Source organism: Streptomyces sp. NPDC039609 (genome assembly GCF_055596705.1).
Genome location: NZ_JBVIUJ010000009.1, coordinates 1 through 115,343, shown reverse-complemented (window position 1 = coordinate 115,343; position 115,343 = coordinate 1). Strand labels below are relative to the sequence as shown.

Annotated in this window: 96 protein-coding genes (1 of these 96 running past the window's edge); 61 read left to right on the top strand and 35 right to left on the bottom strand. The window is 71.0% G+C overall.

The window, feature by feature from the left end:
• From dprA to ACZ561_RS26480, 3 genes are all read left to right on the top strand, one after another.
• Positions 1–971, top strand: partial view of a DNA-processing protein DprA gene (gene dprA / locus ACZ561_RS26490; protein ID WP_470999479.1) — the 3' portion only. The gene continues 364 nt to the left of window position 1, outside the view; the window shows 971 of its 1,335 coding nt (coding positions 365–1,335); the start codon falls outside the window, past its left edge; the stop codon is at positions 969–971.
• A gap of 239 nt (positions 972–1,210) precedes the next feature.
• Positions 1,211–2,050, top strand: a complete 840-nt coding sequence (gene whiG, locus ACZ561_RS26485; protein WP_329115397.1) for an RNA polymerase sigma factor WhiG — start codon at positions 1,211–1,213, stop codon at positions 2,048–2,050.
• A gap of 53 nt (positions 2,051–2,103) precedes the next feature.
• A complete protein-coding gene (locus ACZ561_RS26480) occupies positions 2,104–2,661 on the top strand; it encodes a TetR/AcrR family transcriptional regulator (RefSeq protein WP_470999807.1) in 558 nt (185 codons plus the stop codon).
• 71 nt (positions 2,662–2,732) lie between these two features.
• On the opposite strand, the gene ACZ561_RS26475 is transcribed toward ACZ561_RS26480, so the two are convergent.
• Entirely contained in the window at positions 2,733–3,200 is a 468-nt protein-coding gene (locus ACZ561_RS26475; protein ID WP_470999477.1) for a M23 family metallopeptidase, read from the bottom strand.
• 257 nt (positions 3,201–3,457) lie between these two features.
• On the opposite strand from ACZ561_RS26475, the gene rpsB reads away from it, so the two are divergent.
• The 11 genes from rpsB (at position 3,458) to ACZ561_RS26420 (ending at position 15,529) form a co-directional block, all read left to right on the top strand.
• Positions 3,458–4,363, top strand: coding sequence for a 30S ribosomal protein S2 (gene rpsB, locus ACZ561_RS26470; protein ID WP_376439559.1), 906 nt, complete (start codon positions 3,458–3,460; stop codon positions 4,361–4,363).
• A 114-nt stretch (positions 4,364–4,477) separates the two neighbouring features.
• Entirely contained in the window at positions 4,478–5,314 is an 837-nt protein-coding gene (gene tsf / locus ACZ561_RS26465; protein WP_470999475.1) for a translation elongation factor Ts, read from the top strand.
• A 158-nt stretch (positions 5,315–5,472) separates the two neighbouring features.
• Positions 5,473–6,237, top strand: coding sequence for a UMP kinase (pyrH, locus tag ACZ561_RS26460; protein ID WP_376439553.1), 765 nt, complete (start codon positions 5,473–5,475; stop codon positions 6,235–6,237).
• 101 nt (positions 6,238–6,338) lie between these two features.
• Positions 6,339–6,896: a ribosome recycling factor gene (gene frr / locus ACZ561_RS26455; RefSeq protein WP_137993093.1), complete on the top strand. Its 558-nt coding sequence runs from the start codon at positions 6,339–6,341 to the stop codon at positions 6,894–6,896.
• Complete coding sequence (locus ACZ561_RS26450; RefSeq protein WP_470999473.1) at positions 6,896–7,987, top strand: phosphatidate cytidylyltransferase; 1,092 nt, start codon at positions 6,896–6,898, stop codon at positions 7,985–7,987. Before frr ends, ACZ561_RS26450 begins: the two co-directional genes overlap by 1 nt.
• Before the next feature lie 134 nt (positions 7,988–8,121).
• A complete protein-coding gene (locus ACZ561_RS26445) occupies positions 8,122–9,741 on the top strand; it encodes an MFS transporter (protein WP_470999471.1) in 1,620 nt (539 codons plus the stop codon).
• A gap of 156 nt (positions 9,742–9,897) precedes the next feature.
• Positions 9,898–10,356 (top strand): SRPBCC family protein, encoded by a 459-nt coding sequence (locus tag ACZ561_RS26440; RefSeq protein WP_470999469.1) that lies wholly within the window; start codon positions 9,898–9,900, stop codon positions 10,354–10,356.
• A gap of 91 nt (positions 10,357–10,447) precedes the next feature.
• Positions 10,448–11,554, top strand: coding sequence for a dual-specificity RNA methyltransferase RlmN (gene rlmN / locus ACZ561_RS26435; protein ID WP_361850956.1), 1,107 nt, complete (start codon positions 10,448–10,450; stop codon positions 11,552–11,554).
• A 221-nt stretch (positions 11,555–11,775) separates the two neighbouring features.
• Positions 11,776–12,855 carry a thiamine ABC transporter substrate-binding protein gene (locus ACZ561_RS26430; protein ID WP_470999805.1) on the top strand — a complete coding sequence of 360 codons (1,080 nt, stop codon included), beginning with the start codon at positions 11,776–11,778 and terminating at the stop codon, positions 12,853–12,855.
• A 38-nt stretch (positions 12,856–12,893) separates the two neighbouring features.
• Entirely contained in the window at positions 12,894–14,507 is a 1,614-nt protein-coding gene (locus ACZ561_RS26425) for an ABC transporter permease (protein WP_470999466.1), read from the top strand.
• Positions 14,507–15,529, top strand: a complete 1,023-nt coding sequence (locus ACZ561_RS26420) for an ABC transporter ATP-binding protein (RefSeq protein WP_470999465.1) — start codon at positions 14,507–14,509, stop codon at positions 15,527–15,529. Before ACZ561_RS26425 ends, ACZ561_RS26420 begins: the two co-directional genes overlap by 1 nt.
• A 348-nt stretch (positions 15,530–15,877) precedes the next feature.
• On the opposite strand, the gene ACZ561_RS26415 is transcribed toward ACZ561_RS26420, so the two are convergent.
• The 7 genes from ACZ561_RS26415 to ACZ561_RS26385 form a co-directional block, all read right to left on the bottom strand.
• Positions 15,878–16,846 (bottom strand): hypothetical protein, encoded by a 969-nt coding sequence (locus tag ACZ561_RS26415; protein ID WP_470999463.1) that lies wholly within the window; start codon positions 16,844–16,846, stop codon positions 15,878–15,880.
• Positions 16,847–16,942: 96 nt separating this feature from the next.
• Complete coding sequence (locus ACZ561_RS26410; protein WP_470999462.1) at positions 16,943–17,887, bottom strand: DMT family protein; 945 nt, start codon at positions 17,885–17,887, stop codon at positions 16,943–16,945.
• Between the two features lie 147 nt (positions 17,888–18,034).
• Positions 18,035–19,129 carry an LOG family protein gene (locus ACZ561_RS26405; protein WP_470999460.1) on the bottom strand — a complete coding sequence of 365 codons (1,095 nt, stop codon included), beginning with the start codon at positions 19,127–19,129 and terminating at the stop codon, positions 18,035–18,037.
• A 281-nt stretch (positions 19,130–19,410) separates the two neighbouring features.
• Entirely contained in the window at positions 19,411–20,556 is a 1,146-nt protein-coding gene (locus tag ACZ561_RS26400) for a hypothetical protein (protein WP_470999459.1), read from the bottom strand.
• Positions 20,538–21,254 carry an ABC transporter ATP-binding protein gene (locus ACZ561_RS26395; protein ID WP_470999457.1) on the bottom strand — a complete coding sequence of 239 codons (717 nt, stop codon included), beginning with the start codon at positions 21,252–21,254 and terminating at the stop codon, positions 20,538–20,540. Before ACZ561_RS26395 ends, ACZ561_RS26400 begins: the two co-directional genes overlap by 19 nt.
• Positions 21,255–21,472: 218 nt before the next feature.
• Positions 21,473–22,852 carry an aspartate aminotransferase family protein gene (locus ACZ561_RS26390; RefSeq protein WP_376439517.1) on the bottom strand — a complete coding sequence of 460 codons (1,380 nt, stop codon included), beginning with the start codon at positions 22,850–22,852 and terminating at the stop codon, positions 21,473–21,475.
• Positions 22,837–23,328 (bottom strand): Lrp/AsnC family transcriptional regulator, encoded by a 492-nt coding sequence (locus tag ACZ561_RS26385; protein ID WP_352191863.1) that lies wholly within the window; start codon positions 23,326–23,328, stop codon positions 22,837–22,839. The genes ACZ561_RS26390 and ACZ561_RS26385 overlap by 16 nt, the downstream gene beginning before the upstream one ends.
• 206 nt (positions 23,329–23,534) lie before the next feature.
• Between ACZ561_RS26385 and ACZ561_RS26380 the strand changes: the two genes are divergently transcribed.
• From ACZ561_RS26380 to ACZ561_RS26365, 4 genes are all read left to right on the top strand, one after another.
• On the top strand, positions 23,535–24,971 hold the full coding sequence (locus ACZ561_RS26380; protein ID WP_470999455.1) for a gamma-aminobutyraldehyde dehydrogenase: 1,437 nt from the start codon (positions 23,535–23,537) through the stop codon (positions 24,969–24,971).
• Positions 24,972–25,114: 143 nt separating this feature from the next.
• On the top strand, positions 25,115–26,278 hold the full coding sequence (locus tag ACZ561_RS26375) for an ABC transporter substrate-binding protein (RefSeq protein ID WP_470999453.1): 1,164 nt from the start codon (positions 25,115–25,117) through the stop codon (positions 26,276–26,278).
• A 35-nt stretch (positions 26,279–26,313) separates the two neighbouring features.
• Positions 26,314–26,835 carry an HXXEE domain-containing protein gene (locus tag ACZ561_RS26370; RefSeq protein ID WP_470999451.1) on the top strand — a complete coding sequence of 174 codons (522 nt, stop codon included), beginning with the start codon at positions 26,314–26,316 and terminating at the stop codon, positions 26,833–26,835.
• A gap of 30 nt (positions 26,836–26,865) precedes the next feature.
• Positions 26,866–27,411, top strand: a complete 546-nt coding sequence (locus ACZ561_RS26365) for a hypothetical protein (RefSeq protein WP_470999449.1) — start codon at positions 26,866–26,868, stop codon at positions 27,409–27,411.
• Here the strand turns inward: ACZ561_RS26365 and ACZ561_RS26360 are convergent.
• The 6 genes from ACZ561_RS26360 to ACZ561_RS26335 form a co-directional block, all read right to left on the bottom strand.
• On the bottom strand, positions 27,390–28,565 hold the full coding sequence (locus ACZ561_RS26360) for a serine hydrolase domain-containing protein (RefSeq protein WP_470999448.1): 1,176 nt from the start codon (positions 28,563–28,565) through the stop codon (positions 27,390–27,392). The genes ACZ561_RS26365 and ACZ561_RS26360 overlap by 22 nt on opposite strands.
• A gap of 102 nt (positions 28,566–28,667) precedes the next feature.
• Complete coding sequence (locus ACZ561_RS26355; protein WP_470999447.1) at positions 28,668–29,339, bottom strand: response regulator; 672 nt, start codon at positions 29,337–29,339, stop codon at positions 28,668–28,670.
• On the bottom strand, positions 29,336–30,505 hold the full coding sequence (locus tag ACZ561_RS26350; RefSeq protein WP_470999446.1) for a sensor histidine kinase: 1,170 nt from the start codon (positions 30,503–30,505) through the stop codon (positions 29,336–29,338). Before ACZ561_RS26350 ends, ACZ561_RS26355 begins: the two co-directional genes overlap by 4 nt.
• Positions 30,505–31,290 carry an SAM-dependent methyltransferase gene (locus tag ACZ561_RS26345; RefSeq protein ID WP_376439496.1) on the bottom strand — a complete coding sequence of 262 codons (786 nt, stop codon included), beginning with the start codon at positions 31,288–31,290 and terminating at the stop codon, positions 30,505–30,507. The genes ACZ561_RS26350 and ACZ561_RS26345 overlap by 1 nt, the downstream gene beginning before the upstream one ends.
• Positions 31,287–32,009, bottom strand: a complete 723-nt coding sequence (locus ACZ561_RS26340; RefSeq protein WP_470999444.1) for a glycerophosphodiester phosphodiesterase — start codon at positions 32,007–32,009, stop codon at positions 31,287–31,289. The genes ACZ561_RS26345 and ACZ561_RS26340 overlap by 4 nt, the downstream gene beginning before the upstream one ends.
• A gap of 28 nt (positions 32,010–32,037) precedes the next feature.
• Positions 32,038–33,063, bottom strand: coding sequence for an adenosine deaminase (locus tag ACZ561_RS26335; protein WP_470999443.1), 1,026 nt, complete (start codon positions 33,061–33,063; stop codon positions 32,038–32,040).
• 75 nt (positions 33,064–33,138) lie between these two features.
• On the opposite strand from ACZ561_RS26335, the gene ACZ561_RS26330 reads away from it, so the two are divergent.
• Positions 33,139–33,774 (top strand): DUF4190 domain-containing protein, encoded by a 636-nt coding sequence (locus tag ACZ561_RS26330; RefSeq protein WP_470999441.1) that lies wholly within the window; start codon positions 33,139–33,141, stop codon positions 33,772–33,774.
• A gap of 100 nt (positions 33,775–33,874) precedes the next feature.
• Here ACZ561_RS26330 and ACZ561_RS26325 read toward each other — a convergent pair whose 3' ends face one another.
• A complete protein-coding gene (locus ACZ561_RS26325) occupies positions 33,875–34,453 on the bottom strand; it encodes an NADAR family protein (RefSeq protein ID WP_470999439.1) in 579 nt (192 codons plus the stop codon).
• 145 nt (positions 34,454–34,598) lie between these two features.
• Between ACZ561_RS26325 and ACZ561_RS26320 the strand changes: the two genes are divergently transcribed.
• The 6 genes from ACZ561_RS26320 (at position 34,599) to ACZ561_RS26295 (ending at position 41,806) form a co-directional block, all read left to right on the top strand.
• The gene (locus tag ACZ561_RS26320) at positions 34,599–36,113 is read left to right on the top strand and encodes a gamma-aminobutyraldehyde dehydrogenase (RefSeq protein ID WP_470999437.1); all 1,515 of its coding nucleotides are present in this window, start codon (positions 34,599–34,601) and stop codon (positions 36,111–36,113) included.
• A 29-nt stretch (positions 36,114–36,142) separates the two neighbouring features.
• Positions 36,143–37,393 (top strand): ABC transporter substrate-binding protein, encoded by a 1,251-nt coding sequence (locus ACZ561_RS26315; protein WP_470999435.1) that lies wholly within the window; start codon positions 36,143–36,145, stop codon positions 37,391–37,393.
• A 70-nt stretch (positions 37,394–37,463) separates the two neighbouring features.
• Positions 37,464–38,636 carry an ABC transporter ATP-binding protein gene (locus tag ACZ561_RS26310; protein ID WP_470999433.1) on the top strand — a complete coding sequence of 391 codons (1,173 nt, stop codon included), beginning with the start codon at positions 37,464–37,466 and terminating at the stop codon, positions 38,634–38,636.
• On the top strand, positions 38,633–39,568 hold the full coding sequence (locus ACZ561_RS26305; RefSeq protein ID WP_470999431.1) for an ABC transporter permease: 936 nt from the start codon (positions 38,633–38,635) through the stop codon (positions 39,566–39,568). The genes ACZ561_RS26310 and ACZ561_RS26305 overlap by 4 nt, the downstream gene beginning before the upstream one ends.
• Positions 39,568–40,362 (top strand): ABC transporter permease, encoded by a 795-nt coding sequence (locus tag ACZ561_RS26300; RefSeq protein WP_470999430.1) that lies wholly within the window; start codon positions 39,568–39,570, stop codon positions 40,360–40,362. Before ACZ561_RS26305 ends, ACZ561_RS26300 begins: the two co-directional genes overlap by 1 nt.
• Before the next feature lie 25 nt (positions 40,363–40,387).
• Positions 40,388–41,806 (top strand): NAD(P)/FAD-dependent oxidoreductase, encoded by a 1,419-nt coding sequence (locus tag ACZ561_RS26295; protein ID WP_470999428.1) that lies wholly within the window; start codon positions 40,388–40,390, stop codon positions 41,804–41,806.
• A gap of 53 nt (positions 41,807–41,859) precedes the next feature.
• Here ACZ561_RS26295 and ACZ561_RS26290 read toward each other — a convergent pair whose 3' ends face one another.
• On the bottom strand, positions 41,860–44,160 hold the full coding sequence (locus tag ACZ561_RS26290; protein ID WP_470999426.1) for an MMPL family transporter: 2,301 nt from the start codon (positions 44,158–44,160) through the stop codon (positions 41,860–41,862).
• A 287-nt stretch (positions 44,161–44,447) separates the two neighbouring features.
• Here ACZ561_RS26290 and ACZ561_RS26285 point away from each other — a divergent pair, with 287 nt between their 5' ends.
• Both ACZ561_RS26285 and ACZ561_RS26280 read left to right on the top strand, forming a co-directional pair.
• On the top strand, positions 44,448–44,915 hold the full coding sequence (locus ACZ561_RS26285; protein ID WP_470999424.1) for a bifunctional DNA primase/polymerase: 468 nt from the start codon (positions 44,448–44,450) through the stop codon (positions 44,913–44,915).
• 67 nt (positions 44,916–44,982) lie between these two features.
• Positions 44,983–46,788 (top strand): chitinase, encoded by a 1,806-nt coding sequence (locus ACZ561_RS26280; protein WP_470999422.1) that lies wholly within the window; start codon positions 44,983–44,985, stop codon positions 46,786–46,788.
• Positions 46,789–46,855: 67 nt separating this feature from the next.
• Here ACZ561_RS26280 and ACZ561_RS26275 read toward each other — a convergent pair whose 3' ends face one another.
• The 3 genes from ACZ561_RS26275 to gabT all read right to left on the bottom strand — a co-directional run bounded on the left by ACZ561_RS26275 (position 46,856) and on the right by gabT (position 49,733).
• Positions 46,856–47,509, bottom strand: a complete 654-nt coding sequence (locus ACZ561_RS26275) for a hypothetical protein (RefSeq protein WP_470999420.1) — start codon at positions 47,507–47,509, stop codon at positions 46,856–46,858.
• 20 nt (positions 47,510–47,529) lie between these two features.
• Entirely contained in the window at positions 47,530–48,066 is a 537-nt protein-coding gene (locus ACZ561_RS26270) for a phosphatase PAP2 family protein (protein ID WP_470999418.1), read from the bottom strand.
• Positions 48,067–48,398: 332 nt separating this feature from the next.
• Positions 48,399–49,733: a 4-aminobutyrate--2-oxoglutarate transaminase gene (gabT, locus tag ACZ561_RS26265; protein ID WP_376441731.1), complete on the bottom strand. Its 1,335-nt coding sequence runs from the start codon at positions 49,731–49,733 to the stop codon at positions 48,399–48,401.
• A 218-nt stretch (positions 49,734–49,951) separates the two neighbouring features.
• Between gabT and ACZ561_RS26260 the strand changes: the two genes are divergently transcribed.
• The 12 genes from ACZ561_RS26260 to ACZ561_RS26205 all read left to right on the top strand — a co-directional run bounded on the left by ACZ561_RS26260 (position 49,952) and on the right by ACZ561_RS26205 (position 67,131).
• Entirely contained in the window at positions 49,952–52,147 is a 2,196-nt protein-coding gene (locus ACZ561_RS26260; RefSeq protein ID WP_470999416.1) for a type IV secretory system conjugative DNA transfer family protein, read from the top strand.
• A gap of 88 nt (positions 52,148–52,235) precedes the next feature.
• Entirely contained in the window at positions 52,236–53,795 is a 1,560-nt protein-coding gene (locus ACZ561_RS26255; RefSeq protein ID WP_470999414.1) for a PucR family transcriptional regulator, read from the top strand.
• Positions 53,796–53,895: 100 nt separating this feature from the next.
• Positions 53,896–54,855: an EamA family transporter gene (locus ACZ561_RS26250; protein WP_470999412.1), complete on the top strand. Its 960-nt coding sequence runs from the start codon at positions 53,896–53,898 to the stop codon at positions 54,853–54,855.
• A 159-nt stretch (positions 54,856–55,014) separates the two neighbouring features.
• Entirely contained in the window at positions 55,015–56,460 is a 1,446-nt protein-coding gene (locus tag ACZ561_RS26245; RefSeq protein WP_470999410.1) for an aldehyde dehydrogenase family protein, read from the top strand.
• Positions 56,461–56,626: 166 nt separating this feature from the next.
• The gene (locus ACZ561_RS26240) at positions 56,627–58,552 is read left to right on the top strand and encodes an acyl-CoA dehydrogenase family protein (protein WP_470999408.1); all 1,926 of its coding nucleotides are present in this window, start codon (positions 56,627–56,629) and stop codon (positions 58,550–58,552) included.
• Between the two features lie 85 nt (positions 58,553–58,637).
• Positions 58,638–59,885, top strand: a complete 1,248-nt coding sequence (aroA, locus tag ACZ561_RS26235; RefSeq protein ID WP_470999406.1) for a 3-phosphoshikimate 1-carboxyvinyltransferase — start codon at positions 58,638–58,640, stop codon at positions 59,883–59,885.
• 73 nt (positions 59,886–59,958) lie between these two features.
• A complete protein-coding gene (gene dxr / locus ACZ561_RS26230; RefSeq protein WP_470999404.1) occupies positions 59,959–61,218 on the top strand; it encodes a 1-deoxy-D-xylulose-5-phosphate reductoisomerase in 1,260 nt (419 codons plus the stop codon).
• Positions 61,215–62,519, top strand: a complete 1,305-nt coding sequence (locus ACZ561_RS26225) for a M50 family metallopeptidase (protein WP_470999402.1) — start codon at positions 61,215–61,217, stop codon at positions 62,517–62,519. Before dxr ends, ACZ561_RS26225 begins: the two co-directional genes overlap by 4 nt.
• Before the next feature lie 102 nt (positions 62,520–62,621).
• Positions 62,622–63,779 carry a flavodoxin-dependent (E)-4-hydroxy-3-methylbut-2-enyl-diphosphate synthase gene (gene ispG / locus ACZ561_RS26220; RefSeq protein WP_329115266.1) on the top strand — a complete coding sequence of 386 codons (1,158 nt, stop codon included), beginning with the start codon at positions 62,622–62,624 and terminating at the stop codon, positions 63,777–63,779.
• A gap of 141 nt (positions 63,780–63,920) precedes the next feature.
• A complete protein-coding gene (locus tag ACZ561_RS26215) occupies positions 63,921–64,766 on the top strand; it encodes a GNAT family N-acetyltransferase (protein ID WP_470999400.1) in 846 nt (281 codons plus the stop codon).
• Positions 64,767–64,786: 20 nt separating this feature from the next.
• Positions 64,787–65,362 carry a GNAT family N-acetyltransferase gene (locus ACZ561_RS26210; protein WP_470999398.1) on the top strand — a complete coding sequence of 192 codons (576 nt, stop codon included), beginning with the start codon at positions 64,787–64,789 and terminating at the stop codon, positions 65,360–65,362.
• A 68-nt stretch (positions 65,363–65,430) separates the two neighbouring features.
• Positions 65,431–67,131, top strand: coding sequence for a proline--tRNA ligase (locus ACZ561_RS26205; RefSeq protein ID WP_470999396.1), 1,701 nt, complete (start codon positions 65,431–65,433; stop codon positions 67,129–67,131).
• Between the two features lie 207 nt (positions 67,132–67,338).
• Here the strand turns inward: ACZ561_RS26205 and ACZ561_RS26200 are convergent, their stop codons facing one another.
• Genes ACZ561_RS26200 through ACZ561_RS26185 form a run of 4 tightly spaced genes read right to left on the bottom strand, consistent with a single transcriptional unit; the run spans position 67,339 to position 70,346 of the window.
• Positions 67,339–68,310: a slipin family protein gene (locus tag ACZ561_RS26200; protein WP_470999394.1), complete on the bottom strand. Its 972-nt coding sequence runs from the start codon at positions 68,308–68,310 to the stop codon at positions 67,339–67,341.
• A 47-nt stretch (positions 68,311–68,357) separates the two neighbouring features.
• Positions 68,358–69,257, bottom strand: a complete 900-nt coding sequence (locus ACZ561_RS26195) for an aminoglycoside phosphotransferase family protein (RefSeq protein WP_470999392.1) — start codon at positions 69,255–69,257, stop codon at positions 68,358–68,360.
• Positions 69,258–69,312: 55 nt separating this feature from the next.
• Positions 69,313–69,729, bottom strand: coding sequence for a ferritin-like domain-containing protein (locus ACZ561_RS26190; protein ID WP_470999390.1), 417 nt, complete (start codon positions 69,727–69,729; stop codon positions 69,313–69,315).
• A complete protein-coding gene (locus tag ACZ561_RS26185; RefSeq protein WP_470999388.1) occupies positions 69,726–70,346 on the bottom strand; it encodes a hypothetical protein in 621 nt (206 codons plus the stop codon). The genes ACZ561_RS26190 and ACZ561_RS26185 overlap by 4 nt, the downstream gene beginning before the upstream one ends.
• Positions 70,347–70,498: 152 nt before the next feature.
• Between ACZ561_RS26185 and rimP the strand changes: the two genes are divergently transcribed.
• The 9 genes from rimP to ACZ561_RS26140 all read left to right on the top strand — a co-directional run bounded on the left by rimP (position 70,499) and on the right by ACZ561_RS26140 (position 82,693).
• A complete protein-coding gene (gene rimP / locus ACZ561_RS26180) occupies positions 70,499–70,996 on the top strand; it encodes a ribosome maturation factor RimP (RefSeq protein WP_376441687.1) in 498 nt (165 codons plus the stop codon).
• A 2-nt stretch (positions 70,997–70,998) separates the two neighbouring features.
• A complete protein-coding gene (gene nusA / locus ACZ561_RS26175; RefSeq protein ID WP_470999386.1) occupies positions 70,999–72,006 on the top strand; it encodes a transcription termination factor NusA in 1,008 nt (335 codons plus the stop codon).
• A 131-nt stretch (positions 72,007–72,137) separates the two neighbouring features.
• Entirely contained in the window at positions 72,138–72,416 is a 279-nt protein-coding gene (locus ACZ561_RS26170) for a YlxR family protein (protein WP_376441681.1), read from the top strand.
• 147 nt (positions 72,417–72,563) lie between these two features.
• Positions 72,564–75,662: a translation initiation factor IF-2 gene (infB, locus tag ACZ561_RS26165; protein WP_470999384.1), complete on the top strand. Its 3,099-nt coding sequence runs from the start codon at positions 72,564–72,566 to the stop codon at positions 75,660–75,662.
• A gap of 140 nt (positions 75,663–75,802) precedes the next feature.
• Positions 75,803–76,096, top strand: a complete 294-nt coding sequence (locus tag ACZ561_RS26160) for a DUF503 domain-containing protein (RefSeq protein ID WP_019889861.1) — start codon at positions 75,803–75,805, stop codon at positions 76,094–76,096.
• 29 nt (positions 76,097–76,125) lie between these two features.
• Positions 76,126–76,575 carry a 30S ribosome-binding factor RbfA gene (rbfA, locus tag ACZ561_RS26155; RefSeq protein WP_361434416.1) on the top strand — a complete coding sequence of 150 codons (450 nt, stop codon included), beginning with the start codon at positions 76,126–76,128 and terminating at the stop codon, positions 76,573–76,575.
• On the top strand, positions 76,575–77,471 hold the full coding sequence (truB, locus tag ACZ561_RS26150) for a tRNA pseudouridine(55) synthase TruB (RefSeq protein ID WP_376441674.1): 897 nt from the start codon (positions 76,575–76,577) through the stop codon (positions 77,469–77,471). Before rbfA ends, truB begins: the two co-directional genes overlap by 1 nt.
• Positions 77,472–77,685: 214 nt before the next feature.
• Positions 77,686–81,705: a trypsin-like peptidase domain-containing protein gene (locus ACZ561_RS26145; RefSeq protein ID WP_470999381.1), complete on the top strand. Its 4,020-nt coding sequence runs from the start codon at positions 77,686–77,688 to the stop codon at positions 81,703–81,705.
• Positions 81,706–81,736: 31 nt separating this feature from the next.
• Positions 81,737–82,693, top strand: coding sequence for a bifunctional riboflavin kinase/FAD synthetase (locus tag ACZ561_RS26140; protein WP_470999379.1), 957 nt, complete (start codon positions 81,737–81,739; stop codon positions 82,691–82,693).
• Between the two features lie 79 nt (positions 82,694–82,772).
• Here the strand turns inward: ACZ561_RS26140 and ACZ561_RS26135 are convergent, their stop codons facing one another.
• The 8 genes from ACZ561_RS26135 to eccE all read right to left on the bottom strand — a co-directional run bounded on the left by ACZ561_RS26135 (position 82,773) and on the right by eccE (position 94,389).
• Positions 82,773–83,843 carry an ABC transporter ATP-binding protein gene (locus tag ACZ561_RS26135; RefSeq protein WP_470999803.1) on the bottom strand — a complete coding sequence of 357 codons (1,071 nt, stop codon included), beginning with the start codon at positions 83,841–83,843 and terminating at the stop codon, positions 82,773–82,775.
• 5 nt (positions 83,844–83,848) lie between these two features.
• Positions 83,849–84,814, bottom strand: a complete 966-nt coding sequence (locus ACZ561_RS26130; RefSeq protein ID WP_470999377.1) for an ABC transporter ATP-binding protein — start codon at positions 84,812–84,814, stop codon at positions 83,849–83,851.
• Complete coding sequence (locus tag ACZ561_RS26125) at positions 84,811–85,695, bottom strand: ABC transporter permease (RefSeq protein ID WP_376441663.1); 885 nt, start codon at positions 85,693–85,695, stop codon at positions 84,811–84,813. The genes ACZ561_RS26130 and ACZ561_RS26125 overlap by 4 nt, the downstream gene beginning before the upstream one ends.
• Positions 85,692–86,753 (bottom strand): ABC transporter permease, encoded by a 1,062-nt coding sequence (locus ACZ561_RS26120; protein WP_470999375.1) that lies wholly within the window; start codon positions 86,751–86,753, stop codon positions 85,692–85,694. Before ACZ561_RS26120 ends, ACZ561_RS26125 begins: the two co-directional genes overlap by 4 nt.
• A gap of 3 nt (positions 86,754–86,756) precedes the next feature.
• Complete coding sequence (locus ACZ561_RS26115; RefSeq protein ID WP_470999373.1) at positions 86,757–88,616, bottom strand: ABC transporter substrate-binding protein; 1,860 nt, start codon at positions 88,614–88,616, stop codon at positions 86,757–86,759.
• A 184-nt stretch (positions 88,617–88,800) separates the two neighbouring features.
• A complete protein-coding gene (locus tag ACZ561_RS26110) occupies positions 88,801–92,010 on the bottom strand; it encodes an SCO5717 family growth-regulating ATPase (protein ID WP_470999371.1) in 3,210 nt (1,069 codons plus the stop codon).
• Between the two features lie 226 nt (positions 92,011–92,236).
• On the bottom strand, positions 92,237–93,070 hold the full coding sequence (locus ACZ561_RS26105) for a hypothetical protein (protein WP_470999369.1): 834 nt from the start codon (positions 93,068–93,070) through the stop codon (positions 92,237–92,239).
• A complete protein-coding gene (gene eccE, locus ACZ561_RS26100; protein ID WP_470999801.1) occupies positions 93,070–94,389 on the bottom strand; it encodes a type VII secretion protein EccE in 1,320 nt (439 codons plus the stop codon). The genes ACZ561_RS26105 and eccE overlap by 1 nt, the downstream gene beginning before the upstream one ends.
• Positions 94,390–94,579: 190 nt before the next feature.
• On the opposite strand from eccE, the gene eccB reads away from it, so the two are divergent.
• From eccB to ACZ561_RS26080, 4 genes are all read left to right on the top strand, one after another.
• Positions 94,580–96,139, top strand: a complete 1,560-nt coding sequence (gene eccB, locus ACZ561_RS26095; RefSeq protein WP_470999367.1) for a type VII secretion protein EccB — start codon at positions 94,580–94,582, stop codon at positions 96,137–96,139.
• A 13-nt stretch (positions 96,140–96,152) separates the two neighbouring features.
• A complete protein-coding gene (gene mycP, locus ACZ561_RS26090; RefSeq protein ID WP_470999365.1) occupies positions 96,153–97,400 on the top strand; it encodes a type VII secretion-associated serine protease mycosin in 1,248 nt (415 codons plus the stop codon).
• Between the two features lie 192 nt (positions 97,401–97,592).
• Positions 97,593–97,934 carry a WXG100 family type VII secretion target gene (locus ACZ561_RS26085; RefSeq protein ID WP_376443621.1) on the top strand — a complete coding sequence of 114 codons (342 nt, stop codon included), beginning with the start codon at positions 97,593–97,595 and terminating at the stop codon, positions 97,932–97,934.
• 61 nt (positions 97,935–97,995) lie between these two features.
• Positions 97,996–98,289, top strand: a complete 294-nt coding sequence (locus ACZ561_RS26080) for a WXG100 family type VII secretion target (RefSeq protein WP_470999363.1) — start codon at positions 97,996–97,998, stop codon at positions 98,287–98,289.
• A gap of 70 nt (positions 98,290–98,359) precedes the next feature.
• Here ACZ561_RS26080 and ACZ561_RS26075 read toward each other — a convergent pair whose 3' ends face one another.
• Together ACZ561_RS26075 and eccCa are read right to left on the bottom strand one after the other, a co-directional pair.
• Positions 98,360–98,605, bottom strand: a complete 246-nt coding sequence (locus tag ACZ561_RS26075) for a DUF397 domain-containing protein (RefSeq protein WP_376443616.1) — start codon at positions 98,603–98,605, stop codon at positions 98,360–98,362.
• A gap of 431 nt (positions 98,606–99,036) precedes the next feature.
• Positions 99,037–102,993: a type VII secretion protein EccCa gene (gene eccCa / locus ACZ561_RS26070; RefSeq protein WP_470999361.1), complete on the bottom strand. Its 3,957-nt coding sequence runs from the start codon at positions 102,991–102,993 to the stop codon at positions 99,037–99,039.
• A 173-nt stretch (positions 102,994–103,166) separates the two neighbouring features.
• On the opposite strand from eccCa, the gene eccD reads away from it, so the two are divergent.
• The 6 genes from eccD to ACZ561_RS26040 all read left to right on the top strand — a co-directional run bounded on the left by eccD (position 103,167) and on the right by ACZ561_RS26040 (position 110,208).
• A complete protein-coding gene (eccD, locus tag ACZ561_RS26065; protein WP_470999359.1) occupies positions 103,167–104,642 on the top strand; it encodes a type VII secretion integral membrane protein EccD in 1,476 nt (491 codons plus the stop codon).
• A gap of 168 nt (positions 104,643–104,810) precedes the next feature.
• On the top strand, positions 104,811–105,101 hold the full coding sequence (gene rpsO / locus ACZ561_RS26060) for a 30S ribosomal protein S15 (protein WP_147979976.1): 291 nt from the start codon (positions 104,811–104,813) through the stop codon (positions 105,099–105,101).
• 280 nt (positions 105,102–105,381) lie between these two features.
• Positions 105,382–107,604 carry a polyribonucleotide nucleotidyltransferase gene (locus ACZ561_RS26055; RefSeq protein WP_376443607.1) on the top strand — a complete coding sequence of 741 codons (2,223 nt, stop codon included), beginning with the start codon at positions 105,382–105,384 and terminating at the stop codon, positions 107,602–107,604.
• Positions 107,601–108,980 carry a M16 family metallopeptidase gene (locus tag ACZ561_RS26050; RefSeq protein ID WP_470999356.1) on the top strand — a complete coding sequence of 460 codons (1,380 nt, stop codon included), beginning with the start codon at positions 107,601–107,603 and terminating at the stop codon, positions 108,978–108,980. The genes ACZ561_RS26055 and ACZ561_RS26050 overlap by 4 nt, the downstream gene beginning before the upstream one ends.
• Before the next feature lie 17 nt (positions 108,981–108,997).
• Positions 108,998–109,750, top strand: coding sequence for a 4-hydroxy-tetrahydrodipicolinate reductase (dapB, locus tag ACZ561_RS26045; RefSeq protein WP_376443601.1), 753 nt, complete (start codon positions 108,998–109,000; stop codon positions 109,748–109,750).
• 5 nt (positions 109,751–109,755) lie between these two features.
• Positions 109,756–110,208, top strand: coding sequence for a hypothetical protein (locus ACZ561_RS26040; protein ID WP_470999354.1), 453 nt, complete (start codon positions 109,756–109,758; stop codon positions 110,206–110,208).
• Between the two features lie 13 nt (positions 110,209–110,221).
• On the opposite strand, the gene ACZ561_RS26035 is transcribed toward ACZ561_RS26040, so the two are convergent.
• Together ACZ561_RS26035 and ACZ561_RS26030 are read right to left on the bottom strand one after the other, a co-directional pair.
• Complete coding sequence (locus tag ACZ561_RS26035) at positions 110,222–110,776, bottom strand: hypothetical protein (RefSeq protein ID WP_470999352.1); 555 nt, start codon at positions 110,774–110,776, stop codon at positions 110,222–110,224.
• Between the two features lie 94 nt (positions 110,777–110,870).
• On the bottom strand, positions 110,871–111,110 hold the full coding sequence (locus tag ACZ561_RS26030) for a hypothetical protein (protein WP_376443594.1): 240 nt from the start codon (positions 111,108–111,110) through the stop codon (positions 110,871–110,873).
• Between the two features lie 201 nt (positions 111,111–111,311).
• On the opposite strand from ACZ561_RS26030, the gene thyX reads away from it, so the two are divergent.
• The 3 genes from thyX to ACZ561_RS26015 all read left to right on the top strand — a co-directional run bounded on the left by thyX (position 111,312) and on the right by ACZ561_RS26015 (position 114,935).
• Entirely contained in the window at positions 111,312–112,052 is a 741-nt protein-coding gene (gene thyX, locus ACZ561_RS26025; protein ID WP_376443591.1) for an FAD-dependent thymidylate synthase, read from the top strand.
• A gap of 177 nt (positions 112,053–112,229) precedes the next feature.
• Complete coding sequence (gene dapA / locus ACZ561_RS26020) at positions 112,230–113,129, top strand: 4-hydroxy-tetrahydrodipicolinate synthase (RefSeq protein ID WP_470999349.1); 900 nt, start codon at positions 112,230–112,232, stop codon at positions 113,127–113,129.
• A gap of 120 nt (positions 113,130–113,249) precedes the next feature.
• Positions 113,250–114,935: a ribonuclease J gene (locus tag ACZ561_RS26015; protein ID WP_470999347.1), complete on the top strand. Its 1,686-nt coding sequence runs from the start codon at positions 113,250–113,252 to the stop codon at positions 114,933–114,935.
• Positions 114,936–115,343 lie beyond the last annotated feature (408 nt).

The following is a 115,343-nucleotide window of genomic DNA, read 5'->3' as shown; positions in this document are numbered from 1 at the left end:
GGCGAGCCGCCGCCGTCGAACCACGCCGAGACCTCGACGCCGCCGAACGGCACGGCGGCCGGCTCGTCATCCCCGGCGACACCGAATGGCCCCGGCAACTCGACGACCTCGGCGACACACGCCCGATCGGACTCTGGATCCGCGGCCCGGCCGACCTGAGGACCTGGGCCCTGAGCTCTGTCGCCGTCGTCGGCGCCCGCGCCTGCACCCCCTACGGCGCACACATGGCCACCACCCTCGCCTCGGGACTCGCCGAACGCGGCTGGGTCGTCGTCTCCGGCGCAGCCTTCGGCATCGACGGCGCCGCCCACAGAGGCGCCCTCGCCGCCCAAGGCGCCACCGTCGCCGTCCTCGCCTGCGGCGTCGACACCCCCTACCCCCGCGGCCACGCCGGACTCATCGGGCGCATCGCAGAACAAGGCCTCGTCCTAGGGGAGTTGCCACCCGGAAGTCACCCCACACCCAGCAGATTCATCCTCCGAAACCGCGTCATCGCCGCACTCACCCGAGGCACCGTCGTCGTCGAGGCCGAGTACCGCAGCGGCTCCCTCGTCACCGCCCGCAACGCCCACCGCCTCGGCCGCCACACCATGGGCGTCCCCGGCCCCGTCACCAGCGGCCTCTCCGCAGGAGTCCACGAACTCCTACGCGGCGAGGCCACCCTCGTCACCGACGCCGCCGAAGTGATCGAACTCGTCGGCGACATGGGTCAACTCGCCCCAACCCGACGCGGACCCGTCCTCCCCAGAGACCTCCTCGACCCGCACACCGCCCGCGTCCTCGAAGCCCTGCCCGCCGGCCGCCCCACACCCGCGCCGGAGATCGCCGACCGCGCCGGGACCACCCCCGACGACACCCTCGCCAGGCTGTACGAACTGCACTCCCTCGGCTTCGTCGAACGGCAAGGCGACGACTGGCGGTTGACGAACAGCCGCACAGAAGGATCGAACGCGCGGCGAGGCGGTACTTGACCTGGAGCATTCGGGTGAAAAGGTGATGCAGATGAACAATCGAGTTCTCTCGGCCGCACCCGAGGGGCCGACACGCGCCACGGCCCGGGTTCGAAGATGTGGACGAGGCAGCCCACCCGGACCGGCGCGATCCGCAGAGGTTCGCTCACCGCGACAGTCCAGTCACGCTACGCTCACCAGGATTCCCTACCGGACACACCCACCGACCCACACCACAGCAGAACGGCTCAAGGCAACGCATGCCCCAGCACACCTCCGGGCCTGACCGCGCCGCGGTGCCCCCAGCAGCCCGGGGAGGCGCCGTGCGACCGCCCGCACCGACATCGCTCGACGAGCTGTGGCGCTCGTACAAGGACACGGGCGACGAGCGGCTGCGGGAACAGCTGATCCTGCACTACTCGCCGCTCGTGAAGTACGTCGCCGGCCGCGTCAGCGTCGGACTGCCCTCCAATGTGGAACAGGCCGACTTCGTCTCCTCCGGGGTCTTCGGACTGATCGACGCCATCGAGAAATTCGACGTCGAGCGGTCGATCAAGTTCGAGACCTACGCCATCACGCGCATCCGCGGCGCGATGATCGACGAACTCCGCGCACTGGACTGGATTCCCCGCTCCGTGCGCCAGAAGGCCCGCAACGTCGAGCGTGCCTACGCGACCCTCGAAGCCCAGCTGCGACGAACCCCTTCCGAGAGCGAGGTCGCCGCCGAAATGGGCATCGCGCTCGAGGAACTCCACGCCGTTTTCAGCCAGTTGTCCCTCGCGAACGTCGTGGCACTCGAAGAGCTGCTGCACGTCGGAGGCGAGGGCGGCGACCGGCTGTCCATCATGGACACCCTCGAGGACACCGCCGCCGACAACCCCGTCGAGGTCGCCGAGGACCGCGAGCTCAGACGGCTGCTCGCCCGGGCGATCAACACGCTCCCCGAACGCGAGAAGACCGTCGTCACGCTGTACTACTACGAGGGCCTCACCCTCGCCGAGATCGGCCACGTCCTCGGCGTCACCGAGAGTCGGGTCAGCCAGATCCACACCAAGTCGGTCCTGCAGCTACGTGCCAAGCTGGCCGATGTAGGACGCTGACGCCGCGAGGCCGGTCGTACAGTGGTGCCGTGCCCAGGATTCGAGCGGCCAGTGTGGCCGAGCACCGGACGATGCAACGCGGCGCCCTGCTGGACGCCGCGCGATCCCTGCTGTCCGAGGGTGGTACGGAAGCGCTGACCTTCCCCGCCCTCGCCGAGCGCACGGGCCTCGCCCGCTCCTCGGTGTACGAGTACTTCCGCTCCCGCGCGGCCGTGGTCGAGGCGCTGTGCGCCGTCGACTTCCCCGTCTGGGCGGCCGAGGTCGAGACGGCGATGGCCCAGGCCGACACCGCCGAGGGCAAGGTCGAGGCGTATGTACGCAAGCAGCTCGAGCTGGTGGGGGACAGGCGCCACCGGGCGGTCGTCGCGATCTCCGCGAGCGAGCTCGACGACGGCGCCCGCGAGAAGATCCGCGCCGCCCACGGCGGTCTCGTCGCCATGATCGTCGAGGCCCTCGCGGACCTCGGCCAGGCTCAGCCCCGCCTCGGCGCCATGCTTCTCCAGGGTGTCGTGGACGCGGCCGTACGCCGTATCGAGCTGGGAGCGGCGGAGGAGCCGGACCGGATCGCCGATGCGGCGGTCTCCATGGCGCTCCGAGGCGTCAGCGGCTGATCCTCTCCCCGGGGGGCCTCCCCCGCCCGCCCCCGCCCCCTCCCACCCCGCCCCCCCGTCGTGGTCCCGGATCACGGCACCCCCGTCACCGGCAGCAGCCTCGAGGGGCCCTGGCGGAGGAGGAGCAGTGGGTTCAGGTATGTGTCGCCGCGGAGGAGGCCCCAGTGGAGGCAGGACTCCGGGCAGTGGGGGGTTTCCTCGGGTGGTGTGGAGAGTGTGGCGACCGGCTGGCCGCGGGTGACCGTGGTGCCGGTGGTGACTGTGGGGGTCACCGGTTCGTACGTGGTGCGCAGGGGTGGGCTTCCGGTGTCCGGCAGGGTGATCGTGAGGACTCCGCGGCCGGCCACCTGTCCTGCGAAGGTGACGACGCCGGAGGCAGCCGCGTTCACCGGGGTGCCCGGTGGGGCGGCGAGGTCGAGGCCGCGGTGGCCGGGGCCGTAGGGGCCGGCCGGTGGTTCCCAGCCGCGGACGATCTCGGGGCGCGGTGGTCCCACGGGCCAGATCAGGGCGGCCATCAGGAGCAGTGTCGTGAGGTGCATGGGGATCACATTCCCGTGGGCGCCCGGTTCGCGGGGATCATGGTCGGCATCTGTGGAATACCGGCCGGTTGTGGACAGCGCCGTCACCCGGCACGCCGCGGGTCCCGTACACTTCCTATGGCGATCCGGGTCACCGGGTCGACTTCGCACGCCCCGCCACTCAACCCTCACGGGTCGTGGCAGCGCCTTTTCGGTCCCTTGTGGCACGGCGCGTCGGGGCGTCAGGACATAACCGAGAAACTCAAGGAGATACGGCCATGGCCGTCGTCACGATGCGGGAGCTGCTGGAGAGCGGCGTCCACTTCGGTCACCAGACCCGTCGCTGGAACCCGAAGATGAAGCGCTTCATCTTCACCGAGCGCAACGGCATCTACATCATCGACCTGCTCCAGTCGCTGTCGTACATCGACCGCGCCTACGAGTTCGTCAAGGAGACCGTCGCCCACGGCGGCTCCATCATGTTCGTCGGTACGAAGAAGCAGGCCCAGGAGGCCATCGCCGAGCAGGCGACGCGTGTCGGCATGCCGTACGTCAACCAGCGTTGGCTCGGTGGCATGCTCACCAACTTCTCCACCGTCTACAAGCGTCTGCAGCGCCTCAAGGAGCTCGAGCAGATCGACTTCGAGGACGTCGCCGCCTCGGGTCTCACCAAGAAGGAGCTCCTGGTCCTCTCCCGCGAGAAGGCCAAGCTGGAGAAGACCCTCGGTGGTATCCGCGAGATGCAGAAGGTGCCGAGCGCCGTCTGGATCGTCGACACCAAGAAGGAGCACATCGCCGTCGGTGAGGCGCGCAAGCTCCACATCCCGGTCGTCGCGATCCTCGACACCAACTGCGACCCCGACGAGGTCGACTACAAGATCCCGGGCAACGACGACGCGATCCGCTCCGTCACCCTGCTCACCCGCGTGATCGCCGACGCCGTCGCCGAGGGCCTCATCGCCCGCTCCGGCGCCGCGACCGGCGACTCGAAGCCGGGCGAGAAGGCCGCCGGCGAGCCGCTCGCCGAGTGGGAGCGCGACCTGCTCGAGGGTGAGAAGAAGGCTGACGAGGCCGAGGTCCAGACCTCTGCCGAGACCGAGAAGGTCGCCGACGCCGAGGCTGCCACGGCCGCCGAGGTCGTCGAGGCCGCCGAGGCTCCGGCCGCCGAGGCCGAGCAGGCCTGACCCACGGCCCGACCTTCACAGGTCCGGTTGTTTCGGATGTAGACGGCGGGGGCCCACGAAGCCCCCGCCGTCCACCCGTAGATCTTTCAGACTTCGAGAGAGAAACTCAGACTCATGGCGAACTACACCGCCGCTGACGTCAAGAAGCTCCGTGAGCTCACCGGCGCCGGCATGATGGACTGCAAGAAGGCTCTTGACGAGGCCGACGGCAACGTCGACAAGGCCGTCGAGGCTCTGCGCATCAAGGGCCAGAAGGGCGTCGCCAAGCGCGAGGGCCGCTCTGCCGAGAACGGCGCCGTCGTCTCCCTCATCGCCGACGACAACACCTCCGGTGTCCTCGTCGAGCTGAAGTGCGAGACGGACTTCGTCGCCAAGGGTGACAAGTTCCAGGCCGTCGCCGCCGCGCTCGCCGCCCACGTCGCCGCCTCCGCTCCGGCCGACCTCGAGGCGCTGCTCGCCTCCGAGATCGAGCCCGGCAAGACGGTTCAGGCGTACGTCGACGAGGCCAACGCCAACCTGGGCGAGAAGATCGTTCTCGACCGCTTCGCGCAGTACGCCGACGGCTTCGTCTCGGCCTACATGCACCGCACCATGCCCGACCTGCCCCCGCAGATCGGTGTTCTCGTCGAGCTCGACAAGGAGAACGCCGAGGTCGCGAAGGGTGTCGCGCAGCACATCGCCGCCTTCGCGCCGAAGTACCTCACCCGTGAGGACGTTCCGGCCGAGGTCGTCGAGACCGAGCGTCGCGTCGCCGAGGAGACCACCCGCGCCGAGGGTAAGCCCGAGGCCGCGCTCCCGAAGATCGTCGAGGGTCGCGTCAACGGCTTCTTCAAGGACGCCACGCTGCTCGGCCAGCCGTACGCGCTGGACAACAAGAAGTCCGTCCAGCAGATCCTGGACGAGGCCGGTGTCACCCTGAAGCGCTTCACGCGCATCAAGGTCGGCATCTGAGTCCGTACGCAACGGACACCGGACCCCGGTAGGGTCTGAAGCAGTCGTCCACGCTCGCGTAGGACGACCGCAGATCTGACGAGGAGGCCATTGCCGTACGGGAAACCGCAAGGACCCACCGGCAATGGCCTTCGTCGTATGTGCACGAGGAGATCTCCATGAACCAGTCCGCCGCACAGGGCGACGACATCCACGGCAAAAAGGCCGGCCGCTTCATGCTGAAGCTGTCCGGCGAGGCATTCGCCGGCGGCGGCGCGCTCGGCGTCGACCCCGACGTCGTGCACAAAATCGCGCGCGAGATCGCCGCGGTCGTCCGCGACGGAGCGGAGATCGCGGTCGTGATCGGCGGCGGCAACTTCTTCCGCGGCGCCGAGCTGCAGGTGCGCGGCATGGACCGGGCGCGCTCCGACTACATGGGAATGCTCGGCACCGTCATGAACTGCCTCGCCCTCCAGGACTTCCTGGAGAAGGAAGGCATCGACTCCCGCGTCCAGACCGCCATCACCATGGGTCAGGTCGCGGAGCCGTACATCCCGCTGCGTGCCGTGCGCCACCTGGAGAAGGGCCGTGTGGTCATCTTCGGTGCCGGTATGGGAATGCCGTACTTCTCCACCGACACCACAGCCGCCCAGCGTGCCCTGGAGATCGACGCCGAGGCCCTGTTGATGGGCAAGAACGGCGTGGACGGGGTCTACGACTCCGACCCGAAGACCAACCCCGACGCGGTCAAGTTCGACGCGCTGGAGTACGGCGAGGTGCTCTCCCGTGACCTGAAGGTCGCGGACGCCACCGCCATCACGCTGTGCCGCGACAACACCCTCCCGATCCTCGTCTTCGAACTGCTCGCGGAGGGCAATATCGCGCGCGCGGTGAAGGGTGAGAAGATCGGCACTCTCGTGAGCGACCAGGGCACCCGGGCCTGAGCCTCGGCTCGAATCCGGGTACCTCCCCGCGAGGGGATGGACAGAGCCCTGCCGGTCGTACACCGTGCAGGACAAGACGCGACGACACGCAGGAGCAAGTGGTGATCGAAGAGACCCTCCTCGAGGCCGAGGAGAAGATGGAGAAGGCCGTCGTGGTCGCCAAGGAGGACTTCGCCGCGATCCGCACCGGCCGTGCGCACCCGGCGATGTTCAACAAGATCGTGGCCGACTACTACGGTGCCATCACGCCGATCAATCAGCTGGCGTCGTTCTCGGTGCCCGAGCCGCGCATGGCGGTGGTGACCCCGTTCGACAAGAGCGCGCTGCGCAACATCGAGCAGGCGATCCGTGACTCGGACCTGGGCGTCAACCCGAGCAACGACGGCAACATCATCCGTGTGGTGTTCCCGGAGCTCACCGAGGAGCGCCGCCGCGAGTACATCAAGGTCGCCAAGAGCAAGGCCGAGGACTCGAAGATCTCCATCCGTTCCGTGCGCCGCAAGGCGAAGGAGACCATCGACAAGCTGGTCAAGGACGGCGAGGTAGGCGAGGACGAGGGCCGCCGCGGCGAGAAGGAGCTCGACGACACCACCGCGAAGTACGTGGCGCAGGTGGACGAGCTGCTCAAGCACAAGGAAGCCGAGCTGCTCGAGGTCTGATGAACGACTCTTCCTGGGGGGCCCCGGCCGGTTCCGGCTACTGGGGGCCCGACCAGGGGCCTGCCCCGGCGGGTCCCGCATACGATGGGCTGCAGGCGGCGCAGACTCGGCCCATGCCCATCGTGCCCGACGTCCCCGCCGGCGATCACCAGGACGACCACGACCGGGGGGCCGCTCAGCGGAGCGGTCCCCTGTTCCGTGACGAGACGCCGAACGAGCACCCGCAGGAGCCCATGTCCAGCCCGTCCCAGCCCGCTCCCGCGGCTCCGCAGAAGAAGAGCGCGGGGCGCGACCTGGGCGCGGCCATAGGGGTCGGCGTCGGGCTCGGCGCCGTGATCATCGCGTCGCTGTTCATCTGGAAGGCCGCGTTCGTCGGCGTGATCGCGGTCGCCGTCGTGGTCGGTCTGTGGGAGCTCACCTCCCGTCTGCAGGAGCGCAAGGGCATCAAGGCTCCGCTCGTCCCGCTCGCCGTCGGCGGTGCGGCGATGGTGGTGGCCGGGTATGTCCGGGGTGCGGAGGGGGCCTGGGTCGCCATGGCCCTGACCGCTCTCGCGGTGCTGGTGTGGCGGATGACGGAGCCGCCCGAGGGTTATCTGAAGGACGTCACGGCGGGCGTGTTCGCGGCGTTCTATGTGCCGTTCCTGGCGACGTTCGTGGCGTTGATGCTCACGGCCGACGACGGGCCGGAGCGGGTGCTCACGTTCCTGGTGCTGACCGTGGTCAGTGACACCGGTGCGTATGCGATCGGCTGGCGTTTCGGCAAGCACAAGCTGGCTCCGCGGATCAGTCCCGGGAAGACCCGTGAGGGTCTGCTCGGTGCGGTGGCGTTCGCGATGGCGGCGGGTGCGCTGTGCATGGAGTTCCTGATCGACGGTGGCTCGTGGTGGCAGGGTCTTCTGATGGGCCTTGCGGTGGCGGCGAGTGCGACGCTCGGTGACCTCGGCGAGTCGATGATCAAGCGCGATCTGGGTATCAAGGACATGGGCACGCTGCTGCCGGGCCACGGCGGCATCATGGACCGGTTGGACTCCCTGCTGCCGACCGCTCCGGTGGTGTGGCTGCTGTTCGTGCTGTTCGTCGGCACGGCCTGATACGGCATTCGTGGTGAAGGGCCCGTCGTCCCCTCGGGGGCGGCGGGCCTTTCCCGTTGTTGTTCGTGCGCCATGTGGTGGACGCCTGCGGCGGGTCGTGGCTGCGTCGTCGGTGCCGTTGGCACGATGCGCCCATGGCATCCAGGGGAGGCGGCGCGGAAGGTTCGGCGGCGGGGGCGCGACTGGTTCTGCTGACTCTTGCGGCCGGTCAGTTCCTGATGGCGCTCGACAGCTCGGTCATGAACGTGTCGATCGCGACGGTGGCCGACGACGTCGGTACCACGGTCACCGGGATCCAGGGCGCCATCACGGCGTACACGCTGGTGATGGCGATGTTCATGATCCCCGGGGGCAAGGTCGGGGCGCTGATCGGGCGTAAGCGCGCGTTCATGATCGGCTGTGTGGTCTACGGCTGTGGGTCCCTCACCACGGCGCTGGCACCGAATCTTCCTGTGCTGCTCCTCGGCTGGTCGTTCCTGGAGGGGATCGGGGCGGCGCTCATCATGCCCGCGATCGTGGCCCTGGTGGCCGGCAATTTCGCCACGGAGCGTCGGGCTGCGGCGTACGGCATCGTGGCGGCGGCCGGGGCGGTGGCCATCGCTCTGGGGCCGCTCATCGGCGGTGTCGCCACGACGTACTTCTCCTGGCGCTGGGTCTTCGCCGGTGAGGTCCTGGTGGTGCTCGTCATCCTGGTGTTCGCGCGTCGTATCGCCGACGCCGTGGGTGAGGAGCGTTCGCGGATCGATCTCGTGGGCGCCGTGCTGTCCGCGCTCGGGCTGGGGGTCTTCGTCTACGGGGTGCTCCGCTCGGACGAGTGGGGCTGGTTCCGGCCGAAGCCGGACGCGCCCGCGTGGCTCGGGGTGTCGATGGTCGTGTGGATGATGCTGGCGGGCCTGCTGCTGGTGTGGCTGTTCCTCCGTTGGGAGGCCCGGCTCGTCCGCGGCGGCGGGCAGCCGCTCATCGACCCGGCCGTGTTGCGGAACAAGCAGCTCACCGGCGGTCTGACGATGTTCTTCTTCCAGTACCTCGTCCAGATGGGCGTGTTCTTCGTCGTACCCCTGTATCTGTCCGTCGCGCTGGGCCTGTCCGCGCTCATGACCGGGGCGCGCATCCTGCCGCTGTCGGTGACTCTGTTGGCGGCCGCGGTCCTGATTCCCCGCTTCTTCCCGGAGGTCTCGCCGCGGCGGGTGGTACGGCTCGGGGTGCTCGCGCTCCTCGCGGGCGCGGTCACGCTCATGGCCGCGCTCGACGCCGACGCCGGCGCGGAGGTCGTCACCGTGCCGCTCCTGCTGATCGGGCTCGGCATGGGCGCGCTGGCCTCGCAGCTCGGTTCGGTCACCGTGTCCGCTGTTCCGGACAGCAAGAGCGCGGAGGTCGGCGGCATCCAGAACGCCGTCACCAACCTCGGTGCCTCGATCGGTACGGCACTGGCCGGGTCGCTTCTGATCGCCGCGCTCACGTCCTCGTTCCTGACCAGCGTGGAGCAGAACGCGGCGATTCCGGCCGAGGTCAAGAACACGGCTGCTGTCGAGCTCCAGAGCGGGGTGCCGTTCCTCTCGGACGCCCAGCTCAGGACGGCTCTCGACGAGGCGGGCACCTCCGCTGAGGTGACTCAGGCCGCGCTGGACGCGAATGCCGCCGCCCGTCTGGACGGTCTGCGGGCCGCCCTCGCCATTCTCGCCCTGTCCTCGGCCCTCGCGCTGTTCTTCACCTCACGCATCCCGTCCACGCAGCCCGGTGCTCCGCGGCCCTGACGGGGACGTGTCGCTGCTGCGCGGTCACCGGGGGAGGACTCCGTTCGGACGTGCCGGGGGGCGGGGGCGAGCGGTCCGCGTGAGTCTGGAGGTCAGGCCCAGGGCGCCGGACGGTGCGCCCGTCGTGGCCCACCGTCCAGAAGGAGCGTGATCGGCGTGGCCCGGAACCGCCGTCTGATCCTGAGCACGCCGTCGGAGGTCTGGCGCCTGCTGTCCGACGGCCATCGTTACGGGGAGTGGGTCACGGGAACCCAGCAGGTCCTGGCGGCGGACCCGCACTGGCCTGACGTGGGCGCCCGTCTGAAGGTCCGGGTCGGCGGCGGCCCCTTCACCCTCGACGACACGGTCGTCGTCCGCATCTGCGAACCGGAACGGCGCCTGGAGCTGGAGGCGAAGGCGGAGCCCTTCGGCGCGGCCCGCATCTCCATGGCCTTGCTCCCCTGGGGCGAGCACACGCTCTTCACCCTCGACTGGCATCCCCTCCGTGGCCCGGGGATCCGGATGCACGGGCTCCCCGTGGACTACATCGTCGCCGTCCGCAACGGCATGATGCTGACGAAACTGGCGAGGATCGCGGTGCAGGAGCACGCCGAGAACACGGTCCGGGCCGTCTGAGGGCCGTCCGGGACAGCCGGCGGCGGCACGGGTGCGGGCCGAACGCGACGGCTCCGAGCCACACGTGTGCGTCTGCGACACTGGTAGCACCATGCCCAAGCCCGGAGAACTCACTTTCGTCGCCCCCCGCGGAGCCAAGAAGCCGCCGCGGCACCTCGCCGACCTCACGCCCGCCGAGCGCAAGGAGGCCGTCGCCGCGATCGGCGAGAAGCCGTTCCGCGCCAAGCAGCTGTCCACGCACTACTTCGCGCGGTACGCCCACGACCCCGCCGAGTGGACCGACATTCCCGCGTCCTCGCGCGAGAAGCTGCAGGGCGAGCTGCTGCCCGACCTGATGTCCGTGGTCCGGCACATCTCGTGCGACGACGACACCACCCGTAAGACCCTGTGGAAGCTGCACGACGGCACGCTCGTCGAGTCCGTGCTCATGCGGTACCCGGACCGGGTCACCATGTGCATCTCCTCGCAGGCCGGCTGCGGGATGAACTGCCCGTTCTGCGCCACCGGGCAGGCCGGTCTCGACCGGAACCTGTCGACCGCCGAGATCGTGCACCAGATCGTCGACGGCATGCGCGCCCTGCGCGACGGCGAGGTGCCGGGAGGACCGGCGCGCCTCAGCAACATCGTCTTCATGGGCATGGGTGAGCCGCTCGCCAACTACAAGCGGGTCGTCGGCGCCATCCGCCGGCTGACCGACCCCGAGCCGGACGGTCTCGGTCTCTCGCAGCGCGGGATCACCGTCTCCACCGTCGGTCTCGTGCCCGCGATGCTGCGCTTCGCCGACGAGGGCTTCAAGTGCCGGCTCGCGGTCTCCCTGCACGCCCCCGACGACGAGCTGCGTGACACCCTCGTGCCTGTCAACACGCGTTGGAAGGTCCGCGAGGTCCTCGACGCGGCCTGGGAGTACGCGGAGAAGTCCGGCCGCCGGATCTCCATCGAGTACGCCCTCATCCGCGACATCAACGACCAGGCGTGGCGGGGCGACCTGCTCGGGCGGCTGCTCAAGGGCAAGCGGGTGCACGTCAACCTGATTCCGCTGAACCCGACGCCCGGGTCGAAGTGGACCGCCTCCCGTCCCGAGGACGAGAAGGCGTTCGTCGAGGCGATCGCCGCCCACGGCGTTCCGGTCACCGTCCGTGACACCCGAGGTCAGGAGATCGACGGCGCCTGTGGACAGCTGGCGGCGTCCGAACGCTGACCTTGTACTCTGTGCTCGAACACATCTCCATATTCCGACAGGGGAGCGCCACAGCGCTGAGAGTGCGGTCAGGACCGCAGACCCTCTGAACCTTGCCCAGGTCATTCTGGGTAGGAAGTTCGGTCGTAACTCGAGCTGTTGCGCCCTGCCCGCCTTCCGGTCGGCAGGGCCGCGTCTCTTCCTGGTCACACCCAGGAGGAATTTCAGTGAGCACCAAGAAGATGGCCGCCGCGGCGATCGTCGCCGCGCTCGGCGTCACCACGCTCGCCGCGTGCGGTTCCGAGGACGTCCGGGACGCGGCGGGCACGTCCGGCGCGCCCACGCCGAAGACCGTGACCCTCGTGAGCCACGACTCCTTCAACGCCTCCAAGGAGGTGCTGGCGGAGTTCACCAAGCAGACCGGCTTCACGGTCAAGGTCCTCAAGAGCGGCGACGCCGGCGAGGCCGTCAACAAGGAGATCCTGACCAAGGGCTCCCCGCAGGGTGACGTCTTCTTCGGCGTCGACAACACCCTGCTGTCCCGTGCGCTCGACAACGGGATCTTCGTCCCGTACGAGGCGAAGGGCCTGGACCGGATCCCCGCCGAGGTCGAGACCGACAAGGAGCACCGGGTCACCCCGATCGACTCCGGTGACATCTGCGTCAACTACGACAAGAAGTACTTCGCGGACAAGAAGCTCGCGCCGCCGCAGAGCTTCGACGATCTCGCGAAGCCCGCGTACAAGGACCTGCTGGTCGTGGAGAACCCCGAGCGTTCCTCCCCGGGCCTCGGCTTCCTGCTCGGCACCGCCGCCCGGTACGGCGACGACGGGTGGCAGGACTACTGGACGAAGCTCAAGGCCAACGGCGTGAAGACCGTCGACAGCTGGGAGCTCGCCTACAACCAGGAGTTCTCCGGTTCCGCGGGCGGCAAGAAGGCCAAGGGCGACCGGCCGCTGGTCGTCTCGTACGCCTCCAGCCCGCCGGTCGAGGTCCTCTACTCCGAGCCGCAGCCCAAGGAAGCCCCCACCGGGGTCTCCACCGGCACCTGCTTCCGGCAGACCGAGTTCGCGGGACTGCTGAACGGGGCGAAGAACCCCGAGGGCGGCAAGGCGCTGATCGACTTCCTGATCTCCAAGAAGTTCCAGGACGACATGCCGCTGCAGATGTTCGTCAATCCGGTGGCCAAGGACGCCACCCTGCCGGAGCTCTTCACGAAGCACGGTGTGGTGATCGACAAGCCGCAGACGATGGCACCCGAGAAGATCGCCAAGAACCGTGACCAGTGGATCCAGCAGTGGTCGTCGCTCGTTCTGAAGTAGTTCCCGACCGCAGGGGAAGCGCGGCGCGGCTCGGCCTGATGGTCGTGCCCGTCGCCTTCTTCGCGCTCTTCTTCGCCTGGCCCGTGGTCTCGATCGTCGAGCGCGGGCTGCGGGTCGACGGGGCGTGGCAGTTCGGCCGGTTCGGCGAGACGCTGAGCCGGCCGGAGATCCTCGACGTCCTCTGGTTCACGCTCTGGCAGGCACTCGCCTCGACCGCGCTGACCCTGCTGATCGCGCTGCCCGGCGCGTATGTCTTCGCGCGCTTCGACTTTCCCGGGAAGGGACTGCTGCGCGCCGTCGTCACCGTGCCCTTCGTGATGCCGACCGTCATGGTCGGTACGGCCTTCCTGGCGCTCGTCGGGCGCGGCGGGCTCCTCGACGAGCTGTGGGGGATGCGGCTCGACACCACCGTCTGGGCGATCCTGATCGCCCATGTGTTCTTCAACTACGCCGTCGTCGTCCGGACCGTCGGCGGTCTCTGGGCGCAACTCGACCCGCGCCAGGAGGAGGCCGCCCGGGTCCTCGGCGCGTCCCGCTGGACCGCGTGGCGGACGGTGACCCTGCCCGCGCTCGCCCCTTCCGTCGCCGCGGCCGCGCTGATGGTCTTCCTCTTCACGGCGAGCTCCTTCGCCGTCGTCCAGATCCTCGGCGGATCCACGTACTCCACCCTGGAGACGGAGATCTACCGGCAGACCGTCGTCCGCTTCGATCTGACCACGGCGGCCGTCCTCACGATCGTGCAGTTCGTCGCCGTCGGAGTGGTCCTCGCCGTGCACGCCCGGACCGTCCGCCGGCGGGAGACCGCGCTGAAGCTGGTCGCGCCCGAACAGACGGCGCGCCGGCCCCGGGGCGCCGGGCAGTGGGTGCTGTTCGCGGCCGTCCTGCTGTCCGTCGCGCTGCTGATCGTGCTGCCGCTCGGCGTCCTCGTCGAACGGTCCTTCGCCACCTCCGAGGGATACGGGCTCGACTACTACCGGGCCCTGCAGACCCCGGACCCCTCCGGAACCTTCCTCGTGCCCTTGCTGGACACGATCGGGAACTCGCTCCGGTACGCCGTCGTCGCCACCCTGATCGCCCTCGTCATCGGCGGGCTCGCGGCGGCTGCCCTCACCCGGCGCGCAGGCCGGCTCGTGCGCGGCTTCGACGCGCTGCTGATGCTGCCGCTCGGGGTCTCCGCCGTCACCGTCGGCTTCGGCTTCCTGATCACCCTGGACGAGCCGCCGTTCGACCTGCGGGCGAGCTGGATCCTCGTACCGCTCGCGCAGGCCCTGGTCGGTGTCCCCTTCGTCGTACGGACGATGCTGCCCGTGCTCCGTGCGGTCGACGAGCGGCTGCGGGAGGCGGCGGCCGTGCTCGGGGCCTCGCCGCTGCGCGCCTGGCGCGAGGTAGACCTGCCGCTGGTACGGCGCGCGCTGCTGATCGCGGCCGGATTCGCCTTCGCGGTGTCCCTCGGAGAGTTCGGCGCGACGGTCTTCATCGCCCGGCCCGACAGCCCCACGCTGCCGGTCGCCGTCGCCCGGCTGCTCGGCAGGCCCGGAGAGCTCAACTACGGCCAGGCCATGGCCCTTTCGACGATTCTGATGGTGGTGTGCGCGGTGGCCCTGCTGCTGCTCGAACGGCTCCGCACCGACCGGACCTCCGGGGAGTTCTGATGCTGACGCTCAAGGACGCGACCGTACGGTTCGGGCAGCGGGCCGTGCTCGACTCGGTGGACCTGACGGTGGCCGAGCACGAGATCGTGTGCGTGCTCGGGCCGAGCGGCAGCGGAAAGTCCACGCTGCTGCGGGCCGTCGCCGGACTCCAGGCCCTGGACGAGGGCCAGGTGCTGCTGGGCGGCAGCGACCAGGCCGGGGTGCCGGCCCACCGGCGCGGCGTCGGGCTCATGTTCCAGGACCACCAGCTCTTCCCACAGCGGGACGTCGGCGGCAACGTCGCCTTCGGGCTGCGGATGCGCGGGGTCGGGAAAGCCGAACAGGACCGGCGGGTCGGGGAGTTGCTGGAACTCGTCGGCCTGCCCGGAGCGGGCCGGCGGGCCGTCGCCTCGCTCTCGGGCGGCGAGCAGCAGCGCGTGGCGCTCGCCCGCGCACTCGCCCCACGGCCCCGGCTCCTCATGCTGGACGAGCCGCTCGGCCAGCTGGACCGAGGGCTGCGGGAACGGCTCGTGGTCGAACTGCGCGGTCTCTTCGGCCGGTTGGGTACGACGGTGCTCGCCGTCACCCACGACCAGGGGGAGGCGTTCGCGCTCGCCGACCGGGTCGTGGTGATGCGGGACGGCAGGATCGCCCAGTCCGGGACTCCGCTGGAAGTCTGGCAGCGGCCTGCCTCCGAGTTCGTGGCGCGCTTCCTCGGATTCGACAACGTGGTGGAGGGGACGGTCGGCGGGGACGCGGCCGACACGGTGTGGGGGAAGGTCCCCGTGCCCGACGGAGCGCCCCAGGGCCGGGGCAAGCTCCTCGTGCGCCCGGGCGGCGTCCGGCTCGGCGCCCCGGAGGATGGCCTGACCTGCACGGTCGAGGCCCGCACCTTCCGCGGCACCCACGTCGCCGTCCTGCTGCGCCCGGCCGAGGGTCCCGCACTGGAGGCGGAGTGTCCCCTCCGGGACGCACCGGAGGAGGGCGCGCGGGTGGGCGTGACGTTCGCGGCCGAGGAGGTCGTGATCCTGGCGGGGGACTGAGCGCCGGGCCTCGGCCTGCCGGATCGGCGGCTCCTCGGCCCGGCGGCAGCGGACCCGGCGCCTCCTCGGCACGTCGGCAGTGGACGTGCACCCGGCGGCTCCTCGGTCCGTCGGCAGCGGACCCGGCGGTCCTCGGCCCGGCGGCAGTGGACGTGCACCCGGCGCCTCCTCGGCCGGGCGGCAGCGGACCCGGCGGCCCTCGGCCCCGTCGGTCAGTAGACGTGGACCGGCGCCTCCTCGGCCCGGCGGCGCGGACCCGGCGGTCCTCGGCCCGGCGGTCAGTAGACGTGGACCGGCGGATTCTCGGCCCCGTCGGTCCGTCACGCAGACCCCGCGGTGGTCGTTCGGTCAGCAGCGGACGCAGACCCGGCGGGTGGCCCGCTGGTAGGAGCGGGTCGCCCGGCCGAGCGCGAGCCCGTAGACGCAGAAGCCCCCGTAGACGACGACGAGCACCCAGGGCGCGTGGTCGTCCACGGCGACATCGATCGCGCCCGCCCAGATCAGGGGGCCCATCACCGCCAGGAAGGCGCCGAACGGGGTGAGCGCGCCCGCGCCCGCCCATCCCAGGGCCAGCAGCGGCACACGCGGGAGCCGTCGGCCCCAGGGGCGGGTGAGGGCGAGCGCCAGGGCCATGCCGATCAGGGCGAGGACGACGGTGATGTCGACGCCGTGGTCGTACAGCCAGAGTCCCGCGTCGCTGGTGTACCTGGGGTCGGCGCCGGGCCGCCCCTCACCGGAGAAGCCGGGCGTCACGCCCAGCGCCCAGGCCGTCTTCAGCGCCGCGTACGGGACGAGGGCCGCGACCGCGACGAGACCTGCCCGGGTGTCCGGCGGCAGGCCGGACGGGGTGCCCGCCCGCCCGCCGCAGTGCGGGCAGGTGCCGAGGGTCCGGCGGCGGTACGCGAGGGCCGCACACCCCCACAGGACCGCGCCGAGCACCGCGAAGCCCTGGTTCACCCAGGCCGCCCAGTCGATGGCCGGCTGGTTGCGGGACAGGAAGAACAGCAGATGCGTCGGGGTGAGAAGGAAGGCGAAGCCAGAGGTCAGACAGAGGGCGACGACCGGCCAGGCGGCGCGGTGCAGCCAACGGCTGCCGGGATGGCGCACCATCACGTACGCGAGGACGGCCGCGGCCCCGTACAGCCCCGCCGCCGTCACCTCCGCGGCCGGGCCCGTCGCCTTGCAGAGGAGTGCGTAGCCGAACGCGGGGCCGGTGAGCGCGGCGACGGTCGCGCCCGTGGCGTACAGCGCGGACCAGACGAGTGCCGCGCGGCCCGCCCAGGACGGCCAGGTGGAGAGGAGTGTCTTCGGCGTCATGGAACGAGCGTCCCGGCGCCGGTCGTTCCGGTCGTCACTCCGTGGGCGGGACCGGGTCCGCCGTGCGGTGGAGGGCGGGTGCGACGACGTGGGGAGCTACGGAACGCGTACGGGATCGCGACGGGCCTCGGGCACGGACCCGTTCTCGTCCGGCACTCCCGCGTCCTCCGCCCCGTGGCTTTCCGGGGCGCCGAACCAGGCCACCGCCACCGCGCCCGCGACCGCGAGGGCGAAGCCGAGGACGGCGAGCCAGGCGAAGCCCGGGCGGGAGGCGTCGCCCAGCCACCAGACACCGATCATGCCGGGGAGCACCGTCTCGCCGACCACCAGCGCCGCCGTCGCCCCGTTCACCGAGCCGATCTGGAGCGCGACGGTGTGCAGATACATGCCGCCGATGCCGGCGACGAGGATCGCATACAGCGCAGGGTCGGTGAGCAGCGCGCCGAGGTCGAAGGGGTCGATGCCGTTCAGGATCCGGACCCCGACGCCCAGCGCGCCGAAGCCGAGCCCGGAGAGCAGACCGGCCAGGATCGCCGCTCGCGCGCCCAGGAGCCGTACGAGAACCGTCCCGCCCACCATCAGGAGCACGGAGATCGCGAGCAGCCACCAGTGCGTGGCGACCGGGGTGTGCCCGCTGCCCTCCGGGCCCGCCGCGCTCGCCAGAAGCACCAGGGCCGAGCAGACGACGCCGATGGACGTCCACTCCGCGCGGGTGAGCCGGATCCCGAGCAGCCGGACGCTCAGGACCGCCGTGACGACCAGGTTCGCGCTGATCACGGTCTGGGACAGGAACAGCGGCAGCAGCCGGGCCGCGAGCGCGCCGAGACCGAAGCCGATGAAGTCCAGGATCGTGCCGACGACGAACTCCCACGTCGTCGCCGCCTTCGCGGTGGAGGACAGGCTCGGCCCGCCGCGCTCCGTGAGCCGGCCCGCCGCGGCGGCCTCACGCCGGGCGGACTTGCGCGACCCGACGGCCTGCAGGACGGAGCCCGTGCCGTAACAGATCGAGGCGGCGATGGCGGTCAGCAGTCCTATGAGCACCGGGTGGCTCCGTTCCGGAAGGATGGCGGTACGGACTGCCAGACGACGGATCGGGCGTCGAAGTTGCCTCGCGCGGCCACCGAACGTGATCCTCCGGCCCGCGGTGCGGCAACGTCCCGGCCACCATCAGCGGCGAGAGGCCCCCGGTCAGAGACGTCGGAGGGCCTCGGGAGCCTCGTCGATCGAGTCCACCAGGGCGATCCTGGCCGCCATCGGACGGTTCGCGGCCAGCGCCTGGAGCAGGGGCCAGGTGGGCAGCCGTTCCGTCCAGTGGGCGCGGTTCACCAGGACCATCGGGGTCGGCTCTCCCCGCGACTCGTAGTAGTTCGGCGTCGTGTTGTCGAAGATCTCCTGGACCGTGCCGGCCGCGCCGGGCAGGAAGACCACCCCGGCGGTGCAGCGCGCGAGCAGGCCGTCCTCGCGGGTGGCGTTGGCGAAGTACTTCGCGATGTGGCCGGCGAACGGGTTCGGCGGTTCGTGACCGTAGAACCAGGTGGGGATGCCGACCGAGTCGCCGCCCTTCGGCCACCGCGCGCGCACCTCGAAGGCGGCGCGGGCCCACTCGGTGACGGACGGGGTGAACGAGGGTGCCTTGGCGAGGAGTTCGAGCGCCTCGTCGAGGACGGCGTCGGCGAGCGGCGCCGTGTACGCGCCCAGGTTCGCCGCCTCCATCGCGCCGGGGCCGCCTCCCGTCGCCACGGTGAGACCCGTACGGGCCAGGGACCGCCCGAGCCTTGCCGCACCGGCGTACGCGTCGGTGCCACGGCCCATCGCGTGCCCGCCCATCACACCGACGACCCCGGTGCCGGCGAGGAGTTCGTCGAGGGCGTCGGAGATCGCGTCGTCGTGGATGGAGCGGAGCATCGACGCGAAGATGTCGCCGTCGGCCTTCGTCCGCTGGAACCAGTCGTACGCGCGGGCGTCGGGGGTCGCCTCGTACCCCTCGTCCCTGACGCCTTCGAACAGTTCGTCGGGGGAGTAGAGGCGGGCGCGGTACGGGTCGAACGGCAGATCCGGCACGGGCGGGAAGACCAGGGCGCCGTCGGCACGGACCTTGGCGGCGGCCTCCGGCTGCATGGCGCAGCCGAGGAAGACGGCGCCGGTGGTGGAGGCGGAGAGCAGCGCGAAGGTGCGGTCGGTGAGGTCGACGGACTGGATCCGGTAGCCGAGGAGGGACCCGTGGGTGACGGCCGCGTCGAACTCGGCGGGGGTGTGGATTTCGCGCGCGTGCGGGCGGGTCATGGTGCCCACGATAGGCCCTCGTGGGGCGGGTGCCGTGTCAGGGCATCCGCCCTGTTGACGGGGCTTGAAGGTGACGGGGCGAAAGGCGACGGGCCTGAAGGTGACGGGGCGAAAGGCGACGGGGCCCGAAGGCGAGGGGCGAAAGGCGACGGGGCTGAGGGTGCGCGACGCCCGTGCGTGCCGGGCCCGAGGGGCGGACGCGCCCGCCGGGGCGCTGTCCGTGTGCCCGACCTCCCCCAGACGTCGTCCGGGGGACCCCCGACGTCGGCCGCGGGTGGGCGTCAGGCCCCCAGGGGGACCGCCGCAAGTGTCCCCACCAGCCACGTGAGCGGCAGGAACACCGCCAGCAGGACACCCGCCCGCATCAGGGCCGCGTTGCGGAGGGCCGTGGGTGGGGCGCCCAGGCGGACCAGGGCTTCCGTGGTGTGGGCGCGGCACTGTTTGGACTCCAGGGCCGCCGTCAGCAGCGTCGCCGTCGTGCAGGCCATCACGAGCGCCGCTCCCAGACCTGTCAGCGGGCCGAAGCCGCCGGCCCGGGAGCTGTACAGGCTCGCCCCGGCGAGGGCGCCCGAGGCCACCGCGCACACCACGCCGAGCGGGCGGCCGATGCGCCGGGACTCGTCCATCAGGACGCGGCCGGCGAGGAGACGGATCGCGCCCGGGCGGACCGCCTGCAGGACGCGGCCGCACCAGTGGGTGATGCCGGGGCCCGCCATCGCGAGGCCGAGCGCCGTGAGGATCCAGCCGGCGAGCACGCCGCCGGGGCTGCCGTCGAAGCGGCCCGGCAGGGGGAACACGGCGTCCCCGCCGCCCTCACCCGCGTACGTCTCGACCGCGAGGCCCATCGCGAGGAGCGCCACGCCCCAGGGGAGCCCGGAGGGGGCGACCTTCTCGATGCCCTCGGGGGCCGGGGGAGTCCCGCGGGGGCGCAGCGCGAGCGCCGCGGCCGTGGAGGCGACCACCGGCAGGATCGCGAGCAGGGTGAGCGCCCCCGCGAGCGGGATCGGCTGGTGCGCGGCCAGGAGTTCGGCGGCGGCGCCGTCGAACGGCAGCCCGGTGATGTCGCCGCGCAGGTGCAGGTAGAACAGCAGCGCGACCATCGAGCCGAGCGTGCAGGAGACCGCCGTCGAGGCGGCGGCGATCGCCGTGAGCCGGGCCGGGCCCAGGCCGATCGCCGAGAGCCCGGGCCTCGGCCGCGTGCTGGGGTCCGTACGGGCCACGGCGACCGCGAAGTGTGTGGTCGCCGCCAGCGGGACCAGGCACCACAGCAGGCGCAGGGTCGCCGCCGCCGACCGGTCCGGGTGGCCCACGGCGTACCCCAGCGTGCACAGCAGCAGAAAGCCGACCCCCGCGGCCGCCGCGGCGACCAGGAGGCGCCGCAGCAGGACGAGGGGGTGGGTCCCGCGGACTAGACGGAGAGCGAGCACGCGGCGACGCCCTCCGCCCCGGTGGTGCCGACGCGGCGCCCGTCGAGCAGGGCCACCGAGCGATCGGCGAGGGTGGCGACCTCGCTGTCGTGGGTGGCGAGCAGCACGGTGATGCCGTGCGAGCGGGCCGCGGCGGTGAGCGTTCGCAGCACCTGGGACCCGTCGGCGCGGTGCAGGGAGGCGGTCGGCTCGTCGGCGAAGAGGACCGACGGGGTGGTGACCAGGGCCCGGGCGATGGCGATCCGCTGGCGCTGCGACTGGGTCAGGGCGTGCGGGCGCTTACGGCCGTGCATCCCGATGTCGAGCCGCTCCAGCCACTCCAGGGCGGAGGTCTTGGCCGCCTTGTGGGAGACGCCGCGCAGCAGGAGCGGCAGGGCCGCGTTCTCCCAGGCGGTCAGTTCGGGGACGAGCCCGGGTTCGGGGTCGATCCAGCCGAAGCGGTCCCGGCGCAGCCGTTCGCGCTGGGCCTGGCTCATGGTGTGGACGGGGCTGCTGTTGAACCAGACCTCGCCCTGCTGGGCGACGGTCTGTCCCGAAAGACAGCGCATCAGTGTGGTCTTCCCGCTGCCGCGCGGGCCGATCAGGGCGAGGATCTCGCCCTCGCGCACGCCCAGGGAGACGCCGGTGAGAACGTCCGAGCCCTCCAGGGTGCAGTGCAGGGAACGCGCCCAGAGCACGTCATTGTCCGGTGGGGCCATCGCGTACACCTCGATGTCGGATCCGATTCTTGCGTTCCCCCGTCCGGGGGAACGAAGGGACGGGCCTGTCGGTCACTGGGCACCGTAAGTATTCGGATCCGTTTGTACGGACAGCACGCGGCCCGGGCCGCCGCCATCCACTCGGATGGCGGCATACCCGGGCCGGGGTCACGCCGTGAGGGCGGCGTGAGGTCCTGTGCCTCGAAGGGCGGGGACGGTCAGAGCTTGGTCCACGCCTCGGTGAGCACCGAGCGCAGGATGCCTTCGATCTCGTCGAAGGTGCCCTGGTCGGCGATGAGCGGCGGGGCCAGCTGGATGACCGGGTCGCCACGGTCGTCGGCACGGCAGTACAGACCGTTCTCGAACAGCGCCTTGGAGAGGAAGCCGTAGAGGACGCGCTCGGTCTCCTCGTCCGTGAAGGACTCCTTGGTGACCTTGTCCTTCACGAGCTCGATGCCGTAGAAGAAGCCGTTGCCGCGGACGTCGCCGACGATCGGCAGGTCGTGCAGCTTCTTCAGGGTCTCGAAGAAGTTGCCCTCCTGGTCCAGCACGTGCTGGTTCAGGCCTTCCTTGTCGAAGATGTCGAGGTTGGCGATCGCGACCGCCGACGACACCGGGTGGCCACCGAAGGTGTAGCCGTGCAGGAAGGTGTTGTCGCCCTTGTAGAACGGCTCCGCGATGCGGTCCGAGACGATGCAGGCGCCGATCGGGGAGTAGCCCGAGGTCATGCCCTTGGCGCAGGTGATCATGTCCGGCACGTAGCCGAACTTGTCACAGGCGAACATCGTGCCCAGGCGGCCGAAGGCGCAGATCGTCTCGTCCGAGACGAGGAGCACGTCGTACTGGTCGCAGATCTCGCGGACCCGCTGGAAGTACCCGGGCGGCGGCGGGAAGCAGCCGCCGGCGTTCTGCACCGGCTCGAGGAAGACGGCCGCGACGGTCTCGGGGCCCTCGAAGAGGATCTGCTGCTCGATCTGGTCGGCGGCCCAGCGGCCGAAGGCCTCGGGGTCGTCGCCGTGGATCGGGGCACGGTAGATGTTGGTGTTCGGCACCTTGTGCGCGCCGGGGACCAGCGGCTCGAAGGGGGCCTTCAGGGCCGGCAGGCCGGTGATCGACAGGGCGCCCTGCGGGGTGCCGTGGTAGGCGACCGCACGCGAGATGACCTTGTACTTGGTGTGCTTGCCCTGCAGCTTGAAGTACTGCTTGGCGAGCTTCCAGGCGGTCTCGACGGCCTCGCCGCCACCGGTGGTGAAGAAGACCTTGTTCAGGTCGCCCGGGGCGTAGTCGGCCAGACGCTCGGCGAGCTCGACGGCCTTGGGGTGCGCGTACGACCACACCGGGAAGAACGCGAGCTCCTGGGCCTGCTTGTACGCGACCTCGGCCAGCTCCTTGCGGCCATGACCGGCGTTGACCACGAAGAGACCCGCGAGACCGTCGAGGTAGCGCTTGCCCTTGTCGTCGAAGATGTAGGTGCCCTCACCACGCACGATGGTGGGGACGGGGTTGTTCTCGTACGACGACATGCGGGTGAAGTGCATCCACAGGTGGTCGTACGCGGTCTTGGACAGGTCCTGGGTCACGGTTATCGAGTTCCCCACATATAGGTCTGCTTCTTGAGCTTGAGGTAGACGAAGCTCTCCGTGGAGCGCACGCCGGGGAGGGTGCGGATGCGCTTGTTGATCACATCCAGCAGATGGTCGTCGTCCTCGCAGACGACCTCCACCATCAGGTCGAACGAGCCCGCGGTCATCACCACGTACTCACATTCCGACATGGCCGTCAGTGCTTCCGCGACCGGATCGAGGTCACCCTCGACGTTGATGCCGACCATCGCCTGCCGCCGGAGGCCCACGGTGAGCGGGTCGGTGACGGCGACGATCTGCATGACGCCCTGGTCGAGCAGCTTCTGAACACGCTGTCGCACCGCCGCCTCGGAGAGGCCGACGGCCTTGCCTATCGCCGCGTACGGACGGCGACCGTCCTCCTGGAGCTGCTCGATGATCGCCAGGGAGACGGCATCGATCGTCGGGGACGAACCGGAACCGGTTCTGGAGTTCGTGCTTTGACTGGCCACGGCTTCACTCTGCACCGAGACTCGTCGGTCTGGCAAGCCCAGATCGATGTAATTCGTTGTTTGAGGCTTCAGATCTCACCGAATCCGAAGTTGGCGGATGTCGGGCCTGTCGAAAGCGTCAGGGAAGCGATTAGGCTGAGGTGTCTCAGCAAACGGGACGCCGCACGACGAAGTGCGACCATGAACGTGACAGGAGGGGTGGCAAAGTGACCACCGAGCTGCGCCGGCTGCGTAACTACATCAACGGGGAGTTCCGGGACGCCGTCGACGGACGGACCATCGATGTGGTCAACCCGGCCACGGGCGAGGTCTTCGCCACGTCTCCGCTCTCCGGACAGGCGGACGTCGACGCCGCCATGGACGCGGCCGCGGCCGCGTTCCCGGCCTGGCGGGACACCACGCCGGCCGAGCGCCAGAAGGTCCTGCTGAAGATCGCGGACGCCTTCGAGGAGCGCGCCGAGGACCTGATCGCCGCCGAGGTCGAGAACACCGGCAAGCCCGTCGCTCTCACGGCGAGCGAAGAGATTCCCCCCATGGTGGACCAGATCCGCTTCTTCGCGGGTGCCGCCCGGATGCTCGAGGGCCGTTCGGCCGGCGAGTACATGGAGGGCATGACCTCCATCGTCCGTCGCGAGCCCGTGGGTGTCTGCGCCCAGGTCGCGCCGTGGAACTACCCGATGATGATGGCCGTGTGGAAGTTCGCCCCGGCGCTCGCCGCGGGCAACACGGTCGTCCTCAAGCCGTCCGACACGACCCCCGCGTCGACCGTCCTGATCGCCGAGATCATCGGGCAGATCGTGCCCAAGGGCGTCTTCAACGTGATCTGCGGCGACCGTGAGACCGGCAAGGCCATGGTCGAGCACCCGACCCCGGCGATGGCCTCCATCACCGGTTCGGTGCGCGCCGGTATGCAGGTCGCCGAGTCGGCGTCCAAGGACGTCAAGCGCGTCCACCTGGAGCTGGGCGGCAAGGCCCCGGTCGTGGTCTTCGAGGACACCGACATCGCCAAGGCCGTCGAGGACATCTCGGTGGCGGGCTTCTTCAACGCGGGCCAGGACTGTACGGCCGCGACCCGTGTCCTGGTGCACGAGTCCATCCACGACGAGTTCGTGGCGCAGCTGGCCAAGGCGGCCACGGACACCAAGACCGGTCAGCCGGACGACGAGGACGTGCTCTACGGCCCGCTGAACAACGCCAACCAGCTGAAGCAGGTCTCCGGCTTCATCGACCGCCTCCCGGCCCATGCCAAGGTCGAGGCGGGTGGCCACCAGGTCGGCGAGAAGGGCTACTTCTACGCCCCGACCGTCGTCTCCGGCCTCAAGCAGGACGACGAGATCGTCCAGAACGAGGTCTTCGGCCCGGTCATCACGGTGCAGTCCTTCCGTGACGAGGACCAGGCCCTGGAGTACGCCAACGGCGTCGAGTTCGCCCTCGCCTCCTCGGTCTGGACGAAGGACCACGCCCGCGCGATGCGGATGTCGCGTGCGCTGGACTTCGGCTGCGTGTGGATCAACACCCACATCCCGCTGGTGGCGGAGATGCCGCACGGCGGCTACAAGAAGTCCGGCTACGGCAAGGACCTCTCGGCGTACGGCTTCGAGGACTACACGCGCATCAAGCACGTGATGACGTCCCTCGGCTAGATCGCCGGCTTCTCCGGCCGCGGCCCCGGCACCCTTGATCGACAGGGTGTCGGGGCCGCGGCCGTTCGGTCGACGGACCGTCCATTGTTCCTTCGCGGCGGGCCCGGGATGCTGCACGGGTGAGAGCGACAGCCAGGAACACAATGTCCCGCCGGTCCCTGCTCCGCGGGATCGGCGGTGTGGGGGCCGCGACCGTGCTCGGCGGCTGCGGGGTGCCCGCCGCCTATGTCGAGCCGGGGGAGCGGGCCGGGCGGGACCTGTCCGCGCGGGACCGGACGCTCGACTTCGCGAACTGGCCCCTCTACATCGACACCGATGACGACGACACCTCGAAGCGGCCCACGCTGGACGCCTTCGGCGCACGCACCGGGATCTCCGTCCGCTACACCGAGGAGATCAACGACAACGACGAGTTCTTCGGCAAGATCAGCCCGGCGCTGATGAACCACCAGGAGACCGGCCGCGACCTCATCGTCGTCAGCGACTGGATGGCCGCCCGGTTCGTACGGCTCGGCTGGGTGCAGGAGATGGACCGGGCGAAGCAGCCGAACATCACCCGGTACCTGGACCCGCAGCTGCGCTCGCCCTCCTTCGACGAGGGCCGGCTGCACTCCGTCCCCTGGCAGTCCGGGATCACCGGCATCGCGTACAACCGCAAGAAGCTGGGCCGGGAGATCCGTTCGGTCAAGGAGCTGTGGGACGACGAACTGCGCGGGAAGATCACCCTGTTGTCCGGGCTCGACGAGTCCTTCGCGCTGCTCATGCAGGGCAACGGCGTCGACGTGACCCGGTGGACCGCCGACGACTTCCACACGGTGTGCGAGAAGATCGAGGGGCTCGTACGGAACCGGCACATCCGGCGCTTCACCGGCAACGACTACATCAAGGACCTGTCGACCGGCGACGTGCTGGCCTGCCAGGCGTACTCGGGCGACGTCATCCAGCTCCAGGCCGACAACCCGGACATCGAGTTCGTCGTCCCGGAGGAGGGCGCCGAGCTGTGGGCCGAGTCGCTGATGATCCCCAACCTGGCGCGGCACAAGACCAACGCCGAGAAGCTGATCGACTACTACTACGAGCCCGAGGTCGCCGCCGAGCTCGCCGCCTGGGTCAATTACGTCTGCCCGGTCCCCGCCGCCCGTGACGTCCTGGCCGGCTCCGACGACGAGGAGCTGGCGGCCCTCGCCGAGGACCCGCTGATCTTCCCCGACGACGAGATGCGGGGGCGGCTGTCGATCGCCCGGGACATCACCTCGGAGGAGCGGACGGAGTTCGCGAAGAGGTGGAACTCGATCGTCGGCCTGTGAGTTCACCGGACGTGAATGCGAACGTGGACTCGAACGTGAACTCTGCTGTGACGTACGGTCTGTTGGCCGCCTGGGCCCTGCACGACGCCGAGGAGATCCTCTTCGGGCCCCGCTGGCTCCGGGAGCATCTGCCGGAGCTGCGCGAGCGTTTCCCGCAGGCTCCCGAGGCGGTGTGGAAGGTCGTGGAGAGCGTCGACGAACGGGAGTTCGCCGTCGCCGTGACGGCGGTGGGGGCCGTCGTGGCCGCCGCTGCCGTCGCCGGACAGCACTCCGGCGGCCGGTCGGCCTTCTATCAGGCCGCACTGAACGGCTTCGGCCTGCACGGCCTGGTCCATCTGGCGCAGGCCGCCGCCGTCCGTGGATACACACCCGGCTCGGCGACCTCGCCGCTGATCGTCGTGCCCTTCACGCTCTGGGCGCGCGGGCGGCTGCGGCGGGCCGGCGTGCTGCGGCCGACGAGGGCGCGGGACATGGTGACGGGGCTCGCGGTGGCCGGCGGAGTGACCGTCGCCGCGCACGCCCTCGCTCGGAAGGTGACCGGTCACCCCAGTTTTTGAACGCGTTCATGGTGGGCGTAGGGTGCTGTCATGAACGAGACGAAGGGGCCCCGTGCCCTTCTCAGGCGTATCCGTGTGTGGCTGGTCGTCTTCATCGTCTGTCTGGTGCTGAGCGGGGCCACCGCCTTCCCTCTCGTCACCGAAATCCGTCTTCTCGAAGACGCGTTGACGTCCTGGGCGGCCCCCGTGGCCGAGCTCTTCCCCGGACTCCTGGAGTGGATCGAGCGGGTACGGGCAGGTGTCGACACGGCCGACGCGCAGTACCCCTTCCTGCTCTACGGCACCGACTGGCTGGCCTTCGCCCACCTCGTCATCGCCGTCGCGTTCTACGGCCCCTACCGCGACCCGGTCCGGAACATCTGGGTGATCGAGTTCGGGATGATCGCCTACGCCGGGATCATCCCGCTCGCACTGATCTGCGGCCCGATCCGGGACATCCCCTTCTGGTGGTCCGTCATCGACATGTCGTTCGGCGTCTTCGGAGTGATCCCGCTGCTCGTCGTACGCCGGATGATCAAGAGGCTCGAAGCGGTGCAGGCCGTGGCCGAAGCGCCTCAGTCCGTCGGCGCCCCGTAGGTCGCCACCATGATGTTCAGCGCGACCTTGTTCGCGTCCTGGCCCTTCGCGTCCGTGGAGTTGACGCTGTAGACCAGGGTGCGCGCGCCGCCGCGGGTCGAGGCGATGGCCGCGTTGTAGCCCCAGCGGCCGCCCGACTTGCCCCACACCTCCCGCCCGCCGAGCTCCTTCATCGCCAGCCCGGCCGCGTACGCGGCCGGGTCGCCCCTCGTGAAGTCCGTGACCTTCGGCAGGGTGAACATCTCCTCCAGGAGCGGGCCGCGCACCACCCGGCCGTCGAAGAGGGCCGTCGTGAACCGCTCCAGATCGGCCGTCGTCGAGATGATGTCGCCGGCCGCCCAGCCGTCCGTCGTCCCCCACACCGACACATCGCGCAGCCCGGTCGTGCCGTCGTCCAGCTTCATCGTCTGGTAGCCGTGGTTGTGCGGACCCTTGATGCGGGGGTCGGCCCCGGGAAAGTACGTGTCGCGCAGCCCCAGCGGCCGCAGGACGCGCGCCGCGACCTGGTCCTCGTACGTGTCACCGGTGACCCGCTCGATCAGCAGACCCGCGATGGTGTAGCCGATGTTGAGGTAGTGCTGGCGGGTGCCGGGGGCGAACTCGCGCTTCTTCGCCGTCGCCGAGCGGACCATCTCCCGCGGGTCGTGGATCTCGAAGCGGTTCGCGTACCACTCCTCGACCGTCGTGCCGGCGAAGTCCGGCGCCGGGATGCCGTGCGTGTGGTTGATCAGCTGGCGGACCGTCACCTTCCCGTACCGGCCCGGAATCAGTTCCGGCAGGTAGGAGCGGGCCGGGCGGTCCAGGTCCAGCCGCCCCTCGGCGGCCAGTTGGAGGACGACAGCGGCGGTGAACACCTTGGTCACCGAACCGGCCCGGAAGCGGGCGTTCGCGTCGGCCGGGCGCATCGTCGCCAGATCGTGCACGCCCGAGGCGCCGCGCCAGACACCCTCGGTGCCCCCGACGCGTACCAGCGCGGCCGTGGCATGGGCCTTCGGCAGCCCGGCGATCGCCGCTTCGAGCGCCGCATTCGAGGTCGGCGCCGGTACGGACGCGGGGGTGGACGGGCGCGCGACGGCGGCCGGCAGCACCGCGGGGCCCGCCGCGACCCCCAGGACGAGGGCGGCGGCCAGCAGCGTGCGCGTGGTGCTCTTCATGGTCAACTCCGTGGATGTGAGCCGGTGTTCTCGATGACTCCCATCCTGCTGACCTGCGGCGATCGCCGGATCGCCGGAGCGGGGGATCTTCGCCCGCCCCGCTCATCCCCCGGCCGGGGGAGAACCGGCGGTGATCAGCCCGCTCTCGTACGCGCAGATCACCGCCTGGATCCGGTCCCGAAGGCCCAGCTTGGCGAGCACGTTCCCCACATGCGTCTTCACCGTGTGGTCGCTCACCACCAGCTCCGCCGCGATCTCCGCGTTGGAGAGGCCCCGCGCGAGCAGCAGCAGCGTCTCCCGCTCGCGGGCCGTCAGCGCGTCGAGGCGCGGATCGGGCCGGGGCGCGCGCCGGGCCGGGCGGGTGTACTCCGCCACCAGCCGCCGCGCCACGGACGGGGCCAGCAGCGAGTCGCCCCGCGCCACCACCCGTACCGCGTGCACCAGGTCGTCCCGGCGCACGTCCTTCAGCAGGAATCCGCTCGCGCCCGCGTGCAGCGCCTCGTACACGTACTCGTCGGAGTCGAAGGTCGTCAGCATCACCGTCCGGCACGCCGACTCGGCGCTGATCGTCCGGCAGGCCTCGATGCCGTCCACGCGCGGCATCCGGATGTCGAGCAGGGCCACAGCGGGGTGGTGCCGCCGCACGGCCTCGACCGCCTCGGCCCCGTCGCCCGCCTCCGCGACCACCTCGATGTCCGGCTGTCCCTCCAGGATCATCGAGAAGCCGCTGCGGACCAGCTCCTGGTCGTCGGCCACCACGACACGGATCGTCAACGCGCCACCTCCGCGGGAGAGGTTACGGGGAGCTCGACCCGTACCTCGAAGCCCCGGCCGTCCGGCCCCGGTCCGTACACCGCCGTGCCGCCGTGCGCCGCCGCCCGCTCGCGGATCCCGACGAGCCCGTGACCGCCGGAGCCCGCCGGAGCACCGCGCCGCGGACCGCGGCCGTCGTCCGTCACGACGATCTCCAGGACACCGTCCTCGTGGGCCAGCCGCACGGAGGCGGTCCGCGCCCCGGCGTGCTTCACCACGTTCGTCAGCGCCTCCTGGACGATGCGGTGGACGGTCGCCCCGACGGCGGACGGCAGGGCCCGCACCCCGCCCGTCGTCGTGTACGAGACGTCCAGCCCACTGGCCCGGACCCGCTCCACCAGCTCCGGCAGCCCGCCGAGATCCGGCTGCGGCTCCCGGGGCGCGTCGCCCTCCGTCCCGTCGCGCAGCACCCCCAGCATCCGGCGCAGCTGCGCCATGGCGTCCCGGCCGGTCGCGGAGATGGCGTCGAACGCGGCCTCCGCGCGCTCCGGAGCCGCCCGCACCGCCACCGGACCGGCCTCCGCCTGCACGACCATCAGGCTCACCGCATGGGAGAGGATGTCGTGCATCTCCCGGGCGATCCTCGCCCGTTCACGCGCCGCCGCCTGCTCGGCCTCGACGCGATGGGCCCGCTGCCGGGCATCGGTCAGCCGCCCGAAGACGTACGCCGCCGCGAACACGAAGAGGGAGAAGGTCAGTTCACGCGCCGAGCGGGTGTTGAGCCACACCGACACGGGCACCGCCACCGCGAGCAGCAGCAGGGCCGTGAGCCGCTGCCAGGCCGGCGCGATCGCGGCGATCGTGTAGATCACGACGAGCCCGGTGTACGGCAGGGGCTGGCCCGGACCCTCCACGGCCAGCCTGTACAGCGCACTGGCCGCCATGACCGCCAGGAGCACCTCGAAGGGCGCGCGCCGCCGCCAGACCAGCGGCAGCACCGTGAGCGTGGTCAGCCCGTACGCCGGCCAGGTCGCCGGCTCCAGTTCCGGCGGGCGGGGCACCACGAACGGCATCGTCATGGCCGCCTGGACGAGCAGTGCGATCCCGACGTCCACGGCCTGCGGACGGGAGGCCCCGAACTCCCGCGCCCGCTCCCACCATCCTCGAACGTCCCCCCGTATGCCCACTACGGCTTCCGGCCCACCGCGCCGAACTGCGCCACCTCGCTCGCCGGGGCGAACCGCCAGCTCGCGCACGAGACGATCCCCGGCTCCAGGACGTCGAGCCCGTCCAGGAAGGAGGTGAACTCGGCGCGGGTGCGGGCGGTGATCGGCGGGGTCGCGTTCTCGTTCCAGAACTTCATCGCCGCCACGTTTCCCTCGCCGCCGAGCTCAGGCTCCAGGGTGGGGTGGGTGAGTACGAGATGGCTGCCGGACGGCATCGCGTCCATGAGCGTACGGACCACGCTCCGGGCCTCGTCGGTGTCCAGGACGAAGTTGAGGATGCCCAGCATCATGACCGCGACCGGACGCGACAGGTCGAGCGTCCGGGCCGCGGCCTCCAGGATGAGCTCCGGGTTCCGCGCGTCCGCGTCGATGTACTCGGTGACTCCCTCCGGGGCGCTGGTCAGCAGCGCGCGGGCGTGCGTCAGCACGATCGGGTCGTTGTCGACGTAGACGATCCTGGCCTCCGGCGCGACCCGCTGGGCGACCTCGTGGGTGTTGTCGGCCGTCGGCAGGCCGGTGCCGATGTCCAGGAACTGGCGCACCCCGGCGTCGGCCGCCAGATGCGTCACCGCCCGGCCGAGGAACGCCCGGTCCGCGCGGGCCACTTCACCGATGCTCGGGTAGAGGCCGGTGACCTGGTCGCCGACCGCCCGGTCGACGGGGTAGTTGTCCTTGCCGCCCAGCCAGTAGTTCCACACGCGGGCGTTGTGCGCGATGTCGGTCCGGATCCGCTCGGCCCCTGTCACCGGTGGTCTCCCCCTCGCAGTTCGGCGGCTCGCAGTTCGGCGGCGAGCGCGTCCACCCGGTTGGTGGTGATCGCATCCACCCCGTGGGACAGGAGCTTACGCATGGAGCGCCGGGTGTCCGCGGTCCAGGCCGACAGCAGGTACCCGTCCCGGTGCACCCGCTGCGCCAGCTCCCGACTCACCAGACCGAAGCGGTAGTTGAGCCAGCGCGGCCGCACCGCGTCCAGGAGCACGGCACGCGGCGGTGCGAGCGTCGTCCAGGTCAGGGCGATCTCCGCGGCCGGGTCGGCGGCCCGGACCTGGAGCATCGCCACCCCGCCCGCGCAGTAGTACACCCGCTCGGCGGCCCCGCACTCGCGGACCGTGCCGACGATCGTGCGGACCGACTCCTCGTTCCCGCCGGGCAGGTCGAGCATCAGCCGGTGCGGTCCGGCCGCGATCAGCGCCTCGCGCAGCGTGGGCACCCCGCCGTACGTCAGCTCCCGCAGCTGGGAGTGGGTGAGCGCGGACAGCGGCCGGTCGTGGCCCCATAGCCGTTCGAGCGTGTCGTCGTGGAGCAGGACGGGGACGCCGTCGCGGGTGAGCCGTACATCGATCTCGACGGCGTCCGCGCCCCCCTCGATCGCCGAGACGATCGAGGGGACCGTGTTCTCCCGCACGCGGTACGGGTCGCCGCGGTGGCCTACGACAGTGACGTGATCCGGGGTGACGTGGTCCATGGGGCCATTGTTGCGGCTGGGGCGTCGCTCAGCGCGCGAGCCACGTGTCCGTGTAGTCGTCGATCTCGGCGGCGATGCGGGCCTTCCCGGCCTCGTCCAGGAACGACGCCTCGACCGCGTTCTTGGCGAGGGCGGCCAGACCGCGCTCGTCGAGCTCGAGAAGACGGGCGGCGACCGCGTACTCGTTGTTCAGGTCCGTACCGAACATCGGCGGGTCGTCACTGTTGATCGTCACCAGGACGCCGGCCGCCACCATCTCCTTGATGGGGTGCCGGTCCAGATCGGCGACCGCGCGGGTCGCGATGTTCGAGGTCGGGCAGACCTCCAGGGCGATCCGGTGCTCCGCCAGGTGGGCCAGGAGCGCCGGGTCCTGCACGGCGCTGGTGCCGTGGCCGATGCGCTGGGCGCCCAGCTCGTTCACGGCGTCCCAGATCGTCTCCGGTCCTGTCGTCTCGCCCGCGTGCGGGACGGAGCGCAGGCCGGCCGCGATCGCCCGGTCGAAGTAGGGCTTGAACTGCGGGCGCGGTACGCCGATCTCCGGGCCGCCGAGGCCGAACGAGACGAGGCCCTCGGGGCGCAGGTCGACCGCGAGCCGGGCGGTCTCCTCCGCGGCCTCCAGACCGGCCTCGCCGGGGATGTCGAAGCACCAGCGCAGCACGATGCCCAGCTCGGCCTCGGCGGCCTTGCGGGCGTCCTCGATGGCCGCCATGAAGGCGCGCTCGTCGATCCCGCGGCGGGTCGAGCTGTACGGGGTGATGGTGAGCTCGGCGTACCGGATGTTCTGCCGCGCCATGTCCCGGGCGACCTCGAACGTCAGCAGCCGGACGTCCTCCGGGGTGCGGACGAGGTCGACGACCGAGAGGTAGACCTCGATGAAGTGCGCGAAGTCGGTGAAGGTGAAGTAGTCGGCGAGCGCCTCGGGGTCCGTGGGGACCTTCGAGTCGGGGTGGCGTGCGGCCAGCTCGGAGACGATTCGCGGAGAGGCGGAGCCGACGTGGTGGACGTGCAGCTCGGCCTTGGGGAGGCCCGCGATGAAGGAGTGGAGATCGGTCATCGGATCATCGTAGGCCGGGCCGGTCCGCCGTCCGGGGGAGGTCGTAGCATGGCGTGACCACGATGGGGGAGGCCCATGTCTGACAACAGCGACCAGCCGCAGGGCGGGTACGACCCGGCGGACCCGTGGGCTCCGCCGAACCGCGACGGGGTGGAACTGAGCAAGTCCCCGACGCCCGCGCCGCAGGACCGTCCGCCGGTGCACGACCAGCCGACGATGACCTCGATGCCGGCGGCCGGGGACGTGCCGCCGCCGCCCGTGGCCCCCGGGGGCCCCGCGACCACACCCGGCGCGTACGGATACCCGGCCGCGACGCCCGCCGCGCCCGCACCGGCGGCGTACGGCTACCCCGGCTATCCGGGATACAGCGGCTACGGCCAGACCGGCTGGCAGGCGGCCCCGTCCAACGGGATGGGGACGGCGGCGATGGTGCTCGGCATCATCGCCACCGTCGGCTTCTGCATGTACGGCCTCGGTGTCGTCCTGGGTGTCCTGGCCCTGATCTTCGGCATCATCGGCCGCAAGAAGGTGCAGCGGGGCGAGGCGAACAACGGCGGGATGGCGACCGCGGGAATCGTCCTCGGTTCGATCGGCATCCTGATCAGCTCGGTGTTCCTGGGCTTCATCATCTGGGCCATCGCCCAGGGAGAAAGCTACGACAGTGACACGGACGACCCGTGGGCGACGAGCCTGGTGGTCGAGAACCGCTAGGCCGTCCCGCGAGGGAGAAGGGCCCCGCGCCGTCCGGCTGCGGGGCCCTCCCTCTGCGCCGCGTCTATGCGCTGCGCCGGGTGTAGACGCTGCGCAGCGTCTATGCGCCGCGCAGGCGCTCCCGCGCCTCCATGAGCGCGAAGCCCAGCAGGTTCAGTCCCCGCCAGCGGGCGGGGTCCATCGCGCGCGGATCGTCGGCGGTGAGACCGATGCCCCAGACGCGGTCCAGCGGGCTCGCCTCCACCAGGACGCGGCCGCCCGTGCCGAGCAGGAACGCCCGCAGGGCGTCGTCCGAGGCGAACTTGTGGACGCTGCCCTCCACGACGATCCCGAAGCGCTCCCGCTGCCACACCGCCTCGTCGAAGCCCCGCACCAGCCGTCCGGCGTTCTTGGCCTCCGCGGGCGTGCGGGACGACAGCGCGGCCCGCTCGGCCTCCGGGTCGCCGAAGAGCCGGGCCTTCGCCGCCATCATCCAGTGTTCGGCCGTCGCGTACCGCACCCCGTCGACCTCGAAGGGTGACGCCCACCACTGGCTCAGACAGCTCGCGGAGAGCTGTCCGTCCGGCCTCGGGCGGTGGCCCCAGAAGTGCAGCCACTTCACGTTGTCGCCCCTACTGACCTGCTGCGTCAGCTCGTCGATCTTCCCCATGCATGCGATTCTGGCAGCCGCCACGGACATTCCGTACGGTCATTTACCCGACCCCTCGACACATGGTCGACCGATTCCGTCGCGTAACCAAAAGGCAACAACGGAATCACTTGTTGGCCTGGTATAGCTCTGTCAGGATCGGCACTCAATTCGAGCTGGAACAACGGAGAGCGTCATGGGCAACCGCTTCCAGGTGACGGACCGCTTCGCGGACGGCGCACAGTACATCGGCGGCCGTCTGCGGCCCGGGACCTCGGGCGAGGAGCACAGCGTCGTCGACCCGGCCACGGGCGAGAGCGTCTACACGTACGAACTGGCGTCCACCGCGGACGTGGACGCCGCCGTCGCCGCCGCGAAGGACGCGTTCCCGGGCTGGGCCGGCGCCACCCCCGGCGAGCGCTCGGACGCGCTGCACCGGTTCGCCGGGGTGCTCGCCGAGCGGGCCGAGGACTTCGCCCGCGTCGAGTCCCTTCAGTGCGGCAAGCCCATCAAGCTGTCCACCGAGTTCGACGTGCCCGGCACGGTCGACAACACCGCCTTCTTCGCCGGAGCGGCCCGTCACCTCCAGGGCCAGTCGGCCGGCGAGTACAGCGGTGACCACACCTCGTACGTACGGCGCGAGCCGATCGGTGTCGTCGGCTCCATCGCCCCCTGGAACTACCCGCTCCAGATGGCCGCCTGGAAGATCCTCCCGGCGATCGCGGCCGGCAACACGATCGTCCTGAAGCCGGCCGAACTCACCCCGCTCACCTCGCTGATGTTCGCCCAGGCGGCCACCGACGCGGGCATCCCCGACGGTGTCGTCAACATCGTCAACGGCGCGGGACGCACCGCCGGCGAACACCTCGTCGCCCACCCGGACGTGGTGATGACCTCCTTCACCGGCTCCACCCCGGTCGGCAAGCGCGTCGCCGAGATCGCCACGTCCACCGTCAAGCGGCTCCACCTCGAACTCGGCGGCAAGGCCCCCTTCGTGGTCTTCGACGACGCAGACCTGGAGGCCGCCGCCCACGGCGCCGTCGCCGCCTCGCTCATCAACACCGGCCAGGACTGCACCGCCGCCACGCGCGCGTACGTCCAGCGCCCGCTCTTCGACGCCTTCGTCGCCCGGGTCGCCGAACTCATGGAGACCGTCCGCCTCGGCGACCCGTTCGACCCGTCCACCGACCTCGGCCCGCTGATCAGCCACGCCCAGCGCGACCGCGTCGCCGCCTTCGTCGACCGCGCCCGCGGCTACGCCACCGTCGTCACCGGCGGAGAAGCCCCGGGCGGGGAGCTGAAGAACGGTGCGTACTATCGTCCGACCCTGATCACCGGCGCCGCGCAGGACAGCGAGGTCGTGCAGTCGGAGATCTTCGGACCGGTCCTGGTGGCCCTGCCCTTCGACACCGACGACGACGGCATCCGGCTCGCCAACGACACCCCCTACGGCCTCGCCGCCTCCGCCTGGACCCGCGAGGTCTTCCGGGCCAACCGCGCCACCCGCGAGATCAGGTCGGGCTGCGTCTGGGTCAACGACCACATTCCGATCATCAGCGAGATGCCGCACGGCGGCTCCAAGGCCTCCGGGTTCGGAAAGGACATGTCGGCGTATTCCTTCGAGGAGTACACGCAGGTCAAGCATGTGATGTACGAAAACACCGCGGTGGCCAGGAAGGACTGGCACCGCACGATCTTCGGAGACCGGTAGTCCTCCCCAACCCCCGAGAGGTACAGCGCATGGAGCAGTACGAGCCCGACAGCCTGTCCGCCGCACAACTCGCGGCGATGCGACGCAGTCTGACGAGTGGCCGGGGCGCCCTCACCCGCCGTTCGATGCTGCGCGCCGGTGGCGTCGGTGCGCTCACGGTCGGCGGCCTCGCGACCCTGAGCGCCTGTGGAATCCCGCCGGCCAAGCGGGAGGGCCAGGGCGGCCCCGCGTCCACGGACTTCTCGGCAAAGGAGAAGCAGGTCGCCTTCTCCAACTGGACCGAGTACATGGACGTCAGCGAGGACGAGAAGTCCCGCCCCACCCTGGAGGCTTTCACCAGGCGCACCGGGATCAAGGTCAAGTACACCGAGGACATCAACGACAACGTCGAGTTCTTCGGCAAGATCAAGCCGCAGCTCGCGGCCGGGCAGGACACCGGCCGCGACCTGATCTGCGTCACCGACTGGCTCGCGGCGCGCATCATCCGGCTCGGCTGGGCGCAGAAGCTGGACGCGGCCAACCTCCCCAACGCCTACGCGAACCTCTCCGCCCAGTTCCGCCGCCCCGACTGGGACCCGGGCCGTGCCTACTCCTACCCCTGGACCGGCATATCCACCGTCATCGCCTACAACTCCAAGGCGACCGGCGGCAAGAAGGTCGACTCCGTCACCCAGCTCCTGGACGACCCCTCCCTCAAGGGCCGGGTCGGCTTCCTCACCGAGATGCGCGACTCCGTCGGCATGACGCTGCTCGACATGGGCAAGGACCCGGGGAAGTTCACCGACGCCGAGTACGACGAGGCGATCGGGCGGCTGCAGAAGGGCGTCGACAAGAAGCAGATCCGGCGCTTCACCGGCAACGACTACACCTCCGACCTGGACAAGGGCGACCTCGCGGCCTGTCTCGCCTGGGCCGGCGACATCATCCAGCTGCAGGCCGACAACCCGGACATCAAGTTCGCGATACCGTCCGCCGGTTACATCACCTCCAGCGACAACCTGCTGGTCCCGGCCCAGGCGCGCCACAAGGCCAACGCCGAGAAGCTCATCGACTACTACTACGAGCTCCCGGTCGCCGCGCAGCTGGCCGCGTACATCAACTACGTCTGCCCGGTCGACGGGGTGAAGGACGAGCTCGCCAAGATCGACCCGGAGCTGGCCAGCAACACGCTGATCCTGCCGGACAAGGCCATGGCCGCGAAGTCGCACGCCTTCCGCTCGCTCACCAGTGAGGAAGAGACGGCGTACGAGGAGAAGTTCGCCAAGCTCATCGGTGCCTGATCCCCCGCAGCGGCAAGCGCGGGGGCGCACCCATCGTCGTCCACCTCTTACGAACCTGGGATCGCAACCCATGACTGACAAGACTGCTCACACTGGAAAGAACGCGGGCGGCGGCGACGTCCGTCTCACCGGGATCAGCAAGACCTACGGCTCCTTCACCGCCGTCCACCCGCTCGACCTGAGCATCCCGCAGGGCTCGTTCTTCGCCCTCCTGGGCGCCTCCGGCTGCGGCAAGACCACCACGCTGCGCATGATCGCCGGCCTGGAGGAGCCCACCAGCGGCACCGTGTTCCTCGGCGACAAGGACGTCACCGACCTCCCGCCGTACAAGCGGCCGGTCAACACCGTCTTCCAGTCCTACGCGCTCTTCCCGCACATGGACGTCTTCGAGAACATCGCGTTCGGTCTGCGCCGGCGGGGCATCAAGTCGGTGAAGAAGCAGGTCGACGACATGCTGGAGCTCGTCCAGCTCGGCGACAAGGCCCGGCACAAGCCGCACCAGCTCTCCGGCGGCCAGCAGCAGCGCGTCGCCGTGGCCCGGGCGCTCATCAACCACCCGCAGGTCCTCCTCCTCGACGAGCCGCTCGGCGCCCTCGACCTCAAGCTGCGCCGCCAGATGCAGCTGGAGCTCAAGCGCATCCAGACCGAGGTCGGCATCACCTTCGTCCACGTCACCCACGACCAGGAGGAGGCCATGACCATGGCCGACCAGGTCGCGGTGATGAACGGCGGCCGGGTGGAGCAGCTCGGTGCCCCCGCCGACCTGTACGAGAACCCGCGGACCACGTTCGTGGCGAACTTCCTGGGCACCTCCAACCTCATCGAGGCCGAGGTCGTCGAGAACGGCGGCTCCGACCTGGTCGTGACGGCCGGCGGCGGCAAGCTCCGGCTGCCCGCGGACCGCTGTTCGGCGACCGTACGCACCGGCGGCAAGGTCCTCGTCGGCGTCCGCCCCGAGAAGATCTCGCTCGCGCACGCCGACGACGCGGGGAAGATCGCCGACGGCCGCAACAAGGTCACCGGCCGCATAGCCGACTCCTCCTTCATCGGCGTGTCCACCCAGTACGTGGTGAACTCGCCGGCGGGGGCGGAGCTCCAGGTCTACGAGCAGAACATCGAGCGTGACGCGCGTCTGGCGCCCGGCGCCGAGGTCGTCCTGCACTGGAACCCGGCGCACACGTTCGGCCTGGACGCGGCCCAGGACATCGACGCGGGCGTGGAGACGGTGGAGGCCGCCGGATGAGCACTTCCACCCTCACCAAGGAGGAGGAGACCGCGCCGGCCGGAGCACCGGTGACGCGCAAGCCCTCCACCCGCAAGCGGCTCGTCCCGTACTGGCTGCTGCTGCCCGGCATCGTCTGGCTGCTCGTCTTCTTCGCGCTGCCGATGGTCTACCAGGCCTCCACCTCGGTGCAGACCGGCTCCCTGGAGAAGGGCTTCGAGGTCACCTGGCACTTCCAGACGTACTGGAACGCCTTCCAGGAGTACTGGCCGCAGTTCGTCCGCTCCCTGCTGTACGCCGGTACCGCCACGCTGCTGTGCCTGCTCCTCGGCTATCCGCTGGCGTATCTGATCGCCTTCAAGGCCGGCCGGTGGCGCAACCTCCTGCTGGTCCTCGTGATCGCGCCGTTCTTCACCAGCTTCCTCATCCGGACGCTGGCGTGGAAGACGATCCTCGCGGACGACAGCCTCGTGGTCGACGCGCTCAACGCCCTGCACGTCCTGGACGTGACGAGCTGGCTCGGCTGGACCGAGGGCGACCGGGTGCTCGCCACCCCGATGGCGGTGGTCTGCGGTCTCACGTACAACTTCCTGCCGTTCATGATCCTTCCGCTCTACACCTCGCTGGAGCGGATCGACGGCCGGCTCCACGAGGCGGCGAAGGACCTGTACGCGTCCCCGGCCACCACCTTCCGCAAGGTGACCTTCCCGCTCTCCATGCCGGGCGTGGTCTCCGGCACGCTGCTCACCTTCATCCCGGCCAGCGGCGACTACGTCAACGCCGAACTCCTCGGCTCGACCGACACCAAGATGGTCGGCAACGTCATCCAGTCGCAGTTCCTGCGGGTCCTCGACTATCCGACGGCCGCCGCGCTGTCCTTCATCCTCATGGCGATCGTGCTGCTCATGGTCACCGTCTACATCCGCCGTGCGGGAACGGAGGACCTGGTCTGATGCGTTGGATCCGTCGGAACCTTGTCGCCCTCGCGGGCCTGCTGACGCTCGCGTACATGATCCTTCCGAACATCGTCGTGATGGTGTTCTCGTTCAACAAGCCGAACGGGCGCTTCAACTACGCCTGGCAGCGCTTCTCCCTGGACGCCTGGAAGGACCCGTGCGGCGTCGCCGACCTGTGCGGCTCGCTGACGCTCTCCCTCCAGATCGCCGCCTGGGCCACCCTCGGCGCGACGCTCCTCGGCACGATGATCGCCTTCGCGCTGGTCCGCTACCGCTTCCGGGCGCGTGGCGCGATCAACTCGCTGATCTTCCTGCCGATGGCGATGCCCGAGGTCGTCATGGCCGCCTCCCTGCTCACACTCTTCCTCAACATGGGCGCCGAGCTGGGCTTCTGGACGGTCCTGATCGCCCACATCATGTTCTGTCTGTCGTTCGTGGTGACGGCGGTCAAGGCGCGGGTGATGTCCATGGACCCGCGTCTGGAGGAGGCCTCGCGCGACCTCTACGCCGGCCCGGTGCAGACCTTCGTACGGGTCACGCTGCCGATCGCCGCCCCCGGAATCGCCGCCGGAGCGCTGCTCGCCTTCGCGCTCTCGTTCGACGACTTCATCATCACCAACTTCAACGCGGGCTCGACCGTCACCTTCCCCATGTTCGTCTGGGGCTCGGCACAGCGTGGCACGCCCGTCCAGATCAACGTCATCGGCACGGCCATGTTCATCATTGCCGTACTGGTGGTGGTAGCCGGACAGATCATTACGAACCGGCGCAAGAAAACAGCGACAACCTGAGCAAGCCCTGAAGGAGTTGGAAACCATGGCCCCAGTCGCCATGCGTCTCGCTGCACAATCTCTCTCCGACGCCCAGCCCGTCCCCTTCTGGCTGGAAGACCCCGGCAAGCCCGGAGCGCTGCCCGCTCTCACCGGCACCGAGAAGTGCGACCTTCTCGTCGTCGGCGGCGGATACAGCGGACTGTGGACCGCGCTCCTCGCCAAGGAGCGCGACCCCTCCAGGGATGTCGTCCTGATCGAAGGGCGCGAGGTGGGCTGGGCCGCCTCGGGCCGCAACGGCGGCTTCTGCGCCGCCTCCCTCACCCACGGCTTCGGCAACGGACTCGCCCGCTGGCCGGGCGAGCTGCCGAAGCTGGAGGAGCTCGGCGAGCGCAACCTCGACGCCATCGAGGCGGCGGTCGCCCGCTACTCGCTCGACTGCGACTTCGAGCGGACCGGCGAGCTCGACGTCGCCACCGAGCCGTACCAGGTCGAGGAACTCACCGAGGTGTACGCGGAGATCGAGCGTCTCGGTCTCGCGGACGGCCTCGACCTCCTCGACGGCGACGCGGTCCGCGCGGAGGTCGACTCCCCGACCTTCCTCGGCGGCCTGTGGGACCGGCGCGGCGTCGCCATGCTCAACCCCGCCAAGCTGGCCTGGGGCCTGAAGCGGGCCTGCGCCGACCTCGGGGTGCGGATCTACGAGAACACCCCCGGCCTCGACCTCGTCTCCGTCGGCGCGGGCATGGGGGTGCGCACCCCCTACGGCAGGGTCCTCGCCCGCCGCGTCGCGCTCGGCACCAATGTCTTCCCCTCGCTGGTCAAGCGGGTCCGGCACTACACCGTCCCGGTCTACGACTACGCCCTGATGACCGAGCCGCTCAGCCCCGAGCAGCTCGCCGCCGTCGGCTGGAAGAACCGCCAGGGGCTCGGGGACAGCGCCAACCAGTTCCACTACTTCCGGATCACCGCCGACAACCGGATCCTGTGGGGCGGCTACGACGCGATCTACCGTTTCGGCGGCCGGGTCAGCGCCGAGATGGACCACCGCCCGGAGACGTATCTGAAGCTCGCCGAACACTTCTTCCGCTGCTTCCCGCAGCTGGAGGGGCTCCGCTTCAGCCACGCCTGGGGCGGCGCGATCGACACCTGCTCGCGCTTCTCCGCCTTCTTCGGTACCGCGTACCAGGGCAAGGTCGCCTACGCGGCGGGCTTCACCGGCCTCGGTGTGGGCGCCACCCGCTTCGGCGGTGACGTGATGCTGGACCTGCTGGCCGGTGAGCGCACGGAGCGTACGGAGCTGGAGATGGTCCGCTCCAAGCCGCTGCCGTTCCCGCCGGAGCCGATCGCCTGGGCCGGCATCGGCATCACCAAGTGGTCGATGGCCCGGGCCGACGAGAACGGCGGCCGTCGCAATCTGTGGCTGAAGGCGATGGACCGCCTGGGCCTGGGCTTCGACAGCTAGGGTCCGTCCACCGGACAGCGCCGGGCCCCGGTCGGGCGGCCCGGACGGCGGGGTCACGGCGTCTGCCGCGGCCCCGCCGTGCCGTTCGCGCCCGCCTCCGCCAGCACGCTGTCGCCCTCGGTGTCCACGTGCGGCAGGATCCGGTCCAGCCAGTGCGGGGTCCACCAGGCCTTCGCCCCGAGCAGCGTCATCACGGCGGGCACCAGCAGCAGACGCGCGACCGTCGCGTCGATGAGCACACTTGCGGCCAGGCCGAGACCCAGCATCTTCACCACGATGTTGTCGCTGATGATGAAGGCCGCGAAGACGCTCACCATGATGAGCGCCGCGCAGGTGATGACGCGCGCCGTGATCTCCAGGGCGTGCGCGACGCTCGCCTTCGCGTCGCCGGTGCGCAGCCAGGCCTCGTGGACGCGGGACAGCAGGAAGATCTCGTAGTCCATGCTCAGACCGAAGACGATCGCGAACATCATCATCGGCACGTAGCTCTCGATGGGCACCTTGCCCGAGACCCCGAGAGCCGGGCCGCCCCAGCCCCACTGGAAGACGGCGACCACCACTCCGTACGAGGCGCCGATCGACAGCAGGTTGAGGATGGCGGCCTTGGCCGCGACGAGCGGCCCGCGGAAGACGACCAGGATGACGAGGAACGCCAGGGCCACGACCACGGCGATGATGAGCGGCAGTCGACTGGAGACGATGTCGAGGAAGTCGACCTGGGCGGCGGTGGTGCCGGTGACGTACGTGGTGGCCACGGTCCCGGAGACAGCGTTCGGAAGGACGGTGCCGGTCAGGTCGTTGACCAGCTGCGTCGTCCGCTCGTCCTGCGGCGCGGCGACCGAGTAGGCGGTGCCGAGCAGGACGTCGCCGTCCGAGGTCGGCTGCAGCGGGGTGATCAGGACGGCGTTCGGCACCCCGGTGAGGGCCTTCTGGGCCTGCGAGGCGAGGGCGGACCGGTCGGCCGCGGGTACCGAGGTCTGGTCGATGACCAGGGTCAGCGGGCCGTTGGAGCCGGGTCCGAAGGCCGAGGACATCAGGTCGAAGGCGCGCCGGTCGGTGAAGGATTTCGGGTCGGCGCCGTCGCCGATGTGCCCGAGCTGCATGAAGAACATGGGAATGGCGAGCACCACGAGCACGATGACGCCCGCGGCCAGGAACCACCACGGCCGGCGCTCGACGCGCAGGGCGTAGCGGTGCCAGGTCCCCTGCTCCACGCCCGTCTCGGCGTCGGTCTCGGCGATCGGCTTGCGCACCTTCAGCTTGTCGATCCGCCGCCCGATCAGCCCGAGCATCGCCGGTACGAGGGTGAGCGCGCCGATCACGGCGGTGACGACGGTGCAGGTGGCGGCGAGTCCGAGCAGTCCGATGAAGGTCAGCCCGGAGACCCAGAGTCCGGAGAGGGCGATGATGACGGTGCAGCCCGAGACCAGGACGGCCCGGCCGCTGGTGGCGGTGGACGCCCCGCCGGCGGCCACCGGGTCCATGCCGTTCATCAACAGCTGGCGGTGGCGAGTGATCAGGAACAGCGCGTAGTCGATGCCGACGCCGATGCCGATCATCGTGGCCAGGGTCGGGGAGACCGTCGCGAAGGTCCATACGGAGGCGAGCAGCCCGAGCACCGCGATCCCGCAGAGGGCCGCGAACAGGGCGGTGACCAGCGGCAGCACGGCCGCCAGCACACTGCCGAAGCCGATCAGGAGGACGACGATCGCGACCCCGAAACCGATCGCCTCGCTGGTCCGGTCGTCCGGCTCGGGCCGGGCCAGCTCGCCCAGCGAACCTCCGTACTCGACCTCGACACCGGCGGCGCGCAGCGGTTCCACGGCGCTGTCCACACCGTCCAGATAGTCGTCGCCGAGGGTGGAGGGCTGCACGCTGAAGCGCATCGTGATGTAGGCGGTCTTGCCGTCCGTCGAGAGCGGTCCGACGTTCGGGGTGCCCGGTGGCGGGGCCGGTGGTGTGGCGCCGGGCGCCGGCAGCGGGTTCTGCGCACTCAGGACCTCCGGCAGCTTCCCGAGGGCGGTGACCGTCGAGGAGATCTGGTCGCTCACCTCGGTGAGCGGCTTCGCGGAGTCGTACAGCACCACCTGGGCGCTGTAACCGCCGGCGGCCGGCTCGTGCTCCCGGAGGACGTCGAGCCCCTCCTGGGACTGGGTGCCGGGCAGTGAGTAGTTGTCGGAGTACTCCCCGCCGTACGCGTGCTGAAGGACCAACAGGCCGGCCAGCGCGACGATCCATGCCGCGATCACGGTGACGAAATGGCGGGCGCACCATGCGCCCAGCCGCCACAGCAGCCCCTTCTTGCCGGTGCTTCGGCTGCCGGGTGCGGTACCCGAAGACGGCGGGAAGGGCATGGATACTCCCGTGGTGAGGGCGGCGCGGAGGCCCATACGAACACGCAGGGGTCGGCGAGCCGCGGAAGCCGCCGACCCGGCCCGCCACCGTCCACCCGATCGGGCGCGTCCCGGCCGGCCTCGATCCCAGGGCGTGCGCCGGGTGTGCGCCCCCCGCGCACACCAGTCGGTCGCGATGTGACCCAGTTCACTACCAACCCGTGGCCCGAACCCGCGCAATGATCGTCGCCGACCCCGCTCTCTGCGTGTGGACGTCGCGTCCGCACACGGAATGGAGGCCAAGGGCAATGACCGGTTCGGGGGCCAGGACCGCAGTGGAATGGCTGGCATCGGTGGCACCGGATCCCGACGCCTGCCGGTGGGAATGGGAGCGCAACCCGCACGGGGTGGCGCTGCTGCCCGCGGGCAGGCGCTGGGACGTGCTGATCCTGCCGGGGGAGCTCGGCTGTCCCACGCTCGACGTGCTCACCCGGCTGGTGGCACGGCCCGGGCCGGTGCTCGCCGACTTCGGCGAGGCCCGTACGGGATTCTTCGTGCCGCCCGGCACGGCCGCGCGCTGGCTCGGTACCGGGGTGCGCAGCGCCGGTCGCGGCACCTGGATCGTCGTCCCCTACCCGGGGCGGGCCACCGGCGGTGTGCGCTGGCTGATCCCGCCCGACGGGAGCGGGACGCTCAACGACGCCTCGCTCCTGGAACTGGCGATGCACGAGGCGGTGGGCCAGCTGGCGCGGGGGGAAGGGGAGCAGAGGTCTTGACCACTTGATTGGTCTGGACCATGCTGTGGCGCGCTCCACCTCGATTCCCCCACCCCCGGAGGCAGCTGTGGACCGCACCAGACCTCTCACGCTTCTGCTGGCGGGCGTCCTCGCCGCCGGCGGACTCGTCTCGCTCACCCCCGCGGCCCAGGCCGCCGACCCCGACCTCGCACGCAACGGCGGCTTCGAATCCGGTCTCGACGGCTGGAGTTGTACGGCGGGCAGCGGAGCCGTCGTCTCCTCACCCGTGCACGGCGGGACGAAGGCGCTGCAGGCGACCCCCGCCGGCAGCGACCACGCCAAGTGCTCCCAGACCGTCACCGTCAAGCCGAACTCCGCCTACACGCTGAGCGGCTGGGTGCGCGGCAGCTACGTCTACCTCGGCGCGTCCGGAACCGGTACCTCCGACGTCTCCACCTGGACCCAGTCCGCCCCCGACTGGCAGAAGCTGAACACCACGTTCACGACCGGGGCCTCGACGACCTCGGTGACCATCTACAGCCACGGCTGGTACGGCACCGGCGCCTACCACGCCGACGACGTCTCCCTCGTCGGCCCCGGCGGAGACCCCGTCCAGATACCGGCCACCCCCACCGGTCTCGCCGCGGGCTCCCCGACCTCCACCTCCGTGCCGCTGTCCTGGCCCGCCGTCGCCGGTGCCACGTCGTACAAGGTCTACCGCGGCGGGACACTGGCAGGGACCGCGACCGGCACCTCGTACACCGCGACCGGCCTCGCACCCTCCACCTCGTACACCTTCCAGGTCTCCGCCGTGAACAGCGCGGGCGAGTCGGCCAGGTCCGCGGCCGTCTCGGCCACCACGACGTCCGGCGGTGGCGGGAACCCCGGCGGCGACCTCCCCGCCCACGCGCTCGTCGGCTACCTCCACGCCAGCTTCGCCAACGGTTCCGGCTACACCCGGATGGCCGACGTCCCCGACTCCTGGGACGTCATCAACCTCGCCTTCGGCGAGCCGACCTCGGTGACCTCCGGAGACATCCGCTTCTCCCTCTGCCCGGCCACCGAATGCCCGAACGTCGAGTCCGTCGCGGACTTCAAGGCGGCCATCAAGGCCAAGCAGGCTGCAGGCAAGAAGGTCCTCATCTCCATCGGCGGCCAGAACGGCCAGGTGCAGCTCTCCACCACGGCCGCCCGCGACACCTTCGTCTCCTCCGTCTCGAGGATCATCGACGAGTACGGACTCGACGGCCTGGACATCGACTTCGAGGGCCACTCCCTCTCGCTCCAGACCGGTGACACCGACTTCCGCAGCCCGACCAGCCCGGTGATCGTCAACCTGATCTCGGCGGTGAAGTCCCTGAAGGCCAAGTACGGCTCCGACTTCGTCCTGACGATGGCCCCGGAGACCTTCTTCGTCCAGCTCGGCTACCAGTACTACGGCTCCGGCCCCTGGGGCGGCCAGGACCCGCGCGCCGGCGCCTACCTCCCGGTCATCCACGCACTGCGGGACGACCTCACCCTGCTCCACGTCCAGGACTACAACTCGGGCTCGATCATGGGCCTCGACAACCAGTACCACTCCATGGGCGGCGCGGACTTCCACATCGCGATGACCGACATGCTCCTCACCGGCTTCCCGGTCGCCGGCAACACCGAGCGCGTCTTCCCGGCGCTCCGCCCCGAACAGGTCGCCATCGGCCTCCCGGCCTCCACCCAGGCGGGCAACGGCCACACGACACCGTCCGAGGTGAACAAGGCACTGGACTGCCTGACGAGGAAGACGAACTGCGGCACCTACCAGACCCACGGCACCTGGCCGGCGCTGCGCGGCCTGATGACCTGGTCGATCAACTGGGACCGGTTCAACGCCTGGGAGTTCAGCCGGAACTTCGACGCCTACAACTGGAGCTGACGGTCGGAAGGCGACCTGCCCGGCCGGCCGTGTGACCGCTCGCGCGGCCGGCCGCGCGCTGTCGAGCTCAGCCGGCCGTGGCCGTCCGCGGCGTCAGCCCGGCCCGGCGCAGAGCCCGGCCCATGGCCGGGAGGTCCGGGGCGCTCCCGTCCTCGGGGGCGGCGTAGGACTCCAACAGCTCCGGCGTCAGCCGGTACCCCTCGGCGTGGTCCATGAGGATCTCCGCACTCGGGCCGTCGTGCCGGATGTGATCGGCCAGCAGGCCCATCGCGTCGTCCCGGTCGACGAAGCGGCTCATCCCGCAGTCGAGACCGTCGTCGTCCAGGTCGTCGGGGTACGGGGCGCGGGCCCAGGCGCCGTTCTCGTACCAGTAGACACAGCCCAGTTCGTTCCCCGCGAGCCGGTCGCGCAGCTCCTCGTAGGGGAGCCAGTCGGGGCCGCCCGCCAGCATGTCGATCGGCGTCCGGTGCCACTTGACGCCGCTCGACTCGTCCTCGCCGAAGAGCACGTACCGGCCTTCGCCGACACGGGAGAACGTCCACCAGGTGCAGCCGCAGTCGTCGAGGTGGAGTCCCTCCTCGTCGATCCAATGGCCGGTCCGGTAGCCCGTGCTCTCCTCCGCCTCGGTGGTCGCCTCCAGCGCGGCCACCAGCGCCCAGCGGGCCCACAGCAGCTCCGGGGACGGCAAGTCTCCCGGCAGTCCCGGCCGTTGAATCGTCATCCTGCTCTCCGGATCGTCGGTCACGAACGTGAAGGGCGACCGTACCGCTCGGCCACGACGGGCCAGGTGAGCAGGGGCACGCACAGGGCGAGCGAGGCCAGCACGTCCAGCGGCCAGTGGTAGCCGCGCAGGATCAGGCCGATGCCCGTCAACGCCGTCAGGAGGGCGGCGACCGGGATCAGGCGGTTCGACACGAGGAACGCCGCCCCGAAGTACGCCACCATCGCCGTCGCCGTGTGGCCCGACGGGTAGTAGCCCGCGGCCCAGGGCTCCAGCGGGCCCGGTCGGGCGGTCCACTCCTTGAGGGGGATGACGAGGGCCGGTACGAGGGCCATGGTGACCCCCGCGCACAGGGCCTGGGCGCGCCGGCCGCGGAGGATCGCGTACGTCATCGCGCACACGAGGACCGGGAGGGCGACCGTCAGATTGCCGAGATCGGCGCCCAGTTCGGAGAGCCGCCTTGGGACGGTGTCGACAAGAGCGCGCGAGAGGCGTTCGTCGAGACGGGCGAGAGGCCCACCGACGAGGACCTGCCAGGTGACGAGGGCGAGGGTCACGATCGCCGAGAAGACAGTCGGCCTCCCCGGAACAGGGGGGGTGGTTCCGGGGAGGCCGACTTGATCGGGCCACCGCGCGCCCCGGGGGGTGTGGGGCGGGCGGCCATCCGATCGGTGAGGAGTTCCGGAGCCGGAGGCTCCAGTGGTGTGCGCGAAGGCACGATCAAGGCGGGGCTGGGGAGGCTCCGCCCTGTTGTCGCCCGCAGTCTCCTGTGAGCGGGGTGTTTCTCTCATCTGCAGAAACCGTACGGCAGAGAAAGGGGGACCGACAGCCGGAACTCCATCCCGCCATCGGCCCCCCACAGCTTCTTCACACCTGTGCCGAAGAGGCGTCAGATCTGGCCGAACGCGCTCTCGATGACGTCGAGACCCTCGTTCAGCAGGTCCTCGCCGATCACCAGCGGCGGCAGGAAACGCAGCACGTTTCCGTAGGTGCCACAGGTCAGGACCATCACGCCCTCGGCGTGGCAGGCCTTCGCCAGCGCGCCCGCGGCCTCCGGGTTCGGCTCCTTGGTCGCCGGGTCCTTGACCAGCTCGATCGCGATCATGGCGCCGCGGCCGCGGATGTCGCCGATGATCTCGTACTTCTCCTGCATGGCGGCCAGGCGGGCCTTCATGAGCGACTCGATCTTCTTCGCCTTGGCGTTGAGGTCGAGCTCCTTCATGGTCTCGATGGAGCCGAGCGCACCGGCGCAGGCGACCGGGTTGCCGCCGTAGGTGCCGCCGAGGCCGCCGCCGTGGACGGAGTCCATGATCTCGGCGCGGCCGGTGACGGCGGCGAGCGGCAGACCGCCCGCGATGCCCTTGGCGGTGGTGATCAGGTCCGGGACGATGCCCTCGTCCTCGCAGGCGAACCACTGGCCGGTGCGGCAGAAGCCGGACTGGATCTCGTCGGCGACGAAGACGATGCCGTTGTCGTTGGCGAACTTCACGATCGCCGGCAGGAAGCCCTTGGCCGGCTCGATGAAGCCGCCCTCGCCGAGGACCGGCTCGATGATGATCGCGGCGACGTTCTCGGCGCCGATCTGCTTGGAGATCTGGTCGATCGCCTGGGCGGCGGCCTCGGGGCCGCAGTTCTCGGCACCGGTGGGCCAGCGGTAGCCGTAGGCGACCGGCACGCGGTAGACCTCGGGCGCGAACGGGCCGAAGCCCTGCTTGTACGGCATGTTCTTCGAGGTCAGCGCCATCGTCAGGTTCGTACGGCCGTGGTAGCCGTGGTCGAAGACGACGACGGCCTGGCGCTTGGTGTACGAACGGGCGATCTTGACGGCGTTCTCGACGGCCTCGGCGCCCGAGTTGAACAGCGCGGACTTCTTGGCGTGGTCGCCCGGGGTCAGCTCGGAGAGCGCCTCGCAGACCTCGACGTAGCCCTCGTACGGCGTCACCATGAAACAGGTGTGCGTGAAGTCGGCGAGCTGCGCGGCGGCGCGGCGGACGACGGCCTCGGCGGAGGCGCCGACGGAGGTCACGGCGATGCCGGAGCCGAAGTCGATCAGACGGTTGCCGTCGACGTCCTCGATGATGCCGCCGCCGGCCTTCGCGGTGAAGACGGGCAGCACGGAGCCCACGCCGCCGGCCACGGCGTCGAGGCGGCGGGCCTGCAGCTCCTGCGACTTCGGACCGGGGATGGCGGTGACGACGCGCCGCTCCTGCGGGACAGCGTTCATGCGGGGCTCCTGGGGGTGTTCTGGACGCACTTGTGGGTTTCTTCCGCAGGCTAGGCGCGGGGGAGGGGCGTGGGCATGCGCCGATCGGGAGTGTTGGGGGGTGTGTCGTTGTCCGTGGTGGACATGGCGGCCGTGAAACCACTCCGGGGCGTCCCGGGCCCACTAGATTGACGGTGGCACAGATGCGGCGACCTGGCTGGTCAGGGGGCAGGGGTTTCATGGAGACCGAAGGCACGTACGAGTCACGCGACACGCGGGGGAGCGGCGTGCCCCGTCCGGCGCCGCCGGCTCCGCCCACGGCTCCACAGCCGGTCGTACCACCGACCGGGCAGGTTCCGGAGCCGACCGGCCGCCATGCACCACGGCCGCCTCAGGGACCTGGAGTCCCGCCGGCGCCCGCCCACGCGCCCGCCCCCACGCACGGAACATCCCTGGGCACTTGGCTGCGCGTGCCGCGCCCCGAGGCCGAGCCCGGCGTCTGGCGCTACGGGCACGTGCCACGCCCGGCCGAAGCGCCAGACGAAGTGCCCGGGCGGCAGCTCCTGAGCGGGGCATTGATCTCCTTCCTTGCCGGTCTCCTGCTGTGGTCGCTGCACGCCAACTACTACATCCCTTATTGGCTGGACCCGCTGTACTGGACCAGCGCCCTGGTGAAGCTCAGCGACGACGCGGTGATCAAGGGGATCATCGGCGGCATCATCGACATCGCCCTGCTGGTCGGCCTGGTCGCCTTCTTCTACCGCGTCGGCCGCTGGGGCGAGGTGGGCCGCCGGTATCTGCTGCCGCTCTTCGGTGTACGCCGCGCCGACGCGGGCCCCAAGCCCCCGCGCCCCGTCCTGGAAGGCTCCCCCGAGGACCCCGCGCAGTGGCCGCAACTGCGCGCCGCCGGGCAGGCTGCGGCCGCCGACCGGCTGGCCGAGGAAGCACGGTCGGGCCGGATGGGCGACGTCGACTACGCCAGGATCGTGCGCGCCTGGCACACGGTCCAGGTCAACCCCTCCCGCCTCGGCCCCTTCGTCGACGCCGTGCTCCGGCAGGGCGCGGCCGCCTTCGCGCATCCGTCCGGCGTCCGAGACCTGCCCATGCGGTCGGCACGGCACGACCTCTACGCGCACCAGGTGAAAATCGGCACCGTACATCCGGGCGAACGCAACCCCTACCCCCGCCGCACCACCGGCGTCGCCCTCGACCCCGGGCTGCTCGGGACCTCGTTGGTCGCCGTCGGGCCCGCGGGGGCCGGGAAGACCGTGCGGGTGGTGCGGCCCGTCGTCGAGTCGCTCTGTCTGCAGGCGCTCGCCAACCGCGCCGCGGTCGTCGCCGTCACCTCCCACGGCGCCGCGCTCGGCCCCGACGAGGGCTTCGACGTCGTCGTCTCCGTCGGGCGCGCCGAGTCCACCCACGACCTCGACCTGTACGGCGGCGCCGACGACCCCGACGAGGCCGCGCGGATCCTCGCCGAGGCGCTCGTCGGGGACCTCCTCGCCGACAGCCGGCGGGCCGCGACCGCGCTCGCGCAGCTCATCGGGCCGTTCCGGGCCGCGCACGGGCGCTTCCCCGGCGTGCCCGAGCTGCGCGAGCTGCTCGGCGGGACGCCCGAGGCGTTCGCCGCGCTTCGCGAAGCCGTCGCCGGCGACCCCGCCCAGCTGCGCGAGCTCGATGCCCGGCAGCGCCAGGCCGATCGCGGCGACGACGTCGGCGTCCTCCTCGCCGAACGCATCGCCTTCCTCGACCGCCCCGCCTTCGCCCGCTTCTTCCGCACGGACCGCCAGGACGAAGCGCCGCAGTTCTCCCTCCGCGCCGTCGAGCACCCGCTCCGCGTCCGCGTCGACCTCCCCGAACGCGGCCACGCCGAAGCCTCCCGGATCGTCTCCCGGCTGCTGCTCGCCCAGTTCGCCGAGGCCGCCCTCGCCCGCCGCGACCGCTCCCTCTTCGCCTGCCTGGTCCTCGACGACGCCACGTACACCGTCACCGCCGACTCCGTACGCGCCATCCAGCGGCTCCGCTCCGCCAACGCCGGCGTCGTCCTCGCGCTGCGCAGCCTGGAGGACGTGCCCGAGGCGCTGCGGGGGCCGCTGCTCGGGGCGGTCGGCTGCCGGATGGCGTTCGCCGGGATCGCTCCCTGGGACGGTGGACGGTTCGCCGAGACCTGGGGCACCGAATGGGTGCAGACCCGCGACGTCACCAACCGGCAGATCATCTCCGACGAGCCCCTCACCAAGGCCCTGCACTTCATGCGACGCCTCGTGACCGGCAAGGCGGCGACGGCGGAGGCCGTGACCGTACGGGAGGTGGAGCGCGAGCGCTGGTCGGCCTCCGACCTCGCCCATGCCGTCCCCGCCGGGCACGCCGTCCTGTCCCTCACCCATGTGCGGGGCGAGCACACGCCGCCCCTGCTCGTGGACCTCCGCAGCTGAGCCGGAGCGGCCATCGGCGGGCCCTGGCACAATCGAGGGCGCCGCTCGGCTGAGCGGCGCCCCCTCCCCAAAGGTCCGACGGTCCCCAATGCCGCCCACCCTCGCCTCACTCGTCCAGCACTCGGCGCTCAAGCTCACCGTCCGTGCCGGCGAGGACCGCCTCGACACCCCCGTGCGCTGGGCCCACGTCAGCGAGCTCGCCGACCCCGTCCCGTACATGGAGGGCGGCGAGCTGCTGCTCACCACGGCGCTCACCCTGGACGCCGAGGACTCCGAGGCGATGCACCGCTACGTCCGGCGGCTGCTCGCCGCGGGCGTCGTGGGGCTCGGATTCGCCGTCGGCGTCAACTACGACAACATCCCGCAGCCCCTCGTGGACGCGGCGGGGGCCGAGGGGCTCCCGCTCCTCGAAGTACCGAGGCGCACACCGTTCCTCGCGATCAGCAAGGCCGTCTCGGCGGCGATCGCGGCCGATCAGTACCGGGCCGTCACGGCCGGTTTCGAGGCCCAGCGGGAGCTGACCCGCGCCGCGCTCGCCGAGGGGCCGGACGCGGTGATCGCGCGGCTCGCGGCCCATGTCGACGGATGGGCGGCGCTGTACGACACCTCCGGCACCGTCCTGTCCGTGTCGCCCGAGTGGGCGACGCGCCGCGCCGCCCGGCTCACGCCCGACGTCGAACGGCTCCGGGAGCGGCCCGCGCCCGCGAGCGCGGTCGTCGGAGGCACGGACGACCGGGTGGAGCTCCAGTCGCTGGGAACCGGACGGCGGGTCAGGGGTGCCCTCGCGGTCGGCACCGGCGCCCCGCTCGGCACGGCGGAACGGTACGCCGTGCACTCCGCGATCGCCCTGCTGACCCTCACCACGGAGCGCTCGCGCTCGCTCCAGGCGGCCGAGGCGCGGCTGGGCGCGGCGGTGCTGCGGATGATGCTGTCCGGCCAGCCCGACCACGCCCGGGCGGTGGCCGGCGACCTGTACGGCGGACTCCTCGACGCGCCCTTCCGGCTGCTGATCGCCGAAACGGTGGCGGGGGAGCGGGAGGGCGAACCGCCCCTTCCGGTCCTCGCGGAGGAGCTGGAGTCCGCCGCCGCCCGGGCGGGCGAGACGGTCCTGACCGTTCCGGAGGGCGAGGAGCGGCTCCTGGTCCTGGCCGGGGACGGCGGGGCGGTCGTCACGGCCTGCGAGAGCTATGCGGAGCGGGACGCGGAGGAGACCGGTGTCGTCGTCGGCCTCTCGGCCCCGGCCGGGCCGATCGCGGCGGCGGCCGCGTACAAGCAGGCCGAGCAGGCGCTGTCGGTGGCGCGGCGGCGCGGCCGGGCGCTGGTCGAGCACGAGGACCTGGCGGCGGGATCGGTCCTGCCGCTGCTGGCCGACGACGCGGTCCGCGCCTTCGCCGACGGGATGCTCCGCGCCCTGTACGAGCACGACGCGACGGGCCGGGGCGACCTGGTCGCCTCGCTGCGGGCCTGGCTCTCCCGCCACGGCCAGTGGGACGCGGCGGCGGCCGACCTGGGCGTCCACCGCCACACCCTCCGCTACCGGATGCGCCGGGTGGAGGAGATCCTGGGCCGCTCCCTCGACGACCCGGACGTACGGATGGAGCTGTGGCTGGCGCTGAAGGCGACGGGGGCGGACGCGGAGGAGCGGTAGGGCCCATTTCACCTGCCGCACCGCCTCGACGGCGCCATTCCTGCCCGATCGCGGGCAGGATCATTGATCATTCGCCTGAAAACTCCTTACTCTCCTGGGCATGACAAGCCCCGCGGTCGATCCCGCCTCCGAGGAACGCACCTCCACCCCCGCCGCCCCCGGACGCGCTCCCCGCCGCATCTCCGGCGCCGTCTGGCTCGCGCTCGGGATCGTGTACGTCGTCTGGGGGTCCACCTACCTCGGGATCCGGATCGTCGTCGAGACGATGCCGCCGTTCCTCTCCGCGGGGATGCGTTACGTCGTCGCCGGCCTGCTGCTCGCCGCGCTCATCGCCTGGCGTCAGGGCCCGGCCGCGCTGAAGGTGACCCCGCGCCAACTCGGCTCCGCCGTGGTGGTCGGCGTGCTGCTGCTCGTCGGCGGCAACGCGCTCGTCGTCCTCGCCGAGACCGACATCCCCTCCGGCCTCGCCGCGCTCCTCGTCGCGAGCGTGCCCGCCTGGGTGGTCGTCCTGCGTGCCGTCGCCGGCGAGCGTCCGGGCCGCGGCGCCTTCGCCGGCGTCGCCCTCGGCCTGGTCGGCCTCGGCGTCCTGACCCTCCCCGGTCTCAGTGGCGAGGTCAGGATCGGAGGCGTGGTCCTCGTCGTCGTCGCCGCGCTCCTGTGGTCCGTCGGATCGTTCTCCTCCGGCCGGCTTCCGATGCCCGCCAACCCGTTCACCGCCAGCGCGTACGAGATGCTCGCCGGTGGGCTCGGGGGCCTCGGCGTCGCCCTGGTCCGCGGCGAGCACCACGGCTTCGACCTCGCCGACGTCTCCACCCGCTCCTGGATCGCCCTCGGCTACCTCGTCGTCTTCGGCTCGCTGATCGCTTTCACCGCGTACGCCTGGCTCCTCCAGACCGCTCCGCTCTCCCTGGTCGCCACCTATGCCTACGTCAACCCGGTCGTCGCCGTGCTCCTGGGTGCCCTCGTCCTCGGTGAGGCCCTGACCTGGCCCATCGCGCTCGGCGGCGCGATCGTCGTCGGCGGGGTCTGTCTGATCGTCTCGACGGAACGACGGGCATGATCATCGCGCTCGGATGAGGTTCGGGGTCTCCTTCCGCCAAAGCGGACAGGAGCCCCCGTGCACCACTCCACGGCGGACAAGCGCCATTGCGCCCGCTTCGCCCTAACGTGGCACGAGAGCGATCGCTCGCACCCCCGATACGGAAAGGGCCGGGACGCAATGACGACCACCCACGCCTTCTGGCTCGCCGGCCGCGAGGCCACCGGCGAGGCCACCTTCGACGTCACGAACTCCTTCGACGGACGTCTGGTCGGCAAGGTCAGCGTGCCCACCGAAGCCCAGGTCGAGGAAGCCGTCGCCGCCGCGCACGCCGTGGTCGACGAGTTCGCCGCGACGCCGGCGCACGTCCGCGCCGCCGCCCTCGACCACGTGTCGAAGCGCCTCGCCGAGCGCACCGAGGAGATCGCCCAGGTGATCTCCGCCGAGAACGGCAAGCCCATCAAGTGGGCCCGCGGCGAGGTCGGCCGCGCCGTCTCCGTATTCCGCTTCGCCGCCGAGGAAGCCCGCCGCTTCAACGGCGGCGAGGCCCAGCGTCTCGACACCGAGGCCGGTGGCGTCGGCCGGCTGGCCATCACCCGCCGTATCCCCAAGGGCGTCGTCCTCGGCATCGCTCCGTTCAACTTCCCGCTGAACCTCAGCGCCCACAAGGTCGCCCCGGCCATCGCCGTCGGTGCCCCGATCATCCTCAAGCCGGCCCCGGCCACCCCGATCTCGTCCCTGATCCTGGGCGAGCTGCTGGCCGAGACCGACCTGCCGGCCGGCTCCTGGTCCGTCCTGACCGTGCCGAACGACCGGATGCCCGCCCTCGTGAAGGACGAGCGCCTCCCGGTCATCTCCTTCACCGGCTCCGACAAGGTCGGCTACGCCATCCAGGAGTCCGTGCCGCACAAGCACTGCACCCTGGAGCTCGGCGGCAACGCCGCCGCCGTCGTCCTCGGCGACTGGGCGTCCGAGCAGGACCTGGACTGGGCGGCGAGCCGTATCGCCACCTTCTCCAACTACCAGGGCGGCCAGTCCTGCATCTCCGTGCAGCGCGTGATCGCCGACGCCTCGGTCTACGACCGGCTCGTCCCCAAGGTCGTCGCCGCCGTCGAGGCGCAGGTCTCCGGTGACCCGGCGGACGACGCCACCGACGTCGGCCCGCTCGTCGACGAGAACGCCGCCAAGCGTGTCGAGGCCTGGGTGGACGAGGCCGTCGCGGCGGGCGCGAAGCTGCTCGCGGGCGGCAAGCGCGAGGGCGCGACCTACGCCCCGACCGTCCTCACCGACCTCCCGGGCGACGTCACCCTGGCCCGCGCCGAGGTCTTCGGCCCGGTCCTCACCATCGCCAGGGTCGACGGCGAGGCCGAGGCCTTCGCCGCCGTCAACGACTCGGACTTCGGCCTCCAGGCCGGCGTCTTCACCCACGACCTCCAGACCGCCTTCCGCGCCCACCGCGCGCTCGAGGTCGGCGGCGTGATCATCGGCGACGTCCCGTCCTACCGCGCCGACCAGATGCCGTACGGCGGCGCCAAGAAGTCCGGCGTCGGCCGCGAGGGCGTCAAGTACGCCATGGACGACTACACCTACGAGCGGGTCCTGGTCCTCACGGGCCTCGCGCTGTAACCCGTATTCAGTAGTCCGTGCGAAGTCGTACGGATCCCTGAGACCGACGGCCGGAGCCCACTGTGCGGGGGCTCCGGCCGTCTTCTCGTCTATCGGTGCGCCCGGAAATCGGGTACTACGGACGAGTAGCCACATGGCCCCCTACGAGCGGCGAGGTGAGCTCCTCATGTCCGCACCCACCCAGCGACCCAAGGTCACCGAACGCGAGGCCCGGCAGGTCGCCGAGGCAGCGCGCGAGCAGGACTGGCGCAAACCCAGCTTTGCCAAGGAACTCTTCCTCGGCCGCTTCCGACTCGACCTCATCCACCCCCATCCCCTCCCGTCCCAGGAGGACGTCCGGCGCGGCGAGGCCTTCCTCGCCAAGCTGCGCACCTTCTGCGAGACACACATCGACGGCCGGCTCATCGAGCGCGAGGCCCGCATCCCCGACGAGGTCGTCACCGGCCTCAAGGAACTCGGCGCGCTCGGGATGAAGATCGACCCGAAGTACGGCGGGCTCGGCCTCACCCAGGTCTACTACAACCGCGCCCTCGCCCTGGTCGGGTCCGCGAGCCCCGCGATCGGCGCACTGCTCTCGGCCCATCAGTCCATCGGCGTTCCCCAGCCGCTGAAGATCTTCGGCACCCAGGAACAGCGCGACACCTATCTCCCCCGCCTCGCCTCCACCGACATCTCGGCCTTCCTGCTCACCGAACCCGACGTGGGCTCCGACCCGGCCCGGCTCGCCACCACGGCGGTACCGGACGGCGACGACGCCTATGTCATCGACGGGGTGAAGCTCTGGACGACCAACGGGGTCGTCGCCGATCTGCTCGTCGTCATGGCGCGCGTCCCCGCCTCGCCGGGCCACCGGGGCGGCATCACCGCCTTCGTCGTCGAGGCGGACTCGCCCGGCATCACCGTCGAGCACCGCAACGCCTTCATGGGCCTGCGAGGGCTCGAGAACGGCGTCACCCGCTTCCACGGCGTCCGGGTCCCCGCCGAGAACCGCATCGGCCCGGAGGGCGCCGGCCTCAAGATCGCGCTGACGACGCTCAACACCGGCCGGCTCTCGCTCCCCGCGATGTGCGTCGGCGCCGGCAAGTGGGCGCTGAAGATCGCCCGCGAATGGGCGACAGTACGAGAACAGTGGGGCAAGCCGGTCGCACGCCACGAGGCGGTCGGCACGAAGATCTCCTTCATCGCGGCGACCACGTTCGCCCTGGAGGCGGTCGTCGACCTCTCCTCGCAGATGGCCGACGAGGACCGCAACGACATCCGCATCGAGGCGGCGCTCGCCAAGCTCTACGGCTCCGAGATGGGCTGCCTCATCGCCGACGAACTGGTCCAGATCCGCGGCGGACGCGGATACGAGACCGCCGACTCGCTGGCGGCGCGCGGGGAACGGGCCGTACCGGCGGAGCAGTTGCTCCGCGATCTGCGGATCAACCGGATCTTCGAGGGCTCGACAGAGATCATGCACCTGCTCATCGCCCGCGAGGCCGTCGACGCGCATCTGGCCGTCGCCGGCGACATCATCGACCCCGAGAAGTCGCTGGGCGACAAGGCGAAGGCGGGGGCGCGGGCCGGCGGCTTCTACGCCCGCTGGCTGCCGAAGCTCGTCACCGGGCAGGGGCAGGTACCGGGCGCGTACCGGGAGTTCGGCGCCCTCGCCACCCATCTGCGGTACGTGGAGCGGACGTCGCGGAAGCTCGCCCGGTCCACCTTCTACGCGATGTCGCGATGGCAGGGCCGGATGGAGCTGAAGCAGGCCTTCCTCGGGCGGATCGTCGACATCGGCGCGGAGCTCTTCGCGATGAGCGCGGCGTGCGTACGGGCGGAACTGCTGCGGTCCACCGACGACCACGGCAAGGAGGCGTACGCGCTCGCCGACGCGTTCTGCCGCCAGTCCCGGCTGCGGGTGGAGGAGCTCTTCGGCCGCCTCTGGTCCAACACGGACGACCTGGACCGCCGGGTCGTGGACGGGGTCCTCGCCGGACGCTACGAGTGGCTGGAAGCCGGGGTGGTCGACCCGAGCGACGACGGCCCCTGGATCGCGGACGCGACACCGGGCGCCTCGACGGAGGAGAACGTCCACCGCAAGATCCCCTGACCGGAGGCGTGGGCCATCGCGCCGCAGGTGTCCCGTCCTGCGGAACGATGGCCCACGACGGCGGAAGCCACGGCAGGATGGTCCCGTGACCGTCATAGAGATTCCCGGTTCCAAGTCCGTCACCGCCCGCGCGCTCTTCCTCGCCGCCGCCGCCGACGGGACCACCACCCTCCTCCGGCCGCTCCTCTCCGACGACACCGAGGGCTTCGCCGAAGGGCTGAAGACCCTCGGATACGAGGTCCGGCAGGAGCCGGGGGCCTGGCACATCGAGGGCCGGCCCGCCGGGCCCGCCGTCGGCGCCGCCGACGTGTACTGCCGCGACGGCGCGACCACCGCCCGCTTCCTCCCCACCCTCGCCGCCGCCGGCCACGGCACCTTCCGCTTCGACGCCTCGCCCCAGATGCGCCGCCGCCCCCTCGGCCCCCTCTCCACCGCCCTGCGCACCCTCGGCGTCGACCTCCGCCACGAGGAGAACGAGGGCCACCACCCGCTCACCGTCGCCGCCCGGGGCATCAAGGGCGGCGCGCTCACCCTCGACGCCGGCCAGTCCTCCCAGTACCTGACCGCCCTCCTCATGCTCGGCCCGCTGACCGCCGAGGGCCTCGCGATCACCGTCACCGACCTGGTCTCGGAGCCGTACGTCGAGATCACCCTCGCGATGATGCGCGCCTTCGGCGCCGAGGTGACCCGGCAGGACCGCACCTACACCGTCGCCCCCACCGGCTACAAGGCGGCCACCTACCCCGTCGAGCCCGACGCCTCCACCTCCTCCTACTTCTTCGCCGCCGCCGCTCTCCACCCCGGCCGCACCGTCACCGTCCCCGGCCTCGGCACCGGCGCCCTCCAGGGCGACCTCGGCTTCGTCGACGTCCTGCGCCGCATGGGCGCGGACGTGGAGATCACCGACACGGCCACCACCGTCCGCGGCACGGGAACGCTGCGCGGCCTCACCGTGAACATGCGCGACATCTCCGACACCATGCCGACCCTCGCCGCCCTCGCGCCCTTCGCCGACGGACCCGTCCGCATCGAGGACGTCGCCAACACGCGCGTCAAGGAGTGCGACCGCCTCGACGCCTGCGCCGAGAACCTCCGCCGCCTCGGCATCGAGGTCGCGACCGGCCACGACTGGATCGAGATCCAGCCCGGGACCCCGGCCGGCCCCGCCGAGATCGCCACCCACGGCGACCACCGGATCGTCATGTCCTTCGCGGTGACCGGTCTGCGCACGCCCGGCATCACCTTCGACGACCCCGGCTGCGTACGGAAGACCTTCCCGGACTTCCACCGCGTCTTCGGCGAGGCCTTCGGAACGGCCGCCTCCGCAGAGTGACCACACCGGGCGAAGACACCCACGAGAGGCACCCCGTGAAGACCGCACAGTCTTTGCGGCAAGAATGGGGGGCATGAGCGACCGCCCCTCTCCTCTCGCCGACCCGCACATCGTCTTCGCACCGGTCGAAGGCCGCCGGGACATCGTCGTCCTCGGCTCCACGGGATCCATCGGCACCCAGGCCATCGACCTGGTCCTGCGCAACCCCGACCGGTTCCGGGTCACCGCCCTCGCCGCCTCCGGCGGCCGTGTCGGGCTGCTGGCCGAGCAGGCGCACCGGCTGAAGGTCGCCGCGGTCGCCGTCGCCCGTGAGGACGTGGTGCCCGAGCTGCGCGACGCGCTCAAGGAGCTGTACGGCGCCGAGCCCCTGCCCGAGATCCTGGCGGGGGCCGACGCCGCCACTCAGCTCGCCGCCTCGCCCTGCCACACGGTGCTCAACGGCATCACCGGATCCATCGGCCTGGCGCCCACGCTCGCCGCCCTCGAAGCCGGCCGCACCCTCGCCCTGGCCAACAAGGAGTCGCTGATCGTCGGCGGCCCGCTGGTCAAGGCGCTCGCCAAGCCCGGCCAGATCATCCCGGTCGACTCCGAGCACGCCGCCCTCTTCCAGGCGCTCGCCGCCGGCACCCGCGCCGACGTCCGCAAGCTGGTCGTCACCGCCTCCGGCGGCCCCTTCCGCGGCCGTACGCGGGCGGAGCTGGCCCATGTCACCCGCGAGGACGCGCTCGCCCACCCCACCTGGGCCATGGGCCCGGTCATCACGGTGAACAGCGCCACCCTCGTGAACAAGGGCCTGGAGGTCATCGAGGCGCACCTCCTCTACGACATCCCCTTCGACCGCATCGAGGTCGTCGTCCACCCCCAGTCGTACGTCCACTCGATGGTCGAGTTCACCGACGGCTCCACCCTCGCCCAGGCCACGCCGCCCGACATGCGCGGCCCGATCGCGCTCGGCATCGGTTGGCCCGAGCGCGTCCCGGACGCCGCCCCCGCCTTCGACTGGACCAAGGCGTCCAGCTGGGAGTTCTTCCCGCTCGACACCGACGCGTTCCCGTCCGTCGGCCTGGCCCGCCACGTCGGCGAACTGGGCGGCACCGCCCCCGCCGTCTTCAACGCCGCCAACGAGGAGTGCGTGGAGGCGTTTCTCGCAGGCAGGCTGCCGTTCAACGGAATCATGGATACGGTCACGGCAGTCGTCACCGAACACGGAAAGCCCACCCAGGGAACCTCCCTCACGGTGTCGGACGTCCTCGAAGCGGAGACCTGGGCCCGCGCCCGGGCCCGTGAACTGGCAGAACTCGCAGCGAACGCAACCGCGGAGGCGCGCGCATGACCGTACTTCTCACGCTCCTCGGCATCGCGCTGTTCGCGGTGGGGCTGCTCGTCTCCATCGCGTGGCACGAACTCGGCCACCTCTCCACGGCCAAGCTCTTCGGCATCCGCGTGCCGCAGTACATGGTCGGCTTCGGCCCCACCATCTGGTCGAAGAAGAAGGGCGAGACGGAGTACGGCATCAAGGCCATCCCGGCCGGCGGCTACATCCGCATGATCGGGATGTTCCCGCCCGGCAGGGACGGCCGTATCGAGGCACGCTCCACCTCGCCCTGGCGCTCCATGATCGAGGACGCCCGCGAGGCCTCCTTCGAGGAGCTCCAGCCCGGCGACGAGAAGCGGCTCTTCTACACGCGCAAGCCGTGGAAGCGCGTCATCGTGATGTTCGCCGGCCCGTTCATGAACCTGATCCTCGCCGTCCTGCTGTTCTTCGGCAGCGCCATGGCCGTCGGGTTCGAGACCCAGACCACCAAGGTCGCCGGCGTCACCAACTGCGTCATCGACCAGAGCGAGAAGCGCGACACCTGCAAGGCCGGCGACCCCGAGTCACCCGCCAAGGCCGCCGGACTCCTCGAGGGCGACCGCATCGTCGCCTTCAACGGTGAACGCGTCTCGGACTGGAACACCCTCTCCGACCGCATCCGCGCCACCACCGGGGCCGCCACCGTCACCGTCCAGCGCGACGGCAAGGAGATGGATCTCAAGGCCACGCTCCTCGAGAACAAGGTGCTCAAGAAGGACGCGGACGGCAAGGTCGTCCAGCCGCTGCAGTACGTCACCGCCGGCTACCTGGGCTTCGAGTCCGGCCGCGAGGTCGTCCCGCTCACCTTCGGCGAGTCCGCCTCCCGCATGACCGACCAGCTCCAGGCCGGCGCCGAGTCCGTGCTCGCCCTGCCCGGCAAGATCCCGGACCTGTGGGACGCCACCTTCGGCGACGGGGAACGCAAGGCCGACTCCCCGGTCGGCGTCGTCGGCGCCGCCCGTATCAGCGGCGAGCTGATGAACATCGACGCGCCCCCGCAGACGATCCTGGTCTTCTTCCTGCAGCTGGTCGTCATGTTCAACGTCTCGCTGTTCCTGTTCAACATGCTGCCGCTGCTCCCGCTCGACGGCGGGCACATCGCGGGCGCCCTGTGGGAGTCCGTACGCCGCCACACCGCGCGGATCTTCCGGCGCCCCGACCCGGGCCCGTTCGACGTCGCCAAGCTGATGCCGGCCGCGTATGTGGTGGCGGGAGTGTTCGTCTGCTTCACGCTCCTCGTCCTCGCCGCGGACATCGTCAACCCGGTGAAGCTGACGTGACGAGAGGGTGGCCGGACCCCCTGGGTGTCCGGCCACCCGCCGCCGGGGCGGTAATCTCGAAGACCTGAGCCCGATGAACCACACCTTGGGGTTGTACAGCTGATGACCGCGATCTCTCTCGGTATCCCGTCCGTTCCGACCAGGCTCGCCGAGCGGCGCAAGAGCCGCCAGATCCAGGTCGGATCGGTGGCCGTGGGCGGCGACGCACCCGTCTCTGTCCAGTCCATGACGACGACCCGGACCTCCGACATCGGGGCCACGCTCCAGCAGATCGCCGAGCTGACCGCCTCCGGCTGCCAGATCGTCCGTGTCGCGTGCCCCACCCAGGACGACGCCGACGCGCTGGCGACCATCGCCAAGAAGTCGCAGATCCCGGTGATCGCGGACATCCACTTCCAGCCGAAGTACGTCTTCGCCGCCATCGACGCCGGCTGCGCCGCGGTCCGCGTCAACCCCGGCAACATCAAGCAGTTCGACGACAAGGTCAAGGAGATCGCGCACGCCGCCAAGGCCGCGGGCACCCCGATCCGGATCGGCGTCAACGCGGGCTCGCTCGACGCCCGGCTGCTGAAGAAGTACGGCAAGGCCACCCCCGAGGCGCTGGTCGAGTCCGCGCTGTGGGAGGCCTCCCTCTTCGAGGAGCACGGCTTCGGCGACATCAAGATCTCGGTCAAGCACAACGACCCGGTCGTCATGGTCAACGCCTACCGCCAGCTGGCCGCGGCCTGTGACTACCCGCTGCACCTCGGCGTCACCGAGGCCGGCCCGGCCTTCCAGGGCACCATCAAGTCCGCCGTCGCCTTCGGCGCGCTGCTCTCCGAGGGCATCGGCGACACCATCCGCGTCTCGCTCTCCGCGCCGCCGGTCGAGGAGGTCAAGGTCGGCAACCAGATCCTGGAGTCGCTGAACCTCAAGCCGCGCCGCCTGGAGATCGTCTCCTGCCCGTCCTGCGGCCGCGCCCAGGTCGACGTCTACAAGCTCGCCGAAGAGGTCACCGCCGGCCTCGAGGGCATGGAGGTCCCGCTGCGCGTCGCCGTCATGGGCTGCGTCGTCAACGGCCCCGGCGAGGCCCGCGAGGCCGACCTCGGCGTCGCCTCCGGCAACGGCAAGGGCCAGATCTTCGTCAAGGGCGAGGTCATCAAGACCGTCCCCGAGTCGAAGATCGTCGAGACCCTCATCGAAGAGGCGATGAAGATCGCCGAGCAGATGGAGAAGGACGGCGTGATGTCCGGCGAGCCGACGGTCGCCATCGGCGTCTGACCGGCCCGAGCACCCCTACGAAGCCCCGTCGCGCCGCCCGTCGAACCGGGCCCCGACGGGGCTTCGTCGCGCTCGCCCGACACCTCCGCGACGCTCCAGGTACAGTGCGGAGATCAGCAGACCGCATGGTGAGGCCCCCTCGTGTTGACGCAGACCACCACCCGGGTCCTCGAACCCGCCGACCTCGGCGCCGCGCTCGCCGTCCTCGAGAGCGCCCCCGTCGAGAACGCCTTCGTGGCCGCCCGCGTCCAAGCGGCCGGCCTCGACCCCTGGCGCCTCGGCGGCGAGATGTGGGGCTGGTACGCCGACGGACAGCTGCGCTCCCTCTGCTACTCCGGCGCCAACCTCGTCCCCATCTGCGCCACCCCTGACGCCGTCCGCGCCTTCGCCGACCGCGCCCGCAGGACCGGCCGCCGCTGCTCCTCCATCGTCGGCCCCTCCGAGCCCACCACCCAGCTCTGGCGGCTCCTCGAGCCCAGCTGGGGCCCCGCCCGCGACGTCCGCGGCCACCAGCCCCTGATGGTCACCGAGGAGCCCTCCGCCACCGTCGAGCCAGACCCCCTCGTCCGTCGCATCCGCAAGGAGGAGATGGAGGTCATCATGCCCGCGTGCGTGGCCATGTTCACCGAGGAGGTCGGCATCTCGCCGATGGCCGGCGACGGCGGACTGCTCTACCAGGCCCGCGTCGCCGAACTCGTCGGCGCCGGCCGCTCCTTCGCCCGTATCGAGGACGGCAAGGTCGTCTTCAAGGCCGAGATCGGCGCCGCCACCCGCCATGCCTGCCAGATCCAGGGCGTCTGGGTGGCCCCCGAGTTCCGCGGCCGAGGCCTGTCCGAGACCGGAATGGCCGCCGTGCTGCGCTACGCCCTCGCCGACGTCGCCCCGGTCGTCAGCCTCTACGTCAACGACTACAACGCCCCGGCCAGGGCCTCGTACCGCCGCGTCGGCTTCCGCGAGGTCGGGGCCTTCATGAGCGTGCTCTTCTGAGGCACTTGTAAGGTGCGCGCATGGATGCCGCTGACGTCACGATCGGACCGGTCAATCTCGCCGCGCGGGTGGACGACGCCCTCGCCGTCCAAGCGCTCGCCTTCGGGCTCAGTGAGGACGAGATCGTCGTACGACGCCACATCGTGCTCCGTCATCTGCTCAACCCCGGCGCCTGCGCCTACGGCGCGACCAACGCCGCCGGCCGGCTGGTCGGCTTCGTGTACGGGATGCCCAACGACCGCACCCACTGGTGGTCCGGCATCGTGGAGCCGTACCTCCGCGCCGGCGGCACCGCGGACTGGCTCGACGACTCGTTCGTGATCACCGAGCTCCATGTCCACCCCTCCTACCAGGGGCGGGGTATCGGCCGTGAGCTGATCACCGCCATCACCGACCAGTCGGACCTGCCCCGGTCGATCCTCTCGGCGATCGACACGGAGAGCCCGGCCCGCGGTCTGTACCGGGCCCTCGGCTACCAGGACCTGGCCCGCCAGGTCCACTTCCCCAGCGCGCCCCGTCCGTACGCCGTCATGGGCGCCCCGCTGCCGTTGCCGCGCCGGAACGGACTCCGCGCAACCGGTTCGCCACGGAACTGATTTCACCGAGCCGGTGCCGCCCGGCTAACCTCCTGCCATCACCCTTACCCGGCAGGAGTACGAGAACCATGGCCAACGTACCGGTCCAGCGCATGTCCCAGTTGATGGCGAAGACGCTGCGCGACGACCCGGCGGACGCCGAGGTCCTCAGCCACAAGCTCCTCGTCCGGGCCGGCTACGTCCGTCGCACGGCCGCCGGCATCTGGAGCTGGCTGCCCCTGGGCAAGAAGGTCTTCTCCAACGTCGAGCGCATCGTCCGCGAGGAGATGGACGCCATCGGCGCCCAGGAGGTGCTGCTCCCCGCCCTGCTGCCGCGTGAGCCCTACGAGGCGACCGGGCGCTGGGACGAGTACGGCGCCGAGCTCTTCCGCCTCAACGACCGCAAGGGCGGCGACTACCTCCTCGGCCCGACCCACGAGGAGATCTTCACGCTCCTGGTCAAGGACCAGTGCTCGTCCTACAAGGACCTGCCGGTCATCCTGTACCAGATCCAGACGAAGTTCCGCGACGAGGCCCGCCCGCGCGCCGGCATCCTGCGAGGCCGCGAGTTCCAGATGAAGGACTCGTACTCCTTCGACACGGAGGACGAGGGCCTCGCCCAGTCCTACGCCCTGCACCGCGAGGCCTACAAGCGCATCTTCGAGCGCCTCGGCCTCGACTACCGCATCGTCGCCGCCACCGCCGGCGCCATGGGCGGCTCGAAGTCCGAGGAGTTCCTCGCCCCGGCCGAGGCCGGCGAGGACACCTTCGCCGACTGCCCGAACTGCGACTTCGCCGCCAACACCGAGGCGATCTCCTACGAGCTCAAGCCGGTCGACGGCTCCGCCGTCCCGGCGCTCGAGGAGATCCCCACCCCCGACACCCCGACCATCGAGACCCTGGCCGCCTCGCTCGGTGTGCCGGCCTCCGCCACGCTCAAGAACCTCCTGGTGAAGGTCGACGGCGAGATCGTCGCGGTGGGCGTCCCCGGCGACCGCGAGGTCGACATGGGCAAGGTCGAGGAGCACTTCGCCCCCGCGACCGTCGAGATGGTCACCGAGGCCGACTTCGCCGAGCGCCGGGACCTCGTCCGCGGGTACGTCGGTCCGCAGGGCCTGGAGAAGGTCACGTACATCGCCGACCCGCGCGTGGCGCCCGGCACGGCGTGGATCACGGGCGCGAACAAGGACGGGATGCACGCGAAGAACGTCGTCGCGGGCCGTGACTTCGAGGTCGACGAGTACGTCGACGTCGTGGTCGTCCAGGAGGGCGACCCGTGCCCGAAGTGCGGCACCGGCCTGACGCTGGACCGCGCGATCGAGATCGGCCACATCTTCCAGCTGGGCCGCAAGTACGCCGACGCCCTCAAGCTCGACGTCCTCGGCCAGAACGGCAAGCCGGTCCGCGTGACCATGGGCTCGTACGGCATCGGTGTCTCGCGCGCGGTCGCCGCGCTGGCCGAGCAGTCGGCCGACGAGAAGGGCCTGTGCTGGCCCGCCGAGGTCGCCCCGGCCGACGTCCACGTCGTCGCGGCGGGCAAGGCCCTCCAGACCGAGCTCGCGCTCGAGGTCTCGGAGCAGCTGCGCGCCGCGGGCCTGCGGGTCCTGGTCGACGACCGGGCGGGCGTCTCGCCGGGCGTGAAGTTCACCGACGCGGAGCTGATCGGCGTCCCGAAGATCCTGGTCGCCGGCCGCCGCTCGGCGGAGGGCGTCGTGGAACTGAAGGACCGCCGCACGGGTGAGCGCGAGGAACTCCCGGTGGCCGAGGCGATCGCCCGCCTGAGCGCGTAGCAATTCGGCCCCAAGCCGCCCCCTGCCCGCAGGGGGCGGCTTCCCTTCACCCCCCGCCCACAACCTGGTGGGGCAGAGGTTGCGGGCGGGCGGCGTCCTGTGGAGCGCCCTTGAGGGCCCGGCGGAGGGCGCCACACTCGCCTGCGCACAACCCACGTGGCACGCCCGCGTACGCCCGTGGCGCCCGGCGTCGGACCCCCGCGTGCCCTACGCCGCTTCGTCCCGTGGGATCGGGTCCGCCGGGGGCCCCGCGACTGTCTCGTCCGGTAGGGGTGGGAGGTCCACCAGGTCCGACAGGTCCGGGAGGTCCCTCGTGGGGCGGGGCTCCCCAGGGAGGCCGGGCAAGGGGTCCTGGAAGGTCTCCGGTGCCGCCACCGGCACATGCGGCGCGGCCGACTCCGAGGCCGCCGCGCCCTGCGCCGGCGCCGCCCGCTCCAGGAACCGCAGCAGCTCCACCGGGAACGGCAGCACCAGCGTCGAGTTCTTCTCCGCCGCCACCGCCACCACCGTCTGCAACAGCCGCAGCTGCAGCGCCGCCGGCTGCTCCGACATCACCGCCGCCGCCTCCGCCAGCTTCTTCGACGCCTGCAGCTCCGCGTCCGCGTTGATCACCCGCGCCCGCCGCTCCCGGTCCGCCTCCGCCTGCCGCGCCATCGAGCGCTTCATCGTCTCCGGCAGCGAGACGTCCTTGATCTCGACCCGGTCGATCGCGACACCCCAGCCCATCGCCGGACTGTCCAGCATCAGCTCGAGCCCTTGGTTGAGCTTCTCCCGGTTCGACAGCAGGTCGTCCAGGTCGCTCTTGCCGATGATCGACCGCAGCGACGTCTGCGCCATCTGCGAAACCGCGAACTTGTAGTCCTCCACCCGCACCAGCGCGTCCGCCGCGTCGACCACCTTGAAGTACACGACCGCGTCCACCCGCACCGTCACGTTGTCCCGGGTGATGCCCTCCTGCGCCGGCACGGGCAGCGTCACGATCTGCAGGTTCACCTTGTGCAGCCGGTCGATGACCGGCACGATCATCGTGAACCCCGGCTGGCGGACATCGTTCAGCAGCCGACCGAAGCGGAACACCACGCCCCGTTCGTACTGCTTCACCACGCGCGCGGCCGCACCCGCGTACACCACGACCGCCACTGCGGTCGCCGCCGCCGCTGTCAACAGCTCCTCGAGCATCACGGCCCCCTGAGGTCCGAGCAGAGCGTTACAGCAAGGGTATTCCCCTACAGCCAGCCCGCGAACTCCAGCAACAGCTCCGCGTCCTGATGGCGCCCCGCCGTCAGCGCCCGGGTACCCGACTCGACCGCCCGGAAGAGCGTCCAGCCCCGCAGCCGCTCCCGGTCCACCTCCAGCGAGTCCGCCAGTTTGTTGACCCGCCGACGGGCCGCCGACGCCCCGGCCGAGGCCGCCACCAGGTCCTCGACCCGGTCCCGTACGAGCCGCGCCAGATCGTAGGCACGCTCGCCGACCAGCGGCTCGGGGCCCACGGCCAGCCAGGCCGCTCGTTCGCCCGCCAGGACCTTGCCCTGCCGGAAGCAGCCGTGCAGCAGCAGCGTCTCGGGGGAGTCGGCGACCAGCTCCTCGCGTGCCGCCAGCGCGGCGGCCGTCAGTGCGCCGGCCTCGGCGTCGGCACGGTAGGGCTCCATCGCCGTCGCCTGGCGGGCCGTGCGCTCGGCCACCGACTCGAAGCCGTGCTCCGCGGGCGGCTCGACCCACAGCTTCCGGACCGTGCCCGCCGCCTCGAGCAGCGCCTTCGCCTCCGGGAGGGACCGCAGCGACACCTCGGTGTGCAGCCGTTCGAGGACCAGCGAGCCGTCCTCGGGCGCCTCCAGGAGCCGTACCGCGCCCCAGCCGTTCCAGTGCGCCAGCGCGTCCCGCTCCAGGTCCGGCCGGGCGAGCTCGGGGGCGATCTTCAGAGCCGCCGGGAAGCCGTCCTGCCGCCGTACGAGGACGACCAGGCTGCTGCGTCCGCCGGGCGCCACCACCCGCTCGCTCTCCAGGGAGGCGTGCTCCAGCGCGGTCCGCGCCAGCTCGGGCAGCTTCCCGAGCCACTCGGCCGCGACGGCGTTCCCGTACGTCTCGCCGAGCACCCGTACCAGTCGCTGCGGCGGTTCGAAACCCATGCGTACGTTGTTCCTTCTGCAGTACTGGAGCCTGGTAGGGCCGTCAGAGCCGGACTCACACCCGCTCGGCGAGCCCAGGAAAGGTTACGTCGGTGCCACGCCAGCGAACGGCCCGTACCGCCGCCTCGCGCAACGCGGCGGCCGCGTCCCGCCGCAGCGGTCCCTCGGCGGCCCGTACGAGATCGGAGTACACCCCCGCCACCCGGTCCTCCAGGACCGCCGCGAGCCGTACGGCCGCGGCCGTGTCCGGCACCGGGAAGGGCAGCTCGTAGCCCGCCGCCGCCGCGGCCGGCTCCCCGCCCAGGTCCCGTACGGTCCTGCGCAGCCCGTCCCGCCGGGCCCGGTGCGCCTCGTACGCCGAGGTGGCATCCGCGCGCCGTTCGGTACCAATCCGGCCGCCGACGACCCCGTACCCGTACACCGCCGCGTGTTCGGCGGCGAGCGCGGCCTGCGCCGCGTCCAGGGCGCTCATCCCCGGCCTCCTTCGGTCAGCAGATAGGCGTGCGCCGCGCCGGCGGCCGCCACCGAGGCGAGCAGCCGGGCGTACTCGGGCGGTGCGTCGAGCAGCGTGGCCGTGTGTGCGTCGGCGGTCCTGCGGACGGCGGTCGCCAGGTCCTTGAGGGCGACCGCCGGGTCGGCCGCAACGGCCGCGGGGCCCGACGCGGTGGCACCGGGAGCGGACGCGGCGGCACCGGGGGTGTCCGCCGGTCGGGTGTCCGCCGAAGGGGCGGCCTTGGCCTCCGTGCCTTCGGAATCGCGCGGCTCCCCGCTCGCGGTGGCCCCGCCGGTCGGCAGCGGTGTCACACCTTCGGCCAGGGCGGCGGCGTGCGCGGCCACCGCGCGTCGTAGCGGGGTCAGCCGCTCCGTCAGCGAGGGGTGCGCGGCCAGCACCGCGTCGTAACGTTCCAGCAGGGTCAGGCTTGTTGTCACCGATCCGCGGCGCAGAGCCGCCTCCGCGAGCGCCGCCCGTTCGGCCGCGGTCTGCTTCTTCGGCCGCTCACCGCCACCCGGGTCGGACGTGCAGCCGACCAGCGTCACCGCCCCCGCCGCCAGGAGCGCCCGCCTGCCCACGGTCCCCGTGCGCCCCACATCCACTCCCTCGGCCTCGGTCGAAGATCACCGCAGGCGAGCGTACCCGCGGCCCCCGGCCCCGTGGACGGCAACACCCCCCGGGACCGGATACCCTTTGGTCTGACACGCGACGAACCCACAACAGCACACGCGGCCGAGGAGTCACCCGGATGAGCACCACCCAGAGCGACAGGCTGCGAGCACTCCTTGAGCCGCTCATCGCCTCGCAGGGACTCGATCTCGAAGAGCTCGAGGTGGCCTCCGTGGGACGCAAGCGGGTGCTGCGCGTCGTCGTCGACTCCGACGAGGGAGCCGACCTGGACCAGGTCGCCGATGTGAGCCGCGCGCTCTCGGCGAAGCTGGACGAGACGGACGCGATGGGCGAGGGGGAGTACACCCTCGAGGTCGGCACCCCGGGCGCGGAGCGCCCGCTCACCGAGCCCCGCCACTACGTGCGCGCCACAGGCCGCCTTGCCAAGCTGCAGCTGAACGATGGTGGAGAGCTCGTCGCGCGGATCCTCACCGTGGACGACGACGGCATCGACCTCGAAGTGCCGGGCGTGAAGGGGCGCAAGCCCACCGCCCGCCGGGTCGAGTTCGCCGACATCGCCAAGGCGCGTGTCGAGATCGAGTTCAACCGCAAGGACAAGAAGGAAGAGGAGGCGTAGCCGTGGACATCGACGTGAAGCTCCTGAAGGGCTTGGCACAAGAGAAGGAGATCTCCTTCGACCTGTTGGTCGAGGCGATCGAGTCGGCCCTCCTCATCGCGTACCACCGCACCCCGTCCGCCCGCCGCCACGCGCGCGTGGAGCTGAACCGGCAGACCGGTCATGTGACGGTGTGGGCCAAGGAGGACCCCTCCGAACTGGAGGAGGGCCAGGAGCCCAAGGACTTCGACGACACCCCGTCGGACTTCGGCCGGATCGCGGCGAGCACCGCCCGCCAGGTCATCCAGCAGCGGCTGCGCGACGCCGAGAACGACGTCACCTTCGGCGAGTACGCCCGCCGCGAGGGCGACATCGTCGCCGGCCAGGTGCAGCAGGGCAAGGACCCGAAGAACGTCCTCGTCAAGCTCGACGACAAGCTGGAAGCCATCCTTCCGGTGCAGGAGCAGGTGCCGGGCGAGGAGTACACGCACGGCCTGCGGCTGCGCACGTACGTGGTCCGGGTCGCCAAGGGTGTCCGCGGTCCGTCCGTCACCCTTTCGCGCACGCACCCCAATCTGGTGAAGAAGCTCTTCGCGCTGGAGGTCCCCGAGATCGCCGACGGTTCCGTCGAGATCGCGGCGATCGCCCGTGAGGCCGGTCACCGCACCAAGATCGCCGTACGGTCCACCCGTTCGGGCCTGAACGCCAAGGGCGCCTGCATCGGCCCCATGGGCAGCCGTGTCCGCAACGTCATGGCGGAGCTGCTCGGCGAGAAGATCGACATCGTCGACTGGTCCGACGACCCGGCCGAGATGGTGGCCAGCGCGCTCTCCCCGGCCCGGGTCTCGAAGGTCGAGATCGTCGACCTGGCCGCCCGTTCCGCCCGGGTGACCGTGCCCGACTACCAGCTGTCGCTGGCCATCGGCAAGGAAGGGCAGAACGCCCGCCTCGCCGCCCGCCTCACCGGCTGGCGCATCGACATCCGTCCGGACACGGAGCACCCGGCCGACGAGCAGCGCGACCGCGACTGAGTCGCGCCGCAGGGCTGCCGCAGGGAACAGCTCCCGCTCTCGTCACGTTGTGTGAGGGCGAGATCACGACAAACGACCGTTCGATTTTTGCCCCAAACGGGTGAGGTCGCTACGGGGAGGTAGACTTAGCCGTGTCTGGCCGGACGCAAGACCGAGCGTGCCCTGAGCGAACCTGTGTGGGATGCCGGGAGCGAGCGGCCAAGAGCGATCTGCTGCGCATCGTGGAGGTCGAGGGCGCATGTGTCCCCGATCATCGCGGTACGCTGCCCGGCCGGGGTGCGTATCTGCATCCCGCCTCGGTCTGCCTCGACCTGGCGGTCCGCCGCCGGGCGTTCCCGAGGGCCTTCAGGGTCCAGGGTCCGCTCGAAACGGCGGATATTCGCTATCACGTAGAGCGGCAGGCTTTGTAAGAAGAAGTACGGCACGGAAGACCGTGCGGTCAGGTACCTCGCGAGTTGGAAGTAGGTCGAGATTGCGATGAGCACTCGATGAGTACGCGATGAGTACGCCCATGAAGTAGCGACGGTCCGGCGGTAACCGGACCTAAAAGGAGCGAAGTGGCTAAGGTCCGGGTATACGAACTCGCCAAGGAGTTCGGTGTGGAGAGCAAGGTCGTCATGGCCAAGCTCCAAGAACTCGGTGAATTCGTCCGTTCGGCGTCCTCGACTATCGAGGCGCCGGTCGTGCGCAAGTTGACTGATGCGTTGCAGGGTCCCGGCGGTGGCGCCGGCAAGACCGCTGCGAAGCCTGGCGCGCCTCGCAAGGCCGCCCCCTCGAAGCCCGCGGCGCCGTCTCCGGCCGCCGCGGCACGTCCCGCTGCCCCCAAGCCCGGCGCCCCGGCCCCCAAGCCGGCCCCCGCCGCGCCTGCGGCGCCGGCCCCGGTCACTCCGGCCGCGCCCGCGAGCAGCACCCCCTCTCCGGCTCCGGCCGCCTCGGGCCCCCGCCCGGGCCCGAAGCCCGCGCCCAAGCCGGTCACGCCGGCTCCGGCCGCCCCCGAGTTCACCGCGCCCCCGTCGGCTCCCGCCGCCGGTCAGCGTCCCGGTGGCGCGGCCCCGGGACCCCGTCCCACCGGCGAGCGTCCCGCCCGTCCGGGTCAGGGCGCGCCGCGTCCGCAGGGCCAGGGTGCCCCGCGTCCGCAGGGCCAGGGCGCTCCGCGTCCGGGCGGTGCCCGTCCGGCCGGTCCGCGTCCGGGCAACAACCCCTTCACCTCGGGTGGCTCCACCGGAATGGCGCGCCCCCAGGCGCCCCGTCCGGGTGGCGGTGCCCCCCGTCCCGGCGGCGGTGCCGCTCCGGGTGCCCCGCGTCCGCAGGGCGGCCCCGGCGGCGCCCCGCGTCCCCAGGGTCAGGGCGGCGCTCGTCCGACCCCCGGTGGCATGCCTCGTCCGCAGGCTCCCCGTCCGGGCGGCGCGCCCGGCGGTAACCGTCCGAACCCGGGCATGATGCCGCAGCGTCCCGCTGCCGGCCCGCGTCCCGGTGGTGGCCCCGGCGGCCGTGGCCCCGGTGGCCCCGGTGGTCGTCCGGGTGGCGGCGGCGGTCGTCCCGGTGGCGGCGGCGGCTTCGCCGGCCGTCCGGCCGGTCCCGGCGGTGGCGGCGGCGGCTTCGCCGGTCGTCCCGGTGGTCCCGGTGGCGGCGGCGGTCGTCCGGGTGGCCCCGGTGGCGGTGGCGGCGGCTTCGGCGGTCGTCCCGGCGGCTTCGGTGGCCGTCCCGGTGGCCCCGGTGGCCGTGGTGGCACGCAGGGCGCCTTCGGTCGTCCCGGCGGTCCCGCGCGTCGTGGTCGCAAGTCGAAGCGTCAGAGGCGCCAGGAGTACGAGGCCATGCAGGCCCCGTCGGTCGGCGGCGTGATGCTGCCTCGCGGCAACGGCGAAGCCATTCGCCTGTCGCGCGGTGCGTCCCTCACCGACTTCGCCGAGAAGATCGGCGCCAACCCGGCGTCGCTCGTCGCGGTGATGATGAACCTCGGCGAGATGGTCACGGCCACGCAGTCCGTCTCCGACGACACGCTGACGATGCTCGGCGAGGAGATGAACTACACCGTTCAGATCGTCTCGCCGGAGGAGGAGGACCGCGAGCTCCTCGAGTCCTTCGACATCGAGTTCGGCGAGGACGAGGGCGGCGAAGAGGCTCTGGTCTCCCGTCCGCCGGTCGTCACCGTCATGGGTCACGTCGACCACGGTAAGACCCGACTTCTCGACGCGATCCGCAAGACGAACGTCGTCGCGGGCGAGGCCGGTGGCATCACCCAGCACATCGGTGCCTACCAGGTCGGTACCGAGGTCAACGGCGAAGAGCGCAAGATCACCTTCATCGACACCCCGGGTCACGAGGCGTTCACCGCCATGCGTGCCCGTGGTGCGAAGTCGACCGACATCGCGATCCTCGTGGTGGCGGCCAACGACGGTGTGATGCCTCAGACGATCGAGGCGCTGAACCACGCCAAGGCGGCCGACGTGCCGATCGTGGTCGCGGTCAACAAGATCGACGTCGAGGGCGCGGACCCGACCAAGGTCCGTGGTCAGCTGACCGAGTTCGGTCTGGTGGCCGAGGAGTACGGCGGCGACACGATGTTCGTCGACATCTCCGCCAAGCAGGGTCTGAACATCGACTCGCTGCTTGAGGCCGTGGTCCTCACCGCCGACGCCTCGCTCGACCTGCGGGCCAACCCGGAGCAGGACGCGCAGGGTATTGCGATCGAGTCCCACCTCGACCGCGGTCGCGGTGCCGTCTCGACCGTCCTGGTCCAGCGCGGAACGCTGCGCATCGGCGACACCGTGGTGGTCGGCGACGCGTACGGCCGCGTCCGGGCGATGCTCGACGACAAGGGCAACAACGTCGAGGAGGCGACCCCGTCGACTCCCGTCCTGGTGCTCGGTCTCACCAACGTGCCGGGTGCCGGCGACAACCTCCTGGTTGTCGACGAGGACCGTACGGCCCGTCAGATCGCCGAGAAGCGCGCTGCGCGTGAGCGCAACGCCGCCTTCGCCAAGCGCGTCCGCCGGGTGTCCCTCGAGGACCTCGACAAGGTGCTCAAGGCCGGTCTGGTCCAGGAACTCAACCTCATCATCAAGGGCGACGCGTCCGGTGCGGTCGAGGCTCTCGAGTCCTCGCTGCTCCAGCTCGACGTCGGTGAAGAGGTCGACATCCGTGTCCTGCACCGCGGTGTGGGTGCGGTCACCGAGTCCGACATCGACCTGGCCATGGGCTCCGACGCCATCGTCATCGGCTACAACGTCCGCGCTGCGGGCCGCGCGGCGCAGATGGCGGAGCGCGAGGGCGTCGACGTCCGGTACTACTCGGTGATCTACCAGGCCATCGAGGAGATCGAGGCGGCCCTCAAGGGTCTCCTCAAGCCGGAGTACGAAGAGGTCGAGCTCGGTACGGCGGAGATCCGCGAGGTCTTCCGCTCGTCCAAGCTGGGCAACATCGCCGGTGTCCTCATCCGCTCCGGCGAGGTCAAGCGCAACACCAAGGCGCGCCTCGTCCGCGACGGCAAGGTCATCGCCGAGGACCTCACGATCCACGGTCTGCGCCGCTTCAAGGACGACGTCACCGAGATCCGCGAAGGCTTCGAGGGCGGTATCAACCTCGGAAACTTCAACGACATCAAGATCGACGACGTCATCGCGACGTACGAGATGCGCGAGAAGCCGCGCGCCTGAGCGCAGCGGTAGGTCGGGGCCGGTCGGCGGGAGTTATTCCGTCGATCGGCCCCGGCCGTTGCGTGTACGGTTCTGGTGTTCCTGCCAAGCGACGGCGTGGCAGGCCACCGAACCCGAACCGGCGGGACATCCGGCACTACATGTACGTGGGGACTCTGTCCTTCGATCTGCTCCTCGGCGACGTTCATTCGTTGAAGGAGAAACGCTCCGTCGTCCGGCCCATCGTCGCCGAGCTCCAGCGCAAGTTCTCCGTGAGCGCGGCAGAGGTGGGCGACCAGGACCTCCATCGCAGGGCCCGTCTGGGCGTCGCGCTGGTGTCCGGGGACCCGGGGTTCGTATCGGACGTACTGGACCGCTGTGAGCGGCTGGTCGCGGCGCGGCCCGAGGTGGAGCTGCTGTCGGTGCGACGCAGGCTCCACACTGATGAAGACTGAATGAGCAAGGCAAAGAAGGAGAAGGACCAGTGGCCGACAACGCGCGGGCGAAGAAGCTGGCGGACCTCATCAGGGAGGTGGTCGCCGAGAAGCTGCAGCGCGGCATCAAGGACCCGCGCCTGGGTACGCACGTGACCATCACGGACACCCGCGTCACCGGTGACCTGCGGGAGGCCACGGTCTTCTACACGGTCTACGGCGACGACGAGGAGCGGGCCAGCGCGGCCGCCGGGCTGGAGAGCGCCAAGGGCATCCTGCGCTCCGCCGTCGGTGCCGCCGCCGGGACGAAGTTCACGCCGACGCTGACCTTTGTCGCGGACGCCCTCCCGGAGACCGCCAAGACGATCGAGGACCTCCTCGACAAGGCGCGGGCCTCGGACGCCAAGGTGCGCGAGGCGTCCTCCGGCGCCAAGTACGCCGGCGAGGCCGACCCGTACCGCAAGCCCGAGGACGAGGACGAAGAGGGCACCACCGCCTGATGAGCACCGCAAAGACGCCCGACGGCCTTGTCATCGTCGACAAGCCGTCGGGCTTCACTTCGCACGACGTCGTGGCCAAGATGCGCGGGATCGCCAAGACCCGTCGCGTCGGTCACGCGGGCACGCTCGACCCCATGGCGACGGGCGTCCTCGTCCTCGGCGTGGAGCGGGCGACCAAGCTGCTCGGTCACCTCGCGCTGACCGAGAAGGAGTACCTCGGCACCATCCGCCTCGGCCAGACCACGATCACCGACGACGCCGAGGGCGAGATCACGGCCTCCGTGGACGCGTCCAAGGTGACCCGCGAGGGGATCGACGCGGGAGTCGCGGAGCTGACCGGCGCCATCATGCAGGTGCCGTCGAAGGTCTCCGCCATCAAGATCGACGGCAAGCGGTCGTACGCGCGGGTACGCGGCGGCGAGGAGTTCGAGATCCCGGCCCGGCCGGTCACGGTCTCGTCCTTCCAGGTGTACGACGTCCGGGAGGCCACCGCCGAGGACGGCACGCCCGTCGTCGACCTCGTCGTCTCCGTGGTCTGCTCCTCGGGTACGTACATCCGGGCGCTCGCCCGCGACCTGGGCGCCGGGCTCGGTGTGGGCGGTCATCTGACCGCGCTGCGGCGGACCCGGGTCGGCCCGTACAAGCTGGACTCGGCCAGGACCCTCGACCAGCTCCAGGAGGAGCTGACGGTCATGCCGGTCGCCGAGGCGGCCGGGGCGGCGTTCCCCCGCTGGGACGTCGACGAGAAGCGGGCCCGGCTGCTGCTGAACGGCGTCCGTCTGGAGATGCCGTCCTATCCGGCGGGCCCCGTGGCGGTCTTCGCCCCGGACGGCCGGCTGCTGGCGCTCGTGGAGGAGCAGAAGGGCAAGGCCAAGAGCCTGGCCGTCTTCGGCTGAGCGGCCTTCGCACAGGGGCCGACGGCCCTGATCATGGTGGAGCGGGCACGCGCGCGTGCCCGCTCCACGATCCCCCTCCGGGGACTGTCTATCCACTCCGAACCCCTCATTCACCCCTTCGGGCAGGCGCTCGGAGTGAAACGGGGGAGCGCTGGGGGGCGCGTTCGTCCGGTGCGCTTCTCGGAGTGATCACCGCCGACCTACCGTCGACACCATGGGACGCGGGGACCTGGCGACGCTGGTACGGATCTGCGATCTGGCGGGCCGACCGCGCGGAACGGGCTTCGTCGCCGACGACCGGGGGACCGTCGTCACCAGCCACGAGGCCGTCGACGGGCTCGTACGGATCGTGCTGCACGCCGCCGACGAGCGGATGTGCCTCGCCGAGGCCGACGCCATCACGGCCCTCCCCGAGGCCGGTCTCGCGCTCGTACGGACCGAGGGGCTCGGGGTCCGCCCGCTGCCTGTCTCGTCCCGGACCCGGATCGAGGCCGGGACGTACGTGCGGATCGCAGCGCACGGCTGGCGCGAGGCGCGGGTCCTGGGCAGTGCGTCCGTCACGTACACCGCCACCGATCGCTTCCATGTCCTCGACCACGCCCTGGAGCTGGCCATCGGCACCGAGGGCGCGGAGGCGCTCCGTCTCGGTGGGTGGGCCGCCGGGGGCCCGGTCGTGGACCCCGCGACCGGGGCCGTGGTCGCGGTCCTCGGTACCTCGCTGCACGGCGACCGCCGGGACGCGGCCGGGTACGCGGTGTCCCTCGCGGCCGTGGAGCCGCTGGCCGCGCTGCTGCGGCGGAACGCGGCGACGGTCCCCTGCTACGGCCAGGACCTGAACCTGGCGGGCGTCCTGGAACTCACCGCCACCTCCCTCGGCTCGGCCGGCGGCCCCAGGGGATGGGGCGAGCCCGTCGAACGGGCCGTGTGCGTCCGGGAGTTCGCCGCGTTCGCCCAGGGCGGCGCCGTGGTCCTCGCGCTCGTCGGCGCGCCCGGCACCGGCCGCACCACCGCGCTCGCGGCCCACTGCGCCGACCGCGCCCGGGGCGCCGAGCCCGCGCCCACCGTCTGGCTGCGTGGCGCGGACCTGCGCGCGGAGGACACCTCGGTCGCCGACGCCGTCGCCCGCGTCCTGCGCCAGGCCGGCCGGATCGTCGCGACGACCGGCACGCGCGGTGACGCCACCACCGCGACCCCGGAACGGGCCGCCGCCCTCGCCCGTGAGGCGGGCCGCCCGCTGCTCGTGATCCTCGACGGCCCGGAGGAGATGCCCCCGACACTCGCCCACCGCCTCCCCGCCTGGACGAAAGGCACGGAATCCTGGCTGCACACCCACGGCACCCGCCTGATGCTCGGCTGCCGCCCGGAACACTGGGACCAGGCGAGCGGCCTGTACGCGCCGGAGTCCCTGCATGGAGGCGGGCCGGGGCGCGGGGGTGAGGGGTCGGGCCCGCAGGGCGATGCCGGACACGGATGGCCCGACCTCGGCCGTGCGGGGGGCTGGGGGCCGACCGGCCCGGCCGGGCTCGAAGGCTCGGGCCCGGCCGGCGCGGAGCCCGGCATCGGCGGGCGTACGCCGGTGCACGTACTCGGGTTCCCGGCCTGTGCCGCCGGTGGGGTGCCGATCGGGGACCTGGCCCACGGCGAGGCGGCCCTGGCCCTGGGGCGATACGGGCTCCGTGGGACCGATCCGGGGATCGACGACGCGCGGCATCCGCTCGCGCTGCGGCTGCTCGCCGAGGTGCGCGAGGCGCTGCCCGGCGATGTGCCCGGACGCCCCGGGCGGGAGGAGATCTTCGGCGCCTACCTGGACCTGATGTGTCTGCGCGTCGCGGTACGGATCGCGGCCGGGTCCCGCCCACTCCCACGGGGTACCGCCGTACGACGGCTCGCGGCACGGGTGGCCGGACAGGTTCACGAGGCCGCGCGTCGGTGCCTCGGGCCGGGGCAGGGGGAACTGGACCGGGAGTCCTTCGAGGAGATCTTCCCGTGGCGGACCGGCTGGGCGTCCGCCGTCCTCACGGAGGGCCTCGTCGTTCCCGCCGGATCCGGCTACCGCTTCGGTCACGAGGAGCTCGCCGACTGGATCCAGGGCGCTCACCTGGACGTCGACGGCGCCCTGCACGCGCTCGTCCACCGCTGGCACGAGAGCCCGCCGGTCGGGCTCCCGTCCCGCCCCGGGGCGCCGCGCGCCATGCCGACAGGACACGTACCCCCGCCGCCCGGCGCGCACGGCACCGGCGAGGAGCCGGCGCGCTCGCTTCCCGTGCCCCGCCACCGGATCGGCCCGGTCGTCCAGGCCCTGCTCCTCCTGGACCGCGAGCAGGGTCCTGCCGTGCTCGGGCCGCGCCTGACGGCCCTTGCCGACGCCCTCGACCGCCTGTCAGCCGCGGGCCGGGAGTCCACCGACGCCGCCTGGTGGGGCGCCCAACTCCTGTCCCAGACCCTGCTACGCCTCCCGGACCTCAAGCCCTACCTCCCAGTCCTCCGCCACCTCGCCGACCGCATCGGCACCAGCCCACCACCCCCGCCGCAGGCACCCGCTCCCAGGCTCCTGCCCGCCCAGCGGGCCCTCGCGCCGTCCCGGCCGTCGGGCCCGCCCGACCCGCCGGGCGGGCCGCAGGCACACGAGCCGACCGGGTCACCCGGCAGGCGGCAGGCGCGTCAGCCGGAATGCCTGCCCGGGCCGCGTCAGCCCGGCCTGCCCGGACCTACCGACCTGCCTGGACCTACCCACCTGCCCGGGCCGCGTCCCCCGGCCGATCTGCCTGGACCTACCCACCTGCCCGGGCCGCGTCCCCCGGCCGATCTGCCTGGACCTACCGACCTGCCCGCGCCCGCCGACCCGCCCGCCCCCGCCCCCCTCGCCGGTGCCTTCGCCCCCTTCGGGCCCGTCTTCTGGGAAGCGTTGCGCATCGGGGAAGGGGAGCGGATGGACCTCCTGCGGCGGGTCGTCCCCGCCGATGCCGCGCCCGGGGGCGATCGGGTGCCACGGTTTCTCGATGCCGTCGCCGCTCGGCTCGTCGCCGAGCCCCGGGGTGTTCAGCCGCTGCTCTGCCGTTGGTTCGGCGACACGCGCGCCTTGGCCGCCGCGCCGGACGCCACCGTCGCCACCGCCGCGCAGGCGCTGCTGCACACCCATCGGAGCCTCGCCGTCGACGACCTCTGCGAGGCCCTCGTCGCCACCGCCCATCCGCTCGCCGACGGGCTGCTGACCGCCCTCGTCGAGGACGAGCCGTCCGCCGTGTGCCGGGCCGTCGACCGGTGGGCCCACGACGACGGGCGCCCCGCCCGTCGGGCCGCCGCCGCCGCGTACGGGTGCCTCGTCGCCGAGCGCGTCACGACCGGACCCGACCGCGAACTCCTCCGCTACACGGCCCTCGCCCTGCTCGCCCGCCCAGGCGACGCCGCCCTGCACGGCCCCGCCCTCGGCCTCCTCGTCCGCGACCCGCACACCCGCTCCCGCCATCTGCCCCGCGCCCTCACCGACGCCGGCGTCCCCGCGTGCGCGCTCGTCGCCGCGCTCCCCACCCACCCCGAACCGGTCCTCGCCGCCTTCCAGACCCGCCTGCACGGCCCGGGGGAGGCCGCAGGCGAGGTGCTCCGCGCCCTCGCCGAGGTCACCACCCCCGCTCTCGCCCGCCGCGCCGCCGCCCTCGTGCGCGAGTACGTCGACCACCACCCCGACGGCGCCCGCCACGCCGCCGCCTTCGTCGACCGCCGCCTCGAACACGGACCGGCCGCCCGCGCGATCCTCTTCCCGCTCGTCACCGGCCTCCTCAAGAACCGATCCGTCCAGGTCCGCAGCGCCCTCGCCCCCGTGTTCGCCGCCCCCGGCACCGGCGCCTCCCGCCTCCTGCGTACCGAACTCCTCGACCTCCTGCTCGACCACGAGCGGTACGAGGCCCGGGACCTGGCCGTCCTCGACGCCCTGCTGCGCGCCGCCGCCCTCGGCTGCGAGCGGCGCACCGAGGTCCGTACCCGCGACCTCGTCCACCGCGCCGGCCTCCTCCTCGTCCGCACCCCCGAGGGCGCCACCTGTCTCGACAGACGCCTCGGCGAGCTCGCCCGCGAAGTCCCCGCCTTCGCGGCCCAGCTGGCCGGCTGGCTCACCGCCAGCCCCGCGGAATGGGCCTCCGTCGTCGGCCCCGGCACCCGCCGTACGGTCCTGAGCCTCGGCAGTTCCATGCCGATGCGGGACGACGGCCGTGGGCATGGCAGTCTTAGACCTGCGTAATCGGCGAACAGGCGGACGAGGAGCGGTCACAGTGCAGCGCTGGCGTGGCTTGGAGGACATCCCCCAGGACTGGGGGCGCAGCGTCGTCACCATCGGCTCCTACGACGGTGTGCACCGCGGGCACCAGCTGATCATCGGACGGGCGGTGGACCGCGCCCGCGAGCTCGGCGTCCCTTCGGTCGTCGTCACCTTCGACCCGCACCCCTCCGAGGTCGTACGGCCCGGAAGCCACCCGCCCCTGCTCGCCCCGCACCACCGGCGCGCGGAGCTGATGGCCAAGCTGGGCGTGGACGCCGTGCTCGTCCTGCCCTTCACGGCCGAGTTCTCGCAGCTCTCCCCGGCGGACTTCATCGTGAAGGTCCTCGTCGACAAGCTGCACGCGAAGGCTGTCATCGAGGGCCCGAACTTCCGGTTCGGCCACCGGGCCGCCGGCAACGTCGACTTCCTGGCCGAGCTCGGCGCCACCTACGACTACGAGGTCGAGGTCGTCGACCTCTACGTGAGCGGTACGGCGGGCGGCGGCGAGCCGTTCTCCTCCACGCTCACCCGCCGCCTGGTCGCCGAGGGCGACATGGAAGGCGCCGGCGAGATCCTCGGCCGCCCGCATCGCGTCGAGGGCATCGTCGTCCGCGGCGCCCAGCGCGGCCGCGAGCTCGGCTTCCCGACCGCCAACGTCGAGACCCTGCCGCACACCGCCATCCCGGCCGACGGCGTGTACGCCGGCTGGCTGACGGCCGCGGGGGAGCGGATGCCGGCCGCGATCTCGGTCGGCACCAACCCCCAGTTCGACGGCACCGAGCGGACCGTCGAGGCGTACGCGATCGACCGCGAGGGGCTCGACCTGTACGGCCTGCACGTGGCCGTGGACTTCCTGGCGTACGTCCGCGGGATGCTGAAGTTCGACACCCTGGACGACCTGTTGGAAGCGATGGCCGGCGATGTGAAGCGCTGCCGTGAACTGACCGAGGCGTACGACCGGAAGGGCTGACCGGGGCCGCGCCGGAGGTCCGGGGCGAGCCCGCCCCCGCAGCTCCGGCTCTGCGCCGCGCAGACGCCTCCGGCGGGCGTCAGCGCCCGCTCGTGACCTCCGCCCCGTCACGCACCCAGTGACACGCCACGTCCCGCGCCCCGCTGCCGCCCAGCACCGGCAGTTCCTCGCCCCGGCAGCGTTCCGCGACGGCGGACGCCTCCCCCGAGGCGAGGACCTGGCAGCGGGCGTGGAAGCGGCACCCGGACGGGATGCGGGCCGGGTCCGGGGGCTCGCCGGTCAGGACCACCGGCTCGCCCTCCGACTCCGGCAGGACCGACAACAGCGCCCGGGTGTACGGGTGCTGAGGTGAGGTCAGGACGGACTCCACCGTGCCGGTCTCCACGATCCGTCCCAGGTACATCACCGCCACCCGGTCCGCGATGTTCCACGCGAGACCCAGGTCGTGCGTGACGACCAGCGCCGACAGGCCCAGTTCGTCCCGCAGACGCAGCAGCAGCGCCAGGATCTCGCCCCGCACCGAGGCGTCCAGCGAGGCCACCGGCTCGTCCGCGACGATCAGCTCGGGCTGGAGGACCAGCGCGCCCGCGATGACGACCCGCTGACGCTGCCCGCCGGACAGCTCGTGCGGGTAGCGCAGGAAGAAGCGCTCCGGCGGGCGCAGCCCGGCCCGTGACAGGGCTTCCCCGACGGCGGCCCGCTCGTCCCCCGGGTAGCCGTGGATCCGCAGCCCCTCGGCCACGGCGTCGTACACCGTGTGGCGCGGATTCAGCGAGCCGCTGGGGTCCTGGAGGACCAACTGCGCCCGCTTCCGGTACGCCTTGAGGGCACGGGAGCTGTACGACAGCGGCTGCCCGGCGAAGGTGACGGTCCCGGACGTCGGTGGCACCAGACCGAGCAGCGAACGGGCCAGCGTGGTTTTGCCGCACCCCGACTCGCCGACCAGCGCCACGATCTCGCCCGCGCCGATGTCCAGGTCCACCCCGTCCACCGCGCGGGCGGCGGGCGCGCCCCGCCGCCCGGGGAAGGTGACCTTCAGCCCGGCCGCCGACAACAGGGGACTCGACGGCACGGGCGCGGGTGGCGCGGCGCTCGACGCCCCGGCCCGAACCGGCGAGCCCGCCTCGGACGCGCCGCCGTCAGGTGTCAACGGATTCACGAGCCACTCCCCACGTGTACGCAGGCCGCCCGGCGCCCCGCGCCCGCCTCCCGCAGTTCCTGGTCCTGCTCGCCGCACACCTCCACCGCCATGGGGCAGCGCGGGTGGAACGCGCAGCCGACCGGCAGATCCGCCGGGTCCGGCGGATCGCCCGGGAGCCCGCGCGGAGCCCGCCGGGACGCCGGGTCGCCGATCCTCGGGAAGGCCGAGGACAGCGCCCGCCCGTACGGGTGCTCGGCCGCGTCGTACACGGCCCGGGCCGGGCCCTCCTCCACCACCCGCCCGGCGTACATCACCGCGAGCCGGTCGCAGGTGTCGGCGAGCACGGCGAGATCGTGGCTGATCATCAGCAGGCTGATCCCGTCGTCGGCCACCAGACGCTCGATCAGCCGCAGGATCTGTGCCTGGATCATCACGTCCAGCGCCGTCGTCGGCTCGTCGGCCACGATCAGCCGGGGATCGCAGGCGAGCGCCATCGCGATCATCACCCGCTGGCGTTGCCCGCCGGACAGTTCGTGCGGATAGCCCGCCGCCCGCGCGGGCGGCAGCCCTACGTGCTCCAGGAGCTCCCCGACCCGCCTGCGGGCCGCCGCCGGGGTGGAGCGCCCGTGGGTGAGCAGCGGCTCGGCGATCTGGTCGCCGATCCGGTGCACCGCGTTGAGCGAGTGCATCGCGCCCTGGAAGACGATCGACGCCCCCGCCCAGCGCACGGCCCGCAGCCGTCCCCATTTCATGGCGAGGACGTCCTCGCCGTCGAGCAGGATCTCCCCGGTCAGCCGGGCCGACGGCGGCAGCAGGCGCAGCAGGGCGAGCGCCATCGTCGACTTCCCGCAGCCCGACTCGCCCGCGACCCCGAGTTTCTGCCCGGCGGCCAGGGTCAGATCGACCCCCCGCACGGCGGGGACGGCGGCCGCCCCCGACCCGTACGTCACGCTCAGATTCCGTACCTCCAGCAGGCTCATCGACCCACTCCCAGCTTCGGGTTCAGCACGGACTCGACCGCCCGCCCGCACAGCGTGAACGCGAGCGCGACCAGCGCGATCGCGATCCCGGGCGGGGCGAGGTACCACCAGTGACCCGAGGAGACCGCCCCCGCCTCCCGCGCGTCCTGGAGCATTCCGCCCCAGGACACCACCGTCGGGTCGCCGAGGCCGAGGAAGGCGAGCGTCGCCTCGGTGAGGATCGCGGTGGAGATGCCGAGCGTGGTCTGCGCGAGCACCAGCGGCATCACGTTGGGCAGCACGTGCCGGCTCATGATGTGCCCGTGTCCGCCGCCCAGCGCGGTGGCCCGTTCGATGTACGGCCGGGACTCCACCGCGATCGTCTGGGCCCGCACCAGCCGGGCGGTGGTCGGCCAGGTGGTGACGCCGATCGCAAGGATCACCGTCCACATCGACCGGGACAGCACGGTCGCCAGCACGATCGCGAGGACCAGCGTCGGCATCACCAGGAACCAGTCGGTGATCCGCATGACGACGGTCGAGAACCAGCCGCCGTAATGGCCGGCGATGATGCCGACGAGCGTGCCGATGGCGACCGACAGCGCCGCCGCGAGCAGGCCGACGAGCAGTGAGATCCTCGCTCCCCAGAGCAGCAGGCCGAGCAGCGAGCGGCCGAACTGGTCGGTTCCGAGCGGGAATTCGGCGCTGGGGGGCTCCAGGGCCGTACCCGGCGCATTGGTGACCGACTGGACGTCGGCGCCGACGATCAGCGGGGCGGCGAGCGCGAGCAGCGCGATGACGGCGAGCCCGGCCAGACCGTAGAGACCGGCGCGGTGGGTGCGGTACTGCTTCCAGAAGCGGGACACGGTACCGCGTCGGCGTTCCCATGTGAGAGAGGTCATCGGCCCACCCGGGGGTCGAGCAGCGGATAGAGCAGATCGGCGATCAGGTTCATCACGATCATCGCGCCGGCGAAGACCACGAACAGACCCTGGACGAGCGGCAGATCGGGCACGCTGAGCGCCTGGTAGAACAGCCCGCCGAGCCCCGGCCAGGAGAACACGGTCTCCACCAGGATCGAACCCGCCGCCACATGGCCGAGGTTGATGAAGACCATCGTCACGGTCGGCAGCAGCGCGTTCGGAACCGCGTGGCGGCGCCGTACGACGTCGTCCCGGAGCCCCTTGGCCCGCGCGGTGGTCAGATAGTCGCTGCCCATCTCGTCGAGCAGCGAGGAGCGCATCACCAGGAGGGTCTGCGCGTAGCCGACGGCCACCAGGGTGAGGACCGGCAGCACCATGTGGTGCGCGACGTCGAGAACGTACGCGAAGCCGGTCTCGCCCGCGCCCGACTCCATGCCGCCCGTCGGGAAGAGTCCCGGGATCGGGCCGATGCCCACCGAGAACACGATGATCAGAAGCAGTCCGAGCCAGAACGACGGCACGGACCACAGGGTCAGCGCGACGCCCGTGTTGAGCTTGTCGCCCAGCCCGCCGTGGTGCCAGGCGGAGCGGGTGCCGAGCCACAGCCCGAGCGCCGAGTAGATCATCACGGCGACGCCGGTGAGCAGCAGGGTGGCCGGCAGTTTCGTGGCGATGAGATCGCCGACCGGGGCGTGGAACTGGTACGAGGTGCCGAGATCGCCGCTCAGCGCCTTGGCGCAGTAGTCGGTGAACTGCTGCCAGAGCGGCAGATCGAGCCCGAACTGCCGACGCAGGGTCGCCAGCTGTTCGGCCGATGTCGGCACACCGTGCGTCATCGCCTTGACCGGGTCACCCGGGATGATCCGGAAGAGGAAGAAGCTGGTGACGAGCACGGCGAGCAGCGAGACGGCCGCGCCGCCCAGCTTGCCGGCCACGTAGCGGAGGTACTGGAGGGTCGTACCGGTGCGGGAGGCGCCGTCCGTGGTGCGGACCTTCTCGGTCCGCACCACGTCGGCGGGGGTGCTTGCGGTCGTCACGGACTACTCGCGGTCGTCGGCGGTGGACCGGCGCTTCATGCCGAGGAAGACACCGAGAGCGACCACGGCCACGACGGCGGCACCGATGCCGATGATCACTCCGCTGTCGGAGCCGCTCGATCCGCCGTCCGCCGCGGAGCCCGCGGCAGCGGTGGTGGGAACGGCCGACCACCAGCTCCAGTAGCCGTCCTGGCCGTAGAGGTTGCCGGCGGCCGCCGGCATGGTCGTGATGGACCTGATCTGGTCCGTGCGGTACGCCTCGAGTGCGTTCGGGTACGCCATGACATTCATGTACCCGGTGTCGTACAGCCGTGACTGCATCTGCTTGACCAGATCCGCCCGCTTGGCGGCGTCGTACTCCACCGACTGCTGCGCGTACAGGGCGTCGAACTGCTTGTCGCAGATGAAGTTGTCGGTCGCCCCGGAGTCCTTCGGGGTCGCCGGCAGGGTGCCGCAGGTGTGGATCGACAGGACGTAGTCGGGGTCGGGGTTGACCGACCAGCCGTCGAAGGCGAGGTCGTAGTCGCCCTTCGTCCACGGGTCGCCGACGTTGTCGAGGCACTCGACCTTCAGCCCGATGCCGAGCTCGCCCCACCACTCCTGGAGGTACTTGCCGATCGCCTTGTCGTTCGGGTCGGTGGCGTGACACAGGATCCGGAAGTCCAGCGGCTTGCCGTCCTTGCCGACCCGCTTGCCGTCGCCGTTCTTCTTGTAACCGGCCTGGTCCAGGAGCTGCCCGGCCTTGGCCGGGTCGTAGGCCAGCTTCTGCGCGGCCTCCGGCTTCCAGAAGTACGACGCGAAGCGCGGCGGGATGTAGCCCTCGCCCTCGACGGCGTGGCCCTGGAAGACCTTGTCGACGATCGTGGTCCGGTCCACGGCGAGGAAGAGCGCCTTGCGGACCACCGGGTCGAGCAGCGCCTTGTGGCCGTTGCCGAAGGTCTTGCCGTCCTTGGAGCGGGCGCCCGGGTTGGTGGCCAGGGCGAAGAAGCGCCGGCCGGGGGCGTCGTTGACCTTGATGTTCTTCGCGGACTTCAGGGCCGCGGCCTGAGCGGGCGTCAGGTTCGGTACGAAGGACACCTCGCCCTTCTGCAGCGCGGCGACGGCCGCGTCACCGTCCTTGTAGTACTTGAACACCAGTTCATCGAACTTGGGCGTGCCACGCCAGAAGTCCTTGTTCGGCTTCAGCTTGATGTACTGGTCGACCTTGAAGTCCGTGATGACGAACGGGCCGTTGCCGACGATCGGGAACTGCTGGTCGTTGTTGAACTTGGAGAAGTCGCCGACCTTCTCCCAGACGTGCTTGGGCACGATCGGCACGTCCAGCGCCGTCATCGTGGCCTGGGGCTTCTTCAGCTCGATGACGAGCGTCTGCGGGTCGGGTGCGGTGACCTTCCTGAAGTTGGACGTGAAGCTGCCGTTCGCGGTGGCGGCGTTCTCGTCCGTCATCATCTTGTTGAAGGTCCAGGCGGCGTCCTCGGCCGTGGCCTGCTTCCCGTCGGACCACTTCGAGTCCTTGCGGATCGTGTACGTCCACGTCAGCTTGTCGGGGGAGGACTTCCACTCGGTCGCCAGGCCCGGGACCGGCTTGGCGTCGTTCGCGTCGTAGTTCGTCAGGTACTCGTAGGCCAACCGGTGGATGCTGGTGGAGACGAGCTTCTGCGCGAGGAAGGGGCTCAGGGAGTCGACGCTCTGCGAGACCGCGACGGTGAGCGTGCTGTTCTCGTCGGCTGCTTGGGCGGTGGTCCGGGCGGTTGCTTGGGGCGCGACCACGAGCGTGGTGGCGGCGACACCTGCGGCGAGGAGCAGCCGGGGGAGTCTTCGGGGGGCGACCTGGCGGGAGGGAACCTTCGTGACCTTGACCATGGGACGTGACCTCGCGTTGGGGTTCTGTCGTCGATCTTGGGGCGCCAACTGGTGAAGCGAAGGTTTATCAGCGGTGACGGAGCGGCGTCAACGATGACTCAAACCCCTTGTGGGCTGCGGGAATGCCAAGAGGCTCCGCACCGGGGAGCGGTGCGGAGCCTCATTGGTCCAGTCCTCTGACGCCTTACTGTTGAGGGGCTGGCGGTGCCTGCGGAGGCTGCTGCCAGCCCTGCGGCATACCGGGCTGACCGGGCTGCTGCGGGTAGGGCTGCTGCTGCGGGTACGGCTGCGGCTGTGCCTGCGGGTACGGCTGCTGGCCCGGCTGGCCTCCGTACGGCTGACCCGGCTGCGGTGCCTGGGGCGCGTACGGCTGACCGGGTGCCGGCTGACCGCCGTACGGCTGACCGGGCATCGGCTGACCGGGCTGACCAGGCATCGGCGGTGCCATGTGCGGCGGAACGCCGCCCTGGCCGTCACCGGTCCACAGCCCCTGCGCCTGCTGCGCCCGCACGAAGTCCTCGGCGACCATCGCGGACAGGTTGAAGTACGCCTCGCGCGTCTTCGGCCGCATCATGTCGAGGTCGACCTCGGCGCCCGCCGACAGGTGCTCGTCGAACGGCACGACCACGACCCCGCGGCAGCGGGTCTGGAAGTGCTGCACGATGTCGTCGACCTTGATCATCTTGCCGGTCTCGCGGACTCCGGAGATGACCGTGATGGAGCGCTGCACCAGCTCCGCGTAGCCGTGCGCGGAGAGCCAGTCGAGCGTCGTCGACGCGCTGGAGGCACCGTCCACGGACGGGGTGGAGATGATGATCAGCTGGTCGGCGAGGTCGAGCACGCCGCGCATCGCGCTGTAGAGCAGCCCCGTACCGGAGTCGGTCAGGATGATCGGGTACTGCTTGCCCAGGACGTCGATCGCGCGCCGGTAGTCCTCGTCGTTGAACGTCGTCGAGACGGCCGGGTCCACGTCGTTGGCGATGATCTCCAGACCGGAGGGCGCCTGCGAGGTGAAACGGCGGATGTCCATGTACGAGTTGAGGTACGGGATCGCCTGCACGAGGTCACGGATGGTGGCCCCGGTCTCGCGCCGCACCCGGCGGCCGAGCGTGCCCGCGTCCGGGTTGGCGTCGATCGCCAGGATCTTGTCCTGCCGCTCGGTGGCCAGGGTCGAGCCCAGCGCGGTGGTCGTCGTGGTCTTGCCGACACCGCCCTTGAGGGAGATGACCGCGATCCGGTAGCAGGACAGGACCGGCGTACGGATCAGGTCGAGCTTGCGCTGCCGCTCGGCCTCCTCCTTCTTGCCACCGATCTTGAAGCGGGCGGAGGCGCCGGGGTTCCGGCTGGACTTGGCCTTCTGCTTGTTGTTGCGCAGCAGGCGGTCGGAGGAGAGTTCCACGGCCGCGTTGTACCCGAGCGGGGCACCCGGCACGGAGCGCTCGCGCTGGTCGTGCGTGACCGCGGTGGGCCAGGCGGCCCCGGTCCGCGGATCGACCGGCGGCTGCTGCCCGGCCTGCGGCGGAACGGGCGCCTGGTGGGGCGGCACCTGGTGATCCGGGTGCACCTGCCCGGGCACCTGCGGGTTCTGCGGGGGCTGTGCGCCGGGGTGCGGGAAGCCGTACCCGCCCTGCGGCGCCGGAGCGCCGGCTTCGGGTGCCTGGGGTGCGGGCTGCGCGCCGGGATGGGGGAAGCCGTACCCGCCCTGCGGCGTCGGGGTGTTGGCCTCGGGTGTCTGGGGTGCGGGCTGTGCGCCGGGGTGCGGGAAGCCGTACCCGCCCTGCGGTGCCGGCTGCGCGCCCGGAGTTCCCGGGTGGGGGAAGCCGTAGCCGCCCTGCGGCGCCGGAGCGCCGGCTTCGGGTGCCTGCGGTGCGGGCTGTGCGCCGGGGTGGGGGAAGCCGTACCCGCCCTGCGGGGCCGGGGCGTTGGCCTCGGGCGTCTGCGGCGCCGGCTGCAGGGCCGGGTTCGGGAACCCGTAGGCGCCCTGGCCCTGCGGCGGGACGGGTGCGGGCAGCGGCTGACCGGGCTGCGGGAAGCCGTAGCCACCGGGCGTGCCCTGCGGCGGCACGGGTGCGTTCGGGGGCGTCGGGGCCGGCCAGGAGGCCGCGGCGGGCAGCGGGGCCACCGGCGGCGTCGACTGGTCGCCCGTGGGAGCCGGGGCCGGCCACTGCGGCGCGGCCGCGGGGGCCGCGGGCTGGAACGACGGCGGGAGCGGCGGCAGCCCGGCGCCGCCCTGCGGCGCGGCGGGGCTCCATGGCTCGGGCGCCGGAGGCAGGGCGGGCGGCAGCGCGGCGGGGACCGCGTCCTGGGGTTCGGGGGCGGCGTTGGCGGCGTCCTCGGGCGTGCCGGCGGCCGGCAGCGCGAGCGCGGCTCCGTCACCCGCCTCGTCCGACGGCGCGTCGGCGGACGGGGAGTCGCCCGAGGGAAGCGCGAGCGCCGCGCTGTCGCCGGCTTCGGAGGTGTCCCGCGGGGCGCTCTCGCCCGCCGGCAGGGCCGGGGTGCCGGGCGCCTCGTCGGCCACCGGCGCCGTGCCCGTGGCGTCGTCCGCCGGTGCGGAGCCTTCGGCGTCCGCCGGCGAGAGCTTGCCCGCGGACGCGCCGGTGGCGGCCGACTCGTCCTTCTCCGGCAGGCCGGGGCTGCCGCCCTCGGCAACACTCCGGTCGCCCGCGCCGGCCTCCGTGGATCCGCCCTCGGATGCGGCCGGGGCCGCGGCGGGAGTTCCGTGGGTGTCGAACGTGGACGGCGTGCCCGCGCCGGTACCGGGGTCCATCGGGCCGTCCGTCGCGGTCGGTACGGCCGGCGAAGGCTGCGCCTGACCATCGACGGAACCATGGCCCGCCGCTTCACCGGAGGCGGAGCCCACGCCGGTATCCGTGCCGGGTGCGTTCTCGGTCGAGGCGGTAGCCGCGCGCTCGGAGATCTCCGCCATCTCACGCTTCAGCGCGGCGGGGGAGAAGCGCATGGTGGCGCCGCTCTCCAGGTCGCCGCCCCCGAACGACCCACCGTCGGCGGGAACGGCCGGTGCGGGCACAACAGGTGCCGGGGCAGGCGCGGGAGGGGCGACCGGGGCGGGCGCGACCGAAGCGGGAGCAACCGGGGCCGGGGCCGGGGCCGGAGCCGGCGGCACCGGCGCCTGAGGCGCCCAGTTGGGCTCGAAACCACTGCCGGACGGGAGCCCCGGAACGGCGACGGGCGCACCGCTCGGCGGCGGTGGCGTCGCACCCCCGGCGCCGCCGGACGTCCCGGCGCCGGCCGATTCCGACGCGTTCTGCGTGTACCAGGCCGGAGGGGTGTAGTCGATGGTGAACTCACCCGTCATCTCGGCGGGATCCGCGTCGGACTGATCATCGGCGGGTGGATTCCAACCCCCGTGGATCTCGTCCCGATCGCCGTTCACTTTGCCTCCTGGTGTGGTCGCGCACCCTTGTGCTGTCGTGGGCGGGCCCTACCCACCCTAAACGCCAACCGTGTCCGTGGGGCAGGCCCGGCTGCCCGCCCACGTCTGTCCCGTAGATCACGTCTCGCCCCCAAGTGACCTACCGGCACCGCAGAGTGAACCCCCGGTGACCACGTGGCGATTCAAACCCGTACAAAAATGGACGGGATGGGAAATTGTCGCGCCGTCAGTCCATCCGGCGCGCGCTGCCCAACAATCCGGTCTCGGCATCCGTCGCCTGCGTCATCACGAACTGCCGGTCGCTCGGCGTGCACCACAGGGTCACACCGTCGGCGAGCGTCGACAGTGCCTCCGACTCCGCACGCGGCAGGCCCATGATGCGGGCGATCTGCGTGGCCTCGTCCGGGGACACCCGCTGGACGCCGACCAGCGAGGACTTCTCCAGGAGACGCGGGGCCACCGGGCTCAGGTACGGCAGCAGCGTCACCACCGACTGCCACGGGCCGGACACGACCCGGCCGCGCGGCGGACGCATTCCGCAGTCCCGCACCACGACCACCGGACTGCCGGCCGACGCACCCTGCGGCGGGACCCGGCCGACATCGTGCAGCGTGATGCACGGCTGACCACCGCCCGCGGCCTGCGCGAGCCCGGTCCACGCCTGCGCCCGGCCGGTCTCCACAGCCACCCGGGCCCCGGTCGCCGCCGCGCGCAACGCCATGACCTGCGCCGTCCACAGACCGCCGATCAGCGTCACGTCGTACGCCGTGGGGCGGTTGATGCCGAGCACCGCGGGCCGGCCCTCGGCGTCCACGCCGATGACCATGCCGTCGTCGCCGACCGGAAGGCCGAGCGCGCCGAGCTGCTCCAGCGGTACCGCGTGCCGGTCGCGGCGCGGCCCGACAAGCCCGAAGCCGAATCTGGGCCGTGCGGCCCTACCCGCACCGCGTCCGGACGCGCCGCGTCTGCCGGAACCGGCGTCCGTACCCCGAGTGCCGGGAGAAGGCTGAGAAGAAGGCGAAGAAGAAGGCAAAGAAGAAGGCGTGGTGGAGAAGGACATCAGCGCGCACCCCCGAGCGGCAGCGAAGCCAGCATGGCCGGCACCTGTTCGCGGTCCAGCCGCACCAGACCCGTCTTCACCCCGCGCGCCGCACGCTCCAGTTCGTGCCGCGCGGCCACGAGCTCCTCGTCGCTGCGACCGGTGATCCGTACGTGCCCGGCCACCGTCACCTCCTGACGGTCACCGCCGCTCAGCGTCAGACTGAACGTCGTCGCGAGCGCCGGGAGCGAGGTCAGCAGCGCGATCAGCTGAGGCATCGACGCACCCGCGCCACCCGTGCTCCCCAGCTGAGGCCAGCGCCCCACCCAGTACGTCGTATGGCGACGGTCGTCGACCCGCCAGGTCCGTGCGGTCTCCTGGGTCCGCCGCGCCTGCGCCTGGCCGCGTCCCGCCTGCGCGATCGCCATCGGGCTCGCGCACGACGACGTCGCCAGCGCGGCGATCAGCTCCTGCTCGGTGAGCACGGTCGCCTTGAACCCGGCGCCGGCCAGCCGGCTCGCCAACTGGTCGGCGGCCCGCACCACACACTTCTGCGCGCCCTCCAGGCCGCCGCCGCGGGCGGCGACCGCCTCCGGGCACAGCTCCGGGTCCAACTTCAGTGCCACCCACGTGATCCGCAGCGCCGGCGAACCCGTCTGCGCCTGCAGCGGCGCGTAGTTCCGCTTGGCCATCGACTGCTCCGGCAGATGCGGGGCGGGCGCCGGCTGCGTGTGCTGCACGATCTGCGCCGACTCGAGCCTGATCCCGTCCACGTCCAGGACGTCTCGGACGAGCGCGACCGGCAGCGGGCGTGCCGCACGGTCCGGACGCAGCGCCGTGGCCTCCGACTCGACGCGCACCAGCGCGGTGAGGAAGGTGCCGTCGCCGACCATCCCGACCGGCCGGCGGTCCCGGTCGCTGTACGCGTAGGTGCGCAGCGCGGGATCGCACTCCACGACCGGTGCGAGGCCGGGCTCCGTGCCCTCCGGGAGAACGAGCGAGGCGGCCCGGCGCGTACGGGTGCGCAGGGCGAGGTAGGTGGCGAGCCACTCCGGCATCGAGCGACGGTGTCTGCGCACCACCGCGAGCAGGACCAGCAGCGCGGCGACGACACCGGCGGGCACCAGCAGCAGCGGCTCGACGACCCAGGCCACGAGCAGCAGCGCCGCCGCGACCTCAATCAGTACGAGCTGTTGCAATCGGAACGATCCGAAGTGTCCCGGACGTGCCTGAAGTCGAGGCGAGACCGCCGACGGCGCGCCCGCCGAGGTCTGCGCCGGAGGCGCCGAGGAGGGTGCGGCCGCCGCACGCCGCGTCCGCGTCCGCGTAGCGGATGCCATCATGGAGAATCCCCCCAATTCGTCCCGATCACCCTGGCCCGCCAGGGCTTTGGCGGCTGGTTCACCCTACCCGCCCCACAAGCACCACCGGACAGCAGGCATAGTAGGGGGCCGGTCCGACAGCCGGAGCCCGGGTGCCATGCCCCCCGGTCTCGTCGGTGAAGACTGCGCCTGACGAAAATGGGGACTCATGGCATCACGGCGGGATGAGCTCAACGCGTACACCTTTGCGAAGAAGCGCACGGTGGCCGCATTCCTCCAACCTTCGCCCTCGGGCACGGAGGAGGGAGCGCCGAGGCCGTTGCGGGCGATCGTCCCCGGCCTGATCGTGGGCGCTGTGGTGCTCGCCGGGTTCGGCGCCTGGGGCATGTTCAGCCCCAAGGCCCCCAAGGGTTGGGACAAGCCCGGCAGCAAGGTGATCGTCGGCAAGCAGTCGACCACCCGGTACGTCGTGCTCTCCACCGGCAAGGGCAAGGACAAGAAGACCCTGCTCCACCCGGTCCTCAACCTGGCATCGGCGCGGCTCCTGCTCACGCCGCAGGAGTTCGCGGTCATCCAGGTCGACGACAAGCTGCTCGACGCGGGCAAGCCGCCGCGCGGCCCGATCCTCGGCATCCCGTACGCCCCCGACCGGCTCCCCAACGCGGACGAGGCGGGCAAGGCCAAGCGCTGGGCCGTGTGCGAACAGCCCGGCGGCGGCAAGGGATCCAGCGTCCAGAAGGCCACGTTCGTCTTCGCCCAGCGGGACTTCCAGCGCACAGAGGGCAGCGGGCAGCTCAAGGACGGGCAGATGATGTACGTCCAGGGCCAGAAGGACAAGGCCCGCTACCTCATCGACCACCGGGGTACGAAGTACCGGGTGCCCGGTGACCCGGCCGAGTCCGCCGGTCTGACCACGGCGCTCGTCGGCCTCAACAAGGAGCCCCAGCAGGTCACGGACGACTGGCTGGCCACCCTGCACACCGGCAGCCCCATCGAGTTCCCGCAGATCCCCGGCAAGGTCGGCGACCCGGCCGGCATCGGCGGCGGCAACCTCAGCCAGACCGAGGACCGGGTCGGCATGGTGCTGCTGGGCCAGACCGGTTCCGGGCCGCAGCACTACGTGGTCCTGCCCGGAAAGGTCCAGCCGGTCTCGGACTTCACCGCCTGGCTGCTCATCAACTCGCCGCAGACCGACGCCCTCGACATGGACGGCAAGGCGACCACCGTCGACGCGGCCTCGTTCACCCCGGACTCCGTCACCTTCGGCGCGCAGTACCGGTGGCCGACCCGCAAGTCCGAGCAGGTCAACACGGTCGCCGGCGCGGGCGCCCGGGACACCCTGTGCAGCGTGCTCAACCAGGTCGACGACAAGGGCCGTACGACGCTGACCACCTGGGCCGGTCCCCAGTACCCCGCCGAGATCACCGCCGGCGGCACCAGCACGTACGTCACCCCGGGCAGCGGCCTGCTCTACACCCAGATCCAGGGCAACCAGAGCAAGCCCGACGGCTCGCTCTTCCTCGTCACCGACACCGGCCTGCGCTACGCCGTGCAGGCCAACGGCGACAGCGACGCCGCCCGCTCCGACATCGGCACCGGGGACCAGGACGGCAAGCAGACCGACGGCCGCCCGGAACCGAGCGAGGCACAGACTCGTCTCGGCTACGAGAAGGTCACCCCGCTCCTCGTGCCGATCACGTGGTCGGAGTTCCTTTCCAAGGGGCCGAGGCTCGACACCAACAGCGCGCGTCAGCCGCAGGGTTCGTAAGGAGGTGGCAGTGGTGACGTACCGAACGGCGGCCCTGCTCACCGCCACGGCCCTCACGGGGATCCTCGCCGCGACGCCCGCGGTCGCGGCGGAGCCGCACGACGTCCGCCTCGACGGCAGCGGCGAGTGCACCTTCCCGATGAAGAAGCAGATCGAGGGCATCCCCTGGTCGCTCCAGCGGGTGCTGCTCGACGAGCTCTGGCAGGACACCAAGGGCAAGGGCATCCGCGTCGCCGTCATCGACACCGGAGTCGACGACGTCAACCCGCAGCTGAAGACAGCGGTCGACGCCAAGGCGGGCAAGGACTACCTGAAGCCCGACAAGGACAACCCGGGTCCCGGGGACGAGCAGCGCGGCAAGACCGACGGCACGGTGGACGAGGTCGGCCATGGCACCAAGGTCGCCGGCATCATCGCCGCCCGCCCCCGCTCCGGCACCGGCTTCGTCGGGCTCGCCCCCGAGGCGACGATCATCCCGATCCGGCAGAACGACGAGAAGAACAGCGGCAAGTCCGACACGATGGCGCTGGCGATCGACCACGCCGTCGCCAAGGGCGCCCACGTCATCAACATCTCGCAGGACACCACGCAGATCCAGAGCCCGAACTCCTCGATGGGCAAGGCGGTGGCCCGGGCTCTGGAGAGGAACGTCGTCGTCGTCGCCTCCGCGGGCAACGACGGCATGGACGGCAAACTCAAGTTCACCTACCCCGCGGCCTTCCCCGGGGTGCTCGCCGTCGCCTCGTCCGACCGCAACAACGAACGGGCCCCGTTCTCCCAGTCCGGGACCATGGTGGGCGTCGCGGCGCCCGGCGTCGACATGGTCTCCACCGTCCCCGGCGGCGGCCAGTGCGTCGACAACGGCACCAGCTTCTCGGCCCCGTACGTCGCCGGCGTCGCCGCCCTGCTGCGGGCGAAGCACCCGGACTGGAAGCCCGCCCAGGTCGTGGCCCGTATCGAGCAGACCGCCGTACGTTCCGTCAACGGTCGGGACAACCACGTCGGTTGGGGCGTGGTCGACCCGGTCAGGGCACTCGCCGACGGGCCGGAACCGCAGCCGATGGCGCCCACCGAGGACCCCGGGCCGCCGAAGCCGCCGGCACCCGAAGCCGCCCATCTGGCGGTCACGGAGACGCCTCAGGAGCGCACCGAACGACTCGCCACATACGCGCTGGGGATCGGTGGTGTGCTGGTGGCCGTGGTCGCCGGCACGGCCATCGTGATCCGTGACGGCCGGCGGCGCCAGGGGGTCGCCCGATGAGCCGAAACAGTCATGTACCAGTTCGGCCCTTTGCAGTTGGAACTGTCGTACCAAATGGCTAGAGTGACTGTCGGGGGCACGGCAGTGAAGTGACCCTGCACGGGGGCGGCATCAAGAGATTCCCGTCCATATCACGACCGGAAGGCCCGACGGCAGGGACCGTCGAGAGCCACCGAAGGAAGAAGGGGCAAGATGTCGAATCCAAACCTGAACGTAACCAGTGCCGAACAGACCAAGCTGGCCGGCCGGATCCAGGACTTCCACGACGAGATCCAGGCCCGCATCACCTCGCTCAACGGCGTGGTGGACCGCATCCAGGCCGGATGGCAGGGCGCGGCACAGAAGGAGTTCGACCGGGTGCAGGGCGACCTGAACCTGCGCCTGAAGAACATGCGCGTCGAGCTCATCAAGCTCGAGGAGTTCATGCGGATGAGCGCCGACGGCTTCACGGCCGAGGAGGAGGAGCGCATCCGCGGCTTCCGGAAGATGGACGACACCAGCCAGGGCCAGAGCGCCATCCTCGGCATGGCCTGAGCCTCAGGGCCCGTCCACACCTTCTCGCCTTCGCGCATCTCTCACTCCAGGAGCCAAGAACATGACGACTGCCGTCAATTACGACACCGTGACGCAGGCGGCCGGCGACGTCCGTCTCACCGCCTCCCAGCTCTCCCAGAAGCTCTCCGACCTCATGAGGGACGTCAACCGCGTCGCCTCCAACTGGGAGGGTGAGGCCAAGCAGGCCTACCAGGAGAGCCAGAGCCGCATCACCAACGACCAGGCCGCCATCAACCAGGACCTGCAGCGCATCGCGCAGCTGCTCGACGAGTCCGTGATCGGCTACCGCGACACCGACAAGGGCAACGCGGCCCGGTTCCGCATGATGATGTGACATCCCGCGGACAAGCATGAGGGGGTGGCCCGTTCCGTACGGGCCACCCCCTCACGCGTATGCGCCGCGCCTAGCGGAGATCGAACTCCCCGTCACGAGCACCCAGGACGAACGCGTCCCACTCGGCCTTCGTGTACCGCAGCACGGTGCCCTTGTCGAGGGACGACCGCATCGCCACAGCCCCCTCGGGCAGATGGGCGATCTCCACCCGCTCCTCGTCCGGAGAGGTCCCGGGAGGGCCCTGCCACTCGACGTCGGAGATGTCGAGCGCGTAGAGCTCTTCCTTCTGTCGTTCCTTCTCACTGGCGTCGGCCATCGGCGCGATCCTTATCTGTGCTGTGAACGAGCCTCGTGCTGTGATCGAGCGTGTGGATCAGCCTAGTGGCCGAGCCGGCCCCCCGCGGCCCGTACGCAGGAGACGGGAACCCGCACGGAGACCCGACCATCGGGGTTGAGTTCGAGCGCCGGGTCGGGCGGGAACGGCCGGGCCGACTCCGCCCCGTTCACGGGTGGGCACCGGGACGAACCGACCGTCGGCGTCCGTGTGGACGGCGATGTCCGCGCCCTCGTCCGGCAGGTACACCGCCGCCGCCGTGAGCGCCCCGGGAACCGCCTCGCCGGCCCCGGCAGGGGCGGCGGGCCGGCGCACGGTGACCGGGGAGGCGGCGCTTCCGCCGAGCCCCTGAGCACCCGCTCCATGGACTCGCCGCGCGCCTGCCCCCACAGCTCGCCGAAACCCACCGCTCCCTAGTGCTGTTCCGGCAGCCACCCCAGCTGCACCAGCGGCGTCCCGCGCTTGCGGGAGACGAAGGTGCCGCGGCCGGGGGGCATCGGACGGGCGCGGACGTTGCCGAGGATGTCGCCCTCGCCCGGGTCACCGGAGAGGATGACGCCCTGGGCGCCCAGCTCCTTGGCACGCTGCATGAAGGGCTCGTACATCGCCCTCGACGCGCCCGCCGAGCTGCGCGCGACGATGAAGCGGATGCCGACGTCCCGCGCGAACGGCAGGTTCTCCACCAACACCTGGAGCGGGTTGCCCGAGTTCGTCGCCACCAGCTCGAAGTCGTCCACCAGGACGTACAGCTGAGGGCCCGTCCACCAGCTGCGGTCCCGCAGCTGCTGCGGGGTGATGTCGGGCTTCGGTGCCCGCTTCGTCATCACCGTGTTGATGGCGTCCATGTGCATCTGCATGGCGGACGCCATCGGCGCGTACTCGAGCAGGTGCGAGGGCGCGACCGCCTCCAGCATCGTGCGCCGGTAGTCGCCGACCACGATCCGCGCCTGCTCCGGGGTGTACCGCTCGCAGAGCTGCTTGGCGATCAGCCGCAGCAGGCCCGTCTTGCCGGTCTCGCTCTCGCCGAAGATCAGGAAGAACGGGTCCGTCTCGAAGTCGACGAACACCGGCTCCAGGTTCGTCTCGTCGATACCGATCGCGATGCCGTGCTGCGGGTACTCGAAGCCCTTCGGCAGCTGCTCCGCCGGCAGCCGGCGCGGCAGCAGCCGCACCGCCGGAGCGGGCGCGCCCGCCCAGCTGCTCTTCACGGCCTGCACGAACGCGGTCGTGCCCTCCGACAGGTCCACCGACGAGCTCGACCCGTCGATCCGCGGCAGCGCGCCCATGAAGTGCAGCTTCTCCGGCACCTGTCCACGGCCGGGCACGCCCGGCGGGACGTTCGCCGCGACCTTGCGGTCGAACTCGGAGTCCATGACGTCGCCGAGCCGCAGCTCCAGACGCCCCAGCATCTGGTCCTTCAGCGCGGCCCGCACCTCCATGTACCGCGCCGCGGTGATGACCACGTGGATGCCATAGCCCAGACCGCGCGCCGCGATGTCCGAGACGACCGGCTCCAGCCCGTCGTACTCGTTGCGGAAACCGCCCCAGCCGTCGACGATCAGGAAGACGTCTCCCCAGGCCTCGCCGGGCAGTTCACCCGCGGCGCGCTTGCGCCGGTAGGTGGAGATCGAGTCGATCGAGTGCGAGCGGAAGAACTCCTCGCGCCGGTTCAGCACGCCGAGCACCTCCGCGACCGTACGGCGCACCCGCTCGGGGTCCAGCCGGGACGCGACCCCGCCGACATGCGGCAGATCGGCCAGCGACACCATGCCGCCACCACCGAAGTCCAGCGCGTAGAACTGCACTTCGGCAGGGGTATGGGTGAGCGCGAACGACGAGATCAGCGTCCGCATCAGCGTCGACTTGCCGGACTGCGGACCGCCGACCACCATCATGTGGCCCGCCGCGCCGGAGAAGTCCCGGTACAGCACCTCGCGCCGCTGCTCGAAGGGCTTGTCGATGAGGCCGAGCGGCACCGTCAGACCGCCGGGACGGGTGTACTCGGTCGCCGTCAGACCCCGGTCCGCGGTCGGCGCCAGCCCCGGAAGGAGCTGGTCGAGCGACGGCGCCGAGTCCAGCGGCGGCAGCCACACCTGGTGGGCGGGCACGCCCTGCCCCTCCAGCCGGCGCACGATCACGTCGAGGACGGTGTCCGCGAGCGCCTCGTCCTCCTCCTCGCGCTGCGCCGTGAGATACGCCGGGTCGGGCGCCGCGTACACGACCGGAACCGGCGAGGCCGTGAAGACCGCCGGCCGCCGCTCGATCGGCATCTGTCCGGCCGTCAGCCGCGGCCCGCCGGTGCGGTACGTACCGGAGACGTACGCCGCCTTGAACCGGGTCATCTCGTCCGTACCGAACTTCAGATAGCCCGAACCCGGTACCGACGGCAGGTGGTACGCGTCCGGCACACCGATCGCCGTGCGCGACTCGGCCGCCGAGAACGTCCGCAGACCGATCCGGTACGACAGATACGTGTCCAGGCCGCGGAGCTTGCCCTCCTCCAGCCGCTGCGAGGCCAGCAGCAGATGCACACCCAGGGAGCGGCCGATACGGCCGATCTGGATGAACATGTCGATGAAGTCCGGCTTCGCCGTCAGCAGCTCGGAGAACTCGTCGATGACCAGGACCAGCGAGGCCAGCGGCTCCAGCGGGGCACCGGCCGCCCGCGCCTTCTCGTAGTCGTGGATGTTGGCGTAGTTGCCCGCCGAGCGCAGCAGTTCCTGACGGCGCTGCAGTTCACCGCGGATCGCGTCGCCCATGCGGTCCACGAGCGTGAGGTCGTCGGCGAGGTTGGTGATCACGGCAGCGACGTGGGGCATCTGGGACATGCCCGCGAAGGTCGCACCACCCTTGAAGTCCGCGAGTACGAAGTTCAGCGTCTCCGAGGAGTGAGTCACCGCGAGACCGAGGACGAGCGTGCGCAGCAGCTCCGACTTTCCGGAACCGGTCGCACCCACGCACAGACCGTGCGGGCCCATGCCCTCCTGCGCGGCCTCCTTGAGGTCCAGCATGACCGGCTGGCCGTCCTCGCCGACACCGATCGGCACACGCAGCCGCTCCGCCACCGACCGGGGCCGCCAGGTCCGCGCCACGTCCACCGAGGCCGCGTCGCCGAGGTTCAGCAGATCGGTGAAGTCCAGGTTGGCGAGCAGCGGTTCGTCGTCGTCCCCGCCGCCCATCCGCAGCGGCGCGAGCTGCCGCGCCAGCGCCTCGGCGGCCGGCAGCGAGATCCCGTCCGGCAGCCCCTCGTAGGCGAAACCGCCGCCCGACTCCAGACGAAGCCGCCCGGGCCGTACGACGACCGACAGCCCACCGCGCGGCTCGTCGAGCTCACCCGAGACGACCTCGACGATGGTCACGCCCTGCAGCCCCTCGGGCGCCGCGAACAGCGAGTCCGGCGGCACCATTCCGCCGTCGAGGACCACCACGACATGCGGCTGGTCCAGGACCGGCTGGTTGTCGCGGCTGAACCGCGGCCGGCCGTCGAGCCGCGAGCGGATCATCGACTCCAGCTCACCGAGGTCGTCGCCGAACAGCCGCTTGCTGCCCGCGCCGTCGACCTGTCCCGCCACCTGCGTGTGCGGCAGCCACTTCGTCCAGTCCCAGCGCTCCTGCGCGCCCCGGGACGCGACCACGGCCAGCATCAGATCGTCGGGGGAGTGCAGCGTCACCAGCTGGGAGACCATGCCGCGCGCCGCGGCCTGCGCCGCTTCCGGCTCCCCGGAGACCGTCACGTGGTAGAAGGCGCGCATCGAGACCGCCATCGGCAGCCCGTCCAGCGAACCGTGCACGGCCAGGAACTGCTGCATCGCACCCGCGCACAGCGGCTCCAGCTCGTCCACCGGCGCCGTGTCCGGCGCGACCAGGGGCGTCGCCAACTGCTGGGCGCCGAGCCCGATCCGTACCTGCCCGAAGTCCTTGTCGCCCACGCGGCGTTCCCACACCCGCGAGCCCTCGGCCACCACCGACCACAACTGCTCGGGGGCGGGGTGCAGATAGAGCTGCGCGTCGCGCTGCTTGCGCGCGGTGCGCCGGACCGTACGCCGGGTCTGCGCGAGGTATTTGAGGTAGTCCCGCCGGACATCGGCAATTTGCCCCTGCGTACCCTTCCGGAACCGCACGAGCTGCGCGATGACCATCGCGACGGTCGAGACAAGCATCAGGATGCCCATGATGCGCATGAACGGATGCGCCCCAGGCATGAAGAAGAACACCACCGAGGAGCCCATGCCGAGCATCGGCAGGAGCTGCATCAGAATGCCCTCCTGCTGCCCGCGCGGCAGTTCGGGTGGGGACTCCAGGACCAGTTCCTCACTGGGTACTTCCGGAGGAAGCGACCTCGGCGGGCGCTTGACGACGATCTGGCTCACCGGCGCATCAATCCCTTGTTACGGGCGGACTTCGTGCGGGAGTTCCGCACCGGCGCCCCCGTGAGCGACGGCCTCCCCCATGAGACGGCGATCCTACTTGCAGCTACCTGTGCCCGTCCCCGGTAGGGTGGCGCGCGCATTGTGCGCAACCGCGAATCAGGGGGTCCAGACACGTGAGTACGACCGCAGCGACCGGCTTCTGCCGTGTCACCGTCGTGGCGCCGGACAGTCGTATCGACGTCGCGCTCCCGGAGGACATCGCCGTCGCCGACGTCTATCCGGAGATCCTGCGGCTCACCGGCCAGACCCAGTCCGCCGGCACTCCGACCGGCTACCACCTCGTCCGGCGCGACGGCTCGGTCCTCGACGGGGCACGCACCCTCGCCGCCCAGCAGGTCCTCGACGGCGAGGTCCTCTCGCTGCGCCCCTTCGCGCAGTCGCTGCCGCCCGCCGTCTTCGACGACGTCTCCGACGCCGTCGCCTCAGCCGTCACCCGTGACCGGCACCTGTGGAGCGACGACCTGCTGCGCGGCGCCGGACTCGTCGGCGGAGTTCTGCTGCTGGTCCTGATGGGCTTCGTGCTCTGGTTCGCGGATCCCGTGCGCCACGACATGCACAGCCTCCCCGGCATCGTCGCCGGCGCCGCGGGCGTCCTGCTGACCGCCTTCGCCGGCGTGCGGGCCCGCGTCTACGGCGACCGCGCCACCGCCGTCGCCCTCGGCCTCGGCGCCCTCCCGCTGCTGCTCATCGCCGGCTCGGGCATCGTCGGACCCGACGCCGGCCAGGGCCCGGGTCAGCTGCAGTTCCTGCTCGGCTGCGTGACCGTACTGGTCGCCTCCGTCACCCTGGTCGCGCTCACCCCGAGCGGCGACGCGCCCTTCGTCGCGGCGACGTTCCTGGCCACCGTCGGCACCCTCGCCACCTTCCTGGCGATCCTCTCCGAGTCCTCGGCCACCGAGACCGCCGCGGTCTGTGCCCCGGTCGCCGTCGGCCTGGTCGCCTTCCTGCCCGGCCTCTCCGCCCGCTTCGCCCGGCTGCCCATCGGCTACGCCTCCCCGCGCAGCGCCACCGACGACGAGTTCCACGCCGACCCCAACCAGACCCCCGACGATGCGCAGCCCGTCGACGGCGAGCGCATCGCCCTCCAGGCCCGGCGCGGCCACGAGATGCTCCTCGGCCTCGTCGGCGGCTGCGCCGCCGTCGTCGTCGGCTCCGCCGCGGTCCTCGGCTTCGCCGGGAACGTCTGGGGCCAGCTCCTCGCTCTCGCCTCCGGCCTCGCGATGCTGCTGCGGGCCCGGCTCTTCCGCTACACCTCGCAGGTCGCCTGTGTCCTGGTCGCCGGCATCGCCGCGATCGCCCTGCTGATCCTCGGCCTCTCCCTGAACCCGCCGGCCGACCTGGTCAAGGACCTGCTGATCTATGGCGACCGCGGCGGCCTGGACATCCGTACGATCTGGCTCACCGTCGCCGTCGCCGCGGGTGCCGCCCTGGTCACCGCGATCGGCCTGATCATCCCGAGGAAGGGCCTCTCGCCCTTCTGGGGCCGCCTCCTCGACCTGACCGAGGGCTTCGTCCTGCTCTCCCTCGTCCCGCTCTGCCTGGCCGTCCTGGACGTCTTCATGGCGGCACGCTCCCTCACCAGTAAGTAAGGGGCACTCCGGACAGCTGGTACGCTGTGTGACGGCCGTCTGTGTACGCGCTCCCGGAATTCTCTGGAAGCAGCGCTCATCGGTCCTTCGCCTCCGAGTCACGGAAGCTCCCCTGAGAACGAGACCAGGGGCACTCGTGGGCGCATCGAACACCAAGAGGAGTACCGAGTGTCTCTCGACGCCGCTACGAAGAAGCAGATTTTCGCCGAGTTCGGCCAGAAGGAGGGCGACACCGGCTCCCCCGAGGTTCAGGTTGCGATGCTCTCCCGCCGCATCTCGGACCTCACCGAGCACCTCAAGCAGCACAAGCACGACCACCACTCCCGTCGTGGTCTGCTGATCCTGGTCGGCCAGCGTCGCCGCCTGCTGCAGTACCTGGCCAAGAAGGACATCCAGCGCTTCCGTGCCCTGGTCGACCGCCTCGGCATCCGCCGCGGTGCGGCCGGCGGCGCCAAGTAAGGACGCCGTGAAGGGAGCGGTTCCCACGTTTAGGGGGCCGCTCCCTTTGCTGTACGTGCGCGATGTACCGACCGGCACTTAGTCTGGTCGGACAACGCCACATCATGAGCGAGAGGCCGCCGGCACGCCGCCGGTCCTCGGTAGTGGCCCCCGGACCCCACAATCCCCGGGTGCTTCGATCGAAGACCGGCCCGCACCCGAAGGCGCGCTTCTCCTCCACCACCGTCCCCGGCCACACGGGCCGACGGACGAAAAGACGAACACGTAGGAGAAACCGCTAGTGGAGAACGAGACCCACTACGCCGAGGCCGTCATCGACAACGGCACCTTCGGCACCCGCACCATCCGCTTCGAGACGGGCCGCCTGGCCAAGCAGGCCGCCGGCTCCGCCGTGGCGTACCTGGACGACGACACGATGGTCCTTTCGGCCACCACCGCGTCCAAGAAGCCCAAGGACCAGCTCGACTTCTTCCCCCTGACGGTGGACGTCGAGGAGCGGATGTACGCGGCCGGCAAGATCCCCGGCTCCTTCTTCCGCCGGGAAGGCCGCCCCTCCGAGGACGCGATCCTCACCTGTCGCCTGATCGACCGGCCGCTGCGCCCCTCCTTCAAGAAGGGCCTGCGCAACGAGATCCAGATCGTCGAGACGATCATGGCGCTCAACCCCGATCACCTCTACGACGTGGTCGCCATCAACGCCGCCTCCTGCTCCACGCAGCTGGCCGGCCTGCCCTTCTCCGGCCCGATCGGCGGCACCCGTGTCGCGCTGATCAAGGGCCAGTGGGTCGCGTTCCCGACGCACACCGAGCTCGAGGACGCCGTCTTCGACATGGTCGTCGCCGGTCGCGTCCTGGAGGACGGCGACGTCGCGATCATGATGGTCGAGGCCGAGGCCACCGAGAAGACGATCGAGCTCGTCAAGGGCGGCGCCGAGGCGCCGACCGAGGAGGTCGTCGCCGCCGGTCTCGAGGCCGCGAAGCCGTTCATCAAGGTCCTCTGCAAGGCCCAGTCGGACCTCGCCGCCAAGGCCGCCAAGCCCACCGGCGAGTTCCCGGTCTACCTCGACTACCAGGACGACGTCCTGGAGGCGCTCACCGCCGCGGTCAAGAGCGAGCTCGCCCAGGCGCTCACCATCGCCGGCAAGCAGGAGCGCGAGGCCGAGCTCGACCGCGTCAAGGAGCTCGCCGCCGAGAAGCTCCTCCCGGCCTTCGAGGGCCGCGAGAAGGAGATCTCCGGCGCCTACCGCGCGCTGACCAAGAAGCTGGTCCGCGAGCGGATCATCAAGGACAAGGTCCGCATCGACGGCCGCGGCATCACGGACATCCGTACGCTCGCCGCCGAGGTCGAGGCCATCCCGCGCGTGCACGGCTCGGCGCTCTTCGAGCGTGGCGAGACCCAGATCCTGGGCGTCACCACCCTCAACATGCTCCGTATGGAGCAGCAGCTGGACACCCTCTCCCCGGTGACCCGCAAGCGCTACATGCACAACTACAACTTCCCGCCGTACTCCGTCGGTGAGACCGGCCGCGTGGGCTCGCCCAAGCGCCGCGAGATCGGCCACGGAGCGCTCGCCGAGCGCGCCATCGTGCCGGTGCTGCCGACGCGCGAGGAGTTCCCCTACGCGATCCGCCAGGTGTCCGAGGCTCTCGGCTCCAACGGCTCGACGTCCATGGGCTCGGTCTGCGCCTCCACCATGTCGCTGCTGAACGCCGGTGTGCCGCTCAAGGCCCCCGTCGCCGGTATCGCCATGGGTCTGATCTCCGAGGAGATCGACGGCAAGACCCACTACGTCGCCCTCACCGACATCCTCGGTGCGGAGGACGCCTTCGGCGACATGGACTTCAAGGTCGCCGGTACGAAGACCTTCGTCACCGCGCTCCAGCTCGACACCAAGCTCGACGGCATCCCCGCCTCGGTCCTGGCCGCCGCGCTGAAGCAGGCCCGTGACGCGCGTCTGCACATCCTCGACGTGATGAACGAGGCGATCGACGTTCCGGACGAGATGTCCCCGAACGCGCCGCGCATCATCACCGTCAAGATCCCGGTGGACAAGATCGGTGAGGTCATCGGCCCCAAGGGCAAGATGATCAACCAGATCCAGGAGGACACCGGCGCCGACATCACGATCGAGGACGACGGCACCATCTACATCGGTGCCGCCCAGGGCTCGCAGGCCGAGGCCGCCCGCGCCACGATCAACGGCATCGCCAACCCGACCATGCCGGAGGTCGGCGAGCGCTACCTGGGTACGGTCGTCAAGACCACCACCTTCGGTGCCTTCGTCTCCCTCATGCCCGGCAAGGACGGTCTGCTGCACATCTCGCAGATCCGCAAGCTCGCCGGTGGCAAGCGCGTGGAGAACGTCGAGGACGTGCTCGCGGTCGGCGCCAAGGTCCAGGTCGAGATCGCCGAGATCGACCAGCGCGGCAAGCTCTCCCTCGTCCCCGTCATGGCGGACGAAGAGAACGCCGCCGAGGACAAGAAGGACGACACCGACCAGTGACGTCCCGTAGTTCCCGTGTGACGGCCCGCCCCTCTTCGGAGGGGCGGGCCGTCGCCCGTACCCAAACGCTTCTCCCGGGCAAGGACGGCATCGGCACGGTCCGCCGCACCACCCTCCCCGGCGGCCTGCGGATCGTCACCGAGACGCTGCCCTCCGTGCGCTCCGCCACCTTCGGCATCTGGGCGAACGTCGGCTCCCGCGACGAGACGCCCGCGCTCAACGGCGCCACGCACTATCTGGAGCACCTCCTCTTCAAGGGCACCGCGCGACGCAGCGCCCTCGACATCTCCGCCACGCTCGACGCGGTCGGCGGCGAGATGAACGCCTTCACGGCGAAGGAGTACACCTGCTACTACGCGCGGGTCCTCGACACCGACCTGCCGCTCGCGATCGATGTCGTCTGCGACATGCTGACCGGCTCGCTGATCCTCGAAGAGGACGTGGACGCCGAGCGCGGCGTCATCCTCGAAGAGATCGCGATGACCGAGGACGACCCGGGCGACGTCGTGCACGACCTGTTCGCGCAGACCATGTTCGGCGACACCCCGCTGGGCCGCCCGGTCCTCGGCACGGTCGACACCATCAACGCCCTCGACCGCGGCCGGATCGCCCGCTTCTACAAGAAGCACTACGACCCGACCCATCTGGTCGTCGCCGCCGCGGGCAACATCGACCACGCCACGGTCGTACGCCAGGTCCGCCGCGCCTTCGAGAAGGCCGGCGCCCTCTCCCGTACGGACGCCCGCCCGGTCGCCCCCCGCGACGGCCGGCGCACGATCCGCACCGCGGGCCGCGTCGAGGTCCTGGGCCGCAAGACCGAGCAGGCGCACGTCGTCCTCGGTATGCCGGGTCTGGCCCGCACCGACGAGCGCCGCTGGGCGCTCGGCGTGCTGAACACGGCACTCGGCGGCGGGATGTCCTCCCGTCTCTTCCAGGAGGTCCGCGAGAAGCGCGGCCTGGCCTACAGCGTGTACTCGTACACCTCGGGCTTCGCCGACTGCGGCCTCTTCGGCGTGTACGCGGGCTGCCGCCCCAACCAGGTCCACGACGTGCTGAAGATCTGCCGGGACGAGCTCGACAAGGTCGCCTCCGACGGACTGACCGACGACGAGATCACCCGCGCCATCGGCCAGCTCTCCGGCTCGACCGTCCTCGGCCTGGAGGACACCGGCGCGCTGATGAACCGCATCGGCAAGAGCGAGCTGTGCTGGGGAACCCAGATGTCCGTCGACGACATGCTCGCCCGGATCGCCTCGGTCACCCCGGACGAGGTCCGCGAGGTCGCCCGTGATGTGCTCGGACAGCGCCCCTCGCTGTCCGTCATAGGGCCGCTGAAGGACAAGCAGGCGGCACGCCTGCACGAATCCGTCTCCTAGAGAGAGTTCAGAGAGCAATGAGCAAGCTGCGCGTGGCGGTCCTCGGAGCCCAGGGCCGCATCGGTTCCGAGGCGGTACGGGCCGTCGAGGCCGCCGAGGACATGGAACTGGTCGCGGCGCTCGGCCGCGGCGACAAGCTGGAGACGCTCGCCGACGCGGGCGCCCAGGTCGCGGTCGAACTGACCACCCCGGCCTCGGTGATGGACAACCTCGACTACTGCGTGAGCCACGGCATCCACGCGGTCGTCGGCACCACCGGCTGGACCGAGGAGCGCCTCGCGCAGCTGAACACCTGGCTCGCCGCCTCCCCGGAGACCGGCGTCCTGATCGCCCCGAACTTCTCCATCGGCGCTGTTCTGACGATGAAGTTCGCCCAGATCGCCGCTCCGTACTTCGAGTCCGTCGAGGTCGTCGAACTGCACCACCCCAACAAGGTCGACGCCCCCAGCGGCACCGCCACCCGGACCGCCCAGCTGATCGCCGCGGCCCGGGCCGAGGCCGGCCTCGGCGCCCAGCCGGACGCCACGGCGACCGCCCTGGACGGTGCGCGTGGCGCCGACGTCGACGGCGTTCCGGTGCACGCCGTACGCCTGCGTGGCCTGTTGGCCCACCAGGAGGTGCTGCTCGGTGGCGAGGGCGAGACCCTGACCGTCCGTCACGACTCTCTGCACCACTCCAGCTTCATGCCGGGCATCCTCCTGGGCGCCCGCCGCGTGGTCACCACTCCCGGCCTCACCTTCGGCCTGGAGCACTTCCTGGACCTGGGCTGACGGCCATGGGCGGAAAGATCACGTACGTCTTCCTCGCCACCGTCCTCGTCCTCGTCTTCGGCGTGGTCGCGATGGAGGGCGTCCTGCTCCTGCTGACCGGCGAACCGGCCGCCATGGGCATGGGCGCGGTCGCGTTCCTGCTGCCCTTCGTGGGCGGCTGGTTCCTCTGGAAGAACACCGCCTTCGCACGGAACGCGCAGCGGCTCGCCCGCGAGCTGGAGGCCGAAGACGGCCTGCCCGTGGACGAGTTGAAGCGCACGGCCGGCGGCCGGATCGACCGGGACTCGGCCGACGAGGTCTTCGCGAAGCGGCGTGCCGAGACCGAGGACTCCCCGGACGACTGGCGTTGCTGGTTCCGGCTCGCGGTCGCCTATCACGACGCCCGCGACACCCCGCGCGCCCGCAAGGCGATGCAGCGTGCGATCGCCCTCCACGAGGGCCGCACGATCAACGCGTAGCGGGTCGGTCAGCTCAACGCGAGGCGTGGGCGCCGTACTCGGCGTTCCACGCCTCGACCGTGTCGGCCGCGCGGTCGAAGGCCTCGATGCGGGAGAGGAAGTCGGCGTTGTGGTCGGTGAGCAGCGTGATCTGCTCACCACCCTGCCGTACGAGAGTCAGCGCCTGGCCCTGCACGGTGCGGGGCAACCCCAGCCACCGCACGGGCTGCTGCACCGTGCGCAGCTCCGTCACCTGGGGCCATGCCACGGTCGCCGTCGTGAAGAAGCCGACCCGGCGCACGCCATGACGGCTGACCCAGGTGCCCACGCGCAGCGCCCGCAGCGCACAGACGATGATCGCCGCGGCGAGCCCGAAGGTCGCGAGGGCACCACCCGGGGCCGCAGCCGCGGCGATGATCACCGCGGCGAAGAGCACGAACGACGCGAGCAGCAGCGCGAGCGCGGCCGCCCCCACCCGCCAGGGTCCCGGCCGGTAGGGACGACGCCACTCGTCGTGGTCGTCGTACGGCAGCGCGACGTCGTCGGTCGCGTCAAAAGCGCGGTCGGCCGTCAGAAAAGGCAGGGGCACGACTGATCCTCACTCACAAGCACGCTCGAAGGGGCTGTGCCCGGTGAGGCTACCCAGGTGGTCTCGACCGGGCCACCCCAGGGGGCCGTACTGCTCAACGGCTGTCGGAAGCCTCGGACTGCTGCCGGTGGCCCTCGGCCGCACCCGACTGCATCGACGGGATTCCGAAGAGCAGCGATCCGACCAGACCGGCCACGACGGTCAGCCCGACAAGCGTACGGCCCGCGACCTCGGAGACGCTGAGGCGCTCCCTTGGCGGCGGAGTGACGTTACTGCGGAAGCGGTCGGCATCAGCGACGAACGCGAACGGGACAGCTTCTCGCCGGCCAAACATGAGGGCCACTCTCCTTGGAGCTCTGTGGTGTGAGGTGTCACAGAGAGAGACGAGCAAAGTCACCATTCGGTGCCCGATTTCCCCGAATTGGCCAAAGAAAGTGGTCCGGGCGGGTGTGGGAGCAGGTGACGGACTCCGCTGTCAGTGGCTCCCCGTAGAGTGGGCGCCGCCCGAGCGACGCACTTTGGAAGGACCCCGCCGGTGACCGACACCCCCGCAGCAGACCTCAAGCCCAGCTTCCGCAGCGATGTGACCGTCGAGCTGGTGAAGCACAGCGCCGCCGACTCGGACGTGCTGTGGGCGGCCCGCGTCTCCACGGCGGGGGAGCAGTCGCTCGACGAGCTGCAGAAGGACCCCGAGCGGTCCAAGGGGCTCATCAACTACCTGATGCGGGACCGGCACGGCAGCCCCTTCGAGCACAACTCGATGACGTTCTTCATCAGCGCCCCGATCTTCGTGTTCCGCGAGTTCATGCGCCACCGCGTCGGATGGTCGTACAACGAGGAATCGGGTCGCTACAGGGAGCTGGAGCCGGTCTTCTACGTTCCGGACGCCTCCCGGAAGCTGGTCCAGGAGGGCCGCCCGGGCAAGTACGTCTTCGTCGAGGGCAGCGAGGCCCAGCAGGAGCTCACCGGCCGCGTCATGGAGGACTCGTACATCCAGGCGTACGCGGCCTACCAGGAGATGCTCGCCGCCGGAGTCGCCCGCGAGGTCGCCCGCGCGGTCCTCCCCGTCGGCCTGTTCTCCTCGATGTACGCCACGTGCAACGCACGCTCGCTGATGCACTTCCTCGGCCTGCGCACCCAGCACGAGCTGGCCAAGGTTCCGTCCTTCCCGCAGCGGGAGATCGAGATGGTCGGCGAGAAGATGGAGCAGCACTGGGCGCAGCTCATGCCGCTGACCTATGCCGCGTTCAACAAGAACGGCCGTGTGGCCCCTTAAAGCACAGATGTACGATCCCGTCACGCGAAGTGTCCGTATTGCGACGTTTCACGAAGTTCATCTAGGCTGATCAAACGGACCCGGCACTGCTTGAACCCCCGAGCAGGCAGTGCCGGGCTCCTTTCACACGTCCCCCGAGGGGGCACCGGGCGCTGAGCAGCGAGTAGCGTGTTACCCATGGCTCCGATCTCCACTCCGCAGACCCCCTTCGGGCGGGTCCTCACCGCCATGGTCACGCCCTTCACGGCTGACGGCGCACTCGACCTCGACGGTGCCCAGCGACTCGCCGCCCATCTGGTGGACGCAGGCAACGACGGCCTCGTCATCAACGGCACCACCGGCGAGTCCCCGACCACCAGCGACGCGGAGAAATCGGAGCTGGTACGAGCCGTACTGGACGCGGTCGGAGACCGCGCCCATGTCATCGCCGGTATCGGCACCAACGACACCCACCACTCGATCGAGCTCGCCCGCACCGCCGAGCGCGACGGCGCGCACGGCCTGCTCGCCGTCACGCCGTACTACAACAAGCCCCCGCAAGAGGGCCTGTACCGGCACTTCTCGGCCATCGCCGACGCCACCGAGCTCCCGGTGATGCTCTACGACATCCCCGGCCGCAGCGGCGTCCCGATCGACACCGAGACGATCGTCCGCCTCGCCGAGCACCCCCGGATCGTCGCGAACAAGGACGCCAAGGGCGACCTCGGACGTGCCAGCTGGGCCATCGCCCGATCCGGCCTCGCCTGGTACTCCGGCGATGACATGCTGAACCTGCCGCTGCTCTCCGTGGGCGCCTGCGGCTTCGTCTCCGTCGTCGGCCACGTCGTGACCCCCGAGCTGCGCGCACTCCTGGACGCCCACCTGAACGGCGAGGTCCAGAAGGCCACCGAGATCCACCAGCGGCTCCTGCCGATCTACACGGGCATGTTCCGCACACAGGGCGTCATGACCACCAAGGCCGCCCTCGCCCTCCAGGGACTCCCGGCCGGCCCGCTGCGCCTGCCCCTCGTGGAGCTTTCGCCGGAGGAAACCGTCCAGCTCAAGCTCGATCTCGCCGCCGGCGGGGTACAGCTGTAACAACAGACTTCATAACTGAATATCCGATCGGTGAACGATCGACTGACAACAGCAAGTGCACGAATGTCATGCGCGCCACGTGCCCAAGCGGTACGTGGCGCGTGTGGTGAGGAGAGTCTTTTGAGTCATCCGCATCCTGAACTCGGCGCCCCGCCGAAGCTGCCCAAGGGCGGCCTGCGCGTCACTCCGCTCGGTGGGCTCGGTGAGATCGGCCGGAACATGACGGTCTTCGAGTTCGAAGGCCGGCTGCTGATCGTCGACTGTGGCGTCCTCTTCCCCGAGGAGGAGCAGCCCGGCATCGACCTGATCCTGCCCGACTTCACCACCATCCGGGACCGCCTCGACGACGTCGAGGGCATCGTGCTGACGCACGGCCACGAGGACCACATCGGCGGCGTCCCGTACCTCCTCCGGCTCAAGCCGGACATCCCGCTCATCGGCTCCAAGCTGACCCTCGCCCTGATCGAGGCGAAGCTGCAGGAGCACCGGATCCGTCCCTACACCCTCGAGGTGAAGGAAGGCGACCGGGAGAACCTGGGCCCCTTCGACTGCGAGTTCATCGCGGTCAACCACTCCATCCCGGACGCGCTCGCGGTCGCCATCCGCACCCCCGCGGGCATGGCCGTCGCCACCGGCGACTTCAAGATGGACCAGCTCCCGATGGACGGTCGGCTCACCGACCTGCACGCGTTCGCGCGGCTCAGCGAGGAGGGCATCGACCTCCTGCTGTCCGACTCGACGAACGCCGAGGTCCCAGGCTTCGTCCCGCCGGAGAAGGACATCTCCAACGTCCTGCGGAACGTCTTCGCGAACGCCCAGAAGCGGATCATCGTGGCGAGCTTCGCCAGCCACGTCCACCGCATCCAGCAGATCCTCGACGCCGCCCACGAGTACGGCCGCCGTGTGGCCTTCGTCGGCCGCTCGATGGTCCGCAACATGGGCATCGCCCGCGACCTGGGCTACCTCCGCGTCCCGGCCGGCCTGGTCGTCGACGTGAAGACCCTCGACGACCTGCCGGACGACGAGGTCGTGCTGGTCTGCACGGGTTCCCAGGGCGAGCCCATGGCCGCGCTGTCCCGGATGGCCAACCGCGACCACCAGATCCGGATCGTCCAGGGCGACACCGTGATCCTGGCGTCCTCGCTGATCCCGGGCAACGAGAACGCGGTGTACCGCGTGATCAACGGCCTGACCCGCTGGGGTGCCAACGTCATCCACAAGGGCAACGCCAAGGTCCACGTCTCGGGCCACGCCTCGGCAGGCGAGCTGCTGTACTTCTACAACATCTGCAAGCCGAAGAACCTGATGCCGGTCCACGGCGAATGGCGCCACCTGCGCGCCAACGCCGAACTCGGCGCGATGACGGGTGTCCCCAAGGACCACATCGTCATCGCCGAGGACGGCGTCGTCGTCGACCTGGTCGACGGCAAGGCGCGGATCGTCGGCAAGGTCCAGGCCGGCTATGTGTACGTCGACGGTCTCTCGGTCGGCGATGTCACCGAGGCCTCCCTGAAGGACCGCCGCATCCTCGGCGACGAGGGCATCATCTCGGTCTTCGTGGTGGTCGACTCCTCCACGGGCAAGATCGTGAGCGGCCCGAACATCCACGCCCGCGGCTCCGGCATCGAGGACTCGGCGTTCGACGCCGTCATCCCGAAGGTCGAGCAGGCCCTGAACAAGTCGGCCCAGGACGGTGTGGTCGAGCCCCATCAGCTGCAGCAGCTGATCCGCCGTTCGGTCGGCAAGTGGGTCTCGGACACGTACCGCCGGCGTCCGATGATCCTCCCGGTCGTCGTGGAGGTCTGAGCAGCTCGCGCTGCCTGACCAGCGTCAACCCGGAGCGGGGCGCCTCGATTTGCATCGGGGCGCCCCGCTCCAGTACGTTTACGGCTCCGCCAGCAAGGGAACCCGGCACCTTCGTGTGCCTGAACGGGTGACCGGAAGGGGCGGGGAATTCGACTCAGAACTTCTGATAAAGTCGGATCAACGCCGGAAAGCAGATCGGGAAAAACCGAGAAGCCGGAAAGCACCGAGGAAATCGGATCAGAAAGATCTGATAGAGTCGGAAACGCAAGACCGAAGGGAAAAGCCCGGAGGAAAGCCCGAGAGGGTGAGTACGAAGGAAGCGTCCGTTCCTTGAGAACTCAACAGCGTGCCAAAAATCAACGCCAGATTAGTTGATACCCCGTCCATCTTCGGATGGCGAGGTTCCTT

Coding starts and splice junctions, on each gene's coding strand:
- ACZ561_RS26325 (WP_470999439.1), bottom strand. CDS start 34,453: ATGTCCGTGGCGGCTGCCAGAATCGCATGCATGGGGAAGATCGACGAG.
- ACZ561_RS26290 (WP_470999426.1), bottom strand. CDS start 44,160: ATGCCCTTCCCGCCGTCTTCGGGTACCGCACCCGGCAGCCGAAGCACC.
- ACZ561_RS26305 (WP_470999431.1), top strand. CDS start 38,633: ATGAGCACTTCCACCCTCACCAAGGAGGAGGAGACCGCGCCGGCCGGA.
- ACZ561_RS26130 (WP_470999377.1), bottom strand. CDS start 84,814: ATGAGCCTGCTGGAGGTACGGAATCTGAGCGTGACGTACGGGTCGGGG.
- gabT (WP_376441731.1), bottom strand. CDS start 49,733: ATGAACGCTGTCCCGCAGGAGCGGCGCGTCGTCACCGCCATCCCCGGT.
- ACZ561_RS26395 (WP_470999457.1), bottom strand. CDS start 21,254: ATGGCCCCACCGGACAATGACGTGCTCTGGGCGCGTTCCCTGCACTGC.
- ACZ561_RS26445 (WP_470999471.1), top strand. CDS start 8,122: ATGGCATCCAGGGGAGGCGGCGCGGAAGGTTCGGCGGCGGGGGCGCGA.
- tsf (WP_470999475.1), top strand. CDS start 4,478: ATGGCGAACTACACCGCCGCTGACGTCAAGAAGCTCCGTGAGCTCACC.
- ACZ561_RS26375 (WP_470999453.1), top strand. CDS start 25,115: ATGTCCCGCCGGTCCCTGCTCCGCGGGATCGGCGGTGTGGGGGCCGCG.
- ACZ561_RS26105 (WP_470999369.1), bottom strand. CDS start 93,070: ATGTCCTTCTCCACCACGCCTTCTTCTTTGCCTTCTTCTTCGCCTTCT.
- dxr (WP_470999404.1), top strand. CDS start 59,959: ATGAGCGACCGCCCCTCTCCTCTCGCCGACCCGCACATCGTCTTCGCA.
- ACZ561_RS26340 (WP_470999444.1), bottom strand. CDS start 32,009: ATGGACCACGTCACCCCGGATCACGTCACTGTCGTAGGCCACCGCGGC.
- ACZ561_RS26160 (WP_019889861.1), top strand. CDS start 75,803: ATGTACGTGGGGACTCTGTCCTTCGATCTGCTCCTCGGCGACGTTCAT.
- ACZ561_RS26250 (WP_470999412.1), top strand. CDS start 53,896: ATGACAAGCCCCGCGGTCGATCCCGCCTCCGAGGAACGCACCTCCACC.
- ACZ561_RS26295 (WP_470999428.1), top strand. CDS start 40,388: ATGGCCCCAGTCGCCATGCGTCTCGCTGCACAATCTCTCTCCGACGCC.
- ACZ561_RS26300 (WP_470999430.1), top strand. CDS start 39,568: ATGCGTTGGATCCGTCGGAACCTTGTCGCCCTCGCGGGCCTGCTGACG.
- ACZ561_RS26330 (WP_470999441.1), top strand. CDS start 33,139: ATGTCTGACAACAGCGACCAGCCGCAGGGCGGGTACGACCCGGCGGAC.
- ACZ561_RS26365 (WP_470999449.1), top strand. CDS start 26,866: ATGAACGAGACGAAGGGGCCCCGTGCCCTTCTCAGGCGTATCCGTGTG.
- whiG (WP_329115397.1), top strand. CDS start 1,211: ATGCCCCAGCACACCTCCGGGCCTGACCGCGCCGCGGTGCCCCCAGCA.
- rimP (WP_376441687.1), top strand. CDS start 70,499: ATGAGCACCACCCAGAGCGACAGGCTGCGAGCACTCCTTGAGCCGCTC.
- ACZ561_RS26125 (WP_376441663.1), bottom strand. CDS start 85,695: ATGACCTCTCTCACATGGGAACGCCGACGCGGTACCGTGTCCCGCTTC.
- pyrH (WP_376439553.1), top strand. CDS start 5,473: ATGAACCAGTCCGCCGCACAGGGCGACGACATCCACGGCAAAAAGGCC.
- rpsB (WP_376439559.1), top strand. CDS start 3,458: ATGGCCGTCGTCACGATGCGGGAGCTGCTGGAGAGCGGCGTCCACTTC.
- ACZ561_RS26405 (WP_470999460.1), bottom strand. CDS start 19,129: ATGACCCGCCCGCACGCGCGCGAAATCCACACCCCCGCCGAGTTCGAC.
- ACZ561_RS26225 (WP_470999402.1), top strand. CDS start 61,215: ATGACCGTACTTCTCACGCTCCTCGGCATCGCGCTGTTCGCGGTGGGG.
- rlmN (WP_361850956.1), top strand. CDS start 10,448: ATGCCCAAGCCCGGAGAACTCACTTTCGTCGCCCCCCGCGGAGCCAAG.
- ACZ561_RS26420 (WP_470999465.1), top strand. CDS start 14,507: ATGCTGACGCTCAAGGACGCGACCGTACGGTTCGGGCAGCGGGCCGTG.
- ACZ561_RS26275 (WP_470999420.1), bottom strand. CDS start 47,509: ATGACGATTCAACGGCCGGGACTGCCGGGAGACTTGCCGTCCCCGGAG.
- eccE (WP_470999801.1), bottom strand. CDS start 94,389: ATGGCATCCGCTACGCGGACGCGGACGCGGCGTGCGGCGGCCGCACCC.
- ACZ561_RS26425 (WP_470999466.1), top strand. CDS start 12,894: ATGGTCGTGCCCGTCGCCTTCTTCGCGCTCTTCTTCGCCTGGCCCGTG.
- ACZ561_RS26145 (WP_470999381.1), top strand. CDS start 77,686: ATGGGACGCGGGGACCTGGCGACGCTGGTACGGATCTGCGATCTGGCG.
- ispG (WP_329115266.1), top strand. CDS start 62,622: ATGACCGCGATCTCTCTCGGTATCCCGTCCGTTCCGACCAGGCTCGCC.
- ACZ561_RS26115 (WP_470999373.1), bottom strand. CDS start 88,616: ATGGTCAAGGTCACGAAGGTTCCCTCCCGCCAGGTCGCCCCCCGAAGA.
- ACZ561_RS26240 (WP_470999408.1), top strand. CDS start 56,627: ATGTCCGCACCCACCCAGCGACCCAAGGTCACCGAACGCGAGGCCCGG.
- eccB (WP_470999367.1), top strand. CDS start 94,580: ATGGCATCACGGCGGGATGAGCTCAACGCGTACACCTTTGCGAAGAAG.
- ACZ561_RS26415 (WP_470999463.1), bottom strand. CDS start 16,846: ATGACGCCGAAGACACTCCTCTCCACCTGGCCGTCCTGGGCGGGCCGC.
- ACZ561_RS26030 (WP_376443594.1), bottom strand. CDS start 111,110: ATGTTTGGCCGGCGAGAAGCTGTCCCGTTCGCGTTCGTCGCTGATGCC.
- ACZ561_RS26085 (WP_376443621.1), top strand. CDS start 97,593: ATGTCGAATCCAAACCTGAACGTAACCAGTGCCGAACAGACCAAGCTG.
- ACZ561_RS26475 (WP_470999477.1), bottom strand. CDS start 3,200: ATGCACCTCACGACACTGCTCCTGATGGCCGCCCTGATCTGGCCCGTG.
- ACZ561_RS26260 (WP_470999416.1), top strand. CDS start 49,952: ATGGAGACCGAAGGCACGTACGAGTCACGCGACACGCGGGGGAGCGGC.
- ACZ561_RS26200 (WP_470999394.1), bottom strand. CDS start 68,310: ATGCTCGAGGAGCTGTTGACAGCGGCGGCGGCGACCGCAGTGGCGGTC.
- ACZ561_RS26285 (WP_470999424.1), top strand. CDS start 44,448: ATGACCGGTTCGGGGGCCAGGACCGCAGTGGAATGGCTGGCATCGGTG.
- truB (WP_376441674.1), top strand. CDS start 76,575: ATGAGCACCGCAAAGACGCCCGACGGCCTTGTCATCGTCGACAAGCCG.
- ACZ561_RS26360 (WP_470999448.1), bottom strand. CDS start 28,565: ATGAAGAGCACCACGCGCACGCTGCTGGCCGCCGCCCTCGTCCTGGGG.
- ACZ561_RS26040 (WP_470999354.1), top strand. CDS start 109,756: ATGGGCGGAAAGATCACGTACGTCTTCCTCGCCACCGTCCTCGTCCTC.
- ACZ561_RS26210 (WP_470999398.1), top strand. CDS start 64,787: ATGGATGCCGCTGACGTCACGATCGGACCGGTCAATCTCGCCGCGCGG.
- ACZ561_RS26315 (WP_470999435.1), top strand. CDS start 36,143: ATGGAGCAGTACGAGCCCGACAGCCTGTCCGCCGCACAACTCGCGGCG.
- ACZ561_RS26190 (WP_470999390.1), bottom strand. CDS start 69,729: ATGAGCGCCCTGGACGCGGCGCAGGCCGCGCTCGCCGCCGAACACGCG.
- ACZ561_RS26245 (WP_470999410.1), top strand. CDS start 55,015: ATGACGACCACCCACGCCTTCTGGCTCGCCGGCCGCGAGGCCACCGGC.
- dapA (WP_470999349.1), top strand. CDS start 112,230: ATGGCTCCGATCTCCACTCCGCAGACCCCCTTCGGGCGGGTCCTCACC.
- ACZ561_RS26075 (WP_376443616.1), bottom strand. CDS start 98,605: ATGGCCGACGCCAGTGAGAAGGAACGACAGAAGGAAGAGCTCTACGCG.
- ACZ561_RS26205 (WP_470999396.1), top strand. CDS start 65,431: ATGGCCAACGTACCGGTCCAGCGCATGTCCCAGTTGATGGCGAAGACG.
- dapB (WP_376443601.1), top strand. CDS start 108,998: ATGAGCAAGCTGCGCGTGGCGGTCCTCGGAGCCCAGGGCCGCATCGGT.
- ACZ561_RS26335 (WP_470999443.1), bottom strand. CDS start 33,063: ATGACCGATCTCCACTCCTTCATCGCGGGCCTCCCCAAGGCCGAGCTG.
- ACZ561_RS26255 (WP_470999414.1), top strand. CDS start 52,236: ATGCCGCCCACCCTCGCCTCACTCGTCCAGCACTCGGCGCTCAAGCTC.
- ACZ561_RS26320 (WP_470999437.1), top strand. CDS start 34,599: ATGGGCAACCGCTTCCAGGTGACGGACCGCTTCGCGGACGGCGCACAG.
- ACZ561_RS26430 (WP_470999805.1), top strand. CDS start 11,776: ATGGCCGCCGCGGCGATCGTCGCCGCGCTCGGCGTCACCACGCTCGCC.
- ACZ561_RS26450 (WP_470999473.1), top strand. CDS start 6,896: ATGAACGACTCTTCCTGGGGGGCCCCGGCCGGTTCCGGCTACTGGGGG.
- ACZ561_RS26080 (WP_470999363.1), top strand. CDS start 97,996: ATGACGACTGCCGTCAATTACGACACCGTGACGCAGGCGGCCGGCGAC.
- ACZ561_RS26195 (WP_470999392.1), bottom strand. CDS start 69,257: ATGGGTTTCGAACCGCCGCAGCGACTGGTACGGGTGCTCGGCGAGACG.
- ACZ561_RS26310 (WP_470999433.1), top strand. CDS start 37,464: ATGACTGACAAGACTGCTCACACTGGAAAGAACGCGGGCGGCGGCGAC.